This window comes from Pedobacter gandavensis, assembly GCF_014172405.1.
GTDB lineage: Bacteria > Bacteroidota > Bacteroidia > Sphingobacteriales > Sphingobacteriaceae > Pedobacter > Pedobacter gandavensis.
Genome location: NZ_WNXC01000001.1, coordinates 1 through 115343, shown reverse-complemented (window position 1 = coordinate 115343; position 115343 = coordinate 1). Strand labels below are relative to the sequence as shown.

Below are 115343 nucleotides of genomic sequence, written 5' to 3'. Positions count from 1 at the left end.
GAGCTTTTAAAATTAGGGTCTTATCAAGCATTTTTCAAAGCACGAAATGTTAGCCTTTTTCTTCAACCGGTAATTGAAAATAGTATTCTTTTAGGCCCAAAATTATCTATTGACCTATCTACCGATCAGCAAATATCACTGCTGGAATTCTTGCTCAAACAAGGACGCCTCTTTGGTACACTAAAAGCAAGTCCTTCATGGGTAGATATTTTAGGATTTGATCCCAGTTTAAAAGTGGCTACAAAATTTGCATGGAAAACGGACGAACTACTCCCAGATCATGTTTACAAATGGAACGTTCGTGAAAGCGATGTTGCAATACAAAAGCAAAAACGTGAACTATTGGCAGCTTTGGGAGTGAATTTTGGTTGGTCAGCTATCAACAAATTAAGATCCGCATTAATTGAGGAACCAGAAAACTTAAATCAATTGGAACAGATCGAACTGATCCATCCTCAACTGCTCGCCAATACTCTTAAACTTTTAGTCAGTCAGCATGAAAATTTCATTCTGCATCCACAGGCGGCCAATTATCACATTTTAAGAACGATAATCAAACTTTGTATTCAAAACATACCAAAGGAGATACCTGTTCCCATCAATCCTAAAATTGACGGATCTTATTGTTTTTGGCCAGTAAATTCCGAGATTTATTATTATGACAGGCATAGCCAAAATCTACTCCAGGGCTACCCCATTAGCCTACAGGAATTGCTAAATATAGCGGAGGTTAAAGTATACGATGCAACTTTTTGGGGAGAATGCCCAACGTTTAAAGATGAGATGAAAGAAATCGAAATTGAACGGATTACAAACGAACAAGAGCTGATCAACGCGCAGGAATGGTCTGATCCTTTCTATGTGGAATGGCAAAAACACTACCCTGAAACCAAGCTGTTTTATTTTAACGGACGTTACGACGATTTATATATCAATGAGCAACAGATCAAAACTATTTTGTCCGATGAATATCATATCGCCTATACAAAAATTTATTGCCCTAGAAAATTCAGTTTTGCATCCCACATTGAGAAACTAAGGCTCCATCAATGTTTGTCGGTAATTGTGATTGATAAATTGGAAGAATTATTCACCCAGCACAATATGAGGATTATGGACATCTTGAATAACCAGAATTTGGATGAAAATACCTTAATACAGATCGCAGAAAGAAGGAATGAACTAGAGGCCATCGCACACCGAAATGAACTCAGGACAAGCCTATTACTAAACACTTATAGTTATAAATGGTTCCGGGATTTTATAGAATTACAAACTCTTCAAGATAGTAGTGCAGACAGATTTGCCCCAGAAAAAGAAATTCAGTTCTTCGCAGCAGACCGAGAACCCGGATCCGAAAAACTTATTCGCCTGAAAGATCCTAACCGAACAGTAACGCCAACCATTGAATACTGTACAAATTTTACAGCTACCGTTATCTACCAAAACGGTAAAGAAACTGAAATTGACATCCAGGATGTTTCCAAAAAGGGCCAGGTTGTTCTAGCCATGGTTACTAGGACCAGTCAGATGGAAAATATTGACTTTACCAAAATAAAAAGAATAGTCCTACGTTTCTCTAGGTCAGTAGATCTATTAGGTAGACTTTTAGCGGCTTTTAAGCGGATGGCAATTGTCAATCAGTGGGAAGAGAATTACAACTTAAAGGAAGGCTTATCTCCCAATATAAACTTCATTTTTGGGCCTCCGGGAACAGGAAAAACAACTACTATCGCCAAACGGGTCATAAAGATTATGGATCAAAATCCAGGTAAAAAAATACTAATACTCACTCCTACGAATAAAGCCGCAGACGTACTTGTAGAGAGAATCCTGCAGAGCACCACAGATTCTGGCTGGCTGGTTCGATATGGATCAAGCTTTTCAAAAATCATAAATGATGCAAAAGTATTGTATGATTCCAACACCTTCAGGCACGACCTATATAACAGTTGTGTCCTTGCCACCACGATCCACCGTCTCCCCTATGAAGAGTTTCTCATTGACAATGTTGGTGGGATGGCTAGAATCGCAGAGGTACATTGGGATTATGTAATTTTTGATGAATGTTCAATGATCCCTTTGTCTTATATCATCTACGCACTACATCAATGCAACTCTAGACATGAACATACTAAAACCATTTATTGGATCAGCGGAGATCCCTTGCAAATTCCACCAGTTGTAGACCTTTCTGAGGAAGATATAGTAGAAGGCTTCAATAAAGAGGAGAATATCTATACAATGATTGGATTAGAAAGTTTCAATGAGGAGGAACAATCGAAGATTCCAATCTATGGCAATAAGGTTGAAAACTTAAAGGTCCAATACCGGAGTGTTGAGCAAATTGGGTCACTGTTTGGGAAATTCAGTTACCATGATCAACTCGAACATGCCAGAGCAAATTTCAAAGATGGCCGACCATGCTCCAGGCCACTTCCAAAAGCGTTCATAGACTTGGGTATTAAACCTATAACATTACTACGCTTCCCAGTAAATGATGAAGATTCTGTATATAAGCCTGCTAGACTGGCTAAAAGCCCATATCAACTTTATTCGGCAATTTTAACTTACGAAATAGTAAAGTACCTGGAAAAACATATTAACAAAAATGAACCCTGGACAGTAGGCATTGTATGTCCGTACCGATCTCAAGCAACACTGGTTAATAAGATGATTGAATCTTTAGATTTTGGAAATCATCTGACAGTTATTATCGACACGGTACACGGATTTCAAGGAGATGAATGTGATATGGTATTTTTCATCGTCAATCCACCAAATCACAAAATCTCTCATCCGAACTACAACGCTTTTATTCATAAGAAATTCCTGATTAATGTAGCCATCAGCCGGGCGAAAGATTACCTAATCATCCTTTATCCAGATCACCAGACTGAAGGAATCCATAATCTGCAGCAAATCAATAGGAATTCACCAGGCAGTTTGGAATCGATCTTACGCGATCAAATGAACATTGATCTGGACAGCATCACCGTCAATTCGGAACATATTGAACAAAAAATCTTTTCTGAGAAGCAGCATATTGAAAAAAACACCTTCACCAATCAGCATCAGTTAGTAAATATTTATGCCCAGGCGCAGAAGAAATACGTTGTTCGCGAAAGTTATAATGCCATTGACATGCATTTCCAATCGGAACTTACTAATTATTAACAATGATATTGACATGCAATCCAAATGAATTAAGTCATGAAGAAAAATAATTATCCAAGTTCCATTTTTAGTGCATTGAGAAAAGACCTAAGTGATCAGGTCTTTTCTTCAAGCATTGGTTATTTGAATGAGTCAACGGATATCCAGGATCTTCACCAATTTAAAAATCAAGGGCTACTATCCAGTCCCAATCTACCAAAGGATTTATTTTTTTGCTATCTAGAAAATATTAGAAGACTGAGTACAGATCCGGAATTGATTCGCCTTGAGGAAAACTATGTATGTTTTCTCGAAGCTTTTTTTGAAGCTACCATGCGTTATAACCAGGGACTGATACAACTTCTATCCCCTTATCTAAATAGAAATTTGAAAAGCTTTTTATATCCTTTGATTAAACCTTTGGGAACAGCATTTGATGGGTTATTTTCGCAAATGTATGAAGAACTGAGTAAACAAACTACTGATGAAATGACCTCAGAAGTAAAAAGCGAACTACATTCTTTAGCTCATAATCAAATTAGAGGAGCCATTGCCGATACCCTATTTGCAGTCACCAGACTCATCAATTTTTATGCGCATCATAAAAGTGAGGTCATTAGTCCGTTAGTTTACAATACGATTCGAGACGAAGATGAAATTTTATTTATGGAAGCCATTAGGATTTCCAGTAACATCAACAGTTTTTACTATGCGCTCGACAAGATAGCCTGTGGAGAATGGATAGTGAACAGCGCTGCAGTAATCGATGCTGGTTTTGAATTTAAATTTTCAATGATTGATGTAGAACTTGAAAAGGCGCGTCAGCTAGGTGTACGAAGAATCATGATTGCGCATCTGTTAGGACGAAAAAAACAAAGATGGCTTGCTCAATTTTTAGAACCTTATTGTTTATCTATCCTTGAAGTAGCTTGGGATTATTACCAAGATGCATTGGGTATATTTGTCTCCGGCACACAAAAATTTGATCAATTAAAGGCCGATTTTATTAGACAGCTCGATGAGCTGGATGCCGAAGATGAATTGTTGTTTGGATTAAACAGAAAAAACATAGACGTGGTATCCCATTATTATACCGCTATAACTATTGCATGCTTTGTATATGCAGCCAGATCATTAAGTGAAAGGGCCTCTACCTCATATCAACTGACCTGCCCTGAAATTCCAGAAACTTTGATAGAGAAATTGATTAGCCGGACGAAGGTCGGAGATCATTTCCTGATCAGTAAAATTGCTGATTACCTAACAGAATTGCCGATACGTCAACATTTGGAATTGTTTAAAATGCCATGTATACGTGATCATTCTGGTAAGATTTATTCTTTAGTTTATATCGCAGATCAAGGTTGGCCGCAACGGGTACGGACAAATCTGATGCGAGGGGGAAAAATTGCAGATCAAATCGGCAAGGCCTGGGAAGACTACATCGCCGGAATATTACTTGGTGATGGGTGGGAAAAAGCTGTTCAAGGAGTGAAAATTAAAGAAAATGGTGAAATACTAACTGACATTGATATCATAGCAAAGCGCCAAGACCTACTACTTTTGGTGCAACTTAAAGTTCATTATGGAGCCGGAACTCACAATTATGACCAGTGGAAATTCAGGCAGAAATTAATTCACGGGGTTGCTCAAGTTAAAAAGTCTGAATTAAATATAATGAGCAAAAAAAGTGTTTTGAGTACGAATTTTTCCAAAGTAGAGCTTGATGAAATTAAATTCATTCAATCTGTAGTGATGACGAATGATCATATTTTCAATGGATGGAAATATGATGGAGTCACTATCATGAGTACTGCGGCATTGATGCAGTTAGTTAACGGGGCTGAGGTCAGGTATACTTCACAAAAAGGACAGGTTATAGAAATTAAAAGTTATGCCAAAAATCGAAATTTGAGCACAAAAGAAATTATCGATTTCATTGCGACTCCACTTGATTGGAAGATAGCGTCTTCTGAATTCAAAATCGATTACCATAAAGAAGATTTTGGAAAGTATGTACTCCATTTCCCATACCATGCCAGTATTGATCATGAGGGGTTTTGAAAATTTATTCCTGGGTCTTAGATATGAATATCTAAGTAAATATCAAGACCTTATTTATTAACTTAGATGTTAACCATTAGCAATTAAATATGCCTCAAAAAACAATAAATGCAGCAATAGACTCCAACGAGAAGGCCAACCTCAACGAGTAGGCAATATTTTCAGAAGGATTATTGAGGATGATTTATACCGGTTCAATGCGGCAAAGCCAGAACATCGTTCGTACGCAACTTAGGAGACACAGTGAAAACCTTGACTTCCCTACTGCACATAAAACAAAACTGTTCATATTTCTGCAAGACGGGTTATATTGGTTAAAAGGGATATCTTATGAACGGTCTGTTTCAGAAAAGATAAGACCTATTACAAAGAATACCAATCTCTATGATGAGATCAAATTACTACATGATAAATAAATATTGGAATTTAAAAAATCTCTTTTAGTGCAACTTACACTCCTTGACCCCTACAGTTTTGAGGAATTCTGTAAAAGATTACTGCATGTATTTGGCTTTAAATATCTGAAAATCACCAGTCGAAGTAAAGATGGCGGAATCGACGGATTTGGAGAATTAAAAATCGGACTGGCATTCATGAAGGTAGCTTTTGAGTGTAAGCGTTATACCAACACCACTATCGGACGACCTAAAATAAGTCAGTTTAGAGGTGACATCCAAGGTAAATATCAGCAAGGTATCTTGTTCACTACATCTCGTTTTTCAAGTGATGCGAAATCTGCATCTTTTCACAATGTGGCCGTTCCAATTGTACTAATAGACGGTTCTGCTATTGTAAACCTTATGATTGAAAGAAATTTCTGTGTTGAAAAAGAAGTCCTACCCGTTTATACAAACGCAATTGACCTTGTTTTAGAAAATAAAAATTAATGACTTAAATCATTATTAACCAGGACACAAACTAGCTTTTCGATCACCAACTAGCTGAATTAATCGTAGTAGTATTAATTAGGACAGCCGAAATTAATTTCATTTATCACTAGAGCATCGAATGAAAAATAGGTCAAATTATTAAAGCCAAACTCAAGCACATTTCAGCTATGCATACTGACTTGAGGGCAATATTAATTAATAAAACAAAACCAGCTAAGTATCAACCCTTACCGCATGTACATGCAATGGACAATTTAAATCATTTGCTTTATCATAAAAAACATGTTACCTTGGATTTACGATAACCCATTTTAGTGAAGCTTGTAAAAGCCAAAAAGCTTTGTAAGGGCTGGGAACAAACAAAAAATACCTATGAAATAAATGTGCGCTCTTTTCACACTTAGTTTCTTGATGGCCTATTTACGTGAATCCCTAGCTTCATTACGATGGGGAATAAAAGATATTCTTAAATGAGAGTTTAAGCAAATGACAATAGCCTTTGAATCAACAACGTCAAGAACCACCTAGAAAAATGGGTTTCACAAAAGACAAATGAAGTCATAGCTATTAACATCACAAATTTAATAGATATGGAGAACAAGATTGCTTTCATGCGGAATTTGAGTTTAATGGCTTAGTTAAATAATTAAAAGTTAAAAAAGGTACAGTTTCAAGATGAGTCAATAATAAGCACCAGCCAGCTGTAGCAACATTAAATAAAATTGTTGAATATTTAAAAGTAGATATAAAAGACTTATTTAGTCCAAGAGATTGGATTAAATAAGTCTTTTGAACGGAAGAAGGAAAGTTTATAAATCACATAAACAACTAACTTTCATGGGTATATAGAAAACGCCAATTAAAAAGATAGCATTACTAGACGACGTTCCTTATAAGATTAAAAATTTGATACAGAAAAGGAAAAACTTTGGGGAGGTGACAGCTCATAAGTGTTCAAATATTTAAGGGGGGTCTGAAAAAACATAAAAGAGTATATGACGAAAACTAAAAGAATTTCGAAAGTTAAGATTTGGATTAAAACCAGATTTATTGACGGTAAATATTTTTTTTGTAATTATTTCCAAGAATGGATAATATTATTTAAAGCACTTTTTAAAAGATTCTTTTGTGGTTTTAAGAAAGTAGATTTTATATTATACTTTTTATTCGTTATTTTAATAGTAGGAGGATTAGGTGTTTTTCCTTCAGCTATTAAGTATTATAAGGCTGTAAGTTCAAACATGTCACTGACTGGATTAAAGCTTGTAGAATTAGAATTTGCAAAATCTTTATCTACTTATTTCATTACCATAATAGCAACTAGCTCTGCAGATCTCATTTTAAATAAACACCCCAATGAACTAGAAGCTAGGACACTAAGGATGCCTGCAGTATCTTGCTTAATTATTGGAGCAATGTCAATATTTGCTATACATTCTCAAATATTAGGAAATCAAACGTTAAATTTTGCTTTTTACTCTACATTGTTCTCTTTTTTTATATGGTGGATTGCCAACTCAATGGATATTAAATATGATAAACCATCAAACAATAGTGAAGCAAACTTTGAACCATTAGGGAAAGAGATGTTTGAAACAATAATTCCCTCTAAAGAAGAGGGAAATCTGGATGATTTAGATGGAGAATACCCAGATGCAAATGGAATTAAAGTAATAATGTAGACTTATGGAGCATTTTTTGAAAGTTAAAGCTATTTTAGTGACACAACCATTAGGAGATTTCTTTATTTGTAAGGTAAAGGCAGAAGATCTCCTAAAAATTACTTTTTCATCAGAATTTCGTATTAAAGAAGAATACGAAGAAAAAACTACGTTTATAGGAAATCAACGTGCTATTAAACTTCCAAAGTCTAAATCTATTGGTACATTTATTGATTCAGTAGAGTCTACATTCCCCAATTCTATAATACTTGCAGCAAATTATGACAGTGAAGGACGTGAAATAGAAGATGAGGCTCTTAGATGGAGTTTTGAGAGAGAATCTGAGAATATATATGCTATAACCATCCCTACCCACCAAAAAATTGCTTCCATTATAGATGGTCAACACCGTTTAGATGGCTTCAGATATATTGAAAATATGGATAGGTTAGATATGGAATTGGTTTGTTCAATTTATTTTGACCTTCCAGTCTCTTATCAAGCTTATATTTTTGCGAATATAAACAGTAACCAAAGTCCTGTCAGTAAAAACCTAACTTATAACCTATATGGTTTTAATTTAGATGTCGAAGAACGCACATCCTGGTCTCCAGAAAAACTATCAGTATACATAACAAGGAGTTTGAACTTTAATCGAGGAACTCTTTTTTACAAAAAAATTAAAATAACACCTAAAATTGATAATGAAATAGTAAATATATCATCTTCAAGTTGGGAGGTTTCAACCTCAACTATGGTTGAAGGCATAGTTTCTTTAATTTCTATACAACCTAAAAGAGATCAAGATATCTTAGCAAAAGTTGATGTAAAGATTAGAAATAGGGAATTATTAAACAAGATAAAAGATAACTCCCCACTTCGTTTATTCTACCTTAACAATAACGACATAGTTGTAGAAAAAACTGTAGAGAATTTCTTCAAAAGTGTCAACACAGTGCTTTTTTCAATAGCTACAGAAAATTCATTTATATATAAAAACATTGGATTTAAAGCTCTATTTATTGTTTTATTAAATGAACTTCAAAATCAAGTAAAAGATGGAGAGATAAACATAAAAGAAGAATACTTTGACAGCTTACTACAAAAACTGATACATATTGATTTTTCTGATCCTTATTTTAGAGTTTCCTCTTATGTAGGTAAATCACGTATGGCAAACATTATGTTGATGGCTCTCAGTCTAAAAAATATAGATGAAATAAAAAAATCAGAAGATCAAGACGAATATCAACGATTATTAAAAAGAGTTATTCTATAATACATGCTAAACCAAATAAAATTTCCTAAAAGCAAAAGCTATAGAACCGGTTCAGATCATGAGCCTTTAAAATTCTATTTAGATTGTTTGTCGAACGCTAAACAATTTGATTTGTTATTAGGGTATTTCAGTTCAGCTGCCATCAATGTATTGTCACTTGGTTTTGCACAATTTATCTACAAAGGAGGTAAAATGCGTATTGTAGCTAACCATATCCTCTCAGAAAAAGACAAAGAGGCTATTATATCAGGTAAGAACAAGGATATACAAATACCTTTGGACTTGACCGATATTAAAAATCTAAAAGCTAGTCTAGATGAATATGGATGTCACTTTTTTAAATGTATAGCTTATCTTATTGCTAATGAATGTATTGACATTAAAATTGTAAAACCAAAATCAAAAGGGATTGCTCATTATAAATCAGGTGTTTTCACAGATGAAAATCATGCTATATCTTTTCAAGCCTCTTGTAATTTCACAGCATTTGGTCTTTTAGAAAATGCTGAAAGCTTAAACTGCTTTTTATCAAGCGATAGTGAAGGATCATTACATAAAACAAAAGAAGACCAGGCTTATTTTGATAATATATTTAATGGAAAAGCTGAGCATTTAGAATATCTTGATGCGACCGACATTACTGTTGCTATTAAAAATGAGTTTACAGGACATGAAACTATTGAGGAACTCCTAATTGAAGAAGCTGATTTGATCAAAAAGAAAAATCTGTTTTTAAAGGAAGAGCAACTGGCCTCGCACATTAGTTATTTGGAATTTGAAATAGAAAAAATGGCTAATGAACCTAGGTTCCCCTATCCTAATGGGGCTCGTCCATATCAAATAGAAGCATACAATAATTGGAAGAAAAATGATTATAGTGGTGTTTTTGCGATGGCAACTGGAACAGGAAAAACCATCACATCATTAAATTGTATTCTAAATGAATATAAGATATCCGGAGAATATAAAATCATTATTCTAGTTCCATCAATAGCACTTCTTAACCAATGGGAAAAAGAAGCAAAACAGTTTAATTTTAAGGGTATAGTAAAAATTGGTGGTGGGTATAACTGGGAACCTACTCTTGGTTCTATTGTAAGTAATAGACTTTGGAAAAAGAAGGAGAATTATATTTTAATTGCTACCTACGGTAGTTTTGTAACCGATCGCTTTCAAAAATACTTTATTAAAATCCAACAAGATCTCACTTTAATTGCCGATGAAGCGCACAATATTGGTGCAGAATCAATAAGAAAATTACTACCAAATATACAGGTAAAAAAAAGAATTGGTTTATCTGCAACTCCAAAAAGAGTTTATGATCCAGAGGGAACAGATGCTCTAAATATGTTCTTCAATGATAAACCATCATATTGTTATGAATTCTCCATGGAAAAAGCTCTAAATGATGGCTTTTTAACAGAATATAAATATTTCCCCCTAATCGTAGAATTAACAGCAGAAGAAACCGAAAAATACATAGAGATATCTAAAAAACTATTAAAGTTTTTTGATTTTGAAAAGGGTGAATTCAAAAAAGACCCTATAGTTGAAATATTACTTTTAAAACGAAAAAATCTTATCCATAAAGCTCATAATAAACTTTTGACCTTTAAGATCATTTTAAGAGAACTGGAAAAGCAAAATAAACTACATTACATTTTCACCTATGTTCCTGAAGGTTACGTTTATACTGAAAATGGCCAAGGAGAAAAATTATTAGATCAATTTCTATTAATTGGCGCAAATACTATTCCTGGTATAAAAATGAATTCATATACTACTGATGATAGTGATTTAGCTGATATTCTTCGAGGCTTTTCTGAGGGTAAAATAGAAATGTTATTCGCTATGAAAATGCTAGATGAGGGTATAGATGTACCTCGCGCAGAAGTAGGGATATTTTGCTCGAGCACTGGTAATCCCCGACAATTTATACAGCGAAGAGGAAGACTGTTACGCAAACATATCGAAAAAGCATTTGCCACTATTTATGACATGGTTGTAGTACCGAGTCAAATCATATCCAAGTCTGAATTATTCAGCATGGAAAAAAAACTTGTGAAAAATGAGTTACAACGTGTCGCTTATTTCGCTAGTTTATCTATGAACTATTACGATACAAAGGAGAACCTCGAGGAAGTATGCAAAAAATATGAACTTAATTTGAATGAAATAATTAACGAATTATGAGTAAAAGAGACGAAATGTTGAGAGAAATACTTTCAGACCCAGAATTAATGGAAAAATATGACCTAAAATCATCTGATATTGAAAAAATCCGATGTGGTGGAGAACGTCAATCAAAAAAAATCATTGAAGTAATGGCTACAATAATTATTGAAATGGACAATAATAGAACCTCAAGGCAAATTTATCCTATTATAAAAAATGTTATTCATAAAACATAAACATGGCAGCTATTCTTAACAGTATATCATTCAATAATTTTTTCAACTATTATGGAACTTTTGAAGACAATAGTTATGAACTAAAACAAGGAGTAAATATTATTGTTGCTGATAATGGAGCTGGAAAATCAAAATTTTTCAATGCATTCTTATGGTTATTTAATGATGTGGTCCTTGATTCAGATGACAAAATAGAAAAATCAATAAAAAATGCATTTGTAAAGATTATTTCCGATAAGGCAAAGTTCGAAGCCCCTATTCATGGAAAAGTTTATTGTGGCATCCAAATAGAGTATACACAAGCTAACCGTTTGAAATATCAAATCACTAAATCCTTCACAGCAATAAAGTTGAACGAAGACTTTACAAACCCAAACAGTTGGCAATTTATTTTAAATGATCTTGAAGTAAATAAAACAGACCTAGTATTACCAAAATATAAGCCAGTATATGATGAAGATGAAAAAATAAAAATAATTGACTCTTTAATTTTACCTGCATTTAGAAAGTATTCCTTTTTACAAGGAGAAGAGGTTGATAAGATTATTGATTTTAGTGAGAAGGAGAGTATCGAATCTGCAGTAACGAATTTAACTGACATATCAAAATATGAAAAACTTGAAGAGTTCGTTAATTATGTAAATGAAAAAGCATATAGTGACTTAAAAGATCAAATGAAGTCCAATGATGCTCAATCGAAGCGGCTAAATGATGCCATAAATGAGAAGGAACGGCTCGAATTATTACTGAAGCAAGAAGAGGAGAAGTTAAAAGAATGGGAAGAGACATATAGCAAAGCTGAAAAAGAAAAAAATGAACTTGATAAAGTTTATGCGAATGCAGACAAACGAAGAGAATTAGATGATAAAATCAAACCAATTCAGAGACGCCTGAAAGAGAAAAAGGACGAATTCGAAGACTTTTTAGATAAAGTGAATAACAGAATGTTTGATGGCCAATTTTCATGGATCGCAATGGGATTTGAGAATAATATAGACAAATTCCGAAAAATGAGGGATGAGTACACCACAAAGCATTTTGAGTTAAAGGCACTAAAAAATATAGATGCTAATCCGAACAATTATTTTCACTTCTTACCTGTAAATTCACCGGACGCAGTAAGCTTGCAAAACATGGTAGATCATGAACATTGCTATGTTTGTGATCGTCCGGCTAGAAGAGACAGTAAAGAACATAATTATATTACAGCCTTAAAAAATCGACCTAGTTCAGGGAGTAAAGAGGTTGAGTATGTCAAAAATAATTTAAATAATTTCTTTGGAGATATTCAAATTAATGCGCAACCTTTTTATAATCGAATTTCAAATATTCCTTCGAGTATTTCTAGTTTTAAAGATAAAGAAGGTGAGTATATTCAACAGATAGATCGTTTCAGTGCACAACTAAAATCATTAAAAGATCAAAGAAAAGATCTGTTAATTTCTGGTGAAGATTCAAAAGCCAATGAAAATGATATAATTAATAATTATAAAGGAGCAATCCGTCAAATAGAAAATGCCCGCACTAAGATAGACGACATTATTTTACCCAAAATAAACGATTATAAATATAAAGTCAAAAATACCGAACTAGAGATTGAAAACCTTAGCAAGGTCCAGGACATTCCACGAGGATTTCAAGAAAATTTCACTATTGCAAAAGATCTAGCAAACGCGACAACTAAAGCAAAAGAAAGAGTTTATGATCGAATGATTAAAAAATTGGAAGAACACGCCAATAACCATTTTCAATCACTAATTAAAAGTAATGATCTAGTAGGAGGTGTTCTTAAATTTGAAAAAACACCAAGTGGTGCTATAAACTTCAATTATATTGATCGCGCTGGAAATATTGTTTCCGGTGCTTCTGAAGGATTTCAACGAATGAAAAAATTCTCCGTTGTTATGGCGATTATTACTGCAAACAATTCTGAATATAATTATCCTCTTTTAGCAGATGCGCCATTGTCTGCTTTTGGCGAGGGTTTTACAGAGGGCTTCTTTGAATCGACTGCAAAAATTTTTCCGCAAAGTGTTATATTAGTAAAAGAGTTATTCGATAGAAATGACGATCAAAAGCTAACATCTCTTGGAAGGAAATTACGCAAAGAGGATTTTGTAAAGGCAATGTATTTAAATACAGTACCAGAAGGAGCAGAACAAAAAGATCTAGAAACAAAACAAATAAGGTTGAAATAATGAATTCACAAGATTTCAGGACACAAATATTAATGAAAAAGCCGAGGTACGCAAAAAGTCGTATTCCTCTAATAGATGTTTTGGCAAACAAAGGGCAATCCAAATCTGAGTATGCTCAATTCGGCCCAGTATATGAACTGTTTATCTACGCTTTCATTTTAGGCTTAAAGAGAAAATCCTTCTTACCATTGCCAGGAAATAACTTATCGAAAGATTTTGTAGAAATTGCAAAATGGAAAGGTGGTGGTGCATTAGTTGATTTCCTACTTATGATAGCTCTAACACATACGGATGAATTAAACTTTACGTGGACTGAGTTGGAAGAGATGAATGAAAAAGAGTTGGACAAAGCAATAGGTCTAATCATTTCTTTTTTTGAGGGTTATGCTAATGGAGGCTTAGAGTTTTTACAAGAGCAATACAATTCCAACCAATTAATAAACAGTCCATATCTATTTATTGATTTATTAGCGGAGAACAGTACATTTAGAGATTTGCAACCAGAAGATTCAGAATCTGGGTTAGAACCACAAGAGGCTACAGAAGGTACAATTGAAGGAACGTTGAAATTGATTGAAGGAGGAGAATCTCCAAATGTGGAATTCAAATCGACTCTTCGGGTTAACTTACATACAAACCAACCTGATGAAAAAATGGAGATGTCTTGCATAAAAACACTAGCAGGATACATGAATACAAAACCGGGCACCCTATTAATTGGTGTTTCTGATACAAAAGTGACTCTAGGTTTAGAAACTGATTTAGGATCATTTGGTAAAAAATCGGATCCAATGGACGAATTTCAAAAGCATCTAGACAATCTTATAGAAAACTACCTTGGTAATTCAGCATATTCATTGATTACACTTACTTTTCCAGAAATTGAAGGTAAGCTGGTCTGTCGCCTAGATGTTCAATTTAGTAAAAAAGGCCCCGTATACGTAAAAAATAAATCAAAGAAAACTGAAGATTTTTATATTAGAAGAGCTGCGTCAACAATTGCTTTAAATCCAAGTGAAATGATTGGATATATTGAAAATCATTGGGGTACATAGAATAAACCGTACCAGGGTAGCAATTCAGAGAAGAGTACTACCCTGGTAATTAATATATTTGGGAAGAAGAATCTAGTTGTAACCCTTTTTCTATTTCATTAATTAAAAAATCATTTCCTGATATTGAACTTTTATTAGAAATATCCTGATCAATTAATGTTAATCCATCATCTATATGCATTTTAACATATTTCTGCATATCTTTATCAGCAATTTTAATATTATAATGTAAAGCGATAATTGAAAGATAAATTTCTGGATAATTACCAAATAACACCTTAATATTATACTCCTTCCCTTGTGAATCTTCAATTTTGTTCAATTCCAATTTATGCTCCTTAGCTAAAGAGTAGCTAAATGCCAAACGTGCAATAATATTCTCTGAACCTAAATTCAGCTTATTAGTTAAATGCGTCACTAACTCTTTATTGGTTTTTGAAGTCTTAATACTACTAAACATACGCCTGCTGTGTTTTTATAAATTGAGGGAATAAATCAGTTGGAAATAAATCAGCAAAAGTTGAAGCATAATTTGCTTCTTGCTTTATTAAGTATGCTTTACCAATCTTAGGAAGTAACATATTATATTCGCTTTCCGAAAGCTCTTTTTCTAGCAAGGGGAATAGTACCACTTGACTAGAAACCGATGGATAAAATTCTTTTATAATATTAGCAGCATGCTTTTTATCTAACTTTTGTAGTGGACTATCAATGAAAACAGGAAACTGGATATTAGATTCAGTTACTAAGGCTTTTAATAATGCTGTTGCATATAACTGTTGTTCTCCCTTAGAAAGACTTTCTTTGTTAATTGTATTGCCAGTTGCATCATACAAGTCTATATCTATTAGATCTCCATCAATTTTTACTTCGACATAATCAACAAAATTATTTTTGTGCATTAACGCATTCAATTCCTGCTTAATATTCTTCTCTAAAGATGCTTTCTTTTTTAGTTTAAGTTGATAAATAAACGCATCAAGTTGTTTGACCAATCGCTCAGCGGTTTCGGTTTTTTGTCGGTCTTGTTTTTCGACTTTTATATGTTTTGTCTGTTCAGAAAGTAGACGACTTAGGGTATTTACTTCTCGTTCACTCATCCCTATATCTACTTTCAGATTTACAATCTTATCGGATAATAACTCTACATCGGTTTTGATTTCATCAAATGTATTTTTTAATGCCTGTATAACTGGATCTTCCGATTTTAGATCTGCATCCTGAACTTTCTTGTGTGTGATATTGTAACTGCTTTGTAAGCGTTTTCCCTCAGAAACTAACGTTTTAAACTGCTTTGCATATGCATTCTGCAAATTACCATATACTGCATTGAATTGATTTATTTGATTTTGGGTAAATCCTAAAAGAATACTTTCATTAGTACCCTCTACCCTACCTAAATGCTTTTGCAATAATAAATCTATTTTATTTTGCTGAACTTTATCAAATGAAGAAATAGCATCCTTTAATACATTATACTTCTCTTCTAGTAAGCTATTGATCAAGTTAATATGCTGTTGTCTTTCTTCTAATGAAATCTGTTGATTAACATTTTTCATTTTACCTGCCAGCATAGCAAATGGAGCCAATTCGAGTAATTCAGCAAAATTATTTTTATTCCTTGCAATGGCTTCGCTCAAATTAATACGCATTTTTCTATACTCTTGTAATTCTTCATTACTCAACGCGCTACCAGACCTTATCAACTTTTCTTGCACATCAGCTAGGTCAGCCTTTTTTATAATTAGTTCCTGTTCTTTCCTTTCCAGACTTTCTTTTTTAACCTCTATTAATCTTTCTAATTGAGAGAGCTTTTCTTGTAAATTTTCAATCTTTTTAAAATCACCTTTAGAAGCAGACTTCTTTGTAATACGTAACTGTAGGTTCTCTAGATTTTGCTTAAGATCAGTGTATTTTTTTATACCGAGAACTTCATTATAAGCCTTACTGAAATACAGTTTTTCGTCAATACTTTTCACTTCTGCCAATGCTGTAATCTTTTCAGCATCGAAGAAAAAGAATTTGGCTATTTCCTTAGGCAATATAAAATCATTGATAAAAATTTCTTGACCTATAGTTTTTGTGAGTTCATTCAGTTTACCGTCAACTAGAATTTCTAATTCTTCCTTTTCATTACGAGTATTATACGTTCTAGTAATTGTAACATCATTACAAGATAAGTGAGGAATAAATATATTGGTTAATGTTATACTACAACTAAAGCTATATAAGGCCTCTATTTCAGTATTTATCTTTCGTTGTTCTAATGTATTCTTGCTAAGTTCTTTGGTTTCACTTAACTGATCATGTTTTGCTGTAGCCATTTGCAAAGCACTTCTGTTCATCAACTTAAATGCATATCTATTGTAGCCTCCACTTTCGTAAATTTCTTTACGATAACGTTCATCAACGTCAACAATCAGTTTACCATATAAAACCCACACCAGTGCGGTTAATAACGAAGTTTTACCAAAACCATTTTGTCCAGAAATTATGGTTACATGCTGTTCCGGATTTGTGGAAAGTGATAGAGCTTGCTGCCCTTGGTATGCTCTAAAATTGTAAAGTTTAATTTGATCGATTAACATACTATCCTTTTATTGGCATCATTGACAATATGGTTTTCCAAATCGCTTTGTATCCCATACTTGTTTACTAAAATAATTTTGGCTTTTTGTAATTCTAACAGCTCGTTAATTAATTTGAAATCTTCTTCACTATCACAAACCTGCTTCAATAAATCCTTTTCAAAAATTTGATCATCCGAAAATTCCTCCTTTGCCATTTCGGTATGATATACTGAATTATAAATTTCGGCAACACTATAATCAAATATTGAATCCCTATGCCATGTAACCTGAACCGCAACCAATTCCTGATAATTGATCAATATCAAATTTGGGTCTTCTTGTTGCACTTCTTTTTGAGCTTTCAATAACTCCTTAAGCATATACGCACGTTTTTCAGGCAGATAAGGCCCCCAGTTGTCTAAATTTGCTGCATCTTGATCTTGATTTCTACGCCACATCTGCCTCCAGCTCCTATCATTACGATAATCAACAAGCATATCCCTAAACACTATTAGAGGCTCCATCCACTCTTCTCCATTGTCTACGAGTGCTTCCATCGATTTATCTCTTTTCACAACAGAACAGACCCAACAGCCAAAACGACTTTGGCCACAAGAAGGCGTAGTAGTATCAATAACTAGAGGGCAATCTCCACCTGATGCGTTCCTATAAAGAGTAATCAAATCACGATGTGTTCCACCCCAAGGCGGGTTTACTTGCAATAAATACGTCCAAAGCTCATCTGTCTCTACATCTTTAATAGGTGCAAATACGAATGCATTTGGTAAAACATGCTTACGTAATCTTTCACTATCTATATGAATTTTACTACGTTCAATACTTTTTGCTCTACTGTTACTTTCATCACTTCTAGTACCTAAGAGAATAATAGCTTCGCCTACCTCCGATATTTTAGATTTTATAAACTGTGTAGTTGGGTCTATTTTTAAACGGTCTGTACACCAACGAAATGTATTATTTGGGGCAGGATAGCCTTTGCCTAACAAATTTACCCAAAACGTATCCTCCAAACGTGGATTAGTTTGTTGAACTGAAATAGGCATTCCCTCCTCTGCAGCAGCTTTTTGAATATGATCTAATGTTATATGGATAAATTTTGCGATTCTAGGATTTTCAACCAATGTATCATTACAAACTACATACACATGTCTATTTCTAAGAATAGGATCAATCTTACGTATAGCTAACCATGTTAACTGCAGAAGCATTGTGGAATCTTTACCACCAGAAAACCCTAGAATCCATGGACGTGGATTATCATCATTTAGATATTGATCTTGTATTTCTTGCTCTAAAAATTTTAGATCTAATGCCATATTCTTTCCTTTAACTGGATGCATAATATAATATACCTGTTATATACAACATATATGTTTTCAGCATCTCCCATGCAAATTTACTTCCATTTAATGAGATAAACCACTTAAACAGTATAAATATATAGAATTGCAAAAATTAATAAATTCATTTTCCTCAACTTAATTTCACATACAATTGACTAGCTGTCTGTTGTACAAATAGGAAGAGATTTATTTAATTCTGTTATAAACAGGATATACATAAATCCAAATAATACTCATCGCCATTGAAATTGACACCTAATTTTGGGATACAAATCACCACCATAAATCAAAAAAACCATTCTTTTTAGCTTATTTTTTTGTGGTAATAAAAAATAGCCTTTTTACTAAATGCTTCCAACTTCGCTTCCAAACCTTCCTCAACTACACGATTTTTTTCTTTAAGTCTATGAAGCTGTTTATAACCAGCCTCAATACCGCCAATAGGATCCCGGATAACTACGTTTTCCAATATCAGGGTAATTCTATGGTTGGTATATTCTTCCTTCTTAAATTCCTGATAGAACTCCTCTGGCGTGTACCATTTTCCTGTTTCTTTACTATATAGCCAAAAACCACACCTTATTGCTTCCTTATATAAAGGAAGCAAACTGGTAAAACTCCCCTTCTGCTGACCAAAATGACTAATCCCCATAACGTCACAAAATTACTAAAAATATTAGCAATCAAAATCCTATTGAAATTTAATACTAGAAAAGATCTTCTTTCTAGTATTATCGCTTTAGATTGGGTTGAATCAAATCAACCCGTCATCTGCAAAAGAATAATAACCATTATCAGGAGTAAGAATCAAATGATCCAAAACCCTAAGGTCAAGATATTTTCCAATTTCAATTAACTTATTGGTGATAGTGATATCCTGAGAACTTGGATCAAGATTACCCGAAGGATGGCAATGTGCAAGGATAATTGCGCTGGCACTTGCTTTTAAGGCCACTCCGAAAATCATTTTAGCATCTACAACAACTGCCGACACCCCTCCTGTTCCTACGTTAAAATAGCCCAGAACCCTGTTGTTATAGTTCAACAGCAAAATCTTAAATTCTTCTCGAAGGGCAATTGTATTCTTATCCCAGCAATTATAAAGTGCTTTGTACCCGTCCATTGAGGAGGTAATTTGAGGTCTTTCATAGGCTTTAAATTTAGGCAGGTAACTTATTTTAATTTCTGCGATTTTTGATAGGTCGTTTTGAATTTTCAGGGTTTCCATAATTTCAGATTTTTAAAGATTTAATTATGGAAGCCTTTCAACAGCGGCTGGCATTATGGGCAAAGTGGAGATTCAAAAAATGTGGAGGCTCCCGAAGGGATACCCATTTTTTGAATACTACTTTGGCGCAGCGCACCCATATGCTCAGCACGCTGGAGAACTTCGCTGAATAATTAATTCTTAAAAATCATTATGGACCTAAATTTCAAACTATAAAAAGAGCCAAAATTCAAACTCTTACCTGCATAAAAAAAGCCATACCCAAAAGGATATGGCCCAAAAACACATTTAATAACCCAGGCAATATGCGTTAATGCTGGATCAATGCATTTCCTTTCCCCTATTATTTAATTACTTGTTATGCTTTATTGCTGTGACTTCCTTACGTTGCTGATTAGCAAGAACTTTCAAAGCTAACATTCCTTTTCTAAGTCTAGTGCCTGCTGCTGAATTTCCTCTGTTATAAAATTTATCCGCATCAACTTCGATTTGAGAGATAAGCATTTTAATCTGTTTAAACTTTTCCATGGTAATTAAGTATTTATGTGAAAAATGATGAACTGTTAAACCAAAGACACTTATCTCGAAAGTTCCTGACCTGTTGAAAGTTCCTTATCTTTCGACTGCCCCACTTTCATATCGAAAGTGTTTTCTTTGGCCTGAACTTTCTCAAACTGATTACGCTTTTCAAGCTTGCCATCCATTGTAAAAAAATTAAGATTTCCATAGCGTGGAACGGCTTCCAGTTGCAACTTGACCTCCTTCCCGTCTTTAACCGTGGAGATTAGCGCACGATTACCGTTCTTCAGCTCAGCTTCTAATTTTTGTCTTTGTGAAGGATCATCTAATTCTTTGATTCTGTATTCGTTCAGTACATGTTTTAAATCATAACCATACTGGGGATCCATAAACTGCTGCATTTGAAAATTACCTCGATCATCTTTACCCTTCTCCAGATCTAACTTCACCCATGCCTTATAAGATTCCCCGCTGTTATACTTTACTAAATCATCGCGGTAAACCGACCTTCCCTGAATCAAATTGGCTGATTGCTGTGCAGTGAAGCCCCTCCCCTTGTCCACCCATATATTCTGTGTTACAGGTTTAGAGAAATAGGTATTTCTAAATTCATTACTAATAAAGTTTACCTTACCATTTTCCATATTGGCGATTATTTTTCGATGTTGGGGATCCTTTCCAACAGAAAGTTCAGCAGCGCCATTTTGCGATTTGAAATGATCAATCGCCTCGGTCAGATTTTCAATTCGCTTGACTGTGTTCTTTCCATCCGCTCCAGCTACAATGACCATGTATTTCTGACCTTCTTCAAGACCTTTGCCTTTATTATGAGCCACCTCATAGCGATTCAGGTAGTAATAATCCGATTGCCCAGATTGCTTGAAGTGCAAAGTGAAGTCAACCTGTCCCTTATCCGCAGCAATGCTATCATTAAGATGAAACTGCGGAATATCATTTCTCATTTGTTCTTCCATGAGCACCTGCAGCTTATCACTAAATCCCAGGGCTTTCATTTCTTGTTTCAAATTCTCCAGATTATTTAAATTCATAGCGCGTTTTTATTAATTAAAATTCTGTTGATTGGATTTATTATTACGTAGCAGCACCTGCTGACCTGCTTCCAGCTTGACCTTTATCCTCCGTACTTTTTTAGAAAAGAGGTTTTTCGCAGTGTTGATCCCAGCGCCAGCAGCTTGCACGCCAATGGACTGATCTATATTCAAAAACTGCATGTTCTGCAAGGCATTATCTGTACCCCCAGAGACTGCATCCCCAAATACCGCCTCAGGCGCATTAATCCCCTCCATACCATCAAGCGAGTAAACAGTCAGATCAACGGGAACAATAGAAGTTCCAAGCCTGATATTTTTAATGTTTAGCAATAACCTTTGGTTCATCAATTGACAAATGCCAAAAATCGCATGTCCTTTGAAAAACAGTTGGCCAGCAAGAGTGACGCTGTCCTGTAAAACAAGCTTAATGGTGGCTCCTTGCACCACTTTTTGATGATTTGCAATAATGGCTGGTATGGCCCTGAACAAGCTATCGGATTTTAACGATTTCGTCTGCTCCAGTCGTTGTTGAACACGGCCAGGATGTTGTATATCTAAAATCCCTTGTAACATTCCATTCAGCTGCTCCATTTCAGGATCAGCGGTTTTATTCTCCTGCATGGATTTCATGAGTCCCTCCAACCGGTCAACATCCCCTTTTAAAGGATCCTGTTGCATTTTTGGCCTTCCTAAAACCATAGGGGAAACTAGAGGCTCCTCTTTCCTATTCATTTCCCTATCCAGTAAAGACAGCTTCTGGGTAATGGCTAAAGTCTGAGGATCTTCCTGAATTCCTTTAAAACCTAATCGCCCAGCTACAGATTGAAGTCCATTATCTTTAATTTTCACAGAATCCCTGTCGGACTGCTGATAATAACCATACTTATCCTGTGGCTGTTCGCGGGTAAATGCAGCATCAGGTAGGTCCTTATTGATGCCCTTTTTTACAGATTGCTTTTCCTTTTCGGCATCCCTGATAAAAAACAGGTAATACCCTAACCCCAGCAGGGGAAAAACAATCAGCGGAAGGAAGAGCAGGATCTTCCGCTTTGTTACCTTTTGTTTTGAGTTCATATGTAAATGATTAAAATGGATTAAAAAGATTCATTAAAGCCTTTGTCAACAAGCAGGTACAGTAAGCAGTGAATGCCAATAGAGTCAACAATAAGGCGTAGATCCAATAGTTCCTGAAACGACCATTCAGTTTATGATTCAAAGCGTCAGCAATACTCCGTTGAACGACATGTATTCTCCTCCCAATTCGAGACTTAAATAAGTTAGGTCCAACTGGAATAATGCTTTTGCGAATTGATTTATAGAATCTCATGGCCTTAAAGATTTAAGGGTACATCCAAATTACTGATCGTCTCCCAGCGCTGGATCAGAAAACCATGTGGATTGTTATCAGTCTGGCTTTTTAAGTCCCTGACCTCCCCTGTTGTTACCAGTTTCCGCAATACCGTGCTACTGGATCGGATCAACTTTTGAGTAGCATAACACCTAAACTGATATGGATATGCATTTAAATCAAGTGCTATACTATCCACTTCAATTTCCTGGCTAATATTCGCTGAAATCAAATTGCTGTAATAACCTGATTCTTTAAGGTTGTCGTATTGTCTCTTTGCTGATTCATCCGCCAGATAAAGTGCTTTTGTCATGTTGGACAGTATGGCCTTTTCATCAGGATCCATACTAAAAAAATACTGGTGAAAGGTTTTGATATGGTCGCGTAATTCAACAGGGATATTGGATTTCCGGTCTGCTGCTATGGCCTCCAGAACTTTACCATTATACAAAATATGTATCCTGCTCTGAGCCTTGTTGGCAAACTCATAACTTTTATAAATGCCAAAACAAAGGATAAGCACATTAGCCAGGATCAGATAAATGCTGAACCTTTTGATGTGCTGAAAAGCCGTATCAATATTTTTAAACTGTGTAAACATGATAAATGGATTTGATGAAATAATGATAGTTATTTGCCCGAGAGCTTATCACGAAAATAATCCTGACCGGATCCTTCTGCCATTCCATAGGCAGTGTTGCGATGGCCATCTCCATTTCTGTCGGCAACCATGCCCCCAGATTTTCCTTTTGAGGCGGCCATTCCGCTCACCGTCCCCATAGCCGCAGCTCCAGTGCTCACTACCATAGAATTGACTTTGCTCAACATCGAGTTACCACCGCCTGCATGTACTACGTAATTGGCTACCGTTGGCACAGAGAAATAACCCAGGATTCCAATGATCATAAATATCAAATAAGCGGTATCCGTACTAGAGAAAAAGGTATCCCCACTCTGCTGGACTTCTGAAATATCAAGTTTCAACATGTTCTGCTGGATTTTTCCCAGAATGGCACCAAAAATATTGGCGATTGGTAACCATAGAAAAATGTTGATGTACCTGGCGATCCAAACCGTTAAAGTATGCTGCAAACCATCGTAGACTGATAAACCTAAAACAATAGGCCCAAGTATGGCAAGAACAATCAGAAAAAAGGTCCGCATCGTATTGATACAAAGTGCTGCAGCCTGATAAAGCAATTCCAACACCTCAGAAATAAACTGCTTAAAGCCGTGTCGCATCTTATAATCCTGCCGATCAGCCCAAAACTTGATGTCATTTCCAATACTCTCCATCCATCCTTCATCGGTTCCAGAAGTTTTGTTAGGATGACTGAGTTTATACCATTTTGCCCTATCACCTCCTCCATCTGTGCCCACATAGGCTTTCCAATTGTCAGTCTTTTTCAATTCCAATTCTTTCTTTTTCAGCAAAGCCTTTATCGCTGCATCAGAATTCAGTTTCATGGCTGATGTTCCGGCAACAGTTACATTCAGCACCCCATTCATTACACTCAGCAGTACAGGAAACAATAAAATAGCAAGACCAAGCGTAAAAGGACGCAACAAAGGATATACATCCACGGGTTCGGCGGAGGCAATCTGTCGCCAAACTCTGCTGGCAATATACCATAGTGCCCCAAAACCAGCTACAGCTCTACCTAGACCAATCATGTCTGAACAAAGCGGAATCATCTCCGCATAAACTTTGTCCAATACCGATTGTAACCCACCCAAATAACCTGCAGCTCCCTGGGCATAGACTCCAGCTGGAAATCCGAAAATTCCCAGCAGCATTAATAAAAAAATAAGCGTTCTTGTATGCATAAAATAGATTTAAGGATATAAACTCATCACCTCGCGCAACTCGCGCTGTTGAATTTCCCGCTGAGCAGCTAACAAATTAGTCTCGGTATTAAAGCTTCGTAAGAACATCAGTTTATCCTCTACACGTTCAAAAATCCCGTCGATGGCACGAAGCCGCTCATCATCACTCATCCGCAGCTTGGAGGAGGTGATCACCATTAACAGCTCATCGATATGATCCAGGCTTTGCTCAAATAACTGCTGATAAACTCTCCCTAAATATTCCAACTCATCCACGTTAAATGCACCTGAAGACCTGAAACGGATAAAAGCAGCCCTATATTCAGTAATGATGTTCTTCTGGTAGGTTATGATGTCGGCGACCCTCCTGTATTTTTTTACTTCCGGACTGACTAACATCAATCCATCGAGGAAAAACTCATGCAAAGAGAAATTACCCTTAGAAATGTTCCGAATCAGGTTGTAGCCCCCACTAACTACAGTCCAGCCCTTTTTCATGTCCTGAAGAATATTTTTCAACTGGCTTAGTTTCTCTACATTCAGAAGCAGTTGCTGCACCTCGGTAGATTGTGCCTTCAGGTGAACAGTTGCACTCACCAATAGCAGCATGAGTCCAAAGCAAACACACAGCCGTTTAGATTTATTCAATGATCCCATAATGATATTTTAACTTTTGAATAGATATAATTTCATTTTCCTTGGCCTGAACTAATGCATAAACTTCCTGACAAAAATCCTGGCTAAACTCCAGCTTCTCCCGCATGGCGAGTGAAACTTTATCCAACCGACTGATCCGTTGATCAGTGGTCATTTCTACTTTTCCAGAAACCACAATTAAAACAAGCTCCTCCAGATCCCTCAAGCATTCCTCAATGACACCCGCCTGTACTTGCCGCACATACAACTTAGCTTCCATCGTCAATAAACCATTCCCATTAATCCGGTTAAAGGATTTTAGAATCGAAGCTTGATCGGCAATAATATCTGCTACTTTAACATGGCCAGAAATTTGGGGACTAACCAACTTTAATGAGGATATAAAAGTGTGATGCAATCCAAATTCTCCATTACTGAAATCCTTGATGGTATTAAGACCAGATCCCACTAACTCATAGCCCTTTTTAGCCTGCCCGATATAAAACTGTAGCGCGGCAATTTGCTGTAACAAGTATCGTTTTTGCGTCTTCTTTTGCTTAAAAAACTCTCCAAAGGTTTGGCCCAGTACTGTCCCTGAAAAACCAGACAATCCGAAGGCGAGCAATAACGTCAACCCATAAACTTTAGTTCTCGATTCCATAGATTTCCTTTAAAGTGACTATCTCATCCAATGATTTAGCGCGCCCGATACTCAGCCCAATATTTTGTCCATTAAACTGTTTGAGATCAGTATAATTGACGTCCATTTTTTCAGCTGCCTCATTAATAATCTCCAACCGTTTTGCATCAGACATCTGAGTCTTAAAGGAATTTACCACCAGCAGGACCTGGTCAATATTCTTTATACTCTCCTCCAGTATCCCGGCATAAATCTTTTCCATATTGTCCAATTCAACAGAAGTAAAATGTTTATCTTTTTTGAACAGGTTCCAGGCCCATTTATATTCATCCATGATGGCCACCTGCCGCCCGGTCAGATCCTTAATTCTTTTGTAAAAAGTGATGGCAGATTTGATTTTCCAGAGTTCCTGATAATAGCCCTGATATAAATCACGCTGTTTTTCCGTCCAGTCTGCGATTTCTCCGAGCTTTAGCTTAGAGAGTTGATTCTCCAAAGCCTTCTGTGCATTTTGCAGCCAGATGGTTTCATTCTGGAGACGCTGAATCTTTAAATCAACAGCTTTGATTACCTTCTTTACCCCTGCCCGGATTACTTCCAGGACAGCTACCTGTGCGGTTGCGCCTTTGGGCAAAGCCACAAATAGCGTCATTGTACTTAATGGCAGAATGACCATATATTGTTTCATAAGCTTAACTATATTCATATCCAAAACTTGATTATTTACAACCTCTTTAATGTTTATTGCTTTTAGCCCTGAGCTCCTGAGCCAACATCATTATCCCCTTTTGCATACTACCGTACTTCTGAGCATACTCCTGTACCATCACCTTTTCCTTTTCTTCGGTGGTATAGCAGAGGTACTCTTCCATGGAAACTTCAGTTCTATAAATTTTACTGTGCTGCTGCCCCAAAGCGATAAAGACTTCCTTGTACTTCCGTGATGGATCATTTGCTTTGTTCATCGATAAAATCTGCGCTTTCTGTTTATCATCCAGACCTAAAAGCTCCTGTAAAAGGTCAAACTTGTTCTGATATTTACTCTGGTCCAGCAGGATCTTGCAATCGGAATTGTTGATGATGGCTTGTTTGACAATGGGTGATGAAATGATGTCTTCGATTTCCTGTGTAACTACTATCGGTTCTCCATAAAACTTACGCATGGTTTTGTATAAATACTGGATGTACTCGGCCATTCCTTCTTTAGCTATAGCTTTCCAGGCTTCCTCAATCAGCACCACCTTTCGGATCCCTTTCAGCTTCCTCATTTTAGAAATGATGAGCTCCATAATGACCAGTGTCACCACTGGAAACAGGATCGGGTGATCCTTAACGTTATCCAGCTCAAAGACAATAAACCGTTCTTGCAGCATATCCAAATTCTGGGAGGCATTGAGCAAATAATCAAATTCTCCCCCACGGTAATATGGATTTAGCACATAAAGGAAATTGCTGATGTCAAAATCCTTTTCTTTAACCTTACCATCTTCCAATACCTTTAAATATTCATTCATCAGGTAATCATAAAAGGAATTGAAACAAGGAAAAACATCGTTGTGCTGGCTTAAATAAGTATAGTAGCCAGTCAATGCATTTGAAATCGCTATATATTCTGATCTACGATAAGGCTCATCATCCTTTTTCCAAAGTGCTAACAGTAAAGTCTTGATGCTCTCTTTTTTCTCCGTATCCAGCGCCTCTCCTTCCGCAAGAAAAAAGGGATTGAACTGAATTGGGCTAGCTTCAGAATAGGTAAAGTAATAACCTCCCAGCAGCTCACAAAGACCTTTATAACTATGACCAATGTCAATCAACACACAGTGAGCTCCTTGCTGATGGTAACTGCGCATGATATGGTTTACCAGGAAGGATTTCCCAGATCCAGAACCACCGATCAGCATTTTTGAGCGGTTGGAAGTCCATCCTAGTTGCATTGGCTCGTCAGAAATATCCACATGTACCGGTTTCCCAGTCAAACGATCCCCAAGACGAATTCCAAAAGGACTTAAAGAAGACCTGTAATTACTTTCCAGGTTAAAAAGACATGTGGCCTGCTCAATGAAAGTATCAAAAGTATCATTCATCGGGAAATCAGCCTGATTTCCCGGTAAACCTGCAAACCAAATCTGTGCAGCTCCATCAGTCTCCAACTTGGCTACACCATCCAATTGCGCCATTGCAGCACTAACCAGATTCTTGGATTTCTTCATTTTGAAGGCCTCATCTGCCCAAACCAAAAGGTTAAAATGGGCTTTAACAGGTTGTCTTCCTAAGGCAATCGCTTCGTTCAAAAAATCATTGACGCTATCTCTTGAAATGGCATTTTCACGGGAGTAAGCAGATAAAGACTGTAAACGAAGTTTCTTAGATTCAAGCCGTTTTAAAGTCTTCTGCTCATCCTCAATAAATAGATACTGATTAAATATGTGGTTACAGTTCAAAAGTCCTCCCAGAGGTGAAGCAAAACCAACAGAAAACTTGGTACGATCGGTGCTATACTTATCGTAATTAATCCTGCTCCCCACCATAGCTGGCAAATCGGCAGTATCAGAAAGGCTGTACAGATCGGCATACTGATCACCTATTTTGATTCCCCTATCGATATGAATGTCCCGGATTCCGGCAGCCCCGTCTTTAGGTAATAAGAATAAATAACGTTCAATAATCCCAGGCTGATTTGCTGTCCCAGAAAGCGCATCATCATCAAACTGCTCTAAAGTCACATAACCACTATCGGTTAATATCCGCTCAAACTGCCCCGCAGCATCCAAAAACTCTCCATATAAACCAGAGGTCATCACTTGTTTTGGAACAATAGATTTCCTAAGAATATTACTGTATGACGAACTTGAAAGTTTTCTTGCAGATGGTTTCATCGTTAGAAATACAAAACATTCATGTTCCATAAATTCCCGCTCATTAAAGAAAGTTTCACTACTCCTGGATAGTACATCATTCCCAGCCTTTTCATAATCTGCCTGATATGCACTTTCAAAAAACCAATCAGATTTATGAAAAACTGTATGTGGTAACAATACCCGTATGGCCTTTACCCAGCTTTGGTGATAATTCTCATAGTCCCTGTCTGATAAAGTAAAAATCTCTGGTAGAGACACCTTGTAAGCAATCGTGATATCCCCATGCATGGAAATGATCGCATTGTGTTCCACTTTGTGAAGCGGAAAAATATTTGCTGCTTCTACCATGATTTCTTCTTATCTAAATGAATAGCTGAACTTTTTAATCCGGTAAATAACCTACGGGAACGAAAGATCAAGCTTTTAGGTAAACCTCGTTTTGCCATAAACTTCATCAACCCGTGCTCACCAAACCGATGGCTTAAACGAAAAACCGTAAAAAATAATAGACTCCCCAAGCCCAGTATAACTGGTAAGATCACTACCAGCCCAGGGCCCAGCAGGTACAATACAGCAAAAGCAATCAGCAACAACACCAGGCCAATCGCGAGCCATGCAATGTATTGTCCTTTTAGACCACGGAATTCAATAGGTTTAGAAACCCCTTTATTGATATTATAGATGCTCGCCATGATTAAACCCCGAAAAAAGACTTTAAAACGGTAGCCACTACCACCAGAAAAATACAGGAACCAAACCAGGCAGAAGCCACTTTCGAAGTATCAGGCTCACCAGCATTCCATTTATTGAACACCTTAATTGCACCTACTAGTCCCACAACAGCGCCAATGGCATACATCAGGTTAGTCCCAGAATTGAAATAACTTTTGACCTCCGTGGTGGCTTGCTGGATGCCGGCAGTACCACTTTGAGCGTAAAGTATCATGCTTTGCAATACATTAAAGACACAAAGCACGATGGCCATTAGCCAAGAATTGGCCATTAATTTCTTTTTAGAAGATGGAGGAAAACTCATAAGGAAGTATTATAGATAGCGTGGATAAAGGACCTTGAATTGGTAATTGAAGAGCAAGGATAAATTACCCCGGGCTTGCAGCTGCAACCTGAGCAGAGAACCTGATCAAATCAGCACTAATTATGCTCATCCCTTCTGGTAGTCTACTCTTACCCAATATTTCAGCTTCCCTATCCTCAGCCGTTTCCATATCCGCAGGAGATACCTCAACCTTTTTATCAGTTATAGTCGACCGTTGTAATGGTACACCGGACACCAAAATTTTAGAATTAAAAAACACAGACAAATCCTTTCGGTAAAACAGCAACAAGACAGCCGCATACCATACAATTGAAAAGACAAGAAAGACAACCAGTACTCCCTGCCATGAAAAATGTTGTAGTATCATAGACCTTTACTTTTCCCGGCACCCCATTGTGCCGGGAATACAAAAGCAAAGGTTCAGAGATTACAAAACTTCATTTCCCATATGGGAAAAATAGCCTATAAAAGGCCTCTTACGCTTCCCCAATCATCCTCATCGTCCATCTTTTTTATAACCGAGTCACGCATCAGATCCAGAAACTGTGTCCTACTCAGACGCTTCCTGGATTTCATATTATCAAAACCTTTCTTAGGAACACCCAGATTTACCCCGAAAAATTCCCCGAGTCCTTCAAAAAACTCCACGATGCCAATCTCTCCCTCATTAATCTGTTTGTTTAAATGAATGGCATGGGCAACCTCGATCAAATTGATTGTTTCACCGGTCCATTTAAAGGGTTTCCGTAATTTACCGAACCTGTCTACCGTGGTACTAGATAAGATAGGCTTAGGTTCAAGTTCATACAAAAACGAGAGTAAGTCTATTCGTAAACGCTCATAAGCCATAAATCTGGCAAACAACTCCGCAGTTACCGTACTGCCAGCAGGCTCATGAGTTGGAACAACTGGGAGCAATACATTTTGAAGATCTGCATTCTCAGTAAAAAACAAAACATCAAGTTCCTGCCCTTTTAAAATGAAATACTTGTAATGAAAAGCATAAGCATCAAAAAAGCGGGCAATCCGTTGAAGTTCCCCTTGATAATGCCTTTTAAGCAAACACAAATTCTCATGAGGTAACGCCGAACAAACCAAATGCTTTTCCTGGTAATAAATCAACAAACTTCTAAAACTAGGATACAAGTGTTTGTGGAAATTGATCTCCAAGACTGGATCATCAAAAGGATGAAGAATCCTTAAATCCCTTAAAATGGAGATAACCTGTGACTCCTGCTCACGCAAAATAGCGGTTGGATGTCCATTAGATTGTGAGAGAATTTTCAAGTCCTCCTCTAAAACTGTAAACGCTCTAAGCGCATTTTCATTCATGCCATCATTCATAGATATGTAGATTGATTAAGCCTGACTTGCCTGTTCACTGGCAACAACTTTTCACGGGGTCAGGCGAGATGATGGCTCAAAAATGTGCAATACAAGAACAGCACCCAATAAGGGAAAACCTTGATTTGAATAAAATAAGGGAAAACCCTTACAGGCTATTTAAATATATTTTAGGACCTCCGTGCGCGAACTCTACGGATACTATAGATGATTCTCACTAATAGAAAACTTACACAAAAATTATATAACTATAGAAATTAAAAATTATTCCCCATCGTTATACTTCTTTCTTGAGTATTCATTGGTATTAAGCTTCGTCTGATGCTTTTTGATTTCAATCGAGTCAGGCATCCGCTTTAGTGCATTTGAAATAGAAGTTCCTAGAAACGACCAACCAAACTTTTCAAAATAGGCCTTTACTTCACCGATTTCTCTTGGCTTGTCAAGAAAATTAGATTTTAGCAATTTGAATTTAATTGCATAAACAATTGTAGGGCGTTTATGTAAAAGATTGAGTAGCTCCTTATTCGTTTTATGTTCATTGATAAAAGATTCTCTAAAATCAGCAGGGATCGAGATTTCTCCATAAAGAAGGTCATTCATTTCTATATTAAAGAATACTAAAAGTTTTTCTAAGGTGCTTAAACTATTCGAAGCTCTGCCGTATTCAAGGTTAGTTATTGTACCAGGAGAAACCTCAACTAGATGAGAAAAATCAACCTGAGACAAACCTAAAGCCTCTCTTAAAAGCTTTACATTGGTGCCGATTATTTTTTTATCGAATTTAATCATTGATCAAATTGACAAAGACAAATCATTTCAAATACTTCAATTAATTGTTTATTTTGAATTAATTAGGTATATTTGATAAAGTTAAGTAAGTACTAATTAGAGTCTTGCGGTCGCACATTCTGACGCCGTGACGTAAGACAGCAGAAAATACCTATATCTATTAGTAGATACACTATATTTGTGTATCGAAAATAGATGTGGGGGCTGCTGTTCGACCGTGTCACATAAGGCGTCAGAAACTTTATAAAGCGCCACGGTTGGTAGCCCCCACATTTATTTTACTCCAACCAACAAGACTCATATTAATCAATATGGGTTATGCAAAATCTAAACAAAACCAAGTTTCACTTTTACATTTCTATCTTGAAAAAGATGGACTTAACTGTCAATGTACATGCTACATTAAGTGGAATCACCCCACTGGAACGACTTTATTCAATTAAACCCAAAGCCCCTATTTGATCATCATACAGTTTCCAATCATTATCTCCTAGGAGATAACACCTAACCATTTATCATTCCTAAAACTGTATGAAAAAAACGATATATCTACTCGTAATGGCTGTGCTATGCCTAAATGTTAAGGTACCTGCACAACAATTGACTGAACTCAAGGGACAAGTCACGAGTACATCAGACAAACCATTAGCTGGTGCAACTATAAAAATCAAATCAGAAACTACGGTATCCACAACCGATCCAAATGGCGTTTTCACCATAAAAACAAGTGTAAAGGCCGGCACATTGATCGTAAGTTTCCTGGGCTATCAAACTAAAGAACTGCAATTCGATATTAAAAAGGCAAAATATATCAACATTATTCTCCAAGAATCAGCAAATGCTTTAACCGAGGTTTCCATTGTTAGTACTGGATATCAGAATATTTCGAGAGACAGAGTTACTGGTAGCTTTGTGGTCATAGATAGTATCCTATTAAACCGAAAAATAAGCCCCAACATCTTAGAAAGACTGGATGGAATTGCAAGCGGCTTATTGTTTAATAGGAATAAAACTCAGGGTGGGCAAAGCGATATAAATATAAGAGGACGAAGTACCATTAATGGGGAGGATAAACCACTAATCATCCTGGATAACTTTCCTTATGAAGGAGACCTAAGTAACATTAATCCAAATGATGTTAAAACCATTGACATATTGAAAGATGCAGCCGCCGCATCAATCTGGGGTACACGTGCTGGCAATGGGGTAATTGTAATTACCACTTACAAAGGGAAGTACGCCACTAAACAACAGATTAGTTTCAATACCAATATCACTGTAGGCGATAAACCTAATCTACACCAAATGCCTTGGTTTTCCGCATCAGAGTGGATCGAGCAAGAAAAGTTCATTTATGATAAAGGAGGATACAATACAACGATCAACAATGGTTACTCAGCCATATCAGCGGCCGTGGAAATATTTAATCACGCAAAAAATAAAAAGATGTCATCAGCAGATTCGCTAAAGCTGATAAATCAACTGAAGCAAAATGATGTAAGGGATGAAATGTTAAAATATTTATACCGCCCTAGTTTAAACCAGCAATATGCATTAAATCTTAAAGGAGGCGGAATCAAAAATAAGTACTTTGTTTCCATTGGATATGATAAGAATCTAATGACTAAAATAACAGATAGTTACAATCGGTTAACCCTATCAGCAAACCGTTCCTATCTATTATTAAAGGATAAACTGGAGATCAGTACTGGTCTTTCCTTTACTTCGAGTACTTCAGAAACCGGAGACACTTACATTCCAACATCACCTTATGACCGATTAGCTGATGATCAGGGCAATTCACTTGCTGTAAAAAATTTCTTTAGACTGTCCTATGTAGATACTGTTGGGAAAGGAAAATTGCTGGATTGGCATTACCGACCATTAAATGAAAATCAAAGTAAATCTCAATACAAAACAACAAATTACACGTTTAATGCTGGGCTTAACTATACTATCTTTAATGGCTTTAAAGCTACTTTTTTGTATCAACACCAAAAACAAAACGGTGTATCAAAAATTAATTATGATGCAGATTCCTATTACACCAGAGATTACATCAATCGTTTATCAACTATCAATAAGAATACAGGAACGGTACAGCAAGTTGTTCCTTATGGAGATATTTTCACGAATAACGGAGCTCAATACGCAGCTAATTACGGAAGGTTTCAGCTCAACTTTGACAAAATATTTTCAGGTAACCATAGAATCACATCGATAGGTGGACTGGAGGTAAGAGATGGACGTACAGACAACCTTGCTCAAAAATTCTATGGCTATAATCCTTCAACCGGCACCCACGCAAACACATCGATCAATTTTACAAATGATTATCCCTTATTTTATGATCCAACCAGTACATTAAGAATAGACCTTGGTCAGACATCCAGTTACCTTCAGGACAGATTTATATCTTATTATGCAAATGCAAATTATTCCTTTAAAGATAGATATGTACTCACGGTCAGTGCTAGAAAAGACGAGTCTAATATATTTGGGGTAAAACCAAATCAAAAAGGTGTGCCCCTGTGGTCTACAGGACTTGCATGGGAGATCAGCAAAGAAAAATTTTATAACCTCTCCTGGATACCATTTTTGAAAATCAGAGGAAGTTTTGGCTATTCAGGTAATGTGAGCAAAAGCATAAGTGCCTATTTAACAGCTTCAGCTATTGGATCTAATACTTACGGTTCCCAATTTAGCTTAATTGTCAACCCTCCCAATCCCTCATTAAAATGGGAAAAAGTTAAAGTGATTAATCTGGGTTTAGATTTCGCCTTTAAAAACAATATCATATCCGGGACACTTGAGCCCTATCTTAAATATGGTTTAGACCTTTTTGGAACAACAAATTTAGCGCCACAAACCGGCTTGCTTACCTATCAGGGAAACTTTGCCAATACAAAAACCAAAGGACTGGATTTAACAATAAACACGATTAATATAAACCGCACACTAAAATGGAATACAACGTTACTTTTTAGTATGGTGAAAGATAAGGTTACCCGTTATACTGCTTCCCGTAATCCCAATTCCAATCTAATATCCCAAAGCTATAACAACCCTGTGGAAGGCAACCCCTACTTTAGCATTTATGGTTACAAGTGGGCTGGACTTAATTCAGATGGGGATCCACTTGCATATCTAGACAACAATCCAAGCAAAGCATATTCAAGTATTAGCAATTCATTAGATCGAAGCAACCTGAAGCTAATAGGATCCGCTGTTCCAACAACCTTTGGGAGCATAAGAAATACATTCAACTATAAGCAGTTGGATCTCTCCTTCAATATCACTTATCGGCTTAATTATTTCATCAGAAGAATCTCGCTAAATAATGCTTCAATCTTTGGAGCAAACGGCTTCCAAAGCAATATAGATTACAACTTACGCTGGCAAAAAGCAGGAGACGAAGCTTTCACCAATGTACCCGCACTGGTTTATCCAAATATATCTCAGAGGAGCGCCATTTATACAAATTCAGACATTTTGGTTGTAAGAGGAGATAACATACGATTCCAGGATCTAAATATTGGATATAATCTTAAGCAGTTAATGCCACTTGCAAAGTATTTTTCAAATCTAAAAGTCTACACCTATATCACCGAGTTCGGCTATTTATGGAAAGCCAATAATTATGGAATCGACCCTGATAATTCCGGGACCTCCTTAGGGAGTCTTTCTAATCCTATGACATTTTCTTTTGGAATCAGTGCAACATTTTAAACATACCTAATTATGAAATCTATATACAAATACCAGTGCTTATTTCTCATGATTCTATTATGCGGAGCCTGTAAAAAAGAATTCCTGGATAAAAAACCTTCATCCAATATCCTAACCCCAACCACATTAGTTGAACTCCGTAGCTTACTGGAGGCTTCGGATGTAATTAGTTCTACTGGCGGTTTACCACAGATTTCTGCCGATGAATACCTGATCCTATCTACAAGTAACTATCTAGCATTACCCAATGCCGTTCAGAGAAATGGATACATATGGAGTAAAGAACTTTATGATGGAGAGGAAGTCAATGATTGGAACCTTCCATTCCGCCAAATATTCTATGCAAACAGTGTGCTTGACGTCCTTAACCGTAGCTCCTTTGCAGATAAAAAAGAAAGTGATATCATTAGGGGCTGGGCTTGTTTTGTCAGAGCCTATGCTTATTATGACTTAGCTAGGAACTTCTGTAAAGTCTATCGGGCGGAAACAGCCGATACAGATCTTGGACTTCCATTGCGATTAAAACCTGATGTTGATGTTTCTGAAAAAAGGTCTTCCTTAAAAAAAACATTTAATCAAATTTTTGATGATCTAAATATTGCCGCAGCACTACTTGACGCTTCTGTTCCACCTTTAAATAAAAACAGACCTTCAAAGACAGCAGTAATGGCCCTGAAATCAAGGATCTACTTATACATGGGGGATTATAATAATGCAGAACTATATGCAGATAGCACCATAACCTATCATAACAAATTAATTAACTATAACAATGTGAGTACAACCTCCGATACTCCCTTTGGATATAATGCTGATGAAGTGATTTATCAAACAACACATCTAGTTGCCTACTCAGCAACTTCAGGAACGGGAAACCGGTTAGATATTGAGGTGAATCCAGAAATTTATCTTCTTTTTGAGCAAAACGACTTAAGGAAATCCATTTTTTTCCGGACCAATTCTTTAGGTAAAATTAACATAAAAAGAGGTTATGTAGGCGCAGGATCCTATCCCTTTACAGGTTTGGCTACAGATGAAATTTATTTAATTAAAGCTGAATGTCTCGCACGAAAGGGGGACGCAATAGCTGCAATAGACAAACTGAACCAATTGTTAATAAACCGTTATAAAACTAATCTCTTTTTACCGTTAACAGCTACCTCCCCCGCAGATGCACTCCAAAAGATATTAAATGAGCGCAGAAAAGAACTCCTATGGAAAAGCTTGAGGTGGTCGGATTTAAAACGATTAAATCGGGATGGAGAAAATATCATTTTAACCAGATCTATAAATAATGTGACTTACACACTTCCTCCAGGCGATCCTAGATATGTGTTTCCAATCCCTAATCAAGAAATAACCTTAAGTGGAATTCAACAAAACCCAAGATAATATGAAAACGATCCTATTTATAATCATCACCTTCTTTGCAATTCACAACCCTACCTACTGCAATGCGCAACAAGGAAGTAAAACAGAAAATCCATTAGCTATCACCATAACTACCTCATTTGATCAGCCAAATGAATCAAGCAAATTAAGTGGCTCAATTGATATATTTCAAACCTACTCTAACAGTCAAATTACTTTCAACTCATCTGAAGTAAACTTCACGAATCTTGATCCAACAATGAAAAGAAAAATAACAATTCCATCGGAAATCTCCTACTTAAAAATCAACTATTCGGTGGATGGAAAAATCAGTTCATATTATTTAAATCCAACTCGGATCTACAGGGTTGAGGCAGGCGATGTCTTTGAATGCAAATTTTTTAAAGATTCTTTATTATTTTATGGACCAGATGCGGTGAAAATGAATATCCAATCAAAAATTTTTGATGTGCCTAATAGGGCACATTTAAAAAAGGAACTATCTCAATCTGACCCGGCTTATTTTGATACAGAGATTAGCAAGTATGAAGACAAATTCCAAGAGCAAATTGCGCTTTTAGCTCATTACAAAAAAGAGTTGAGCGAGGAACTCTACGATTATCTTTATTTTCAATGTTTAGGCCTCAAACACTACCGTTGCGTGAGCCTAATTACCGTTTCCAGGGCTCTTGGGCCTAATTTAGGAGCACGTGCAGTTGACTATTACAACCAAAAGTTAAAACATACGATTATAAGATATTCTGACGCTGCAAATGAAGCTTCCTATTTTACGGACTTTCTATTTAGAAAGGAAAAGATGGAATATGAACTTGAATTTAAAAAAGCTGGATTTAACAAGACAGACGCTAATCTGCTCCTGGACCGAATTTCTAACGGTTACAAGGGTTTAACAAGAGAAAAGCTCTTGATAACGGCGATGATTGACCTTCCAAAAAGTTACAATGATGCTGATGCATATCTAGAACAAAGGAATTCTCTGACTTCAAAACACTCACCGTACCAGGAAATTCTCGAACAAATTAGGCTTGCATTTACCCCAAATACTAAGGCCTATGATTTTTCATTATTAGATTCAAGTGGGAGGTCTCATCGCCTTAACGATTTCAAAGGAAAAGTGGTATTAATGGACTTTTGGTTTACCGGCTGCAGGGGATGCGCCATTTTAAACAAAATGATGACTCCAGTTTTTGACCACTTTAAAAACAATAAAAAAGTTGTGTTCATTTCCGTGAGTATTGATTCAAATCGAGAAATTTGGTTAAAATCACTTAAAGAAGAAGTTTACACCCATACAATTAGCATCAACCTACTGTCTGATAAAGAGAGACAACTAATTAAATATTATAATATCACCTCTTATCCAACACTTTTATTGATAAATTCTGAAGGAAAACTCATCACGAAAAAGCCTCCCTTTCCTACAGATGAGGCTTCACGGAAAGATCTTATCAGGTTAGTTGAAATGGGGTTTCAGTAATTAAGAATTCATCTTCTTTAATAGTAAGTCAGGTATAAAAATAGGGCAGCATAAACAATGCTGCCCCAATTAAAATTAATTAAAATAGCTTCCTGTTCCAGAAGTTGAATAAGGAGTCAAGGTATAATCTCCCAAATCAGCAACAGGGATGATTTCTGGACTAGCAGCTTCGGAATCAAGGTAAACTGCACACTTTTGGACGCCCACCTCTTCACAGGGATTTAAATTTGGTGGAGCTCCAGGTAATTTTTGATATTGCTGCAAGTCTTCATTCCATCCATAATAGCTAATTGCAAATTTTGCAGATGGAGTTGTTACTGTACTTTGAAATGCACTAAATCCAATCGCCAATCCAACTACCAGAAGGCTCAAAGCGATTTTTTTGATGTTTGAACTAATCTTATTCATAACATGTTTTTTAAATTTTTAAGAACTAGGTTTATTCAATAGCCATAATGCACATAAGGCAAGAACAATAAATCCCATATTAAACCATAAATGTGCCGTCCAGCTTAATTTTTCAATGATCAGATTGCAATGGCAAGGCAGCTCTTCTTCTAACAACAACATACTCAGAATGTAAGCCGTAAAAACAATCATTAGACTAATAAAGCCATATAATCCCCATTTATGAGTTTTAGGGATGATGAATAGCAGTGAAACTCCTATTTCAGCGATAGGTACCACCCAGGAGATCAAGTTAGCATAAGAACCAATTCGCTTAACATTGGTTAAGCCACTTCTGAAACTCTCATGATCTTCAATTTTGCTATACGCAGAAATTAGAAACAGGAATAAACAAACAAGAATTATTAAAAAAGCAATTCTTTCTTTGTTACGCTCTAACTTCAAATTACGCTTGATAACTGTTAACCTTATCATTGTAATAGATTTGATCATTTAAAATATTATTAATCGTGGAATCCTCCACAGTAGACCATTGGTCCACACCAATTTTAATACTCTTTGTCACCACACTCCTTTCTTTTTTATAAATATGAATTCTACAACCCTAAGTTGTGAATTGTCCATAAAAATAAAGTCGGCGAATACCGTTAAAAAAAGCGGTTAATACCCGAAAAAAATCCGGCCAAAACCGGATTTGGAAAAAAACAAAGTCTATGAATGCTAATTTTAGCACCTAGCCGATGCTAAAAGTGTCTTTTAGCTTATTAAAGATTTGAAAGACAGAGTTTTTAAAACCCAGGTTGTGGGAAATAATCCTCTTAGAAAAAAAGCAAGAATAGATATTAGTGATTTAATATTTCTTTCTAAGTCTGCCAAGTCTATCAGCAGACATACTCATATATTCGGCAACAAATTTCAGCTTAGTAACTCCCAACAACTGAAGTAAGGATTGCTTATGTTTCAAATAACGATCCACTGTATTTAAATTTTTGATATCATCGATATGCTCTTGTCTCAGTTTATCATAAGTTCCTCTGATTTTTTCAGTAACGATTTCGGTTTCTTTAAATTCATCCTTAAGCAAGGTCCAATCCTTATAACTCATCAAAACCATTCTACAGTCCTTTAATATCTCGATGGTACATTCCGACGGTTGTTGGCTGAAAAATCCAGGAGTCGTGTATAAAAAGCTCATTTCAGACCAGAACCACATTGTTTTCTCCTCAAAGGTTTCTGTGTTTACCCTGATTTCCCTTGCAAGCCCCTCCAGCATAAACCAAACAATCTGTTGTTTTTCATGAAAATTAAGGATCCTACTCCCCTTTTTATAGGCAGTTTCCTGCAACCTACTCCTCAACGTTGACTTAAACATGTGGTTCAAGACAAAGTAAGTTTCCAAAATTTGGATGAGCTTATGGAAAGAAGCATCGGATATGGGATTCATGAGTACAAGGGGTTATGGGAATGCATAAACTCATCAGCAAAACCTAACTTTTGCATGAGTTCAATCTTTTTATTGACCCCCGTTTTAAAAAAAATATGTCTTATGTGCGTATCTACGGTTTTTTCAGATATAAATTCAAGTCCGGCAATTTCCTTATACATCAAACCACTGCAAAGCAGTTCCGCGATCTTTTTCTCCCTGGGAGTGAGTCCGAAATTCTCACATCGCTTTTGAAAGCGATGCTGCCTGCTCGCAAAACCGGTTAGTTTTTGTTCTTCCTGGATTCTGGCTTTGACTACAGATCGAACCGTAAACATTACGGTAAGAAACAAAAAACCAAAATTCGTAAGTAATACCTCAAGCCATTGAGTGATGTTAAAATAGGTAAACAGGCTCAGGCAGGCCCATGGCAACACGGCACAATACACCCCAAACACCTCCACAGTATCCGAACAATACAATGAGGCCTGTTTGGTTTTAAATTTAACTTTGATCGCTGAAAAAATTGCCCACATCATATAAATCGAATATCCAAAAGGAACAATCAATCCATATCGCATTGCAAAATCCAAATCACCCCCAATCCCATAAAGTAATACAAAAAACAGTAAATACGGAACTATTAAAAAAAGCTGAGCGCCATAAAATGCATGAAATCGAAGTAATTTCAAGTCAAAACTTTTATAGAAGTAAAAAGGAAAATAGGAAGCCATTAGAAACCCTGCTCCATAGGCTATGATATTCTGGAATACAATTGGTAAAGGCAACTCTGGATCTGGCAACAAGCCACACGTAATATTATAAAAAAGCAATAAACCGAGCAAAATCAGATACCATAACAAGGGCTTATCCTCTGGACATAACAAGTAACGATACAACTGTACAGCCAACATCATTAACTCACAAATCACCAATATAAAAGTGATCAAATGCATTTCAGAACCAAACACCACCATAACAGCTCATATTTAAAGAATATTAATTAAGTCTCCATTTTCATAAAATATAGTTTATAACCTAGATCCAGTTCATGATATATTCTAAAGCCAAGGTGCTCATACCAGGACACATTTTTCAAAACTGATGTCTCCAGAAATATGGGTCTTTTCATTACTCTGGCATCTGCAATCAACTCTTCCATCATTTCGGTGCCCAGCCCTTGGTGCTGAGCCATCGGATCCACACCAATGAACCATAAATAATACATCTTTTGCATTTTGGGCTGCGTCTGCTTAATCATTCTATCACGTCTCAATATTTTAGACAACCTTTTTAAGCCAATCACATTGAAGATTAGTTTTAAATCCCAAATCATCATTTTCAAAGAAAACAACTTCTTATCGGGTAACAACACCAATGCACAAGCCTTCCGATCTTGTGAAACTAAAACCTTTCCATAGGCACTACAAACCTTAAAGGAATAATCCATTAGATTAGCCAAGCGCTTAAAACGCTTTTCATCTTGTTTGATAATGTAATTTACACTCAGGTTATGTTCAAATGCATCAGCTAAAATCTTCTGCACGAATTTCCTATTCTTAGTTGGCGCTGCTGTCATATTCATAAGTTTAAAATTCAACATCAATTCATTAGATTAACTCATTATTTTTTGATATCCTGGTAATTAAATGACCATTCAATCATCTGCCGTATTGTTTTCAAAATCGTTTCCCTTCCTTGCTCAGTTCTCATATTGATCCCGCAATTAATGGCATCATTTTTTTTAGATTGAAGTACCATGTAATAAATTCCTGAAGACATTATAGCAGTTACTGCCCGGTAATTAATCTCAGAATTTTCAAAATATTTGGCTGTTAGTGAGAAAAAAAGTTCTGCCATACTTTCCCTCACCACACTTAATCTTTTTAAAGTTTTACTCTCCTCGGAGATTTCAGAAAGTATAATTTGCTGCATCTCCTCACTGGTAATTAAATAATTCAGCTGCTGTTGAAGCAAATCTGAAATCCTTGCTATGATTTGTTCTTTACTGGCGTCGGGACTAAAAACCTCTTGAAATTCCTGGTTTTCAGCCAGCCAAAAGTCCTTCTTTCTGATGTATGTTTCCACCAAGGTATCCACATCTCCAAAATACCGGTAAATGAGATTTTTATTTACACCAGCAGTCTTTGCAATCCGGTTTAACCCAAGACCACGAAACCCATCCTTTTTTAAAATTGCACCAACTGCAGTAATCAATTTACGCTCAGTCAAGGCTCTATTCTTAACTTTCTTTAAGGTGACCTCTTCCATTTTCATTTTACACTTTATAATATGATGATTACTTATTTCAGAGGGTTCTGTACCTAAAAATTAATGTACCCGATTACAAAAAATTGGTTACACTAATTTAAGTAGTATAAATTTAATTATCAAGAGTTATTTTTCGTAAAAGACTAATTATCAATTACATAAAAGAAAAACAAAGAAACATATGATTTAGGTGAAATTAAATTGGGCTGATTTGATCTAAAGGTATATTCGGTTTATTCTGCCTTTTTGGTCTTCTGACCACTTTCTTTAACTCTTGTTTTTCCTCAGGTTCCTTTACTACTGGGCTGGTTTGATCAACCAACTTTTGCAGTTCAATTTTCACTAAATCCCTTACCTCAGTTTTTATTCTCTGGTACACCTGCTCAACATCTAAAGCAGTGATATTTTCAACTATGGGGATCATTTGATACGCAGCCTCTTCATCTTTAATCGCCTGGTGGTCATTTTGAATTTCACAATGGAACATCTTCAGCTTCATTTTCTGATTAGGATTATCCGAAAGTATGCCCACAAACTCACCCGAAGATAGTGTGGCAATTTTAGAAGCGGGTATCGCAGTCTCCAGTTGTAAAGACTTAGAGATAGAGGTATCACCGCTGCTAATGCTCATCGTTTCCCGGTCCTGCATGATTCTACCAAAATTTTCACTGAATTTTTTAGCCGTATCCCCTGTGACCTGGCCGGAAATGATGTTTCCAACGATACCAGTAATCACCGCAGCCTGTTCTTGTCCATAATCTTTACGAATTTGTTCAATGCTCTGAACTGCCAAACTCACACTTATCAGGTTTGATCTGCAGGTTGCTATCAGGCTATCGGTACCATTGAAAAAAATCGAAGGAAATTCGTCGAAGACCAGACTAGATTTCAGCTGGCCTTTCCGATTCACCAGCTTGATCATCTTAGAAATGTATAAGGAAAGTACAGCCCCATAAGTCTGCTGCTTTTGAGGGTTATTCCCCATACACACGATCTTTGGTTCCTGAGGATTATTTAGATCCAGGGTCAAATCATTGCCGCTGAGCACATAATATAATTGAGGTGAGGCTAATCTTGCCAGGCCAATTTTAGCGCTGGCAATTTGCCCTTCCAGCTGAGCCTTGGCATTATTCTGATAAGCCGAGATAAATGGGTTAATCAGTACCTGAATCTCTTCACATGTCACTAAAATTGCAAAGAGCTGATCATAATGCACCTGCATCAGTTCTATCACATGAGGCAGTGTACAGTACCTGCCGTTTTCATAACATCGCAAATACCATATGATGGAGGTTAAAAAATTGATGGGAGATTCCACAAAGAAATCTCCCTGTTTTTTGATCCAGTCCCGGTTCAGGCCCATCATAATGGTTCTGGAAGCCTCCGTTGCATCAGTGATGTCATCCATACTCACCGGATCCAAAGGGTTACAGCGGTGGGTACGACTCAGATCATCAAAATTAATGATGTAAAATTTAGGCTTAACCTTATAAAGGTGATAGTATTTCAGCAGCTTGTTATAGGCAATCCTGGAAAGGTCATCATATTTAAAATCATAAACGAACATACTAAAGCCCTTAGCCAGATGCTGATCTATGATGTGGCGGATCACAAAATAGCTCTTTCCTGCTCCAGGACTCCCTGCAATCAGTATCCCCCTAAACGGATTAATGATATTGATCCAGCTATCTCTAATACGGTCTTTTAACTGGTACTTGGCCGGCAAATTAATAGAGTATTCATTCTCTATGAGCTGCTCCTGTTGTGGGAAAGTTTCATTTTCTGTATTAAATACATCCTTATTCAGACTGTCTTTTATCAGCCTGGAAATTTTGGTCCCTCCAGATAACAGTAGCAAGTAGCCGGTAAGCGTTAAACCTATATAGCAAACAGCCACAAGTTCAGCACCAGCATTCAAATAAAAGCACACTACACTAGAGAAATACAAGAGTAGACCTGAAATCAAATAACCGATAATTTTCTTTACTTGGATCCCCTCTTCGATTCGCCCTTTTATACCTAAGAGTGAAATGACAAGACAGAGTAGTGCTGACACCTTCGCAACTAAAACCCCGTTAAATAATCCAGTATTAGCAATATTTTCAATGATTCTGTTGGTGATTATCGTAGTCCAGCCCCAGCTTTCAAAAGCGACATAGCAGCTCAGGTAAAAATGTACAGAAAGTATAAAAATGCTGATGTAGCGTGTAAAGTCTACAATCTTCCTAAGGGCAGTCAGATCCTCTCCGGTATTCATAAGTACGATAAGTTTATTGGTGGAATTTTTATAGACTGAGTTCTTGCTGCTGGCGATTGCCTTTTTTGCGACGCTTCTTTTTCTTGATGCTCGGGGCCGAATCATCATTACTTTTTGCCAAAGCGATTTCCAGAAAGTTTGTGGGCGTGATGGCCTTTAAATAGCTTGGCAACTCCAATTTTAATTCAGCCGTTGGTTTCCTGGATTTATCGGGAGTATTGGTCTGTTTTAGTACTCTTTCCCCTTGCTGCTGAATTTCTAATCGCTGCTCCAGATTGCCATTTTTTAGGGTATTAGCATAATTAAAAGTATCCTCCATGCCTCGATCAAATCCAAACTGCTGATCAAATAATCTTTCTCCAGAAGCTTTAAAAGCTGAGCGATCAAACTGTCCGAGCTTCTGGGAATGGGCAGCATTTTTACCTTTAGAGGTATTCATCGGACTTAGTCTAATGCGATTGGTAATATCCTTTCGGCTCACGATGACCTGAATATGCAGCTGTTCCCCGGGTTTGGGGCTTCCTTTTTTTACGGTACCCTCTTTAACCTGGGGATCTTTGTAGCTGTAATAACGGTAATGTTCCAACTTTGCATACCACAATAGGTCTTTTTCACTATTAACGCCAGGCCTTTTAAAATTACAGGCATATTCATCCATTATACTTGCAGCATATTCCTTTAAAGCATTCTCCGCTCCTTTTTCTCCATAAAGCCCTTTGAGGTAACTGATCTCTTTCTTTGAGGGACTGATGTTGATCAAAAAAAACTTAGCATCATCCTTACATAGTTTGGCAATGTTCTGATCCAGACTGTGTTTAACCAAATATGATGGAATGGCATCACTTGTACCATTAAACCACAGTTCAGGTTTCAGGTCACCAGAAATTCTATTCTCCTTATCCAGGTAATGTACCAGCTGCCCGCAGCTGCCTTTATTATTACCCTTATCACTGTCAGTAATATTGATATACATAAGGATTGGTTTTAAATAGCAGCTATTTGTTTTCTGGCCAGTTCAACCAGCTCTTCCTTTTCCCTTGTTTTGAAACTTCCCAGATTCTCCCTGTTTTTAATATAAGTATCCAGTATGATTAGGAATTTCTGCTGAAGGATTCTTTTAATTTCCCTATCCTGATACAAAACCTTAATCATCTTTTCGGATTCAGCAATTGCTTTTATCTGGACCTGCTGATTCTCCAGTAAGGATTTGTTTGCCTTCAATACCTGATCATTAAAAAAGCTGACGATTTGCTCCTGATTTTTGATCATGCGTTCCATCTCTACCCGCATAGGAATGAGCAATACCTTTTCCTGGGACTTAATAAAGCTGGTATAAGCATCATGGTTTCTAGACAAGGTCTTTCTTAGCTGCTCTTCACCAATATCCAGCGGATCTTTACTGCTACGGTAAAAGTATTCCACCATCTGCACAAAGAGCAGGCTTTGATTTCTTCCGAATTTTTCTGAGAGCTTCAGCAGTTTGTTGTGGGCTGATACCGGAAATCGAATGGATTTCTCTGGTGGCCTGTTCCTTTTGTTGGTTTTATTTGGGGATATATCCATGGATATACTGTTTTATGGGTTTAAGCTAGCCTGGAGCTAGCTGGATATATCCGGAGTATATCCAATATCCCCTCAGCGATAGCGCCAAGGGGGTAAAGTAAGGCTCTGCCTAACTTCCGCTTGCTCCTTTTCTTTAAAGAGAAAAGGCATAACAAAACACGAAATTCGCCGCAATTCATGCCCGTAAATCGAAGGGTCCGGGTTCAATCACTGGCCAAATTCTCTTCAACAATTGCATCCTTCAGAACAGGTTTACCATTCAGATTAGATTCAACAGACAGTTGCATAATAGCACCAAAGGGAACGAATCGGATTTCTGTTTCCCCAGCTAAATACAAGTCATCAACTCCTGTTTTCTTATATACTGAAAGACTAATTTTCTTACCAGATTCTTTTATAGTGAAAAAGCAATTGATGGCCATAAAAGTCTTAGACCATAACATAAAGTCCAGCTTAGCCAGGTAAACTCCAATTGGTACATCTTCTTTATAGAAAGAATAATTCTTTGGTTCATAACCCACTTCCAAAGCAGGAAAGAATCCCATAACAGTGGTTTCTCTATTCATCTCTTAAGTATTTGGATACCCAAATTTTGGACTTTTGAAACTGCTGATTTCCCATATGGGAAAAATATATATGCTACCTTACAGGGATCATCAATTAAATAAAGAACTGATGGATGAGTCAACAATTAAATAATTGCCTGAAATTTTTCCAAACGAAACCTTGCTGTTCTTCTCCTAATCTTCAGAATTGGATTTTTTGTTACTTCAGTTTCGAACAGGCTGCTTCCTTTAATATTGTTCAGTATCGTTAGGAAAATCTACAGACTTTACATCCCTGATATAGCTTTTTGCAGCATTGCCCACTACATCATACATATCTGCATATTGCCTAAGAAAACGAGGTTTAAAACCCTTATTCAGACCAAGCATATCATGTACAACTAAAACCTGGCCATCACAGTATTTACCTGCACCTATACCAATTGTTGGAATATGGAGATTTTCGGAAACTTGTTTACCGAGTAATGCAGGGATCTTTTCCAGCAACAAAGCAAAGCATCCAGCCTGTTGCAAGATCTCTGCATCGGTGATCAATTTTTTAGCCTCTACCTCATCTTTTGCACGAAGTGCGTAAGTCCCGTATTTATTAATGGACTGCGGCATTAGTCCCAAATGACCCATGACAGGGATTCCGGCACTTAGAATTAGTTTTACTGAATCCAGAATTTCTGCTCCCCCCTCTAGTTTGACACCGTGTGCGCCACTTTCTTTCATGATTCGGATAGCGGAATTAAGTGCCAGCTTTGGATTGCCCTGGTAACTGCCAAAAGGAAGATCAACCAAGACAAGTGCCCGTTTCACAGCCCTTACTACACTCTGTGCATGGTAAATCATATGTTCCAATGTGATGGGCAATGTCGTTTCATAACCTGCCATTACATTGGCAGCTGAATCACCAACTAGTATGATGTCCAGACCTGCATGGTCTAAAACCGTAGCCATTGAATAATCATAAGCAGTTAGCATGGCGATCTTTTCGCCACCTGCTTTCATGGCCTGTAGGGAATGTGTTGTGATTTTCTTAATTTCTTTATGTTGTGACATTATCTTTTTCGTTATTCTTGATGAATTGTTTGATTCTGTAGGCATGGAGCATAACAGCAATACTACCGCCAAATATTATGGGCATGGCATTGAGGAAAATGCCATATAAAATATACAATGAATTAGCGACCAATGAACAAATTCGTAAATACAGTATATTTTTCATTGCCATTGAAACGATGTTTAATAAAATTGCAATATAGCCAAGCGCATTAATCATGAATTTATAGTAATCATGGTTGCAGTCATTTTAGCTATTAATCTTTCTTCTGCTTCATCATAAACTTCACCTTCGCAAATTACCAGTGTTTTACCAGACTTCAGTACTTTGCCAATTGCTATAAGTTTCGACGTGTCTGCTGGTCTTAAAAAGTTTACCTTAAACTCTACGGTTAATACCTCTGCCTTCTCGGGCATCATGCTGAGGGCTGCATAACCACATGCACTATCGAGAATACTGGTAGCTACACCAGCATGAAAATATCCATGCTGTTGGGTAAGTGTATCTGAAAATGAGCAGGCAATTTTCACCATGCCTCTTTCAATGGAGACAAGTTCTGCACCTAAGGTTTGCATTAGATTTTGTTTACCGAAACTCTGCTTAATTCTGTCTTCCATAGTAGATTAAATTATATTAACCAATTTCACCCTTTACACATTAAGATTGATTTTCATTGTTTAAGACCAGCTCCATTTGAATATTACAACGAGTATAAGGCGTAAAACGCCCAACCACTTTTTTGAATCCAAGTTTATGGTAAAGATTAATTGCAGGTTTCAGCAAAGTATTGCTTTCAAGGTATATTTTCGATGCGCCTAGTTCATTAGCAGCATTAAGCACTGCCCGACCAAGCAACCAACCTATACTTTTACCTTGTACATCAGGAGATACAGCCATTTTCGCCATTTCATATTGGTAATCCGGATCATCCATCTTTATCAATGCACATACACCCACCGGTTTATCATTATAAAGTGCTACAAAAATCTTCCCTCCTTTATCCAAAATATATGATTTTGGATTATCTAATGCCTTATTGTCCGCCTCTTCTATTTCAAAATAATTGGAAATCCATTGCTCGTTGAGTGCTTTAAACGCTTCCTGATATTGATCCTGGAATTCAACGATCTGCACATCTTTACTTTCTCTCCTTTTGCGTTGCTCTTGCACTCTCTTGAATAAAGACTTTTGATCCAGTAGATATTCCCATTCGGCCAGAGCTTCCCAGAGATTGTGTCGGGCTTCGGCAATGATAGTCTCAATTGCAGCATCAACATCTCCACACTGCTGATTAAGGCGTTCAGCTATTGATTTTCCCATTTTTGAAAGAATAACCACATTTTTTCTCTTGTCTACAGTTTTCTGGTTTTCCTTCAATAATCCTTTTACAATCATTTCTTTGACAATCTTACTCACCGAGGGCTGAGAATGTCCAATTTCCATTGCAATCTCTGTGATCGTTTTTTCCTTGCCTTCTGTCAAAACAAAAAACACAGGAAACCATTTCGGGATAAAATTGATTTGATACAATTCATAAATTTTGGCAGAATCGTCGGTAATTCTTGCAGTAAATAAACGCAAACGACTACCCAATGCCATCTTTCCTGTTTTCTCAAAAAGCTCCATAGTATAATTAATTACATAACTAGTTATGCAAACTTAAGAATAGTAATTATATTTACAAAACTTTTTTGATGGGTATCTTAGGAGAATAGGGCTATATCATATACGTTGCATACCAATCATGTAGATTTACTGATCTATTTTCATAGTGATTTTTTAGTAGAAACTTAAAATCTTACTACGGAAAACAGCCTAAAAAATTAGAAAATAACAAGTGAAATTAAACCTCAAAAATCTGAAGAAATCCAAGAAGAAAAGGATTTTTGCAAATTTTAGTTTGCTAAAACTTTGTTAACTATCCTAAAAATATCATTAATATTGAACCTCCAAATTAGACCTACCTTTTACAACAAGACCAATGAATCAGCTGCCAACGCTTAGTGATGAACAACTTCTACTTTGCTTCCAATCTGGGGATAAACATGCCTATGAGTTGATTTATGAGCGTTATTGGGCGATTCTTTTCCGTCATGCTCAAAAAATACTACAGGATGAGGAAGAGGCAAAGGATGTAGTTCAGGAGGTGTTTACCATATTTTGGATAAAAGCTGAATCCCTCCTGCCGACCCAGCCCATCGCCGCTTTTTTATACACCGCCACGCGGAATAAAGTGCTGGATCACTTAAAGCATTGCAAGGTAAAAACAAAATATTTAGTTGCATTAAGGCTTATGATGGAACAGCAAAGCCCTCCAGCTGATGAGCACATTATTGAAAAAGAACTTGCCAGGCAAATAGAACAAGAAATTGAGTTTCTTAGCCCGCGGATGAAAGAAATATTCAAACTTAGCAGGGAACAACACAAAAGTTATAAAGAAATATCCAAGCAACTTGAAATTTCAGATAAGACTGTCAAAAAACAAATCAGCAATGCCCTTCATCTGTTAAAAGGTAAATTTCAGCTATTTTTTAGCCTGTTTTAATTTATTTTCATTTCCACTACTACCTTCGGCTAAACAAATCGTTACCTCTATAAATCCCGAATAATAGAGCATGATGACAAACAATAACCCTACACCAGAGGAATTATACGAAAGCTATCTTCAGGGAACCTGTAATGCTGAAGAAAAAAAACTAGTAGAAGAGTGGTACAATAAAATTTCTGCAAGTGCCGAACGTGAAGAGATGCCTGAAGCTGACTATGACAAAATGCGAGCTAAGATTTGGTCAGAACTGCATGCATCAACCCAATTCAACGCCAAAGGAACTGGTACCAGGCAAATTTTCCAACCTTGGAAGCTTACAGCTGCTGCCTCTATACTGATTTGTGTAGGATTGGCATTTCAGCACTTTTCATCCAGGGAGGTAAATACAATCCAGGTGTCGTCGAACACTCCAATTTCTCCCGGGGGAAATAGAGCTTACCTGACCCTATCAAACGGAGAGCGAATCCTTTTAAATAATGAGGCCTCCAACAATATCAGCAATCAGAATGGGGTTCGAATCAGCAAAACCACAGATGGACAATTAATTTACACCATAACCAATACAGAACCAGTGAACACCAGGTCAATTGCTGCCTTCAATAAAATTGAAACTCCTAAAGGCGGACAATATCAGGTGCAATTACCTGATGGAACTAAGGTGTGGCTTAATTCATCTTCCTCACTTCGATATCCAGCAAGTTTTACTGCCCTTAAAGAACGAAGGGTCGAATTAACGGGCGAAGCTTATTTTGAAGTTACGCATATTAAGAACCTACCATTTAAGGTTACAACAGGTGATCATGAAGTAAAAGTATTAGGAACTCATTTTAATGTGATGGCCTATCCAGAAGAACAAGCAATCTCTACCACCTTGCTACAAGGTTCTATAAACGTTAGTAAAGGCAGCAACTCCAGAAAGATTAAACCTGGTGAGGAATCTATTGTTAAGAAAAAAACCAATAGTATAATTATTGAAAACGCGGACCTTGACAAGGTCATGGCATGGAAAAATGGTCGTTTTGAATTTGAAGATTCTGAGCTGCCTGAAATCATGCGTCAGCTGTCCCGTTGGTATGATGTAACCATCGATTATCGTTTAACCACCAATCCGGGGAAATTTGGCGGAGGTATCAGTAAGGACCAAACGCTGGATGAAGTGTTGAAACTCATAGAAGGAAATGGCATATGCCATTTTAAAATTGAAGGTAGAAAAATCATTGTTCTGCCATAAGCAGCTCTCTATAATAGTCCAATTATTCACCTAACCCAATTTAATGATTAAAAGTAATTCAGAAAACTAAGCAAATTACCCCGATAGGAATAAAGTCAGGAATGCTACTAACATTCCTGACAGAGTTCTGGTCTTAGCCAAAACCAGGTTAGGCAAAAAATTAATCTATCGACAGACCATTATCACCTAAACTTAAACAAATGTATGTATTTATACTTTAACCTATCCGAGAAACGAAAAGCTCTCGTTAACCTTTCTATTTTCAAAAATTTTAAAAGCTGGGTATCTGCCAGCTTCTGCATATTACTATTCTTTACCACATCTACTGTAAATGCACAGCAAAGAACTGCCAGTATTACGGTAAAGGATGCTAGCTTAAACAAAGTTCTGAAAGACATCATCAGACAGACCGGTGCTTCAGTGATTTACAATGAAAAAATCCTGACCAACACACTTCCGGTCAGTGTGAGCTTTAAAGACTTGCCTATTGAGAAAGCCCTCAAAGAGTTATTGAAGGGACAACCATTAGAATATGGGGTGGAGAAAGGAAATATTTACATCCGAAAAAAGCCTTTAAAACCACTAACTTCGTCTGATAATGCATGGATAACTGTTACGGGTAAAACGACCAATGAAGATGGAATGCCTCTTCCGGGTGTAAACATTAGAATCCAGGATACTGAAAACTCGACCATTTCCGATGCTTTCGGCAACTTTTCCTTAAAATTCGTATCGCCAAAATCAACGCTTATCGCTTCGTTTATTGGTTTCAAAACTCTGGAGTTACCTGTAGAGGCGGAACAATTCATGAACCTTGTTATGGCCCCTTACAGCGAAAAACTGGATGATGTTCAGATCACTGCAAATACCGGTTATCAAAGCCTGAGTAAAGAAAGGGCCACAGGATCTTTTGAGGTAGTGAATAAAAAAGAACTTGATCTAAGAGTTGGACCAGACATTATGAGCAGATTGGAGGGAATTACCTCTATTCAATTTGACAAAAGTGGAGGCATCAATCGCCCGAAAATGACCATCCGGGGATTAAGTTCCATCAATGGTATACAAGATCCATTAATCGTGGTCGATAATTTCCCTTATGAAGGAGACATAAAAAACCTAAATCCAAATGATGTAGAAAGTGTAACGATCCTGAAAGATGCTGCTGCAGCTTCTATCTGGGGTTCCAGAGCAGCCAATGGCGTTGTGGTCATCACTACTCGCAAGGGGCAATATAACAGACCAGCTCAGATCAATTTCAGCAGTACAGTAACCCTTCAGGAAAAACCGGACCTCTTTGCCGTTAAAAACATGAGCTCCGGTGAATTCATCGACCTTCAGCAGCAGCTGTTTAAAAACGGCTTTTACACTTCCAGGGAAAACAGCCAGACCAACAGGGATCCATTGCCGCCTGTTATAGAAATTCTGATTCTTCAAAGAGACAAAAAGATCAGCGTGGCAGAAGCCAATGCCAAGATTGATGCTTTACGTGGGCATGATATTCGGGATGACTATAACAGGTTGGTCTATAAAACGGGTGTGAATCAGCAGTACTCCCTTAGCGTTTCTGGCGGAAGCAAAGATATCACCTATCTTTTCTCTGGTGGTTATGATAAAAATAAGGATGTATTGAGCAGTGCATACGACCGGATCACTTTCCGCTCCTCTAATACTTATCGCCCGATAAAAGGGTTGGAAATCTCAACAGATGTTAGTTACGGAAGTACCAATACTAAAAGTGGAAGAAATGGTTTTTCCAGTTCCAGCACGGAATTTATGTATCAATCTCTTGCAGATGCAGATGGTAACGCGATGCCCTTCGACAGATACAGGGGGCCTTATATCGATACTGCTGGCGGAGGAAAACTATTGGATTGGAAATACTATCCCCTGGAAAATTACAAGTCTGTTAAAATAACCAGTAAGACCAATACTTTTGTAGGAGGGTTAGGATTAAATTATAGGTTCAACCCTAATTTTAGTGCAGATGTAAAATACCAGTATCAGGATCAAAAGCAAGATGCAGCTACCTATAATGACGTCAATAGTTTCTTTACACGGAACATGATCAATAAATATACCCAAATTGATCCGGTAACCGGAGTAGTAAAACGCATTGTCCCTTTAGGTGGAATCCGGGACTTTCGCGATAACAGCATTATTACCAACAACCTGAGAGGCCAGGTTAACTACAACCAATTATTCTCCACCAAGCATGAATTGACAGCAATTGCGGGAGCAGAAGTCCGTCAGATCAAAACAAATGGAATTGCAAATAGGATTTATGGTTATGATGAAAGTACCGGGGCTTCTGCCTTGATGGATCTGGTAAATGACTATCCTGATTTTATCAGTGGTTTTACCAATGTGATCCCTGGAAGTAGCAATACCACAGGTTTAACTGGAAGATATGTTTCTGTCTATGCAAATGCAGCCTACACCTACGATCACCGTTATACGGTTTCAGGAAGTGTCCGACGTGACGCATCTAACCTATTTGGTGTAGAAACCAGAAGTAAATGGAGTCCATTATGGTCTGTAGGTGCGAGTTGGAACATTGATCAGGAATCGTTTTATAAAGACCGGAATCTTCCCTATTTAAAAATGAGGATGACTTACGGTTATAGCGGAACCATTGACCCAAGTCAATCTGCAGTAACCACCATCTCCTACGATACTTACCTGCAGCGTTATTCGGGACTAACCAGTGCAGGAATCTATAATTATGGCAATCCTACCCTCAGATGGGAAAAAGTAGGTATGTTTAATCTTGGTCTTGATTTTGGCTTACAAAACAACCGCTTTAGTGGATCTGTAGAGTATTATCATAAAAATGCAAAGGACCTTTTAGGACCTACCCCTGTTGACCCACTTATGGGCTATTCCGGTTATATTACTTCCAATGTGGCTAATATGAAGGGCAAAGGAGTAGATATTCAATTGAATGCAACTGTCATCAATTCCCCATTCAAATGGCGGCCATCTTTAATCATGAGTTTTAATACGACTGAGGTTACTGAGTATTATAACATGAACATGAATGGTTTAATCGCAGATAGAGGTGGTTTATTTGCCATAGTAGGAAAACCGGTGTATGCAGTTTATAGTCAGCGTTGGGCTGGTCTTGATGCTAAAGGAAATCCACAAGGATACCTGAACGGAGAGAAATCCATTGCTTACAATACGATGAACGAAAATGTAAAGGTAGATGAGTTGGTTTATAATGGTTCTGCAACCCCAACAATGTTCGGATCCTTTAATCATAATTTATCTTACAAGAACATTAATCTATCTTTTTCCATCTCTTATAAATTCAATTATTACTTCAGGAAAGATGCCATGAATTATGCCTCGATATTTTCCGGATCTGCCCCTACAGCTGAATATAATAAAAGGTGGCAAAACCCTGGAGATGAGCTAATCACCGATATCCCATCTATGGTATATCCAAATAGCAGCGCTAGGTCTTTCTTTTATCAGGATGCGGAAATTAATGTACTCAAGGCTGATCATATCCGTCTGCAATACATTAACCTATCTTATTCCCTACGCAGGGAAGATTACAAGCGCCTCCCGGCTAAAAGCCTGGATATTTTCAGCAACATTTCCAATCTGGGAATTTTATGGAGAGCAAATAAGCAGCATATCGATCCTGACTTTGGGAACCGGTCTATGCCTGCGGCAAAAACTGTCTCTTTTGGATTAAGGGCAAATTACTAAGGAAGGATTTAAATTTAAGATTAGAAGCATCATGAAAAGCTCAAAAAATATATTAATGATCTTGCCATTGGCACTTATTTGTTGCCTAACGATTAGCGGATGCAAGAAGTTTTTGGATGAGAAACCAGACATAAAACTCGCTGTTCCTGAAACTCTTCGGGATTTACAGGCACTGTTAGACAATAGTGGAAAAATGAATACATCTGGTTCTAATGGGCGCAGCACGGATTTACCAGAAGCGAGCAGCGACAATTATCAGATTGATGATGAATCCTATGAAAGCCTCGAACAAGGTACTCGAAATGTCTACATCTGGGGACCAGAAGTGATGGGTATTTATGACTCTGAAATAGAGGGCTGTTGGGGTGGTCATTATTCTGTTATCACTCCATGCAATACTGTATTAAAAAGTATTGAAGACATTAAACGAACGCCGGCAAATGCCGCCGCATACGATAATGTGAGAGGAAGCGCTTTATTTTTTCGTTCTAACGCCTTCTTATGGCTGGTTACTGGCTGGTCAAAAACGTTTAATGAAAGTACTGCCGATCAGGATCCTGGTATCCCGTTGAGGAAAGATGACACTTATAATGAAAAAGTGAGTAGAGGAACGCTGCGTCAGACTTATGACCAGATCATAAATGACTTGAATGAAGCATTGCCACTATTACCTGAAAAGCCGGTACACTCCTATAGACCTTCCAAAGCTGCTGTTCATGCCCTACTAGCCAGAACCTATCTTGCCATGCGCAAATATGAATTGGCGGCAACAGAAGCAAAAGCCTGCATCCAGGTATTCGGGAGTAGTAAATTACTTAATTACAACTCTTTAGATGCTACAAGTGATGAACCAATCGCTAGATTTAATCCAGAAGTGATTTTTTCAATGGAGTCCTTCACCACTACCTACACAGATGAAACTGCTACGGTTAAGGCCGAACTTTATACCAGTTATGCTGACAATGACTTGCGCAAAACCGTGTTCTATTATGAAAATGAAGATTTTGGGGGTTATTCTTTTAAAGGTCATTATGCAGGGTACAGACTATTTACAGGTCTGGCTTTAGATGAAGTTTACCTGATTGCAGCCGAATCTATGGTCAGAACCAATAAGGTTGGAGAAGGAATGGACCTACTCAATGAGTTACTTGCAAAAAGATGGGTTACGGGAAGCTTTACGCCATTGCAAAGTTCAGATCCTGCTGCTGCCCTACTTTTGGTTTTAAAAGAACGAAGGAAAGAATTAGTGATGCGTAACTTGCGATGGATGGACCTTAAAAGGTTAAATATGGAACCTGAACATCAGGTTCAAATCAGTAGAACGATCAAAGGAAAAATTGAGAAACTGGAGCCTGGAGACCCTAGATATAGCTTCCCAATCCCGCTTCGATCGATTCAAATGTCTGGCTTAACACAAAATCCAAGATAAACACCTAATCCAAAAAATATGAGATTTTTATTACTGGCATTATTGATGCCCCTGCAAATCTATGCGCAAAATTCCCCTGGCTATGTCATCAAAGGGAGTACAAATACTCCATCAAAAAAGGCCTGGATCTATATGAGCCGATCTACAGAAAGGTCAGAAAAAACAGATAGTGCAGCTTTTAAAGATGGTCGATTTGAATTTAAGGGAAGTGTAACTGAACCTACAGCCGTTAAAATTTACTTTGACCGTAAATCTCCAAAAGCAGTATTTGTCATTGACAATAGCAAGATGATATTTAAAGCGGCTGATTCATTAAACAATTTTTCTGTTACTGGTTCCCCGGCAGCGATGGCAGCCATTGAGTTTCAAAAAATGATTGCGCCGGCAGAAAAGACATATGATGGCTACCTAAGAGATTTTTGGGCTACTCATATGAACAAAGCAGATAATGATGCAGAAAAAATAGCGAGTAAAGACCGAATTGACCGTGCTTATGACCATATCAATGATTTACATTTATCTTACCTTAAAGCAAATCCAAAAAGTCCGATTGGTATAATTCTATTGAATAAATATGTTTCCAGAAAAGGAAATATGGATGGGTTATCCCCAATATTCATTGCTTTCAGCAGTGATCTAAAAAATTCGGCATCTGGTAAAGCATTTGAGGCAAGACTTCAAACCGCATTAACCCTTAGCATTGGAAAACCTGCATTAGATTTCAATGTAAAAAGCTCAGAAGGAAAAGATGTAAAATTATCAGATTTCAAGGGTAAATATGTCTTTCTTGATTTTTGGGCAAGCTGGTGTGGGCCCTGTAGATCGGAAATGCCACATGTGAGGAATGCCTATAATAAATATAAAAACAATGGATTTGAGGTGATGGCAGTTTCCCTGGATAAGGAAAATAAGCGGGCAGAGTGGTTAAAAGCTATTGAAGAAGATAAAACGGGTGCATTCTCACAAACCATTGATCCTACCGGAGACATTGCCAGGCTGTATGACATCCGCAGCATTCCTCAAAATTACCTTATTAGCCCGGAGGGAAAAATCATAGCCAAAGACCTTCGAGGAAAAGACCTGGAAACCTTCCTACACAAACAATTTAATCCTTAAAAAAACAGCCATGAAAAAATTACTAATCGCAGCATTACTGCCAATTTCGGCCTATGCACAAACCAATACGTATAATATTGAGGGAAAAAGCCCAGGTAAAAATAACAATAAATGGGTCTATTTGAGTAAGCCACAAAAAACTGATCCTGATAGCGTAAGGATCAAAAATGGCCGTTTCAACTTTAAGGGAAGTATTGCAGAACCTATGCAGGTGAAAGTTTATATCAAAGATCCGGAAGCTAAGTTTAAAAATAACCCGGGATACCGTGGTATCAGTTTTTTCCTGGAGAATAATGCAATCGAGCTAAAAATAGCCGATTCCATCCAGTATAGCCTGGTAAAAGGATCTGTTGCAGAAGATCAATATAACAACTTCAAAAAAGCAACAAAATCCAAATCTGACGAATATATGGTGTATTTAGAAAAGTTCTGGGATATGGGTTCATTAGATAAGCTGGACACAGTGAGAATCAACTATGAAGATCGTAAAGACTTGGTAAAGCAGCAGTATTACCAAAAATATATAGACTATGTGATCGCGAATCCAAGCTCTCCAATCTGTATGCGCCTGCTAAAAGAATATCAGGAATTCAATCATGATGCGGTACTGATGAAAACGGCATTTGACGTACTTCCAAGCAGCACTAAAGCATGGCCATCCGCAAAAGCTTTTTCAAAGAAACTAGAGGTGGCCTTGAACCTCTCCCCTGGCCAAATGGCGAAGGATTTTAAAGTAAAAGATAAGGATGGAAAATGGGTGAATTTCTCCGAGATCCCTGATTTTAAAGGAAAGTATGTCCTGATTGATTTCTGGGCAAGCTGGTGTGGTCCTTGCAGATCTGAAATGCCAAATGTCCTGGATGCCTATAAAAAGTATAAAGATGCAGGCTTGGTAGTTATGGCTGTGTCTGTAGATGAAACTAAAGATAAGGATAAATGTATCGCAGCAATAAAAGCAGATGGCACCCAAGACCTTTATCAGGCATTCGATGAAGAACGAATCGCTGCAGATCTTTACGATATTCAGAGTATCCCTCAAAATTACCTGATCGATCCATCTGGAAAAATAATAGCTAAAAATATCAAAGGAATTCATTTAAGTAGAAAAATGAGGGAGTTATTTCCTGCTATATAGTTGCGCTAACCTAATTAGATCTGTAAACAATAAATTAAAGAGTATTCAATTAAAATTTTAAAATATATGTGTGGTATTGTTTGTTCCTTTTTGCCAGTTGAGAACCAGTCTATAATACGAACAAAAGTCCTGGAGATGGCAAGACGTATTCGTCACCGAGGACCGGATAGTTCTGGAATATACGGTTCATTTAAAGCTCACCTGGCACATGAGCGTCTAGGGATAACCGATTTTGAAACTGGAAGTCAACCATTATACAGCGCTGATAAATCAGTGATACTGATAGTAAATGGTGAAATTTACAATTATGAGCAGCTGAGGAAGGAAGTTGGAGATTACCCCTATCAAAGTAAATCAGATTCGGAGGTTTTAATTGCACTTTACCTTAAATACGGGATTGATTTTTTGGATAAATTAAACGGAATGTATGCCTTCGCTATTTATGATTCGCGAAACGATTCATTTTTCATAGCCCGGGATCATCTGGGTATTATTCCCTTATATCATGGTTACGATAGTAAAGGGCAATATTTCCTTGCCTCTGAATTAAAATCCTTAGAAGGATTTTGCGACTTAATCAATCAGTTCCCTCCCGGTCACTATATACATAGTCTACAAGGTATGGATCCTATTCAGTATTACAAACCTGGTTGGGAGAATTTCGAATCGGTTGAAGAAAAGGGTACCACTGATATTAATTTAATTCGTCAATCGTTGGAAAAAGCAGTTCGCCAGCAAATGGTGCTGGATGTTCCATTTGCAGTATTGTTATCCGGTGGTTTAGATTCATCCATCATAGCAAGTATTGCCAAGCAAGAAATAAATGAGAGAAACTTGTTGACAAAAAAGCAATCTCAGCTGCATTCCTATGCAATAGGATTAGCCGGAGCACCTGATCTATTGGCAGCAAGAAAGGTTGCTGATTATATCGGTACTATTCACCATGAAGTTCAATTTACATTGGAGGAAGGAATTGATGCTATTCGAGATGTAATCTATTACTTAGAGACATACGATGTCACCACAGTACGAGCTTCTACTCCGATGTATTTACTGGCAAGGGTAATGAAGTCGATGGGGATCAAAGCAGTGCTTTCCGGGGAAGGATCAGATGAATTATTTGGAGGATATCTTTATTTTCATAAAGCTCCTTCAGCCAGGGCTTTTCACGAAGAGACCGTTCGTAAATTGAAAAAGCTACATCTTTATGATTGTCTTCGCGCCAACAAATCACTCGCTGCCTGGGGTATAGAAGGACGGGTTCCATTTTTAGACATTGACTTTGTCAACACAGCTATGTGTATCAATCCTGAGCTCAAGTTGATTGATAAAGATCATATGGAGAAATGGATCCTGAGGAAGGCTTTCGAAGGCAGTTTGCCTGATGAAATATTATGGCGACAAAAAGAGCAATTTTCTGATGGAGTGGGCTACTCATGGATTAGCACTTTAAAACAATACACCGAACAGGAAATTAATGACCATAGCTTTAAAAATGCTGCAACTCGGTTCCCTATTCATACACCACTTAGTAAAGAAGAATTCTTTTATAGAAGAATATTTGAAGAGTTATTTCCATCTGGTGCGGCTGTTACCACTGTGCCCTCAGTTAAATCAGTAGCCTGTAGCACACCGGAGGCTTTAGCTTGGGATATTGCTTTTCAGACCATGAATGATCCATCAGGACGTGCAATACGACAAGTACACAATGAGGCATTCAAATAAGAAAACCATGAAAACTTAATTTCTAAGATTACGCCTAGACTCTGTCGAGCCCGCAACTAAAATGCGGGCTCTTTTTTTTATTTCCAGAATTAACACTAAATCCGATTCCGAGCGCTCTTTTTCACATTCATAAGTAATAATACCTTGTTCATTTAAATAACAATTCCTTTTACTATCTTCTATTTATCCCATATGGGACTTCCTATCTTTTAAATTGACAATCATTGTGATCAACTCAATTGACTGTATAAACTCAAAGGAAGAATACTGCCTATGGAACCATTTAGTTTTGAAAAACTTCCCGAAGTAATCAGAATCCTATTTGAAAAAGTAGAGCACATGGAAGAATTACTTCAGGATTTACAACCCCAGTCCCCCAACGAAAATGAGCTTTTAACGATTCATGAAGCCGCTGAATTTCTGAAGGTCACTGTGCCCGCCTTGTATACAAAAGTAAGCAGACAGGAGATCCCCGTAAGCAAACCAGGCAAAAGGTTATACTTCAATAAGACTGAGTTAAGGAAATGGATCATTGCCTCAAGAAAAAAAACAGTTATGGAAATCAGGAAAGAAGCTGAAGAGCATATGAAAATGCTCAATAAGCATAAAAACTTTATTTGACACATGCCAAAAAGACCAAGAATTCTGTTCACTTCTTACAAGCGATACCGGAGTTTGATATTTCTACCTATGGCTTTAAGCAGTCCGGGGGTATCATTTACCGTTGCATCAACAGCATCCCAATCCCCTATTGAATTACAAACCAGCTGATATTCCCTATCATTCAGATTAATTTGAATTTCAGTAGTTAGTTTGGTAATTCCCTTGGTAATAATGAGGTAAGTATAGTCTTTCTCCTCAAAGTTGATGCGCATGGGTAAGTTCATAATGCAAATATAGCATCGTAAATTAGCTTTTATTGCGGTGCTGGTTATAAACCCTATAAATAGCTACGGGGAGGTTAAAACTAATTTTCATTCCGATGCACAATAAACTTAAATGATTTCGGGGCTAAGGTTTCATCTACTTCCATCGCATGAATTTCTTCCGGCATTTTCAACATCACCTTGTCTGCAGCATTACGCTTGGTCTTGTCCACAATTTTGGCATAGATCTCCGTATTTTTAAAAGCCTTATGACCCAACATTTTAGAAACCGTGTAAATATCCGTTCCCAGTTCCAATTGGAGTGTGGCAAAAGTATGGCGAAAACTATGAAAAGTAATGTTCTTTTTGATACCAGCATCAGCCAGCCAATGTGTAAAGAAGGTTTTCAATCTGGAATACCTTAACCCTTTAAAAACAAGAATACTTTCTGTGTTTTGAATCCCCATCATGGCGACAGCCTGATCTGAGATTGGCATCAGTTCCGCTGCGTCTGTTTTTTCCTGGGAGAACTGAAGTTCATATTTCCCGGCAGTTCCGCGCAGCTCTGACCATTTCAAAGTCGCTACATCAGAAAATCTCAAACCAGTAAGCCCTGAAAAAAGCGAAGCCATTTTCATTACATTTGAATCAGCAGGAGTTTCTGCTAATTGTTGGAACTCCTCAAGGGTAAGCCTTTCTCTATGTGTCTCTTTAGGTGTAATCGGCTTAACAATCGCATGTAGATCCTGAGAAATTAAACCTCGTTTATAAGCGATTCTTAAAATATGCCTAAACTTAGCATAATAACTTACAGCAGTATTTTTTGAGATTGGTCTTCCAGTCCTGCTAATACCAGGACGACTAAGTAAATAATTTTTGTAATCCTCACATAAGTAATCATTGAGCTCAGGAAACTTCAAATCATGACTAGCAAAGGCGATAAAATACCGTACCCCCATCCCCCAGTTATCGGAAACAGAGTGTTGCTTTTTGCGAGCTTCTATTTGAAAAAAGTCTATAAAGCTAGAGTCTCTCAAGGCATCAGAAATAAAACCAAACCTTCGATTCTGGATATCCAATTGACGTTGCGCACAAATACTACGGGCCAATACCAGCGTCTCCTTATTGTGCTGGCGCTCCCATTGATCAACAGGACTATCATAGATATACAATTTAAGCGTTTCAAATCGATGATATTTACCCGATGAGGGGTTTTTAAAAGGCGGAGAATAATCTAACATAATGCTTTTCCTGTTATTCACGATAGTTCTGAACCTCATTTTTACTTTAGCCATAACTTTATCTGTTTTGGTTTATAACTCGTTCTAAATCGGATTTCAGTACATAGGTGTACCAGCCACTTTGATATTTTGGAATGTTATTTCTTTTGATCAGAGAGTATAATGCTTTTTCAGAAAAATTGAACTTTTCTTGTGCTTCATCCATGGTATAACAATATTTCGGATGCGGCGGCTTCTTAGGTTTCTCCCTGATTTTAACTGGAATTTCTGACTGTTCAAATATTTTATCAACTTCAGTCCTTTTAATAATGATTTTCCTGCCAGAAAGCCGAACTGCCTTTATTTTTCCGCTATAGATGATGTTGTAGATCGTCCTGGTACAGATATTGAGTAATTTGGAAGCCTCCTTAACAGTTAGAAATTCAGCCGGTTCCTGTTTAACTTCAATCAAAGCTGCAGTTTGTTTCACCTCCAGGTCAGAAGCTTTTATCTTAAGATCACGAACCTTCTTTTTAGCATGTCTACTGTTGCATTTAAGACTGCAATAGCGGGTAACAGTAGTCTTTGCAATAAAAGTATTCAGGCAAAATTCACAAATTCTTTTAACGGCAATATTCGAACTCATTGTATGATAATTAAAATACCTGCAATCGGTTCCCGAACCCCTCTTTTGCCCTTAAATCATCGGTAGTAATTTACCCCCATTTTTAGCCCTATTTAGGGTAATTAAGGTGATTTAAGAGGAATTAAGATACATTAAGCGCAATGATTTACCCTCAAATTTTTAGGGCATAAAAAAACGCATTCGAGTTACAAATGCGTTACAAAAGTCAGAAAAACAAAAGCATAAATCCAAAGACATGGACAAAAGAAATTCACATAACTTATTAACAACAAGCTACTTAGTTATCATTAGTTGTCGTAATTATGTGGTAATTATCATCGGTTATTTCCCGATACAAAACTTACTAAAGATATTTTCCAACAAGTCATCCGTAGTCACTTTCCCAGTAATCTCACCAAGATAATACAACGCTTGCTTAATATCCATTGCCAGAAAATCCGAAGTCACCGGATTCGTCAACCCTCTGATCACGCTATCCAAAGCCGTCCTGGTTTTCTGTAACGCTTCCACGTGTCTGATGTTAGTTACCAGCGTATGATTCGTAGAAAGCTTATCTCCTACCGCAGTATCATACAACAACTGTTTCAACTCTTCAATCTGTTGATTTTCTTTTGCTGAAATAGAGATAAAGTTAATATCTGAAGGTAATCCTAATTCCTTCACCCTATCTGTAAATGAAAGATCGATTTTATTCGCTACTGCGATAAAAGCAATCCCTGGTTTATGTAACCGCTGAATATCTTCTCTAATTTCGCTTGCAGAAAGATTCACCACATCAAACAGATAAACCAACACGGCCGACTGACTAATCTTTTGCATCGTCTTCTCAACCCCTATCGCTTCAATCGTATCCGTAGCCTCTCTAATACCTGCAGTATCTATCAATCTGAAATTAATCCCATTGATATTCAAAACCTCTTCAATCGTATCCCTTGTCGTACCAGCAATCTCACTTACAATCGCACGATCTTCATTCAACAACGCGTTCAATAAAGTCGATTTCCCTGCATTTGGTCTACCGGCAATTACGGTGTTAATTCCTTCTTTAATCACATTCCCCAATTCAAAAGAGCGGATCAATTTATTGATCACCAAATTGATCTTATTGATCAAGTCCTGCAACTGATCTCTATTTGCAAATTCTACATCTTCCTCAGAGAAATCAAGCTCCAATTCAATCATAGAAGCAAAATGTATCAATTGCTCTCTTAACACATTCAATTCCGTACTAAAACCACCTCTAAGTTGGTTCATCGCCACACTATGTGCCGCCTGAGAATCTGATGAAATCAAATCTGCTACTGCTTCTGCCTGCGATAAATCCATACCACCATTCAAGAACGCCCTTAAAGTAAACTCCCCAGGTTTAGCTGCCGAAGCACCTTTTCTGATCAATAAAGAAATGATCTGTTGAATGATATAATTTGAACCATGGCAACTAATTTCTACCACATTTTCCTTAGTATAAGATTTTGGAGCTATAAATAGCGCGACTACCACCTCATCAATCACCACATCACCATCTTTGATCAAGCCAAAGTGTAATGTATGGGATTCTTGTTTTAACAAATCCTTGCTAAAAACGGAGTTCGTGATAGAGATCGCATCCTTACCTGAAAGACGAATTACACCAATCGCACCGATTCCTTGTGGTGTAGATAAGGCAACTATAGTTTCATTACTGATCATAAGAAGAAATATACTGTGTTTCGATTATTTACAAAACTAGCCAAACATTTCATACCTTACCGTGTTTAATTTTTGAAAAAACAAATAAACTACAATTAAATCCATCCTGATCCATCAAAATCGGCTCAATCCCGAGCTTTTAGCACTGATGCGGTCTATTAATTTAGCGAGATACTTATGAAAGACATGCCCCTAACCGTTAAAAGATCCATTGAACTCCTCGGACTCGTTCTTGTCGGCACCATCCTGGTCATTGGAAAAGACATCATCATGCCTGTAATCATGGCCTTCTTTATCAGCATCATGCTCTTACCTGTTTTCCGATTTTTAAGGAAATATAAATTCCCGGAAATAGTGGCCATTGTATTGCCCATTCTACTGGTCGTGATCTTCGTAGGCTCTATTGTCTGGTTTTTCTCCGCACAGATCGGTGTACTCGCTAACGATTTCCCTCAGATCAAAGCCAATGTGAACGCGCATTTGAAAACCCTCAGCGAATGGTTTGGCAATATCAGTCATATTTCTACCACCGAGCAAATGAAGTTCATCACCGAAAAAAGTGATGACCTATTGGCTATGGGCGGTAAAGCAGCCAGCGGTGCCGCAGTCACCTTAAGTTCGCTCTTTGTATTTGTAGGTCTGCTACCCATCTACATCTACCTGATGCTTTTCTATAAAGACATCTTACTTCGCTTCGTGTTCATGTGGTTCAAACCAGACCATCACCCAAAGGTTAAAGAAGCCATTTATGAAACAGAATCCATCATTAAAAACTACCTGGTTGGTCTATTGATTCAGGTAACCTACATGACCGTTTTACTTGGCGGAATCCTTTTACTGGTAGGCATCAAACACGCCTTATTGATCGGGGTAATATTTGCCATCCTCAACCTGATTCCTTACGTAGGTGCTTTAATAGGCAACATTATCGGTGTCTTACTCACCCTGACTTCCTCTACCGAATTATGGCCGGTAATCACCGTTCTTGCGGTAATTGCAGCCGTACAGTTCCTGGACAACAATATCCTGATGCCTAGAATAGTGGGCTCAAAAGTAAAGATCAACGCATTCTTCGCTATCTTAGGAGTCGTCATCGGTGGAAGTATTGCCGGTGTATCCGGAATGTTTCTGTCTATGCCCATCATCGCGGTATTGAAGGTAATTTTCGACAGAACAGTGATCTTTAAGCAATGGGGCGTATTACTTGGTGATGAAAGGCCCGAAAAAAGTCCGATGACCTTCGCTTCCTTCCGGAAAAAGAAACACGTACCAGCTTCAGCAGGCGTTCAGAAATAACCACCTGAATCGTCCTTAAATAATCATTCCCTTTAAATGACATCACGATCAACAAAAATGGAACTTAATACAAATGCGCGGTGGATACTCAACTTACAACACTGGCAACTCTTTACTTTATTCTTAGCCCCTAACCTATTATCCTATCTTTTCAGCTCCTTTAGAACGCCTGGTACGAGTGGCTATTGGATTGAGTTGTGCAGTTTGATGTATCTGCTGACTTTATTTTGTGGCTGGATATATTTCACAACCACAAATCTCTATCCTCTATTACCATCCACCGTAACGCTGAATATTAAAAAGTTCAAAACTAAGGTCGCCTTCGCGTTCTTCCCAGCCTTCATCCTCTTAGCAATTACGCTGTATCGGGAGACCGAAGGAAATGGAGGATCAGGTTTCTTTGCGCTAGCTGTCTTGATAGGGCTAATCCTGGTCTATCCGCTCATCTGCCTTTTCCAATCCATATATATTATGATACAAACGTTAAAAGGTGTGGAATTACAGAGACCTGCAACAATAGCTGACCTGATTTTTAGCGATTTCAGCTGTCTTTATCCCTATATTGGCGTATGGCTCTTGCAACCCAGGATTAACCAGGTATGCAATGTCCATACAACAAAACAACCTGAAAGGGATTAAAGAAATAAGCTAAAAAAGCAGGAATTTACCTGCGAATAAAAAAAGGGTACCCGATCATTTCGGATACCCTTTTTTAGTAGATATCTAAGCATTAAGATGCGATTTCCGCAACCTTAAATCCATTAAACTACATTCTTTCTGGAACAGTAATTCCTAGAATTTTCATACCTGCTTTAAGAATGCTTGCCGTAACTGCACTCAGGTTTAAGCGGTGATGTTTCAAGGCCTCATCTTCTTCTTTTACAATTGGTGGAACCTCATGGTAGAATTTGTTGAACATCTTAGCCACCTCATAAAGATAATTCGCCAAACTTGCCGGACTAAATACTTTCGCCGCAGCAACAATCTCTGCAGGGTACTTAGCCAACAACATAATCATTTCACGCTCTGTATCTGTAATCACAACTTCAGCAGCACCTTTTGCAGCATCATATCCTGCTTTATTCAACAGTGATTTGATACGCGCATGCGTGTACTGAATAAATGGACCTGTATTTCCCTGGAAATCGATAGACTCCGAAGGATCAAATAACAAACGTTTCTTAGGCTCAACTTTCAGCAAGAAATACTTCAAAGCACCTAAACCAATGTTGTTATACAAAGCACTTTTCTCTTCCTCGCTAAAGTCATTCACTTTTCCCAGCGCTTCCGTTTTTTGTTTTGCAGTATCGATCATCTCTGCAACAAGATCATCCGCATCTACCACAGTACCTTCTCTTGATTTCATCTTGCCACTTGGCAGATCCACCATGCCGTACGACAAGTGGTGTAAGCCTTTAGCCCAGGTTTTACCCAGTTTTTCCAAAATCAGGAACAATACTTTGAAGTGATAATCCTGCTCATTACCTACCACATAAATAGACTCATCCATATAGAAATCATCATATTTCATTTGAGCAGTACCTAGATCCTGAGTGATGTATACCGAAGTACCATCTGCACGCAATACCAATTTCTGGTCTAAGCCATCAGCTGTTAAATCGATCCATACTGAACCATCTGGTTTCTTAAAGAACACGCCTTTCTCCAAACCTTCTTCAACCGTTCCTTTTCCTAATAAATAAGTATTGCTCTCATAATAATATTTATCGAAATCAACGCCAAGGTTTTTATAACTCACCTCAAAGCCAGCATAAACCCAGCTGTTCATGGTTTTCCAAAGCGTAATTACGGCATCGTCTCCAGCTTCCCAGTCCTGCAACATTTTCTGTGCTTCCAGAATCAATGGCGCATTTTTCTTCGCCTCATCTTCCGTCTGACCCGCTTCTTTTAACGCTTCAATTTCTTTTTTATACTCTTTATCAAAGATCACATAGTATTTTCCTACCAAATGATCTCCCTTTAAACCTGAACTTTCAGGTGTTTCGCCATTTCCCCATTTCTGCCAAGCCAACATAGACTTACAGATGTGAATACCACGGTCGTTCACCAAATTCACCTTAATCACTTCATGACCACTTGCTTTCAGCAATTCAGCCACCGAATAACCCAACAGGTTGTTTCTTACGTGTCCTAAGTGTAGTGGTTTATTTGTATTTGGCGATGAATATTCTACCATCACCTTTTTGCCATTCGGCTTGATTGTTCCAAAATCAGGGCTCAAAAGCTCCTGATTGAAAAGTCCCAACCAATAGCGATCTGCAACCGATAAGTTAAGGAAACCCTTAATCACGTTAAATGCAGTAACCTCTTCAATGTTTTCTACCAGATAAGTACCAAGCTCTGTTGCCGTTACTTCCGGAGATTTTTTAGAGAAACGCACAATCGGAAAAACCACAATCGTGATCTGTCCGTCAAATTCAGCTCTGGTATCTTGTAAACTTACTTGGTTTTCAGGAAGATCCTGCCCGTATAAATGCTTTACTGCAGCTATCGTTGCAGTGGTAATATGTTGTTCGATATTCATAATTTACTCGTTTCTAAAAGCGTTCGTCGCTTTAATTAAAATTTCAAAGGCATGTTCTGCCATTTGATTCTCCCTGTCGAGAGTTGGGTTAACCTCCACAATCTCAAAGCAACATACTTTCTGATTGGTGATCAGACCCGACATGAGCTTCCCTGCTTCTCTTTCTGTCAATCCCTGAGCAACCGGTGTCCCCGTTCCTCTTGATGCCGTAGGATCCATAGAATCCACGTCAAATGAAACATAAATGAGATCACAGTGATCAAGATACACCAAGGTATCAATCACCGTCCGTTCTACCCCTCTTTTCCGAACATCTGCCGTTGTAAAGATCTTTACTTTATTTTTCTTCAGCAAGTATTCTTCCGGCTTCTCCATATCCCGCGCAGAAATCAGCACAAGATCGCGATAATTAATCTTAGGTGCTATATTTCCTACGTTTTTTAACTGATACCAGTAGTTGATTGTTTCCTGATCCAGCTTGTTCACCTTCGACTCTAAATTATCTTCGTCAAGTGCCATCGCTAAGGGCATTCCGTGCATATTTCCGGAGGGTGTAGTGTATGGAGAATGGATATCTGCATGTGCATCGATCCAAATTACCCCCAATTTCGACTTTGGAAAAGCCGCTTTTATCCCCGCAATTGTACCCGCTGCCGTACTGTGATCACCCGCTAAAACTACTGGAAATTCTTTCTCCTCCAAAGTAGTCCGCACCTGATCACTCACCCGCTCTATCATCGTCAGTATCCCCGAAATCCGCTTCGCATACGGGCTACCGGTGCCTTCAAGCAACAAATGGTTCTCATTTGGCACCTCTACTGATTTGTGTTTCTTGAAAAATCTACTCCCAAAATCCAACGCTGCAATCTTAATTGCATCTACTCCTAAACTGGCTCCCCGTGTACCGGCGCCAATCTCGGATTTTACCTCAATAATTTTTAAAGTCTTAGTCATAAAAAAAAATACAAGTGTATTTTATAAAGTGATTATCTTTGAGCCGAAAATTAACTCATTTAATTAGCTACCCCTTTAAATAATTGTTCAAAAATATAAAAAATGCAGAGTTACTCCGAATTTCTTGATCTAAGTGTTGGTTTCCCTCAGGAAGGTTACAGCGTTATAGACGACGAATTGTATTTTCAAGATCTCAATCTGATGGAAATGATTGAAACCTATGGTACGCCATTACGTTTCACTTATCTTCCAATGATAACTAAGAAAATCCAACAAGCCAAATTATTATTTCAAACGGCTATCATCAAGAACAATTACCGTGGGGACTATAAGTATTGTTACTGTACTAAAAGTTCGCACTTCAGGCACATTGTTGAAGAAGCCTTAAAGAATGGCATTCACCTGGAAACCTCATCAGCATTTGACATGCCTATGATTGAGGCATTGGAGAAAAAAGGTGCCCTAACCAAAGACATTACAGTGATCTGTAATGGATTTAAAACTTATCAGTACAAACAATATATCATTGATATGTTGCACGACGGATATAAAAACATCATCCCGGTATTGGACAACAAAGAGGAGTTTAACCTTTTTGATGATGAGGTAGAATTAGATACACCTTGTAACCTGGGTATCCGTATCGCTGCTGAAGAGCAACCAGACTCACAGTTTTATACTTCAAGACTGGGCGTACGTATGGAAGATGTTATTGAATTTTACAACAATAAGATCTCTGCAAACCCGAACTTCAGAGTAAAACTATTACACTTCTTTATCAATTCAGGTATCACAGATTCTCCATACTACTGGAACGAACTGGAAAAATACGTGACTTTATATTGCAAGTTCAAAAAAATCAATCCTGAATTAGATACTTTAGATATCGGTGGTGGTATGCCATTCAAAGATTCTCTAGTATTTGATTTCGATTACGAATACATGGTAAATGAGATCGTAAAAAGGATTAAAGAAATCTGTGCTGAGCATGATGTAGTAGAACCAGATATCATTACTGAATTTGGAAAATACACCGTTGCTGAAGCATCTGGTATCTTATACAAAGTATTAGGACGTAAACAACAAAATGACAGAGAGAAATGGTTGATGCTTGATGGTTCATTCATCACCAACCTTCCAGACGTTTGGGCCTTAAACCAAAAATACATCTTACTTCCAATCAACAACTGGGATGCTGAATATGAGCGTGTCAATTTAGGAGGTATCACTTGCGATGGTCAGGATTACTACAATCAGGAAGCGCACATGAACAGTGTATTTATGCCGAAAACGCGTAAAGTACAATACCTGGGCTTCTTCAATACCGGAGCTTATCAGGAAGTATTGAGCGGTTACGGTGGTATTCACCATTGCTTATTGCCTAGCCCGAAACATGTCATTATCCGCAGAAACAGAGATGAAACTTTCAACTTTGAAGTATTCGGAGAAGAACAAAACAGTAAACAAGTGTTAAAAATCCTGGGTTACGTTTAGGCATTATCCAAATCAGAACAAATAACCAAGAGCGGGTCTTAAAAAAGATCCGCTCTTTTTTTATGCCCTAATCCTCCATTAAAATCATAAAAAACGTCCTGTAAAAAAAGAGGACGCAGCCCCCGCTGCGTCCCCCAACCTTAAACCAAACTTATTATGAAAACGCTTGTGTTTCTTAATTAAGAAACTTTTATCTCTTTAGCAGCAGATTTTGATTCATCTTTTTTGCCAATCGTGATGTTTAAAATTCCATTGACATATTCTGCAGTAATCTTTTCTGCATCAATAGTTTCTGGCAACACGAATGATCTTGCAAAAGAGAAATAATCAAACTCTTTGCGTGTATAATCTTTTTTCTCATCTGTCTCAGCTACTTTTTTCTCTGCCCATACAGACAGCGTATCTTTCTTCAGATTGATCTGAAAATCTTCTTTAGTTAAACCAGGTGCAGCCAATTCTATCTTATATTCAGCCTCGGTCTCCAAGATGTTTACCCCTGGAATTTTGTTAATGGTTAAATTTTTATTTAACGCCTCACTGAACAAAGAATCAAATACGTTGTTAAAATAAGGTGCAGTGTTTCTGGTTCTGTTATTAAAATTTACTAGTGTCATCGCTTATTTCTCCTTTTTTTTAAGTTTTAATTTTATACTTCGATATAATCAACTCGCATACCAAACCCATTTTATATGATTTTCAAGACATTTTGGCGCAACAAAGTAAAAACAACAGACAAAAAGACAGACATAATCAATCATTTAGACAGTTTTAAGTATAAAACACAGATTGAAACACGTTTTGTGGATTTCGATATGATGGGCCATGTAAACAACGCAGTCTACTTCACTTACATGGAAATTGCCAGAGTAAAGTATTGGAATGCGGCCGTTAAATGGGATTGGAAGAAAACCGGTGTGGTCATCGCCAAAGCAGAACTAGACTACCACACCCCCATATTTCCAGAAGATAAAATTAGCATGTATGTGAAAACCTCCAGAATAGGCAGCAGCAGTTTCGACCTGGAATACTTGCTGGTTAAACTGGTTCATGGAGAAGAGGTGATCTGTAGCAGAGGAAAAACAGTCTGCGTCGCCTTTGATTATCTGAGTAAAAGCGCCTCGCCTATCCCTGAAGATGAAAAAGCAAAAATGATCTCCTTTGAACAACTGCTCGAAAATTAAAATTCAGGCGTCTTGAAGCAGGACAAATTCAAGACGCCCAATAATTTCTTAGAATATCTTTCCTGGATTAAGGATTCCTGAAGGATCAAACACGTTTTTGATGCCCCTCATGAGGTTCAGGTGAACCTCCGAATATTTAATAGACATAAAGTCTTTCTGCACCAATCCAATGCCATGCTCACCGGAGATCGTCCCTCCTAAAGCAGTGGTGAGCTCAAAAATTTCGGCAATTCCGTCTTTAAGTTTGTTGTGCCAGGCTTCATCACTCATCCCCGCTTTGATGATGTTCACATGAAGATTTCCATCACCAGCATGGCCGTAACAGACACTTTCAAAACCATATCTTGAACCAATTTCTTTGATACCATTGATGAGTTTCGGCAATGCCGCTCTCGGAACTACGGTATCTTCTTCTTTATATATTGAGTTGGACTTCACAGATTCAGGCATCACCCTTCTCATGCGCCATAATTCTTCCTTTTGTTGCGCGGTATCCGCAAAAAGCACATCCGTACAACCAAAAGCTTCCAGTACTTCGTTTACCTTTTCACAATCTTTGAAAATGCTGTCCATATCGTTCCCATCAAATTCAATCAAAAGAAAAGCATTAATCCCATCTTTCAGGTCAAACTTAATATCATCGTATTTGATCACCCACTCCACTCCTTTTCGCTCCATAAATTCCAAAGCGGAAGGAATTACTTCTGCCCGAAAAATAGCGGATACTGCCGCACAAGCTTGCTCATTTTCTGCAAAAGAAGCCAACATCAATACGTTTTGTTCTGATCTTGGGATCAGCTTGGTCACAATCTTGGTCACCACCGCAAGCGTGCCTTCCGAACCAATCATCAACTGCGTCAGGTTATATCCTGAGGCATATTTAAGCGTATTCGCTCCAGTCCAGATAATTTCTCCGGTAGGTAAAACCACCTCCAGATTCAATATATATTCTCTAATCGTACCATATTTAACCACCCTAGGCCCACCAGAACCATGCGCCACATTTCCCCCAATAAAGCAAGAACCTTTACTCGATGGGTCAATTGGATAAAGCAATCCTTTCTCCATCACTGCATCCATAAATTCCTGGGTAATCACACCAGGTTCTACAACAGCCTGAAGGTTCTCTGTATCAATAGAAAGGATCTTCTTAAACCTTTCCATCGATAACAATACCCCACCATAAATCGGTAAAGCAGCACCACTCAATCCTGTTCCACCACCTCTTGGGGTTACAGGAATCACATATTGGTTACAAAGTTTCAGCAATGCAGATACAGATTCCGTATCTCTTGGTTTCACCACCACTTCAGGGTAATATTTTAGATCTTCGGTTTCATCGTGACAATAGATACTTAAAGATTCTTCATCGGTAAAAACACTGTCTGCCCCAACCGCCGTTTTAATTAAATCCAGCAGTTCTGCAGTTATTTTAGTGTATTTCATGGTTGTATAGGTTTAGGCTTTTTTAGGGAAAAATAATTATTAAGACAAAATGACGATAAAAAAAGACGCAATACACAGCAAAGCGATTGCCTTATTTTGGAGCAACATAGCTGAGCTCCACAAAGGAATGACCAACCTCACCTGGCATCGCCGGACTCAGTTTACGAATGCCAACTTTTCCAGTCTGCAGAAAGGAATAGGTATCCAACACCCGATCCAGGATTCTACGAACTACCGTTTCCAGCATTTTCTGCGAATTTGCCATCTCTTCTAACAAAATCGTATTCAGAACTTCATAATTCACTGTATGATTCAAATTTTCTGTATCACCAGTGTGGACAAAAGTAACTTCAACATCTACCAGGAAATAAATCCCTGTTAACTGCTCCTCAGGATAATAACCGTGAAAAGCATAACATTTTACATCTCTTAACGCAACCGTTTGAATATAGCTTTTAGCATTGCTCATTTGACAAAATTAATTCTTTGAACGGTTATTACCAGCCATTCCTCTAAATTATTAACTTTGAAATAAGCCTGATTAAAAAATCAAGGCAAAAGCATGATACCAAATATCTCCTGAACTATGAATAAATCTGCCAAAAAAGACCTTTACGAAGCTCCTGACTACTATCAGCTAGATGAATTACTAAGTGACGAGCACAAGCTGATCCGTTCTTCTGCAAGAGACTGGGTAAAGAAAGAGGTCAGTCCGATTATTGAAGATTATGCACAAAGAGCAGAATTCCCTAAACACCTGATCAAAGGATTGGGAGAGATTGGCGCCTTTGGCCCTACAATTCCAGTAGAATATGGCGGCGCAGGTTTAGATTATATTTCCTATGGCATCTTGATGCAGGAAATTGAACGAGGTGATTCCGGAATCAGATCCACTGCATCCGTTCAAGGATCATTGGTCATGTACCCGATCTACGCCTATGGCACAGAAGAACAACGTAAAAAATACCTCCCTAAATTAGCCACAGGCGAATTGATGGGCTGCTTCGGATTAACAGAACCAGATCATGGCTCTAATCCTGGCGGTATGGTCACCAATATAAAAGATAAAGGAGATCACTATTTGCTTAACGGTGCAAAAATGTGGATCTCTAACGCCCCTTTTGCCGATATCGCAGTGGTTTGGGCAAAAGATGAATCGGGTAAGATCAGAGGTCTTATTGTAGAACGCGGAATGGAAGGTTTCTCTACGCCAGAAACCCACAACAAATGGAGTTTAAGGGCTTCGGCTACCGGCGAACTCGTGTTCGACAATGTGAAAATTCCTAAAGCAAATATCTTCCCGGACATCACAGGATTAAAAGGACCGCTAGGCTGCTTGAACCAAGCGCGCTACGGCATTGCCTGGGGAGCATTAGGCGCAGCAATGGATTGTTATGATACGGCATTACGCTATTCTAAAGAACGCATCCAATTCGGCAAACCAATCGGTGGATTCCAATTACAACAGAAAAAACTTGCGGAAATGGTGACAGAAATCACCAAAGCACAGCTTTTAGTCTGGCGCCTGGGTGTACTTAAATCTGAAAACCGCGCTACCGCAGAACAGATCTCCATGGCCAAAAGAAACAGTGTAGAGATCGCCTTAGACATCGCCAGAAATGCGCGTCAAATGCTGGGTGGTATGGGAATTACTGGCGAATACTCGATCATGAGACACATGATGAACCTGGAATCTGTAGTCACCTATGAAGGAACCCACGACATCCACTTACTGATCACCGGAATGGATGTAACCGGATTAAATGCCTTCAAATAAAGATAAAGATGGTTTTACCTGATGAATTGGATATATTTGCATTTTAACAGCGCATGAAGACATTTAAAAAATATTACCAGCTACCTGCACCTCCTGAAGAAGTGTATTTAGCCATGACAAAAGCACAAAGCATTCAACTCTGGACCGGTGCTGAAGTAGAATTCACAGCAGAACCAGATACAGAATTCTCTTTTTGGGATGGCGATATCGTAGGTAAAAACCTGGAATTTGAACACGGGAAAAAGATTGTGCAACAATGGTATTTCGGAGAAGACAACGAGCCTTCTATCGTAACCATTAAATTCCACGAAGATAAAAAAGGAACTTCTCTTGAATTCGTGCAAACGAATATTCCTGATGAAGACTATGATGATTTTACTGCCGGACTAACTGAATATTACTTCGGAGGCCTGATCGACTTTTTCGAAGAAGACTAAAGAATTTAGGCTAAGCAATCAATGCCCATAAAAAAAGCTTGTTGAAACCATGGAATTCCCAGCGTTTCAACAAGCTTTTTACTTATAAAAGGATAAGTATTATCCTTCAGTATCGTAAACAGATACAACGTTCTCTCTTAAATTGTAATGCGAAGCCATTACCTCTCCATAAGCACCAGTACTACGTAAAGCGATCAAATCTCCACGGAAAGTCTCCGGAAGCTCCACTTCTTTACCAAAACAGTCTGTACTCTCACAGATTGGCCCTACAACGTCATACTTAACGGCATCTGCAACATCAAGTTTAGAAATATTCTCAATTTTATGGTAAGCCTGGTATAAAGCAGGTCTCATCAACTCCGTCATTCCAGCATCTAAAATGATAAAATTCTTCTTCTTACCATTTTTCACGTAAAGTACACGGGTAATTAAAGAAGCCGATTGTCCAACCAATGCTCTTCCCAATTCGAAATGAACTTCTTGGTTAGACCTGATCTCTAAAAACTCCTGGAAAACTTTAAAATAAGCCGCAAAATCAGGAATCTGTTGCTCTGGATTGTGGTAATCAATACCTAAACCACCACCAACATTCAAGACCTTCACAATAAATCCACGTTCTTCAAACCAGGTAGCAAACTCATTTACGCGAACACATAGGTTCTTATAAACATCCATATTGGTAATTTGAGAACCGATATGGAAATGCACACCGATAAATTCCAGGTTCGCACTTTCTTTTAAAGTATCCGCACAAGCAGGTAAATCCCATGAATTTACACCAAACTTATTCTCATCTAAGCCAGTAGTGATGTTATGGTGCGTATGTGCATCCACATTTGGATTGATACGAATGGCTACTCTTGCTACTTTCCCTTTTTTGCCGGCAAGCTCATTGATCACTTCCAACTCCTGAATAGACTCTACATTAAAGCAGAAAATATCCTGGTCTAAAGCGGCATTGATCTCTCTGTCCGACTTTCCAACACCTGCAAACACCACTTGTTTCTGCTCAAAGCCTACTTCAATCGCCTTGCTCACTTCGCCACCGCTCACACAATCCGCTCCAAAACCTACGGCCTTGATCTTTTGTAATACTGCAGGATTGAAATTTGCTTTCATAGCATAGTGCACATGAAAATTATATACCTTTGCCGCCGCTGCGCAATCATCTAATGTTTTTTGCAGCAGGTTTAGGTCGTAATAATAAAAGGGTGTTTCTAAATTCGCGAAACGTGCTATATCTTTTTCGGAAAACATAATGTTCAAGTATCTGATTGTATTTTTTGTTGTTGTTCTGAGTTTTATTTATTTCGGTAATTATGTCGATTTCAAAAACAACAAATTGAGTAGAAAAGAGTACGACAGAAGAGTGAAGCTCTTTATCGTACTCGTTGTAATTCTTGTTGCCGCTATGATCTGGCTAAGAAAGAGGTAAACCTCCTCTTATTCAAATAAACGGTTGTGTAAGCTTTTTAAAGCTTCAGTCTTATCTGTCGTATTGATCAATAAAGAGATGTTGTAATTACTACCTCCGTAAGAGATCATTCTGATTGGAATGTGCTTGATTGAATCTAACACTCTTGAAGCAAAACCATGTGTTTGCGCATTGAAATCACCAACTACACAAACAATACTTTGATCTTTATCAATTTCTACAGAACCGAAAGCATGAAGCTCTTCCACGATTTTATCCAGGTTATCCGTAAAATCAATCGTTAATGAAACCGCTACTTCAGAAGTAGTGATCATATCGATTGGCGTTTTATAACGTTCAAAAATTTCAAAAACTCTTCTTAAGAAACCATAAGCCAATAGCATACGGCTAGATTGAATCTTAATCGCGATGATGCCATCTTTAGCAGCGATAGATTTGATCTTTCCTTTTTCACTTTCCGAAGAGATTAAAGTACCAGGAGCAGTAGGCTCCATTGTGTTTAACAACCTCACCGGAATTTTATATTTCTGTGCAGGGAAAACCGATTGCGGGTGTAAAATCTTCGCACCGAAATAAGCAAGCTCTGCAGCTTCATCAAAAGAAAGGTGAGAAATTGGCTTGGTACCTTTAACAATCCTTGGATCATTGTTGTGCATCCCGTCGATATCTGTCCAGATCTGAACTTCTTCCGCAAGGATGGCTGCACCGATTAAAGAAGCCGTATAATCACTTCCACCACGACGTAGGTTATCTACCTCACCAAAGCTGTTTCTACAGATAAATCCTTGAGTAATAAATAACTTATTTCCTTTATGCTGCTCCAATATTGGCATCAGATGTTTCGTTGTAAAAGGAACATCAGGCTCATTATCTTCATCAGTCTTCATGAAATCCAATGCAGGAAGCAATACCGATGGTACACCGATAGATTTCAGGTAAATATGATATAAGGTAGTCGACAACAGTTCACCTTGTGCCAACACTACTTTTTCTTCAACTGGAGTAAAAATATCATTCACTAAAGAAGCCAGGAAACCAAAGTGGTATTCTACAACTTCCTGTCCTTGTTCATGAAACTCACCCGGAGGCAATAGTTCAATAATGAACTCATTATAATGCTTGTGCAATGCGTTAATTAAGCTTAACGCGACCTGTTTATCCTCCTTTAAAAGTTTGCCTGAAATTTCCACTAAACTATTGGTTGTACCAGACACGGCTGATAGGACCACAATTTGCTCTTCGGCCGGATTGATGATATCCAGCAACTTTTTCATACGCTCAGGGCTTCCTACGGAAGTTCCTCCAAACTTTAATATCTTCATTTAATTGAGGTAAGAATTTTATTTTTTAATAAATTGGCTATATACTTGTAACCGGCCGTGAAATTAAAAAAAACGGCGATAATAACCACTAAATACACAAAATAAAATTTGGAATTTCGCATTTTTATCCTATTCTCACAAAACAAGGTAAAAGACAATGCGTTTATCATGGCAAGTATCAAAAGATAGAACAACAATCATATGCAATTAGAAGCAGCAACCCTAGGTACCATCAACCAATGGCTAAATGGTAATTACGACAGCAAAACAAAAGAAGAAATCCAAACGCTATTAGATCAGGAGGCTTTTACCGAGCTCACAGATTCTTTCTACAGAAGTTTGGAATTCGGAACTGGAGGCCTTCGTGGCATCATGGGTGCCGGATCTAACAGAATCAATAAATACACGATCGGCACAGCCACTCAAGGTCTTTGCAATTACCTGATCAACAAATATCCTAATGAAAAAATCAAAGTAGCTATCGCCCACGATAGTCGCAATAACTCAGATTATTTTGCAGGAATCACCGCAGATGTATTCTCTGCAAACGGAATTCATGTCTATTTCTTCAAAGCATTAAGACCAACACCAGAACTTTCTTTCGCAATCAGAGAATTGGGCTGCAAAAGTGGGGTGATGTTAACGGCTTCCCATAACCCAAAAGAATATAACGGTTATAAAGCTTATGGTGCTGATGGCGGACAATTTACTTCCCCGGATGATACCATGGTGATGGACGAAGTAGCCAAAATCAAAAGCATTGATGAGGTAAAGTTCGACCGTATAGCAGAAAATGTTGAATTGATCGGTGAAGAAATTGACCAGTTATACCTGGATAAGATCACGGAATTATCCGTTTCACCAGAAGCAATTGCACGTCAGAAAGACCTTAAAATCGTCTACTCTCCTATTCACGGAACAGGCATTACGCTGGTACCACAAGCATTGGCTCAATTCGGTTTCACTAACTTAACCCTGGTTGAAGAGCAAAGCACACCGGATGGCAATTTCCCAACCGTAGTTTACCCTAACCCGGAAGAAAAAGAAGCCCTGACTTTAGCACTTAAAAAAGCAGAAGATATTGATGCAGACCTGGTTCTGGCAACAGATCCTGATGCAGATCGAGTGGGTATCGCAGTAAAAAACAACGACGGACAATTTGTATTATTAAATGGCAACCAAACAGGTAGTCTTTTAATCAACTACCTATTGAGCGCATGGGAAGAAAAAGGCAAACTTACCGGTGATCAATACATCGTTAAAACCATTGTGACGACCAATATCATTGAGGAAATCGCTAAAAAGAAAAACGTTACTTTCTACAACACGCTGACTGGATTTAAATTCATTGGACACCTGATGACTAGCCTGGAGGGTAAGAAAACCTTTATCGGTGGTGGTGAAGAAAGTTATGGTTACCTGATTGGTGAACTGGTTAGAGATAAAGATGCAGTAGTTTCTTGTGCATTCATCGCAGAAATGACCGCCTTCTATAAAGATAAAGGTAGCAGCTTATATAATGCCATGTTAGACATGTATGTAGAATACGGCTTGTATAAAGAAGAACTGGTTTCGATCACAAAAAAAGGAAAAACTGGTGCGGAAGAAATCAAAGCGATGATGGAGAAATTCAGAAGCAACCCTCCTGCAACACTTGGTGGTGCTCAAGTTGCTTTATTGAAGGATTATGAATTGGGCTTTGAAACAAACCTAAGCACTGGCGAGAAAACTAAACTAGACTTCCCTAAATCGGATGTTTTACAGTTTATCACTGCTGATGGCAGCATTGTTTCCGCAAGACCATCAGGAACAGAACCTAAAATTAAGTTCTATTGCAGTGTAAACGCGCCTTTAAAAGACAAAGCAAGCTTTAAAGAAACAGATGCCTTACTAGGCGAAAAGATTAAAGCAGTAATGAAAGATTTAGAGGCTTAAGCCTCTAAATCATCTTTCTATAAATTTAGTAGGTAATATAACCTTACTTCTTTCAGTTTGGGGTAATGATCGATCCGCAGAAAGCTCCTGAAGAATGATGTCAATGATTTTTTCAGCGATCTGCTCTATGGGTTGATCAACCACACTGATGGGAGGTGTATGGATCTTGAAAACATCCTGATCATCATAAGCAACAATCATAAAACCATCATCAATAGGTTTCTTTATCTTTTTAAGGAAAAATAACCCCCTTACCGCGAGGTAATTCGTTGAGAAAAATACCGCATCAATTTCCGGATTCTCGTCAAACAAGACTTTTAAGCGCTGATCCGTATCCTCTTCTGTACTGTCAAATGGAATTTTAACCAAGGTTTGCTGATTTGGCTTGATGCCATGGTCTTTCAAGGCCTGCTCATATCCCAGGTAACGGTTGTTAATCTGGTCTACCTCCACGTCTACTGTCACAAACGCGATGTTCTTTCTTCCTTTTTTAATCAGGAATTCCGCAGCAGAATAACCGCCTTCAAAGTTGTCTACTACCACATAATTCACATCCAGATCTGGAAGGTTTCTGTCAAAGATGACTACTGGAATTTTATCGGCAAGCAATTGTTTGATGTCTTCTTCAATACCAGGAACCGGCGCAATGATATAAGCATCAACCTTTCTGGATTTGAACATTTCTATCAGATCCCTGGCTTTAGCCGGATCATTCTCCGTACTGGAATAAGTGATTTTATACCCTTTTTTATAAGCTTTATCTTCAATACGTCTGGCAATGGCAGAGAAAAATGGATTGGAAATGTCTTCTACAATCAAACCGATGGTCTTCGTATTTCCTGTTCGTAAGCTTCTGGCAACCTGGTTTGGCTTAAATCCAAGCTCAAGAATGATTCCCTCTACCCGTTTGATCACCTCCTTGCTAATGCGCATTTTTTCAGCTTTACCATTCAAGATAAAGGAGACTGTTGTTATAGATACTTCTGCTTTTTTTGCAATATCTTTAATCGATGGAGGTTTCATTTCAAATTTAGTTTACCGCCAATCTATAGAATTAATTGTTAATTTCCTCAAAATATTTACCTGCAATCTTAACAAAAGCATCTTCATTTAAAGGTTTATGTAAGTAATTCATAATTTCATGATTGGCAGAAGCCATCAACTCATCGTCTGGGTTTAAGGAAGTCGTTAACATGACTACAATAATTTTCGACTTCTTTGCCGCATCGATTTTACGGTATTCTTCCATAAAATCCCAGCCACTCATTCCGGGCATATTGATATCCAGGAAAATAATCCCCGGCCTCAAAGCATCTACATCATTTACATATTTACCTGAAAAGGTTAAATAATCAAGTGCCTCTCTGGCAGAAGTGATCGACTTAATGTCTACTTCAATATTTGTATTCTGAACAATTTTGCGGTGGATATAATTGGTAGGGATGTCATCATCAACCAGCAATACACAACTAAGATCCTTAAATTTTTTCATGCTTATCTATCATTTTTAAGGCTAAAACAAAACGTACTACCTTCATTTAAAGCGGAATTTACAAAAATCTCCCCCCCATGGAGCTCCGCGATCTTTTTACAGTGGGATAGCCCTATTCCATGCCCTACATAGTCTTCCTGACTATTTAAACGCTGAAAGATCAAAAAAATCTTGTGCTTATATTTCTCTTCTATTCCTATACCATTGTCGCTGAACTGAAAATGCCAATGCCGGTCTTCATAAGTTGCAGAGACCCTAATTTTCAATCTACCTTCTTTTTTCCTGAATTTAACAGCATTACTGAGCAAGTGTTGAAAGAGTTGCTTCAAGGCCAACTCATAAGCCGGAACCCTTGGCAAATTGTCAAAATCAATTTCGACATCCAACTCCGCCAGCTCATTAGAAAACTCCTGTTGCACACTTGCCATTAACACATTGCAATCCACCAATTCCTTAGCCTCATGGGTGCCTAATCGTGCATAATCCAACACATCTTTGATCAGATATTTCATCTTCTCCGTGGATTCCTCAATGTAACTCAGGTACAGCGCCCCATTCTCATCAAACAGTTCCCCATACTCTTTCCGCAACAAGCCCACGAAATTTTTAACGGTCAGCAATGGCTCCTGCAAATCATGAGAAGCGATATAAACAAATTGTTCAAGTTCTTTATTTCTAAACTCGAGCACCCTTGCATATTCTTTTAACTCTTTTTCTGCATTCAGCTTATCGGTAAGGTCACGGGTGAATTTTGAAAAGCCGATGACTTTATGCTCCTCATCATAAACAGTGGTGATGGTGACATGCGCCCAGAACAACGCTCCATCTTTTTTTACGCGCCATCCCCGATGCTGAGCTTTGCCATTCAAAATAGCTTCTTCCAGCAACAAATCAGGGATCATGTTGGTCCGGGCCTCTTCGGTATAAAACAACCTAAAGTCCATTCCGGTAATCTCTTCAGCAGTGTATCCTTTAATGATCTCCGCGCCTTTATTCCAGCTGCCGACGTGTCCATGCTGATCGAGAAATAAAATCGCATAATCCTCGATTTCCCCTAGTATTTTTAAAAGCAAGGGTTGAGGTTGACTTAAATTGTTCTGCATGAAAAATAAGTAGTTTTTTCTTAACAATATTCAAAAGTCAAGCCACGCCATCATACCCGTATAAACACCTGTACAAATCCATTTTTTTGCAGTAAGAGAAAAAATATTGTCCTTCTTTTTTCCCAAATAGGGAATTGGGGAACTCAAAGTTAATTTCTTATTTGCCCATCCCCTTTCACAATCCATTTTTCCGTCACCAATTTTTCGAGTGCAAAGGGCCCTCTGGCATGAAGTTTTTGTGTTGAAATTCCTATTTCCGCACCCAAGCCAAACATCTGTCCATCAGTAAAGCGCGTAGAGGCATTCCAATACACAACCGCAGCGTCTACCTCTTCCAAAAACTGTTCAGCTTCCTGCGCATCTTCCGTGATGATCGCTTCCGAATGCTTCGAAGAGAATTCCGAAATGTGAGCTAATGCCTCGTTGATATTTTCCACGATCTTAACAGAACACTTATAATCAAGAAATTCTCTACCAAAATCAGCAGCACTTGCCTGAATCAAATTTGGATACCCTTCCTGCTTCAAAATAGAAAACGCCACATCATCTGCAAAAATTTCTACCTGATATTCAACAAGTAAAGGCGCCAGCAACTTCAAAAAATCAGCAGCAATCGTATGATCTACCAATACCGTATCCAATGCATTACACACCGAAGGCCGCGAAACCTTTGCATTCTGCACGATTTCCGCTGCTGTGCTCAACTTTGCCAATGCAGCAACGTAAGTATGGCATACGCCAGCTCCCGTCTCAATAACAGGCACCAAAGCGTTCTTACGCACAAAAGAAATCAGCTCATTGGAACCACGGGGAATAATGACATCAATATATTTCTCGGCTTGAAGAATCTCCAGGATGTATTTCCTATCCGCAGGCAATTGTTGCACAATGTTTTGATCCAATCCTGATTCCAATAAAACCTGCTGAATCAAGGAAACTAAAAAGAGGTTGGTATGATAAGCATCCTGACCGCCACGAAGCAAACAAACATTACCGGATCTGATACATAAGGAAGCCACATCAATCGTCACATTCGGTCTGGATTCATAAATCACCCCTACCACGCCCAATGGTACCGTTTTCTTTTGAATCAGTAAACCATTGTCCATTTTTTTACTGGAAATCAATTGATTGGTTGGATCGGGTAAAGCAGCGACATCCTTCAGACTGTTTGCCAATCCTAAAATCCGATCGGCATTCAACAGCAAGCGATCCTTTTTAGGATCAGCATCCGGCATTTTTTCGAGGTCTTTTAAATTCTCTGTGATAATCTCTGCAGATTTCCCCTGGATTACCGCAGCCAAACGGTTCAGCAGCAATGTTTTTCCTTCATCACTCAAAGAAGCAATGGAATGCCTCGCTTTCTTCGCATTAATCAACTGATTTTCTATAGCTTCCATGGCTTATTTTATAAGATTACGATGTCACTGGCATTGGCAATTTCCAGGTTATGTTGTTTTAAATTATTTTGAATCGTTACCGAGGATGCTTTTGCCCTTGCTACCCCAACGATATTCATTTGCGCATCAACCAGCTCAAATATTTCTCCATTTTCAAATGGCGCGATGACCGCAGCTACGCCGACTGCCAATAGGCTTTTACGCATCTTAATCGCCTCACAAGCCCCTTCATCCAGCATTACCCGACCAGTAACCAGACTTCCACTGGCCAGCCATTTATTTCTGGCCGTCAAAGCGCAATCTCTTGGCGTAAATACGGTACCTGTTTGCTCGACTGCCGCATCCAGAATACCATTCGGTGTTCTAATGCCAAAAATCACCACCTTAATGCCCATCGTGGATGCCAAATGCGCAAACGTAAGTTTCGAAACCATACCGCCCAATCCGAGATCAGAAGTTTTCTTATCCGCAAGAGAGAACACCTCATTGTTGATGGAGTCAATTTTCCCTACTACTTTTCCTGCTTTATCCAGAACGCCAGGAACCGAGGTACCCAACAAGATCAATGAAGCGCCAAAACCAACACCCAATAGCGTGGCCAACTCATCATTGTCAGAAAATCTCAACTCTAAATCACTCACTACATCATTCTCATTCGCAATCGGGATGACCCCATTTTTCCACAGTTCCTCATAAGTTTCTTTAAGTTGTAGAAATTGCGTTCTGTTTGAGAAGTGACGACGTTCGCAAAGACTCTGCGCCATCTGAATGCCATAGGGGTAAAAATGCTTTGAATAGGTGTTTAACAATATGGGGTTCCCGATCGCAGCCGCAGCTTTTCTTTCAGAGATTTTCCCTTTGTAATGCTTAATGTATTGCTTTCCCGCAGCAACAGCACCGGAAGAAACCAAAATTAATCGGTGTTCCTTCGCAAGCTCGGCAACCTGTGCCGCCACATCAGCAATCACACCTTCATCCAACTCTCCTTTTGGAGTAGTGATGGATGCAGTACCTAATTTCAAAACAAGTATCGGCTTCATTTCTATTGAATTTGATGATTTTCCTAATGAATTCCTAAAATAGAAATTTTACCTTATTTTCCTCATCAATTCCTTTATTTTCAGCAGGTTTAAATAGAAATCACGCATTTAATTTCGCATTTGCGAATAAATCTGCCTACAAATGATAAAACTGTCAAAAGCAAGGCATTTGCATCTGACAGTTTTATCTGCTAATCGTTAAAAGACAGCGATTACCTTATACTAAACTTGCATCCAAAGTAATTTCCATCGCAAACGCCTTACTCACCGGACAATTTGCCTTCGCTCCTTTTGCGATCTCCTGAAACTGCTCTTCGGTAATTCCAGGAATGCTGGCTTTTAAAACCAAATGAGAACTGCTGATCACGCCATTGTCTAAGGAAATGGTCGCTTTTGTTTCTAAATTCCCTGGTGTAAAACCAGCTTCGGTCAGGTCCAGACTTAGCTTCATCGTAAAGCAGCCCGCATGAGCAGCAGCGAGCAATTCCTCCGGATTGGTGCCAACTCCATCAGCAAATCTGCTGTTAAAAGAATACTGCGTTTGATCCAAAACGGTACTATCTGTACTCAGATGTCCGCCACCCTCTTTAATGGTGCCGTTCCAAACGGCTGTTGCGTTACGTTTCATGTTTAAATGTTTTAAGGATTTAAAAGATTGATTTATCGGTCTATGCTCAAATTTATCAATTTAACCTGGCATTCTCTTTTAATTTTCATGCTTTCCAGCTTCCATCTGTGTGGGTTAAATAAAATGAATCTGTACCCATTCCGTTTAGCATAAAATTGCGACTTTTGCTTTAATTCAATTTAAACAACATGTTAAAAGACGTAACCATCATTCCTTCTGACCTTAACGATATCGAACGCATTTTCGAACTTTATGACGAAGCCATCGCTTATCAAAAGACAGTATTTAAAAAACACTGGCAGGGATTTGAGCGTAGTTTAATTAAAAGAGAGATCCAGGAAGAAAGACAATGGAAAATAATCATCGAGGGACAAACGGCCTGCATTTTTGCCATCGACTTTAATGATCCCTTAATTTGGAAAGAAAAAGACATTGATCCTGCCATTTACATCCACCGCATTGTAACGAATCCCGCTTTCAGAGGTCATCATTTTGTGAATCTGATTATTGAATGGGCAAAAGAATACGGAGCTAAAAAAGCAAAGAAATACATCAGATTGGATACCTGGGGAGACAACCCAAAACTGATCGCCTATTATGAACGATGTGGTTTTGATTATTTGGGAAACATCGTACCAGAAGCATCAGACCTATTGCCGAAACATTACGAAAACATCGTTCTGGCACTGTTTGAGATCAAAATATAGGAGATTTACTCCGCCTTTTTCCGGTTCTTATTCAGCTTGATTTTAATCTTGCCGTCATCGCCATCAGTTGCCAATAAATGAAGGACTATACCTTTCATTCTACGCGCCTGTTTTTCATTTTTATCCGTAATATCGGAATCCTTTTTAGGATTCCGCAAGGGCACATCAACGGCAATATTCGTTCCTTTCGACATCGAATACACGCCTGCCACATCCATATTCAAAATGCTGGAATTGATCTGCATCGGATTAATGGTAATCAGCGGTCCTCTCACATCAAACTTCCCATTCAGGTTGCTGAAAGTAATGTTGTCCAGATCTCTAAAAGGGAAAGCAAATTTACCTACACTTTTAACTGGCTCAAACCTCAGCAAAGCACCTTGTTTCAGGTCAAAATTAATATCTCCACTTAAGGAATTGGTGACCAATTTTCCCTGATCGGTGATCAACCCGCCAATCGTCGATTTAGAGAACAGATAACCTTTCAAATTTTTGGAAGTCAGCGTGGTCATACCGAAGTTATCAAAAGAATAAAAGAAGCTTTTAATGTCTATATTATTCAGTGTTGTATTCACCAGAAAGCGATTTAACTTTCCTGTTTGGGTGATGTTACCATCTACTTTCATAGAGCCAGCGCCTTGTTTCACACTGATGTTTTTCATTCCGATACCTGCTTCAGATAGAAATAAATCTGCCATGACATCTGTACCCACAAACTTATTGTAATACACCTTTTCTACCCTCAGGTGCATGTCTACCTTACTTTTCTCAAATAAGTTATTTACATCTTCAGAAAAACTGCTATGCTTCGAATTCCTTTTTGCAGTCCGAACTGGCTTTCTGCTTTCCAGAAAACCTAAAAACTCGCCCAGATGTAACTGTGGACTTCTGATCTGCCAGTTTAACAATATTTTCTCCGGAGCGTTGTAATATAAATTCAGGAAATTACGAATTCGTCCATCCATCATGACGATACTCTTGCCACTCTGCAACCGAATATTTTTAATAAAAAGATCATCTGTGGTAAAGTTCAGAGATACTGCCGTATTGGTAAAATTTAACCTTCTTGGCACATAACTTACATCTGCATTGACTACATTAATGGTACCGGTTACCAGCGGTTTATGCAATTTAAAATCAACAATATCCGCTTTATAATCCAGCTTCACCGTCGCCGTTCCTTTTCCGAACTTCAAGGTTTCCGTGCCAATCGCTTTATTCAATTTCGCAACATCAAATTTCGATTTGAAAACACCTGTGGCAATAGGCTTCTCGAGGTTAAGAATCATTACTGTATCAATTGAAAAAGGCATTTCCGTATAGGCTCCTTTAAACTGATACAATTTAATGGCAGAATTGGCATCAGTAAGGCCCTTACCCTTTTCGTAATTATTGGTGAAAACTCCTTTAAAGCTACAGCTGTCAATCAACGCGCCCGGCGTTTTCAAAACATTGTCGTTCACCAATGCCGTCACGTTAATTTCCGGGTCACCACCAGGCCCCATATCTCCATGAAGTATACAACTCGCATCAATCGGTTGTTTCAAATCAAACATGAGTAATTTCTCGGTAATATTGGGCGCCAACAAATTGGCTGCATCCCGCCATAAAATCGATGGGGCTTTAATGTCTATGGTAAACTCCGTGTTTTCTTTTGAGGTATCAAATTTGGCGGCGATCATAAAAGGATCTTTTCCAATGTTCAATTGATTTTGTGCAACCTGGATTACCCCGGTATTTTCATCGTAATTAATCTTAAAAGGCCCTTCTAACACCTTATCCTTAATAAAGCTACCTCTTCTCGTATTAAAGGCCATGCTTTTTGCCAGCGTCTTTAATTTCAATTGCGCCTCCCATCCGGAAAAGGAGTAATCCATATCACCTTTCAGGGATGCCACCTCAAAATGAAATAACTTATGCCCCTTTCTATTGTCAACGATAAAATTCACATTTGATAAACTGAATTGTTTCAACTGCGCATCCGTACTTCCTTTATCTGAAGCAGGCTTTTTCTTATCTTTTTTCCTGAATACTGCGGTATTGCTATAGCCGGAAGTATCGGTATACAGGTCGATTTTTGCATTACTAATCCCTATCTTTTTGATTTCGATAGTCCCGGTTAAAAGGGCCATGGTATTTACGGAGACCTCAAAATCCTGTGCTTCCAGTAAAGTATGCTGGTGGACATTCCAAAGACTATCTTTAATCACCACATTTTTAAGGCTGATGGATACACCAGGAAAACCTTTAAAAAAAGTAGGGTCCATACTTCCGATGGTCAATGAACCATTGAGGTTTTTATTTAACTGTGTAGTAATCGTAGCCAGTAAAGTCTTTTTATTGGCATTCACATACAAACCTAGTCCGACAAAAACAAGCAAAACGAGTGCAACTAAACCAATAAATATTCTAAGCGTAATTTTAGACCAGCGAGGCATTTTTTCCATGTGTAAAAAGCTAACGTTTCTAACTGTCAAATTGTTTGGCAAATTCCACATTATAAGGTCTTCATTTTAACCCAATTTATTCCAGAATAATGTAACATTTTTTCAATTTTAATATCTTATCACCATTTTAAATGACAAATGCGCTATTTTTAACAAAACAGAAACACGATCACCAAATTCATGAGACTAACTTTTACCCTTATTTTATCCCTATGCTTTTCCTTGAGTTTTAGCCAAAAAAACTCCAAAACAAATGTAATTCTAATTGGAACTTACCATTTCAATAACCCTGGCTTTGACGAAGGTAAAGTGACCGAACGAAGCATTTTAACTCCAGACAACCAGAATAGCCTGGAAAGGATTACTAATAAATTGCTAAAAACTTATAAACCCAGTAAAGTATTTGTAGAATATGACTATGCAAAAAGAACAAGACTAAATGATATGTACCTGCTTTATAAATCAGGGAAACCATTTTACCAAAAAGACACCTTAAAAGACGATTATTACAAAAGGTTTTATGCAGAAAACGAAATATTCCAATTTGGTTTTAGGCTGGCAAATAAAGCAAAAAATGATGTGATTTATGCAATGGATTACGATAAAGTACCTATTCGCTTTAATTTAATCAAATCAAAAATATCCGAAAACTCTACTTTCCAATTTTCCGACTACCAAAAGAAGATTGCATCATTGGAAACCTTTATGAACGATTGTCTAGGCAAAAATTCACTTGAAGAGGTTTTAAAATGTTTGAATTCGGCCGAGCAATACCGCTTGAATAAGGGTTTGTACATTTCCTTCCTAAACAAGCTAAATAAAGATCCCGATTTCTTTGGTTCTGAACTTGTTTCAAGTTGGTACAAAAGAAACCTGATCATGTATGGTAATATTCAAAATCAGGTGACGAGCTCAGATAAAAACATTGTCATCATTTTGGGTGCTGGTCATGCCGCAATAATGGAGGAATTCATTAAGGCAGACGAACAATTTAACCTGATCAGAATTAACGAAATTTTATAACAGCGCTAATACTGCAAAGAAAGAACTTCATAAAAAAAATCAACGAAAAACATTTCCGTTGGTTTTTTTTTATGAAGTTCTGCTCCATGGAGGATTAAATTGTTTTATCTTCTTGAAAAACATTAAAAGGCTTTGATTTCCCAGAAATCTTGAGCGTGACCACACCATGAGGAGGCACTTCAAAACTTTGCGATTTTGCTTTGATCAATGTCCCATCTTTATGCTTCCATAAATCACGAAGCTGATAACCTTTTGTGGCATCTATCCCAATACTGTCCACATCAAATTCGATAACTGCCTTTTCCTTCGACCTGTTCAGTAACACCACAGCAACCTCTCCACTCATGGTTGAAACTAATGGCTTTGTCCAAACCTCAAGATTTGCATTTTTTTTCAATCGGCGTGCCTGGTAACCCAATTGATCCTGGTTTAGCGCAATGATTTCTTTGTTCGTTACCAAATCTATGGTTTCTTTAGAAATTGACCTGAGATCATTCCCAAGTAACAGTGGAGAATTCAGGATACACCACATGGTAAAGTGCGATTTATCCTCATCATAGCTCATGCCCCTTCCTACCTGCAACATATCCATATCATTGACGTGGCCTGGAGAACTATATTTCCACAAGGGTTCATTTTTATCAATGATGTGAAGAATGGACTCAAACGTATTATTAATGTCTCCGGAAATACGCCAGGAATCGGCAATATCGACAGCCCATTTTCCGGGAAATTGCCAGCGGCAAATATTAAACAACACTTTACTATTGATCTCCTTAATACGTTTCGCAATTTGGGTGTACCGAACTTCTTCGCTCAAACCCAACTTTTCTCCTCCGCACCAATCTACTTTTATAAAATCATAACCCCAGGTTTTTAGCATTAGATTCAAATCCTGCTCATCGTGTCCATATAACCCAGACCCAACACCAATCGTATCTTTATCCCACATGGAGGCACAGGTATTTATCCCGGCATCAGAATAGATACCAGCTTTAAGCCCCTTACTGTGAATATAATCTGCCAATGCCTTCATTCCTGAAGGAAAACGCCCCTGATGGGTTAACAACTCACCTTTGGCATTTCTCCCTCCAAAAAAACCATCGTCAATATTGACAAAATTATACCCTGCATCAATGAGTTTCGTTGATACCATTTTATCCGCCTGTGCTTTGATGATATTTTCATCAATATTAACCCTAAAATTGTTCCAGCTTGACCAACCCATTATTGGAGTTTTTGGATGAGCAGATTTTTGCTGTGCTAAGGCCGAACTAAATAAAAAGTGTAAGCCAGCGAATAATATAAAGAGGACTCTTTTTCTGATTAAAATCAATTGCATAAAAAATTAATAAAATAAAAAACCAATATAAAGACAAATAATGTGACGCTAAATATTGGAACCACGAATAACTAATGATTAGATTTAAATGGGCATCAGCTTCTCCAAATCATAATACATAATCCTCGTTTTACCAGCCTCATCTGACTTAAGCAAAAACTTGAAATTATTGCGATCATAATACTTAACCTGCTTAGGCTCATTCACCGCATCTAATATAAGTAACCTGCAGGCTGGCTTGTGATCAATCATGACCCATCCTTTGATAAAGTCCATTAACTCATAAGCGATACCTGAGCCATGCAAATCTTTGTGAACTCCTAATCTTCCAATTTTTATAGCCGGGTACTGACCAATTCTTTTAGCATTTGGAAGTCCAAGGAAACGATGCAACCTATTCCAGATGTTATTTGTATATCCCTGCTCATCTCCCAAGTCATTCAAACAGTCATTTGAAATACTAAAGAAAGCGAATACTGAACCTTTCTCATCTTCAAACAAATAAGTATTCGCCATTTTTTCGGCTTGATAGGATACCGCATCCTATTGTAAAAATGATGTAATATCCTCTAATCCGCAATCAAAAGTAGTTATTTGGGATTTATTACTTAACGGCAAAAAAGTCATATTAGACAGCTCCAACTTATTTCTTTGACTTGGCTAAGACTTTGTGAACAAGACTTACTATACGTTCCCTTTCAGCAACCGAAGCCTTTTGATTTTGACCAGACGTAAGTTCCTCATTGAATTTCTTAGAAGAAGAACCATAAAGAATTGGTGTTGGTTTTATTGGAGTTGCCATTGTTAAAATTGTTTGTGTTAATACTGATGATACCGTATTTGACTTAATGAAACTGTTGCTAGCAGTATGATTACTGTCAATACGAATATAACGCTAATATTCGTCAAATGGTGAAACCTAAAAAAACATATTAAAGTATAACGCTTTTAAGACAAAAATAAAACGACATTATTTACACAAAAACAACACCAAAAGCACTTTATTGAGAAAACACCCTAATTATACCGCATTTTTAATGGTACTATCCCTTAAGAAACGAATTGGTTGTTTTCGTGCATAATTTGCCAATCAAATTTGAGGAAGTATTGATCAAAAAGCTAATATCAAATTAGGATGTAAATTATAGAACCAACAAGAAAACCCTTCTGAAACATTTCAGAAGGGTTTTCTATATATCCTTATCGAATGATAATTTGGCGGATTTTACGCCTTAATTCATAGAGGCCATATCAATTACAAATCGGTAACGAACGTCCCCTTTTAGAGTTCTTTCATAAGCCTCATTGATCTGATCCATTCTGATCATTTCCACATCGGAAGTGATCCCATGTTCTGCACAATAATCCAGCATTTCCTGAGTTTCTTTGATCCCTCCAACTAAAGAGCCTACCAAACTACGACGTCCAAGGATCAAATGTATCGCTTGTACATCAGCAGGTGTTGGTGGAACACCTAACAAGATCATCACCCCATTGGTGCGTAATAAAGCCAGGTATTGGTTATAATCGTGTTCCGCAGAAACCGTATCAATGATAAAATCAAAATTATTGGCAAGACCTTTCATCGTCTCTTCATTTGTGGTCAATGCAAAATGATGCGCACCTAATTCTGCTGCATCCTTAGCTTTTCCTGGAGAACGGCTCAACATCGTCACATCAGCGCCCATAGAAGCGGCCAATTTCACGGCCATGTGGCCAAGACCACCTAAACCTACTACGCCTACCTTGTCACCTTTTTTCACCCCCCAATATTTCAAAGGAGAGTACGTAGTAATCCCTGCGCATAGTAAAGGAGCTACTTTTTCTAAAGGTAACTTATCAGAAATGCTCAAAACGAACCCCTGAGTGACTACAATATGCGTAGAGTAACCGCCATAAGTGATCGTTTTCTTATCCTGTTCAAAAGAATTGTAAGTCTGTGTATGGCCATTTTCGCAATATTGCTCCTGATGGTCTTTGCAGTTGTTACAATGGCCACAAGAGTCCACAAAACAACCTACACCTACGGTATCGCCTACTTTGAACTTACTTACATTAGCCCCAACACGGCTCACTTTACCTACAATTTCATGGCCTGGAACGGTCGGATACATCGTACCTCCCCATTCATTTCTTGCCGTATGAATGTCTGAATGACACACCCCACAATATAAAATCTTAATCTCCACATCATCTACACCTGGCTCCCGACGAGTCAACTGATAAGGTTCTAGTGGTTTATCTGCTTTGTGAGCTGCGTATGCTTTAACTGAAGTCATATGATTTTTGATTAAATTTTCTGAATGAATATTGATTCCTTATAAATACCGAAACTACCAAAAATGTTTTACCTAAAAACTATATCTCAAGCCAAATTGCATTTGAAATCTGGAAGCAAAGAAATCTTTAGCATAGGTACTTGTATTATTTTGATCAAAAGTATAAGTAGGATAAGTTGTTGGGCTTCCTGCAGTACCCGCTTTCAGACCAACACTTGCCATAGAATTATACGTATTCGGAGAAAAATATTGAACGCCCCAGTTTTTGTTTAACAAATTGGTCAGGTTCACAATGTCGTAGGTAAAAGTCAAGCTGTGTTTATGTCCTTCCTGTTCCGAAACAACCAGGTCTTGGGAGAACCTAAAATCTGCCTGCACATTCCAAGGTGTCCTTGCCCCATTACGCTCGGTAAACTGTCCTCTTCTGGTTTTCAAATAACGATCGCCGTCGATAAAAGCATCAAATGCAGCAGCCTGCTCTATACCAGTTGGGGTTTTTGCGAAAAACTGCGTGGTCTCTCCTGCTTTCGGAATATAAACCAGACTCACATTCTGACCGGTATTATCGATCGTCGTATTCAGGAATCCATAAGAATAAGGGGAACCAGATTGCGCGCTAAAGAACAACGAGAAATTGGCAACATACTTATTACGACTATCCCAGGCATGTTTAAAGTTCACAGTAGAGACGATTCGGTTACGAATGTCAAAATTAGAATAGGCCAATCCTGGGTTATTCGGACTTAGGGCCTGATTCAACTGCCAGTTAGACTCCATCGAGTTTCTGATCCCATTGGTGATGTCTTTTGATTGTCCATACGTATAAGCCGCCATGACGTCCAAACCGAAAGGAAAGGATTTACTCACCTGGCCTGTCAAACTATACCGATAACCTTGATTGGTGTTCGACAATAAGTAGGCATTGCTGTAAAGCGGGTTAATCTTATTATTGCTGGCCTGATAAATTGGTTGTTGATGCTCCGTATCGTAGATATTATACGTTGGATTATCCGTAAAATTCACCTGCTGAAACTTCAGATCATGAATCACTTTTGTGTAAATCCCTTCTAGGGTAAACTTCCATTGGTTATCCGTTTTATAGTCGAAAGCCAAACTCGTTCTCCATGTTTTAGGCATTTTGAAATTATTATCGATTAAGTCGACCTGAGTTGCACCATTGGCATCGTTTACATTTACTCCCTGTTTAGCCACATATCCTGCCTCACCATTACCACTTAAAGCGTCTTTAATCGGGTCTGATCCTGCTACTGGTTTAACCAAGGGTTTTGCCGGGTCATAATTGTACTTTTGATCATAAGCACCATAAGTAACCCCGTTATTGTAATACGCATACCCCAACCAGGCAAAAGGCACCCGACCGGTAAACAATCCACTACCTCCTCTTAAGATCATTTTTTGATCTCCATTGATGTCATAATTGAAGCCAATTCTTGGCGACACCTGAACTTGTCCGAGGTAATCATTTTTGATGTCCTTTGGTTTCGTATAGGTAAAGGTTGTTCCATAATTCGGATCTACCGGCGCATTTGTCGTTTTATCACTTAACGGCTGTTTGTTTGGCAGATCAGCAAGGTCAAATCTCAAGCCATAGGTTAGCTTAAACTTATCCGTCATCTGAAATTGATCTTCTCCATAAACACTATACATATTCAGCTTAAATTGTGCTGGTGGGTTTGCCATAATATTAGCCCGGGTATTGTCAGCATAATTGTAATTGGTACGCACTCTGGACGGTTGATTTTTCAAGAAATCGTCTACACTACCATAGGCTACACGTCCATTCCATGCATTTACAAAACCATAGGTGATGTTGTACAACTCATTGTGTGTTCCCAATGTAAAGGTGTGTTTCCCCTTTGTAAAGGTGAAGTTATCTGTAAATTCAAAGGTCTTTTGTTTCATATTGAAGATACTTGCTTCCCGGTCTGTGCCTAGAAAAATTGTACCACCACGGGAGCTGATCTCAATTTGTGGCACTGCAGGATTTCCTACAGGATCTCTAAAATCATGGATATTTGAGTAACCAATCACCAAGCTATTAGAAGAAGTATTGGAAAGTCTGCTTTTCAATTCTGCCACTGTAGAACTTTGGTTGTTCGTTTGCTTATAGTCGATACCGGAAAATCTAAAATTCGCCTGATCTCTTTCTAAGTTCGTTGCGGTAGACTGGATGGTATTGTTACGAATCGTCAATTGGTTGTGATCGTTGATATTCCAATCTAAACGATTAAAGAACTTGTTTGAACGCGAATAGATGTTGTAATTGCCTGCAGTACCCGGATCAAGACCATAGGTATTGACCATGCGATCTGTAATAGATTTTGCTTCATCGGAGGTGATGATCTTCATATCGGGTGATCCGGCACCTAAAATTACAGGATCTTGTCTTCTGGTGATTTCTTCATTGGTAAAGAAGAAAAGTTTATCCTTAATGATGGGAAGCCCCAATCGGAAACCAGTTTGATAATCATGGAAAGCAGCAGGCTCTTTGGAGTTGTCGCCTATCTTATTTCTACCGATCAGTGCTGCATTTCGACCATATCCATAAACGGAACCACTCACATCATTGGTACCGGAGCGGGTTACTGCATTTACACTACCACCGGTAAAATTTCCGATTTTCACATCATAAGGTGCCAATAACACCTGAACATCCTGTATCGCATCCAAAGAAACCGGATTGGTACGTGTACTACTTCCAGGCATGCCTGAGCTACCACTTTGTCCGCCAAGCGAAGGACTAAAACCGATCGCATCATTATTGATTGCCCCATCAATGGTCACGTTGTTATACCTGAAATTCGTCCCTACAAAAGAGTTGTCTTTACTTCCCTGAGGAGTCAAACGCGTTAAATCCGTCAGACTTCTACTCACTGTAGGCAGTGTTTTTATTTGCGCTTCGCCGATTTTGGTACCTGCACCCTGCTTGTTGCCTCCTTTTGTGCCGGCTACCACCACTTCATTCAATTGCTGACCTTCCTCAGGCAGCACAAAATCCAACCGCATGTCTACACCGAGGTTTAGCGTGATGGCTGGCTGTTTTTGCGGCGTATAACCCACATAGCTAACCGTTACTTGATATGGACCGCCAGGATTTAGGTTATTCACCCGATATGCCCCGTCGCTGCCCGTTACCGCTCCATATTTTGTCCCTGTAGGCAGGTGTAAAATCAGTACACTTGCACCGGGGATACTGATTCCTTTACCATCACGAACTTTACCATTCATGCTGGAGGTGGTTACCTGAGCCATCGTTCCCAGTCCGATAAAAACCAGGAAGGTTACCGTCAGGAACGCAACATAATTGCTGACTTTCTTTTTCATTTCTTTTTAGCTTGATTTTTTATCAAAACTAGGTCTGCCGCATCACCTTAACATGAAATTAACGTGAACCTGTGCAGGAGTTAATATGAAATTAAAATTGGATTAAAAAGAGATTAAAATCCTCATTTTCAATAGTTAAACAAAAGCATTAGAATTGGCTATTGGAACCGAAAATCAGGAAGGTCAGGAAAAAACAGGTTAACTCCATGTTATGATTAAGTTAAGTAGCTCAAAAATGAGGGCTTTGACCTCGGATAGCGGGTTCATTCATGAGTGCAATCTTTCAATAAAAAAAGGACTTCCGGTTTTTACACCAGAAGTCCTTTCCATTTATATTTTAAAAATACCTCAGTATTTAAATCGCTTACTCTGCTGCTCTCAGGTTTAATGTTTTTGTTGTATTAGATCTGATCTCTTCCGTCATTTTGATGTTTTTGCTTAAGGCATGTCCATAAGAAGGAATCATCGCGCTTAATTTTTTCTGCCATTCTTTACTTTTCACTTGATCAGCAAAGCAACGTTCCATTAGGGTAATCATGATAGACACCGCAGTGGAAGCACCTGGAGAAGCACCAAGTAAGGCAGCAATAGATCCGTCAGCAGCGGTAACCACCTCTGTTCCGAACTCTAAAATACCACCGTGCTCTTCATCTTTCTTGATCACCTGTACACGCTGACCAGCAGTTTCCAGTTCCCAATCTTCCATTTTAGCCGTTGGTAAATACTCTCTTAATGCAGTCATACGATCTTCCGGAGATTGACGTACCTGATTGATTAAATATTTTGTAAGCGGTAAATTGTCTAGTCCAGCGGAAATCATCGGACGAATATTATTCACTTTGATGGACATTGGAAGGTCCATTAAAGATCCATTTTTAAGGAATCTTGTAGAGAATCCTGCATAAGGACCAAAAAGCAATGCTTTTTTACCATCGATCATTCTGGTGTCTAAGTGTGGTACGGACATCGGTGGCGCACCAACCGAAGCTTTTCCATATACTTTAGCATCATGTTGGGCAATGACATCTGGATTGATACATTTCAACCATTGTCCACTTACCGGGAAGCCACCAAAACCTTTACCTTCAGGGATACCCGATTTTTCCAATAATGGCATAGAGCCACCACCTGCACCGATGAAAACAAATTTAGCTTTCACCACACGCTTATCTCCTGTAGCAGTATTTTTCACTTTCACTTCCCAAAGCCCGTCTTTTTGCTTTAGTTTCTTCACATCATGAGAAAAGTGCATGTTCACGCCCTCCATTTTCTGAAGTGTATTGAACATCATTCTGGTTAATGCACCAAAATTAACATCTGTTCCCATGGTCATTCTTGTGGCTGCCACCTTTTCATTAGGATCACGTTGATCCATCACCAATGGCATCCATTTTTTCAATTGTTCCGGATCTTCAGAATACCTCATGCCTTCGAAAAGGAGGTTGTCCTGAAGTCGGTCAAAACGTTCACGTAAAAACGCGACATTTTTCTCTCCCCACACAAAACTAACATGCGGAATGCTCTTAATAAATGTTTCAGGTGATCCTACCAGGTTATTATTAACCAGGAACGACCAAAACTGCTTGGATACTTCAAAAGATTCTGCAATTTCAATAGCTTTTGCAGTTTTTACTGAACCATCTGCTAATTGTGGCGTATAATTTAGCTCACAAAATGCAGAATGTCCGGTGCCGGCGTTATTCCAGGCATCAGAACTCTCCGCAGCAGCAACATCCAGTCTTTCAAAAATTTCTATGGTGATATCCGGCTGCAATTCTTTGAGTAAAACACCTAATGTAGCGCTCATTATCCCTGCTCCAATCAATACAACATCCGCAGTTTTTTCCGAATTACTATTCTTACGAGTCATTTATTTGAATTTTTATGCAAAAATACAATACCTTATCAAATAAACCCTACAAAAACAAGATGTTTTAACAATTATTTCCTGCAATTCTAAGAAATACAAAAAATAGCGCTGCCAAATCGAGCCAAGACCGATGAAATATTATCATTTTTCTGCAAAATTTTCATCCATTCTAATTTAATTACCTAGATTGATAGGTTAATTTCATCTGTTTTGGTATAATTCACACAAAGAAAAGTCAGAATATCAATGATTTAGCGATTCATTTGTTTGTCATTTTTATATGACTCGCCAAATATAATTTGGGATGGAAAATAAATGTCTGGAACTTGAGTCTCCCAGATCGCGTTTCAAGTAGATGATGAATCCAAATTGAGCTATGGATCAACAAATTTTATATCACTTTGTATAGGGCATCATAATGCCAATGGAAACCACCAGCATTAGGACAAAAAAGAGCAACTCCCCTTTCAATCTGGAATAGTTTCGATTTTTATAACACAAAAAAACAGTTCTTCCCTTTTTTGACAAAGCTACCATGATGAATGGTAGGAATATTAGGTGCATTATACTCATGTAATTTCTTATCTAATTGAGGTAAGGCATATATCAAATATAATAATTAAAACAGCAAGTCCAATACCTGCCAGGAATCCATTTCAATCGCGGTTTGTCATTAACCATCTTATGACAAACCATTTAACAATCTAGATGTATATCCATACCTATAAGACACGGAGTTACTGTCTTTGATGATATGTTTTCTATTAATTTTAGACAACTTAGTTTGCAAGAGGCGCTAGACTTATCCGCATTGTTGATCAAAATTGTCATGGACATTCAGGTTTATACGGAAAAGATTCCTACGGTTGGTGGATTGATAAGACTAGCAGTTATTCACGAGGAAAGAGGGTTTGAATGGATATCTGGAAACAACCTAGTAAAAACTCTAATGTCATTAACCACCTTATGACAAACCATTTAACATTCAAAATGTTATCTTCTTATCAATAGACTCTACACCATAAGGAGTCTCATTTTACGGCAGCGCTCCCTTAAACCTTAAGAATTATTCATTATGAAAAATCAAAGTACGCCAAAGCCGGGTTCAGTAGATTATGATGCTGAAAAGCCACAACACTTGAACATCCCAAAACACCATAGCAGTACAGATAGAAGGGACTGTCATGAATTGCCTGGAATTGAAAATCTGAACGACCAGGCAGATGAAAATGAAACCAATATTTCCCAACAAGATCTACCGAAAACCGATCTGGGCAATCCCAGAAATAAAGATGAACATCAACGTGAAAGGCTGATTACTCCATAAAATTGTTAATCAGCCTAGCAATGCCATAAATCCCCTCAGCAGGACAGTATTAAATGAAAAAATTGAAGAACCATGGAAAACCACAAGGAATTACAAGAAAAGGCAAATTTAGTCCGCAAATGGTGTTTACGTTCCACCACAGCTGCAGGATCCGGACATCCTACCTCCTGCCTATCTGCAGCTGACCTAACCACTGTCCTTTTTGACAAGTACTTCAACTACGATCTTAATAATCCACTCAACTTACATAATGACCGCTTTGTGCTCTCTAAAGGGCATGCTGCGCCCCTATTGTATACCTTATTTGGTATGGCTGGTGCCTATCCCCTGGAGGAAACCCTGAGCTTGCGCAAATTCGACAGTCGTTTTGAGGGGCATCCTACTCCGAAATTCATTTATGCTGAGGCCTCTACAGGCTCGTTGGGCCAAGGATTATCCGTTGGCGCCGGACTTGCTTTGCTTGCCAAAAGAGAACATATTGACAATAAAACCTTCATTCTTTTAGGTGATGGTGAACTGGCAGAAGGACAAGTATGGGAAGCAGCAAACTTTGCCGGATACCATCGTTTAGATAATTTGATCGCCATTGCAGACATCAACCGACTGGCGCAAAGTGGGCCGACAATGTTTGGCCACGACCTTGAAAAATACGCAGACCGGTTTCGGGCATTCGGCTTTGAAGTGATCGAGATTGATGGGCATAACCTCCAGGCCATAGATGATGCATTCCAACAGGCCATGAGTAAACAGCAAGGTAAACCTGTGGCCATTATTGCCGAAACCATTAAAGGTAAAGGAATTTCCTTTCTGGAAGACAAAGAAGGCTGGCATGGAAAAACCTTGGATGAAGCGCAATTGGAAAAAGCACTGGCAGAACTGGGAGCCATTGATGATGAACTCAGGTTCCATTTGAAAGCACCGACTACCACTTTATTACCAGTCCACAGTAATGGAATCGCCAGCATAAACCTTCCCTTTAACAAAGAAGAAACCTATCCTACTAGAGAGGTTTTTGGTTTAGCCATCACCGAATTGGGAAAAGATCATAAAAACATTTACGTATTAGATGCAGATGTAAAAAACTCCACTTTTACGCTGGACTTTTTAAATGCATTCTCTGAACGGTTCGTAGAGTGCTTTATTGCGGAACAAAACATGGTATCAGTAGCCGTTGGACTGTCAAGATTAGGCAAAATTCCCGTAGTAGCAACCTTTGCAGCATTCCTAACCAGAGCAGCTGATCAAATCCGTATGGCCCGGGTTTCTGAAGCAAATATTAAGTTTGTAGGTTCCCATGTAGGTGTTTCTATTGGCGAAGATGGCCCCTCACAAATGGGACTTGAAGATATTGCCTTATTTGGCACACTCCCGAATACCGTAATTTTCCAACCGGCAGAAGCTGTTTCCACAGCGAAGTTAACTGCATTGATGGTTGACCATCATGGTATGGTTTATATGCGAACCCTACGTTCTAAGACGCCATTGCTCTACGACGACCAGGAAGTCTTTGAAATCGGCGGATCAAAACTATTGCGCCAGTCCAGCGAAGACCAATTGACCATTGCGGCCACCGGTGTTACTGTATTTGAAGCGTTGAAAGCCGCAGACCAATTAAAAGAAGAAGGCATTTATGTTAGGGTACTCGATTGTTACTGTATCTGCCCTATTGACAAAACCACACTTCTCAATTGCATCGCCGAAACCCTATACCCTATCCTGATTACAGTTGAAGATCATTTTGCGCATGGTGGAATGGGAGATTTTGCAACAGCTGCAGTAACCTCATCAGAAAGAACGCTACAAGTGAAAAAAATGGCGGTATCCCATATTTCGCGTTCCGGGAAAATGGAAGAGTTATTGGAAGATGCAGGCATTAGTGCCTCAGCAATTGTGAATATGGTGCGGTCTTCAATACCTGTTCCTATAACTCCTTAATAGCACCAAGCTTATCAATAAGATACCTGCTATTAATCGCTTCCAGTTTAGCATCAAATGCTGAACTGGAAATTTCATCTTTAACGCTTAATTAAAGAAACTACTTTTTTACCGCCCATTGCCAATCCAACTGCAACCAATCCGGCAACCACGCCAATTAGCGCTTCTTTGATCATTGATGGCATATTTGGAAATATATGGTGTAAAAACTCAATATTATGAACAAAGATTCCACCAGAAACCAGGATCAAGGCAATTGTTCCAACCACACTTAGAATCCTGATGATTACAGGTAATGATTTCACCAATAGGCTCCCTAGACTTGCCAATAGACCTTTATCATTGGAATTTTTGATTAACTTATAACCAACATCATCCATTCTCACAATCATGGCAACAATACCATAAACACCGATTGTAGCCAACAATGCAACCACGGATACGGTTAAAATCTGGATCGGTAATGGTTCTTCTAAAACAGTTCCTAAGGCAATAATTACGATCTCTACGGAAAGAATGAAGTCGGTAGTTACCGCAGATTTAACTTTCGTTTTTTCGGCAGCAGCAGCATCCTCTTTTACCTCAGCAACTACCTCATGACCTTCCTTAGAACGGTGAAAGAAGTATTCAACGATCTTTTCTACCCCTTCATAAGCCAGATAAAACCCACCTAAAACCAGGATGAATTTAATGGCTACCGGGAAAAAGGCATTGAGCAGTAAGGCGATGGGCACAATGATCACTTTGTTCAACAAAGAACCTTTGGTAATTGCCCAAAGGACTGGTAATTCTCTTGAAGACAAGAAACCTGTCGCTTTTTCTGCATTTACCGCCAAGTCATCTCCCAAAATACCAGCAGTTTTTTTCGTTGCTATTTTAGCCGCAATTGACACATCATCCATTAAAGCAGCGATGTCATCTAAAATCGCAAAAAAACCTGAAGCCATATTTATATCGTTAATCTGGCTGCAAATTATAAATACGCTTTTGAATTACCACAAAACAGTTACATGTTTTTATAAAAAGAATAGCTTTTCGTAAAACTCAGTCTCCTTTTTATGAAAAACGGGTACTTATATCAGATTTAAATGTACCATCAAACAGCTTAGGAAAAAATTGGCAGTCTGGAAGAAATTCGTAATTTTAAGAGAAGATATATGTGCCCGGGATTAAAAATCAACAGAAAATTTTGAGGTTTATGAAAATACAACAGGTTTTGAAACATAATTGGTTATGGCTAATTCTACTGGTATTAGTTTCTTTTGTTCAGGAAAGTCAGGCGCAGCGAAAAGGTACATTTGAAATTACAGGTTCATTAGCCAAAAGAGACACAGGTTTTATTGTACTAGCTTATACAGACTATTCTGGTAAGGATGTATATGACACCGTTAGAGTCAATCATGGAAATTTTCATTTTAAGGGCAATATTAATGGGCCAACAATGGCACGCCTACATGGAGAATTAAAAGCCAGAACTATGGATGACCCGAACTCAGCCACAATTTTTTTAGAACCAAACTCGATGCAGCTAGCTGTAGAACACAATAAATTCAGGACTGCGGACTTGACTGGTTCTAAGTCGCAAATGGACTACCTAAGACTGTTAGAACTGAAGCGACCTAATAGCAAATCTATAAATTCATTAAAAGAACTATACGTCACCATTGAATCCGAAGCAGGTAAAGGAACCCAAAGTAAGGTCATTAAAGATAGCTTAGCCAAAACCTGGGAGAAAGTTCAATTGTTCTTCTCTAAAAATCAAAAAATAGACTTGGATTTTATTTCCTCAAATCCAAATTCGATTGTGAGCCCTTATCTCTTATGGCCTTATACTAATGGAACGGAAATCCCTATAGATTCTGTTCAAAGATTACTTGACGGGTTGTCAACAACTGTAAAACAAAGTTATTTGTGGTTTAAAGTATCCAAAAGTTTAAAGACTCAGCGTGATTTAAATATGATGCAACAAAATGCTCAGAAAGTTGGGAAGTTGGCCTATGACTTCTCCAGAAAGTCAAATCTTGGCAAGCAAGTTACCCTTTCCTCCTATAAGGATAAGCAATATGTTTTACTGGATTTCTGGGCCACTTGGTGTTTACCCTGTATTGAGTATATTCCTCACTTAAAAGAGATATCCAAAAAATACAGTGGAACTGGGCTGGAAATCATCAGCATATCACTGGACAGAGATATGGAATCATGGAAAAAGGGGATCAAACAATATGGACTTGAAGGCTTTACTAATATCCACAACTATAATAATGAACAAGATCTTAAAAGCAAAAACCTCCAGTCAGCGATTTCTATTCGATATGGTGCCGAGACTCTCCCAGCCTATGTTTTAATTGATAAAAATGGAGTAGTTCTTGGTATTTACAATACCAATGAAAATCATGAAATCCCCGCTCTTGATGCAAAATTAAAAGATTTGTTTAAATAATTCATATAAGGGATTTTCCGCTTTATGAGTATATTAATAAAAATCAATAGCGAATTATGGAATCGATGAAAATAGAATATGTTTTAAAACCAAATTGTTTATGGTTAATTGCATTGGTACTCGTTTCTTTTTTTCAAGAAAGTCAGGCACAGCGAAAAGGTACATTTGAAATTACAGGTTCATTAGCCAAAAGAGACACAGGTTTTATTGTACTAGCTTATACAGACTATTCTGGTAAGGATGTAGATGACACCGTTAGAGTCAATCACGGAAATTTTCATTTTAAGGGCAATATTAATGGGCCAACAAGAGCGGCGCTACGTGGAGAATTAAAATCCAGAAGTACGGATGATCCTAATTTCACGATATTTTTTTTAGAACCAAAATCGATGCAGTTGGTTGTAGAACATAATAAGTTCAAGAGCGCGGACTTGACTGGGTCTAAGTCGCAAATGGACTACATAAGGCTGTTAGAATTGAAGCGACCTCATAACGAATCTATAGATTCATTAGAAAAACTATATACTGCAATTAAATCCGAAGCTGGCAAAGGAGTACAAAGTAATGTCATTAAAGATAGCTTAGCCAGGACCTGGGCGAAACTCCCCTATTTCAGTTCTAAAAATCAAAAAGTAGATTTGGATTTTATTTCGTCAAATCCAAATTCGTTTGTGAGCCTTGATCTCTTTTGGTACTATACTGATGGAAGAAAAATTTCTATCGATTCTGCTCAAAACTTACTTGACAAGTTGTCACCAACTCTAAAACAAAATGATTTGTGGTTTGAATTTTCCAAACGTTTAAAGACTCAGCGTGAAGTAGAGCTTATGCAACAACATGCTCAGCAAGTTGGTAAGCCAGCCTTTGACTTCTCCAGAAAGTCAAATCTTGGCAAGCAAGTTACCCTTTCCTCCTATAAGGATAAGCAGTATGTTTTACTGGATTTCTGGGCCACTTGGTGTTTACCCTGTATTGAGTATATTCCTCATTTAAAAGAGATATCCAAAAAATACAGTGGAACTGGGCTGGAAATCATCAGCATATCATTGGACAGCGATATGGAATCATGGAAAAAGGGGATAAAGAAATATGGACTTGCAGCCTTCACTAATATCCATGACTATAATAACGAGCAAGACCTTAAAAGCAAAAACCTCCCATCAGCGATTTCTATTCGATATGGTGTTAAGGTTATCCCAGCCTATGTTTTAATTGATAAAAATGGAGTAGTTCTTGGTATTTACAATACCAATGAAAATCATGAAATCCCCGCTCTTGATGCAAAATTAAAAGATTTATTTAAGTAATATTTGTTTGTTCAGTAATCGCATGTCCGTGTTATTACTGAACAAATTCACCTTGCTTATTGCGCTTCAATGCTTGGAGTGGCCAAATTATACTTGATCCAGAAATCTGGTTTTGAATTTCCTCCATTTCCTTCTGAACTGCGAGCAGACATTCCAGCCCCAGCTCCTTTTCTACCTCCGCCAGCACCCATTCCGCCGCCGCCACCACGACCACCTCTTCCGCCTCCCATGCCAGGACCACGAGACATTCCTTCTCCTTTTTCTCCACCTTCATGACCATGTGTTGACGTACCCGGACTATTAATTTTAATCTGATAAGCTATCCCTTTAACTTCTTTCCCCGTCAAATTTAACTGCGCTAATGGAATAGCCAGCTCACAGATATAATCCCGACGCTGGTTAAAAGCAGCGGCAACCTGAATACCAAAGTCGTTGGGCATCAACAAAACACCATCAGGTATATTTTTAAAACCAGTTACACTAATCACCTTTACACCTGGCACATGTGCCGCAGAATTTGCATCATGAACATGCGCTACACTGTCTTTAAGCTGTCCCTTAGGTTGAGGAGGTTGCTCCCTCATCCCTAAAAAATCCAACTTGATCCCATCCTTTTTCTTGCCTGCAGTATTGATGTTTAAGGTTAATCCAGCACGTATCAATTTACCAGTGGTGAACTCATCCAATGATTCAATAATTAGGTATAAGTTCTTTTCATCGTTTCCCAGCGCAAAAGCCAGCTTTGTATCGGAATTAAAATTATTCAGGGGTTCATGCCACTCCTCCGACTTTCCATCGACGACAACCGGGCTTTTCATCCAGATATTTACATCCGCATCCGGATCAATTTTCTGCGCGTAGGCGGAAACACCAGAAAAACCAATTAATCCTATGATTATCAAACATTCTAAAACTTTTGATTTCATTTCAAATGAAGCAGCTGGAAAAAATCTGCTGAGTAAAACTACAGTATTGGCGACTGTCTACTAGTAAATTAACATTTTTTAACTTAAATAATCTGACCGCAGACTTCTCCTTAAACAAGCATGCTTTGCGATCCCCTGAGCCATTGGCTAAGCTTCATCCCTAATCCAGAAATACCAACACTTACCTGCACTTAGGGTCCTCTTTAGGTAAGGCTATAATGACCTTATAGTTTATTCAGTTCTACTCCTTCTTTACTTGGAGGTTCATAGGGCCTAATCAGGCTCATAGCCCAATCAACCATGCAAAGAATACCTTATAACTTTCATTTAATTTCTTATAAAGTATAAGCTCAATAAGGTGTTATCTCGAATTAAAAGTGTATCTTCCTCCTATTCAGTACCGACTTAACCACACTCTACCTCAAACCATTAACTTCTTAACTATGGCTATCGCTTCAAACGGCCCACAGGGTCACCTCAACGGAAAAGTTGGCAATCTTGTTTTCTATATGCTCAATGGGCAACCTGTAGTACGCTTAATCGGCAGAAAAGGAAAACCAAGCACCCTTCAACTGGCCAATTATCAGGCTATGGAAGTCACCATGAAATTGCTCAACAGAGTGGGTAGTTTTATTAAACTTGGTTATGGTTTACAAGCTAAAGGAACGGTGCATAACGCCCATAATTTAGCCACCTCCTACCATAAAAAAGAGGCTTTAAAGGGAGAATATCCTAATATTAGCATCGATTATAGCAAAGTAATGCTGAGCAAAGGTGTGATGCCGGAAACCAAAGATTTGAAGATCGAAAAGGTTGATGGCGGATTAGAGATCAGCTGGGATCCGACACATTACGACGAATTACGTCACAACGACAGTGTTATGGTCATGATTTGTACTCCAGAAGCCAAACGTGACCAGGAGTACTTGAATATCGCCAGAAGATCTGAAGGAAAATGCTTTATTCCGATGTATGAGGAGGCACTGAATCAACAGATAGAACCCTATATTTCCTTTATTTCTGCGGATGGAGAAAGGATATCTGACAGTGTTTATCTGGGTAATCTGAATGGTGAAGGTGAAAATCCCCTGGAAAAGCAACAAAAAGAGAAATATCAACAGGTAAAAACAAGATTTGACCAGGTGGAAAGCAGTTATCTAAACCAGATGAAGGAAAACTTCCAAAACAAACCGGATACCAAAGCTTTTAAATACCTGGAAAAAGAATATAAAGTGCTTAAGAAGCAACTGGAGCACCTCCCAGGAAAGCCCGGCTAGTCAATTCTACCCCGCAAGTTCTTAATTATAGAATAAATATCTTAAAAGATGCAGAAATTAACTATATTTACTTATAGTTACAGGAGATTAATGTCCAAAAAATAATCAAACAAATCACCCTGTTTAATTGCTGTAATAATCTACATATAAAACGCGGAAAATATGATATCAGTGAACCCTACGAGTGGAAAAACGATTAAATCCTATATAGAAGATACCGAAAAGCAAGTTCAAGTAAAGATAGAAAAGACACATAACGCCTGGTTGAAATGGAAAGAAACTCGTTTTTCTGTGCGGGCAGAATTCCTTAGAAACGCTTCAGCAGTACTTTTAAAGCGTAAAACTGAATTGGCTACGTTAATGGCCAAAGAAATGGGAAAACCATTATCTGCAGGAATTGCAGAGATTGAAAAATGTGCTGGCGTTTGCGACTTTTACGCTTCAAATGGCGCTAACTTTCTAAAAGATGAAATCATAGCCACAGAAGCCAGTAAAAGTTATGTGAGCTTTCAGCCATTAGGTGTGGTGCTTGCGGTCATGCCCTGGAATTTCCCCTTTTGGCAGCTGTTCCGCTTTTTGGCACCGGCACTGATGGCAGGAAATGCGGGCGTATTGAAACACGCTTCCAATGTGAGTGGTTGTGCATTGGCCATCGAAGAAGTGATCAAAGAAGCTGGTTTTCCTAAAGACGTATTCAGCGTATTGCTGATCAATAGTAAAATGGTAAAAAAAGCCATTGCCCATCCTTTCATTAAAGCCGTTACCTTAACCGGAAGTACGGAGGCAGGAAAACAGGTGGCACAACAGGCAGGTTTTCATTTAAAAAAAACAGTATTGGAACTGGGTGGAAGCGATCCTTACCTGGTATTGGCAGATGCCGATCTGGAACAAGCCGCAGAAATATGCATGCAAAGCAGGCTCATTAACAACGGCCAAAGTTGCATCGCAGCGAAGAGATTCATTTTAGTAAAAGAGATAGAAAAAGACTTTCTGAAAATCTTCATCAAAAAAATGCAGTCGAAAGTTACCGGAGATCCCCTGGAGTCCCAAACTCAGCTCGGTCCTATGGCCAGAAAAGACCTGAGAGATGAGTTACACCAACAAGTAATGGACAATATCAAAGCCGGGGCGAAATGTGTTCTTGGAGGTGTAATCCCTGATTTCAAAGGCGACCACGCTTTTTATAGTCCTACCATTCTAACGGGAATTAAAAAGGGAATGCCTGCCTTTGAGGAAGAAATATTCGGTCCGGTGGCCTTAGTATTCAGCGCCAAAGATGAGGAAGAAGCGATTAAAATTGCCAACGACAGCCCCTTTGGACTCGGCGCTGCAGTATTTACAGCTTCCCAGGCACGTGGCGAAGAAATTGCCTCAAAGAAACTAAATGCAGGATCTTGCTTTGTCAATAGTCTGGTAAAATCAGATTCGAGATTGCCATTTGGTGGAATCAACCAAAGTGGTTATGGAAGAGAGCTGAGCTCTTTTGGAATTAGAGAGTTTGTTAACATTAAAACGGTGTATGTAAAGTAATTCTAGGTCAGGTTCCATCTGGGCAATTGTCCATAAATCCCCTGATAGATTTGCAGGATTTTCGATTTCATGGTTGCTGGTAAGTCTTTGTTCTTATGATCATAAGTAACATACCAGTGAACATGGAGCGCTTCAATGTCTTCGATCATCATTTGAACGGGCCAGGAATTCTTACGTTCAATCTCCCCGAACTGGAAGCCATTCAACAAATTTTCTCTCAGGTCATCTGGAATATCAGAATTGACTTTCAAGTCGCTTAATTTTTCCGGTGGACCCGATTTATTGATATAAACCAGTTCCACCCTGCCCTTCCTCAGGGCATAAACCAGGTAAAGCCCATAATAATTAGCCTCTACATTGCAGACTTCGACTAGACTGTCTGTTGCCTGAAAAAAGAAATTGCCTTGTTTGTATTTACTCAATTCGTCAAACATAGATCTAATCGTTTTGAAAACCGAGTGTTTTTCAATCGGCCTTACCTAATATAAAAAAATTGAGATCATCTAACAAATTAACACGTTAAAGGAGTAAAAAAAATAAACATTGATTTAGAATACCCTCGGACAAATGAAAGACCTTGGAACCTTACCAAAAGCCAGCCCCATCGTGATTTCATGAGAGCCATTTTGACCACTTCCCAGCATACTGGTTACATGGTCATAAGAATAACCTACTCTAAATCGGTCATTTACGAAGAATTGAACAATACCCGATATCGAGTTTTCTTTACTCAGGTTAAGTCCTTCCAGGTTTTTCTTCCATAGATTAAAGCCGGTACGGATGGAGCCGCCAATCCAGACCTTATCATTGATGATGAACATGGTGTTGAAGTCGGCACTGGTGGGGCCTCTAAAATCTTCTTTAATCAGGATACTTGGCCTGATTCTGATTTCCGGGGAAACATTGATCAAAGCACCGCCCATCATATAGGCATGCCGACTACGGATGATATTTAAGGCAAAGGATTGATTTCTTCTGGTATTAGGTCCAGAAAACAAGTCGAGCGCAGAAAGTCCAACATACCAATAGTCTGAATTGTAAAATACACCGAGGCGTAGATCAGGAACGATATTACTTTGATTACCTACTGGAATAGCTTCATCTCCGGGCTGAGCCGTGGTGAGCATCTGTCCTTTTATGCTGTATTGTGCGGCACCGATTCCCAATCCAAAACTCAAACGCTGGGTGTCATCTCCATCCAATTGCAATCTGTAAGCATAATTCAAGGTTGCTGAAGTTGCAGCTTGCGCACCGATTTTATCGGTTGTAATTTGTACACCAAGCCCCATTTTACGATCCAATGGATCTAAGATCCCATCAATGGAAGCCGTTGCCGTTTGTGGTGCTCCTTCTATTCCTACCCATTGTGCACGCAGCCCTAGCTGTACAAACCATTCTTCTTTATACCCTGCATAAGCAGGATTTATGCTCAGGCTATTGAAGATATATTGAGTAAACTGGATATTTTGCTGTGCAGCTACTTTCCCAATCTGCATACAGCATATCCCTATCATTACGGTGATCCATTTTCTCATTATCTCTTGATTAAAATCCAGCTTTTACGGGTGGTGATGGTGCCTGCTTTATTCAGTTTCAGCACATAGAAATAGGTCCCGTTATTTAGACCTGATCCATCCCAATCATCCTTATAGTTGTTGTTTTTGTATACCTGATCGCCCCAACGATTGAAGACAGACAGGTCAATATTGTCATAACCTTCTCTTCCAATAATCTGGAAAGTATCATTCTTCCCATCGCCATTTGGCGTAAACGTATTCGGAATTTCCAAGTCTGGCGGGATCACGTTGATGGTTACGATGGCCACATTAGATGACAATCCCACAGCGTCATTGATTTTATAACTGAACTTCTCAACCCCGGCGTATCCTTTATTGGGTTGATAAATAATTCTTCCATCTTTATTCATTTGGAGGCTTCCGTTAGAAGGTTTCATCTGTACTTCTACTGTACTCACATCCAAAGGAAAAAGACTTGCACGGTCGTTTTTAGCCACCGGAACCATGACCTCAATGTCCATTTTGGTTTTCGCATAATCGTCAACTGCGGAAGGGTAACGAACCACATCGATATCCGTAGGCGTATCATTGTCCTGACTGGTACCTGAGATATCTGAAACTCCGCCACCGATCTCCGTCTGCCCATCGATCCGGGCTGTATTTCTCACATTTCCATTTAGCTTTTCATCCTCTGTAATGGTGTAATTCTCTTTATGGGTGATGGAAGCTCCCGGCGCAAGTGTGGTCACAGCTAGCACGATTGGAGTGGCGATTTTTGGATCTGACAGCACCAGATTGTGTAGCGTTACATTTCCACTATTTCTGATGATAAAGGTGTAGGTAATCGTTTTAAAGTCGTCGTTGAAGCGCCCGATTTTCACCAAACTTACTTTAGGATTCTGTATGATTGCAACATCTGCAGTAGCGGAAGTTGAGACTGGAAGTTCTGTGCTGGTTACCGTAGCGGTGTTTTGAATTTTACCAAGATTTGCAGTAGGCGCACCATTTTTATCTATATCGGCTTGGGTAACGGTGTATGTTCCGGAATAAGTCCATGATTCTGATCTTTCCAGGATATTATTGCCATTTCCTCCGGTTTTCGTCAATTGTCCAGCGATTAGAGGGTCGGTAACCATCACATTGTGCTGAGTTGCAGTACCGATGTTTTTAATTGTAATCGTGTAGTTGATCTTTTGTCCGGCAACAGCAACGCTTTCCAGATCGGCAGTTTTCCTAATGGAAAGGCCAACACAGGCAGGAACGCGAACGGTAATTTTAAAAGGAATTCCATCGCAACCGCCATTTATTCCTCTTGGCGTAACGATATAAACAACATCCTGAGCAATGGTTGTTGGGTTGTAAAGATTGGTGTTGATGGTATTTCCTGTCCCATTTACAGCCCCTTCAACCGGAGAACTTACTGTCCAGCTAAACCTTGAACGGACGCCATTCCCTCCTTTTGTGATATTGTTAACATTGGCTTGTAGCGGGTAATTAAACGAAGGCTGATTACAAGTTAGCGGACTTGCAATGTCGTCATATCCTCTTGGAACAGGACTTACCGTCACATTGGTCGTGGCTGATACTGCACTGACACATCCGCCGGTATTGGTTACTTTAACGGTATAAATACCAATTTCATTTACACTATAGTTTTGTGAAGTCGCGTTAGGAATGAGGATTCCATTTTTATACCATTGATTTCCAATTGCTGCTGATGAGGTTAAAACGACCACTCCACCATCACAAAAAGTAGTTTCATTTGATGGAGAAATCTGAGGTTGCTCTGGATATTGAACTTCTGTTACCGTAGTTGGTAAGGAAGCAATACTGGAACAACCATTTTGATTGATAAATGACACAGCGTAGTTACCTGCTGTGTTGGCGGTATAGGTTTTATCAGTTGCACCAGGGATTAGGACGCCGTTTTTATACCATTGATTTCCGCTGTTTTCTGATGAAGTCAGGACTACATTTCCACCTACACAAAATACAGCATGATTTGCCGCAGTGATGGTTGGCGGGTTTGGAATTGGGTTTACGGTGATGGTTGCAATTGCTGACTCCGGACTCACGCAATTGGATAACGTTACCATGACCGTATATTTTCCGCTTTCGGTAACCGTATAGGTTTGATTGGTTGCACCTTCGATTGGGCTGCCATCCTTGAACCATTGGTTTCCTGTTGTTGCGGAAGAACTTAATACGGTTTGGCCGCCTGCACAGAAAGTTGTTTGGCCAGCGGTAGTAATGATAGGTTGATCTGGAATTGGGTTCACAGTAACCACTATCGGATTAGAAGCTGGGCTCTCACAAGCAATCGAAGTAATTTTTACGCTGTAGCTTCCGCTTTCGGTAGCGGTGTAAGTTTGTTGGGTAGCGCCTGTGATCAGGTTTAGTCCTTTATACCATTGATAACTATCAGCCAGGGTTGTCGATTTTAACACTACGGCTCCACCTGCACAGAAAGTTGTCTGCCCTTCTGCAGTAATCACTGCGGCATCTGGAATTGGGTTTACAGTAACCGTTATCGGATTAGAAGCTGGACTTTCACAAGCAATCGAAGTAATTTTTACGCTGTAACTTCCGCTTTCGGTAGCGGTGTAAGTTTGTTGGGTGGCGCCTGTGATCAGGTTTAGTCCTTTGTACCATTGGTAGCTATCCGCTAAGGTTGTCGATTTTAATACCACTGCTCCACCTGCACAAACAGTTGTCTGGCCTTCTGCAGTAATCACTGCGGCATCCGGAATTGGGTTCACGGTAACCGCTATCGGATTAGAAGCTGGACTCTCACAAGCAATGGAAGTAATTTTCACGGTATAACTTCCGCTTTCGGTAGCGGTATAAGTTTGCTGAGTTGCACCTGTGATCAGGCTTAGTCCTTTGTACCATTGGTAGCTATCCGCTAGAGTTGTTGATTTTAACACTACAGCTCCGCCTGCACAGAAAGTTGTCTGGCCTTCTGCAGTAATCACTGCGGCATCTGGTATTGGGTTCACCGTAACCGCTATCGGATTAGAAGCAGGACTTTCACAAGCAATAGAAGTAATTTTTACGGTATAACTTCCGCTTTCGGTAGCCGTGTAAGTTTGCTGAGTTGCACCTGTAATCAGGCTTAGTCCTTTATACCATTGGTAGCTATCCGCTAGCGTTGTCGTCTTTAACACCACCGCTCCACCTGCAC

Annotated in this window: 94 protein-coding genes (1 of these 94 running past the window's edge); 34 read left to right on the top strand and 60 right to left on the bottom strand. The window is 38.3% G+C overall.

Annotated features, from left to right (window positions below):
- The 9 genes from GM920_RS00470 to GM920_RS00430 form a co-directional block, all read left to right on the top strand.
- Positions 1-3177 carry the end of an AAA domain-containing protein gene (locus tag GM920_RS00470; RefSeq protein WP_182952652.1) on the top strand. It extends 3681 nt beyond the left edge of the window, so 3177 of the gene's 6858 nt are visible here — the last part of the coding sequence; its start codon lies off the left edge, out of view; the stop codon is at positions 3175-3177.
- 36 nt (positions 3178-3213) lie between these two features.
- Entirely contained in the window at positions 3214-5220 is a 2007-nt protein-coding gene (locus GM920_RS00465; RefSeq protein ID WP_182952651.1) for a hypothetical protein, read from the top strand.
- A gap of 443 nt (positions 5221-5663) precedes the next feature.
- Entirely contained in the window at positions 5664-6107 is a 444-nt protein-coding gene (locus GM920_RS00460) for a restriction endonuclease (protein ID WP_182952650.1), read from the top strand.
- A 998-nt stretch (positions 6108-7105) separates the two neighbouring features.
- The gene (locus GM920_RS00455; protein ID WP_182952649.1) at positions 7106-7792 is read left to right on the top strand and encodes a hypothetical protein; all 687 of its coding nucleotides are present in this window, start codon (positions 7106-7108) and stop codon (positions 7790-7792) included.
- 4 nt (positions 7793-7796) lie between these two features.
- Positions 7797-9050 carry a DGQHR domain-containing protein gene (locus GM920_RS00450; RefSeq protein WP_182952648.1) on the top strand — a complete coding sequence of 418 codons (1254 nt, stop codon included), beginning with the start codon at positions 7797-7799 and terminating at the stop codon, positions 9048-9050.
- 3 nt (positions 9051-9053) lie between these two features.
- Complete coding sequence (locus GM920_RS00445; protein WP_182952647.1) at positions 9054-11243, top strand: DEAD/DEAH box helicase family protein; 2190 nt, start codon at positions 9054-9056, stop codon at positions 11241-11243.
- On the top strand, positions 11240-11461 hold the full coding sequence (locus GM920_RS00440; RefSeq protein ID WP_182952646.1) for a hypothetical protein: 222 nt from the start codon (positions 11240-11242) through the stop codon (positions 11459-11461). Before GM920_RS00445 ends, GM920_RS00440 begins: the two co-directional genes overlap by 4 nt.
- A 2-nt stretch (positions 11462-11463) precedes the next feature.
- Positions 11464-13659, top strand: a complete 2196-nt coding sequence (locus tag GM920_RS00435) for an ATP-binding protein (protein ID WP_182952645.1) — start codon at positions 11464-11466, stop codon at positions 13657-13659.
- The gene (locus GM920_RS00430; RefSeq protein ID WP_182952644.1) at positions 13659-14714 is read left to right on the top strand and encodes an AlbA family DNA-binding domain-containing protein; all 1056 of its coding nucleotides are present in this window, start codon (positions 13659-13661) and stop codon (positions 14712-14714) included. The genes GM920_RS00435 and GM920_RS00430 overlap by 1 nt, the downstream gene beginning before the upstream one ends.
- A 49-nt stretch (positions 14715-14763) precedes the next feature.
- Here GM920_RS00430 and GM920_RS00425 read toward each other — a convergent pair whose 3' ends face one another.
- The 19 genes from GM920_RS00425 to GM920_RS00335 all read right to left on the bottom strand — a co-directional run bounded on the left by GM920_RS00425 (position 14764) and on the right by GM920_RS00335 (position 31949).
- A complete protein-coding gene (locus GM920_RS00425; RefSeq protein ID WP_182952643.1) occupies positions 14764-15174 on the bottom strand; it encodes a DndE family protein in 411 nt (136 codons plus the stop codon).
- Positions 15167-17302 carry an AAA family ATPase gene (locus GM920_RS00420; protein WP_182952642.1) on the bottom strand — a complete coding sequence of 712 codons (2136 nt, stop codon included), beginning with the start codon at positions 17300-17302 and terminating at the stop codon, positions 15167-15169. The genes GM920_RS00425 and GM920_RS00420 overlap by 8 nt, the downstream gene beginning before the upstream one ends.
- Positions 17296-18621, bottom strand: coding sequence for a DNA phosphorothioation system sulfurtransferase DndC (gene dndC, locus GM920_RS00415; protein WP_182952641.1), 1326 nt, complete (start codon positions 18619-18621; stop codon positions 17296-17298). The genes GM920_RS00420 and dndC overlap by 7 nt, the downstream gene beginning before the upstream one ends.
- Positions 18622-18952: 331 nt before the next feature.
- A complete protein-coding gene (locus tag GM920_RS00410; protein ID WP_182952640.1) occupies positions 18953-19300 on the bottom strand; it encodes a hypothetical protein in 348 nt (115 codons plus the stop codon).
- Positions 19301-19402: 102 nt separating this feature from the next.
- Positions 19403-19876, bottom strand: a complete 474-nt coding sequence (locus GM920_RS00405; protein ID WP_182952639.1) for a JAB domain-containing protein — start codon at positions 19874-19876, stop codon at positions 19403-19405.
- Between the two features lie 351 nt (positions 19877-20227).
- Complete coding sequence (locus GM920_RS00400) at positions 20228-20404, bottom strand: histone H1 (protein WP_182952638.1); 177 nt, start codon at positions 20402-20404, stop codon at positions 20228-20230.
- A gap of 50 nt (positions 20405-20454) precedes the next feature.
- Entirely contained in the window at positions 20455-21444 is a 990-nt protein-coding gene (locus tag GM920_RS00395; protein WP_182952637.1) for a hypothetical protein, read from the bottom strand.
- Positions 21445-21456: 12 nt separating this feature from the next.
- Positions 21457-22521 (bottom strand): conjugative transposon protein TraM, encoded by a 1065-nt coding sequence (traM, locus tag GM920_RS00390; protein ID WP_182952636.1) that lies wholly within the window; start codon positions 22519-22521, stop codon positions 21457-21459.
- A gap of 257 nt (positions 22522-22778) precedes the next feature.
- A complete protein-coding gene (traK, locus tag GM920_RS00385) occupies positions 22779-23396 on the bottom strand; it encodes a conjugative transposon protein TraK (RefSeq protein ID WP_182952635.1) in 618 nt (205 codons plus the stop codon).
- A 29-nt stretch (positions 23397-23425) separates the two neighbouring features.
- Positions 23426-24622 carry a conjugative transposon protein TraJ gene (gene traJ / locus GM920_RS00380; protein ID WP_182952634.1) on the bottom strand — a complete coding sequence of 399 codons (1197 nt, stop codon included), beginning with the start codon at positions 24620-24622 and terminating at the stop codon, positions 23426-23428.
- A 9-nt stretch (positions 24623-24631) separates the two neighbouring features.
- Positions 24632-25279, bottom strand: a complete 648-nt coding sequence (locus GM920_RS00375; protein ID WP_202985998.1) for a TerB family tellurite resistance protein — start codon at positions 25277-25279, stop codon at positions 24632-24634.
- The gene (locus tag GM920_RS00370; RefSeq protein WP_182952633.1) at positions 25263-25919 is read right to left on the bottom strand and encodes a hypothetical protein; all 657 of its coding nucleotides are present in this window, start codon (positions 25917-25919) and stop codon (positions 25263-25265) included. The genes GM920_RS00375 and GM920_RS00370 overlap by 17 nt, the downstream gene beginning before the upstream one ends.
- Positions 25903-26604, bottom strand: coding sequence for a conjugal transfer protein TraI (locus tag GM920_RS00365; RefSeq protein WP_182952632.1), 702 nt, complete (start codon positions 26602-26604; stop codon positions 25903-25905). The genes GM920_RS00370 and GM920_RS00365 overlap by 17 nt, the downstream gene beginning before the upstream one ends.
- A gap of 28 nt (positions 26605-26632) precedes the next feature.
- Complete coding sequence (locus GM920_RS00360; protein WP_182952631.1) at positions 26633-29104, bottom strand: TraG family conjugative transposon ATPase; 2472 nt, start codon at positions 29102-29104, stop codon at positions 26633-26635.
- Positions 29098-29448: a DUF4133 domain-containing protein gene (locus GM920_RS00355; protein ID WP_182952630.1), complete on the bottom strand. Its 351-nt coding sequence runs from the start codon at positions 29446-29448 to the stop codon at positions 29098-29100. The genes GM920_RS00360 and GM920_RS00355 overlap by 7 nt, the downstream gene beginning before the upstream one ends.
- Positions 29449-29450: 2 nt before the next feature.
- Positions 29451-29741: a DUF4134 domain-containing protein gene (locus GM920_RS00350; RefSeq protein WP_235964468.1), complete on the bottom strand. Its 291-nt coding sequence runs from the start codon at positions 29739-29741 to the stop codon at positions 29451-29453.
- Positions 29742-29856: 115 nt separating this feature from the next.
- Positions 29857-30180, bottom strand: a complete 324-nt coding sequence (locus tag GM920_RS00345; protein ID WP_182952629.1) for a hypothetical protein — start codon at positions 30178-30180, stop codon at positions 29857-29859.
- A gap of 95 nt (positions 30181-30275) precedes the next feature.
- A complete protein-coding gene (locus tag GM920_RS00340) occupies positions 30276-31157 on the bottom strand; it encodes an RteC domain-containing protein (protein WP_182952628.1) in 882 nt (293 codons plus the stop codon).
- A 264-nt stretch (positions 31158-31421) separates the two neighbouring features.
- Entirely contained in the window at positions 31422-31949 is a 528-nt protein-coding gene (locus GM920_RS00335) for a helix-turn-helix domain-containing protein (RefSeq protein WP_182952627.1), read from the bottom strand.
- A gap of 531 nt (positions 31950-32480) precedes the next feature.
- On the opposite strand from GM920_RS00335, the gene GM920_RS00330 reads away from it, so the two are divergent.
- The 3 genes from GM920_RS00330 to GM920_RS00320 are packed head-to-tail and all read left to right on the top strand — an operon-like array spanning position 32481 to position 38547.
- On the top strand, positions 32481-35678 hold the full coding sequence (locus tag GM920_RS00330) for a SusC/RagA family TonB-linked outer membrane protein (protein ID WP_182952626.1): 3198 nt from the start codon (positions 32481-32483) through the stop codon (positions 35676-35678).
- A gap of 12 nt (positions 35679-35690) precedes the next feature.
- Positions 35691-37070, top strand: a complete 1380-nt coding sequence (locus GM920_RS00325) for a RagB/SusD family nutrient uptake outer membrane protein (protein ID WP_182952625.1) — start codon at positions 35691-35693, stop codon at positions 37068-37070.
- A gap of 1 nt (position 37071) precedes the next feature.
- A complete protein-coding gene (locus GM920_RS00320; protein ID WP_182952624.1) occupies positions 37072-38547 on the top strand; it encodes a TlpA family protein disulfide reductase in 1476 nt (491 codons plus the stop codon).
- A 75-nt stretch (positions 38548-38622) separates the two neighbouring features.
- Here GM920_RS00320 and GM920_RS00315 read toward each other — a convergent pair whose 3' ends face one another.
- From GM920_RS00315 to GM920_RS00255, 13 genes are all read right to left on the bottom strand, one after another.
- Positions 38623-38955, bottom strand: coding sequence for a hypothetical protein (locus tag GM920_RS00315; RefSeq protein ID WP_182952623.1), 333 nt, complete (start codon positions 38953-38955; stop codon positions 38623-38625).
- A gap of 18 nt (positions 38956-38973) precedes the next feature.
- On the bottom strand, positions 38974-39429 hold the full coding sequence (locus GM920_RS00310; protein WP_182952622.1) for a MauE/DoxX family redox-associated membrane protein: 456 nt from the start codon (positions 39427-39429) through the stop codon (positions 38974-38976).
- A gap of 376 nt (positions 39430-39805) precedes the next feature.
- Complete coding sequence (locus GM920_RS00305; protein WP_182952621.1) at positions 39806-40399, bottom strand: cyclic nucleotide-binding domain-containing protein; 594 nt, start codon at positions 40397-40399, stop codon at positions 39806-39808.
- Positions 40396-41355 carry a helix-turn-helix transcriptional regulator gene (locus tag GM920_RS00300; protein WP_182952620.1) on the bottom strand — a complete coding sequence of 320 codons (960 nt, stop codon included), beginning with the start codon at positions 41353-41355 and terminating at the stop codon, positions 40396-40398. Before GM920_RS00300 ends, GM920_RS00305 begins: the two co-directional genes overlap by 4 nt.
- A gap of 26 nt (positions 41356-41381) precedes the next feature.
- Positions 41382-41957, bottom strand: a complete 576-nt coding sequence (locus GM920_RS00295; protein WP_182952619.1) for a GNAT family N-acetyltransferase — start codon at positions 41955-41957, stop codon at positions 41382-41384.
- Between the two features lie 44 nt (positions 41958-42001).
- Complete coding sequence (locus GM920_RS00290) at positions 42002-42655, bottom strand: TetR/AcrR family transcriptional regulator (protein ID WP_182952618.1); 654 nt, start codon at positions 42653-42655, stop codon at positions 42002-42004.
- Positions 42656-42845: 190 nt separating this feature from the next.
- Positions 42846-44906: a conjugal transfer protein MobC gene (gene mobC / locus GM920_RS00285; protein WP_182952617.1), complete on the bottom strand. Its 2061-nt coding sequence runs from the start codon at positions 44904-44906 to the stop codon at positions 42846-42848.
- 28 nt (positions 44907-44934) lie between these two features.
- The gene (locus tag GM920_RS00280) at positions 44935-45879 is read right to left on the bottom strand and encodes a DUF5712 family protein (protein ID WP_182952616.1); all 945 of its coding nucleotides are present in this window, start codon (positions 45877-45879) and stop codon (positions 44935-44937) included.
- Positions 45880-45890: 11 nt separating this feature from the next.
- The gene (locus GM920_RS00275) at positions 45891-46469 is read right to left on the bottom strand and encodes a BfmA/BtgA family mobilization protein (protein ID WP_182952615.1); all 579 of its coding nucleotides are present in this window, start codon (positions 46467-46469) and stop codon (positions 45891-45893) included.
- A 203-nt stretch (positions 46470-46672) separates the two neighbouring features.
- On the bottom strand, positions 46673-47035 hold the full coding sequence (locus GM920_RS00270; protein ID WP_182952614.1) for a hypothetical protein: 363 nt from the start codon (positions 47033-47035) through the stop codon (positions 46673-46675).
- Positions 47036-47263: 228 nt separating this feature from the next.
- Positions 47264-48079, bottom strand: coding sequence for a 3-methyl-2-oxobutanoate hydroxymethyltransferase (panB, locus tag GM920_RS00265; protein ID WP_182952613.1), 816 nt, complete (start codon positions 48077-48079; stop codon positions 47264-47266).
- Between the two features lie 216 nt (positions 48080-48295).
- A complete protein-coding gene (locus GM920_RS00260) occupies positions 48296-48697 on the bottom strand; it encodes a PaaI family thioesterase (protein WP_182952612.1) in 402 nt (133 codons plus the stop codon).
- A 40-nt stretch (positions 48698-48737) separates the two neighbouring features.
- Entirely contained in the window at positions 48738-49706 is a 969-nt protein-coding gene (locus GM920_RS00255; protein WP_182952611.1) for a bifunctional helix-turn-helix transcriptional regulator/GNAT family N-acetyltransferase, read from the bottom strand.
- Between the two features lie 355 nt (positions 49707-50061).
- Here GM920_RS00255 and GM920_RS00250 point away from each other — a divergent pair, with 355 nt between their 5' ends.
- The 8 genes from GM920_RS00250 (at position 50062) to GM920_RS00215 (ending at position 61602) form a co-directional block, all read left to right on the top strand.
- Complete coding sequence (locus tag GM920_RS00250) at positions 50062-50625, top strand: RNA polymerase sigma factor (protein ID WP_182952610.1); 564 nt, start codon at positions 50062-50064, stop codon at positions 50623-50625.
- A 70-nt stretch (positions 50626-50695) separates the two neighbouring features.
- Entirely contained in the window at positions 50696-51859 is a 1164-nt protein-coding gene (locus tag GM920_RS00245) for a FecR family protein (protein WP_182952609.1), read from the top strand.
- Positions 51860-52063: 204 nt separating this feature from the next.
- Complete coding sequence (locus tag GM920_RS00240; protein ID WP_182952608.1) at positions 52064-55576, top strand: SusC/RagA family TonB-linked outer membrane protein; 3513 nt, start codon at positions 52064-52066, stop codon at positions 55574-55576.
- Positions 55577-55607: 31 nt separating this feature from the next.
- Positions 55608-57005 (top strand): RagB/SusD family nutrient uptake outer membrane protein, encoded by a 1398-nt coding sequence (locus GM920_RS00235; protein WP_182952607.1) that lies wholly within the window; start codon positions 55608-55610, stop codon positions 57003-57005.
- 18 nt (positions 57006-57023) lie between these two features.
- Positions 57024-58121, top strand: a complete 1098-nt coding sequence (locus GM920_RS00230; RefSeq protein WP_182952606.1) for a TlpA disulfide reductase family protein — start codon at positions 57024-57026, stop codon at positions 58119-58121.
- Positions 58122-58131: 10 nt separating this feature from the next.
- Entirely contained in the window at positions 58132-59256 is a 1125-nt protein-coding gene (locus tag GM920_RS00225) for a TlpA disulfide reductase family protein (RefSeq protein ID WP_182952605.1), read from the top strand.
- A gap of 66 nt (positions 59257-59322) precedes the next feature.
- The gene (gene asnB / locus GM920_RS00220; RefSeq protein WP_182952604.1) at positions 59323-60981 is read left to right on the top strand and encodes an asparagine synthase B; all 1659 of its coding nucleotides are present in this window, start codon (positions 59323-59325) and stop codon (positions 60979-60981) included.
- A gap of 273 nt (positions 60982-61254) precedes the next feature.
- Positions 61255-61602, top strand: a complete 348-nt coding sequence (locus GM920_RS00215) for a helix-turn-helix domain-containing protein (RefSeq protein ID WP_182952603.1) — start codon at positions 61255-61257, stop codon at positions 61600-61602.
- A gap of 35 nt (positions 61603-61637) precedes the next feature.
- Here GM920_RS00215 and GM920_RS00210 read toward each other — a convergent pair whose 3' ends face one another.
- From GM920_RS00210 to mnmE, 4 genes are all read right to left on the bottom strand, one after another.
- The gene (locus GM920_RS00210; protein WP_182952602.1) at positions 61638-61868 is read right to left on the bottom strand and encodes a hypothetical protein; all 231 of its coding nucleotides are present in this window, start codon (positions 61866-61868) and stop codon (positions 61638-61640) included.
- Between the two features lie 80 nt (positions 61869-61948).
- The gene (locus tag GM920_RS00205) at positions 61949-63142 is read right to left on the bottom strand and encodes a tyrosine-type recombinase/integrase (RefSeq protein WP_182952601.1); all 1194 of its coding nucleotides are present in this window, start codon (positions 63140-63142) and stop codon (positions 61949-61951) included.
- Positions 63143-63146: 4 nt separating this feature from the next.
- Positions 63147-63713: a helix-turn-helix domain-containing protein gene (locus GM920_RS00200; protein WP_182952600.1), complete on the bottom strand. Its 567-nt coding sequence runs from the start codon at positions 63711-63713 to the stop codon at positions 63147-63149.
- A 321-nt stretch (positions 63714-64034) separates the two neighbouring features.
- A complete protein-coding gene (mnmE, locus tag GM920_RS00195; protein WP_182952599.1) occupies positions 64035-65402 on the bottom strand; it encodes a tRNA uridine-5-carboxymethylaminomethyl(34) synthesis GTPase MnmE in 1368 nt (455 codons plus the stop codon).
- Positions 65403-65579: 177 nt separating this feature from the next.
- On the opposite strand from mnmE, the gene GM920_RS00190 reads away from it, so the two are divergent.
- A complete protein-coding gene (locus GM920_RS00190; protein WP_182952598.1) occupies positions 65580-66698 on the top strand; it encodes an AI-2E family transporter in 1119 nt (372 codons plus the stop codon).
- Between the two features lie 766 nt (positions 66699-67464).
- Here GM920_RS00190 and argS read toward each other — a convergent pair.
- Both argS and GM920_RS00180 read right to left on the bottom strand, forming a co-directional pair.
- Positions 67465-69243 carry an arginine--tRNA ligase gene (gene argS / locus GM920_RS00185; RefSeq protein WP_182952597.1) on the bottom strand — a complete coding sequence of 593 codons (1779 nt, stop codon included), beginning with the start codon at positions 69241-69243 and terminating at the stop codon, positions 67465-67467.
- 3 nt (positions 69244-69246) lie between these two features.
- A complete protein-coding gene (locus GM920_RS00180; protein ID WP_182952596.1) occupies positions 69247-70197 on the bottom strand; it encodes an arginase in 951 nt (316 codons plus the stop codon).
- A 102-nt stretch (positions 70198-70299) separates the two neighbouring features.
- On the opposite strand from GM920_RS00180, the gene GM920_RS00175 reads away from it, so the two are divergent.
- A complete protein-coding gene (locus tag GM920_RS00175; RefSeq protein ID WP_062549353.1) occupies positions 70300-71691 on the top strand; it encodes an arginine decarboxylase in 1392 nt (463 codons plus the stop codon).
- 179 nt (positions 71692-71870) lie between these two features.
- Here the strand turns inward: GM920_RS00175 and GM920_RS00170 are convergent, their stop codons facing one another.
- Positions 71871-72305 (bottom strand): Hsp20/alpha crystallin family protein, encoded by a 435-nt coding sequence (locus tag GM920_RS00170; RefSeq protein WP_182952595.1) that lies wholly within the window; start codon positions 72303-72305, stop codon positions 71871-71873.
- Between the two features lie 75 nt (positions 72306-72380).
- Here GM920_RS00170 and GM920_RS00165 point away from each other — a divergent pair, with 75 nt between their 5' ends.
- The gene (locus GM920_RS00165; protein ID WP_182952594.1) at positions 72381-72872 is read left to right on the top strand and encodes an acyl-CoA thioesterase; all 492 of its coding nucleotides are present in this window, start codon (positions 72381-72383) and stop codon (positions 72870-72872) included.
- A gap of 48 nt (positions 72873-72920) precedes the next feature.
- Here the strand turns inward: GM920_RS00165 and GM920_RS00160 are convergent, their stop codons facing one another.
- Together GM920_RS00160 and GM920_RS00155 are read right to left on the bottom strand one after the other, a co-directional pair.
- A complete protein-coding gene (locus GM920_RS00160) occupies positions 72921-74318 on the bottom strand; it encodes an FAD-binding oxidoreductase (RefSeq protein WP_182952593.1) in 1398 nt (465 codons plus the stop codon).
- Positions 74319-74409: 91 nt separating this feature from the next.
- Positions 74410-74787: a dihydroneopterin aldolase gene (locus GM920_RS00155; protein ID WP_182952592.1), complete on the bottom strand. Its 378-nt coding sequence runs from the start codon at positions 74785-74787 to the stop codon at positions 74410-74412.
- Between the two features lie 117 nt (positions 74788-74904).
- Between GM920_RS00155 and GM920_RS00150 the strand changes: the two genes are divergently transcribed.
- The gene (locus GM920_RS00150; RefSeq protein ID WP_182952591.1) at positions 74905-76095 is read left to right on the top strand and encodes an acyl-CoA dehydrogenase family protein; all 1191 of its coding nucleotides are present in this window, start codon (positions 74905-74907) and stop codon (positions 76093-76095) included.
- A 53-nt stretch (positions 76096-76148) separates the two neighbouring features.
- Entirely contained in the window at positions 76149-76532 is a 384-nt protein-coding gene (locus tag GM920_RS00145) for an SRPBCC domain-containing protein (RefSeq protein WP_182952590.1), read from the top strand.
- 99 nt (positions 76533-76631) lie between these two features.
- On the opposite strand, the gene lysA is transcribed toward GM920_RS00145, so the two are convergent.
- Both lysA and GM920_RS00135 read right to left on the bottom strand, forming a co-directional pair.
- Positions 76632-77789, bottom strand: coding sequence for a diaminopimelate decarboxylase (gene lysA, locus GM920_RS00140; protein ID WP_182952589.1), 1158 nt, complete (start codon positions 77787-77789; stop codon positions 76632-76634).
- Between the two features lie 186 nt (positions 77790-77975).
- Positions 77976-79289 carry an aspartate kinase gene (locus tag GM920_RS00135; protein WP_182952588.1) on the bottom strand — a complete coding sequence of 438 codons (1314 nt, stop codon included), beginning with the start codon at positions 79287-79289 and terminating at the stop codon, positions 77976-77978.
- 201 nt (positions 79290-79490) lie between these two features.
- Between GM920_RS00135 and GM920_RS00130 the strand changes: the two genes are divergently transcribed.
- Complete coding sequence (locus tag GM920_RS00130) at positions 79491-81224, top strand: phospho-sugar mutase (protein ID WP_182952587.1); 1734 nt, start codon at positions 79491-79493, stop codon at positions 81222-81224.
- Between the two features lie 9 nt (positions 81225-81233).
- Here GM920_RS00130 and GM920_RS00125 read toward each other — a convergent pair whose 3' ends face one another.
- The 6 genes from GM920_RS00125 to GM920_RS00100 form a co-directional block, all read right to left on the bottom strand.
- Positions 81234-82247, bottom strand: coding sequence for a LacI family DNA-binding transcriptional regulator (locus GM920_RS00125; protein ID WP_182952586.1), 1014 nt, complete (start codon positions 82245-82247; stop codon positions 81234-81236).
- A gap of 31 nt (positions 82248-82278) precedes the next feature.
- The gene (locus tag GM920_RS00120) at positions 82279-82716 is read right to left on the bottom strand and encodes a response regulator (protein WP_182952585.1); all 438 of its coding nucleotides are present in this window, start codon (positions 82714-82716) and stop codon (positions 82279-82281) included.
- A gap of 2 nt (positions 82717-82718) precedes the next feature.
- On the bottom strand, positions 82719-83819 hold the full coding sequence (locus GM920_RS00115; protein WP_202985997.1) for a sensor histidine kinase: 1101 nt from the start codon (positions 83817-83819) through the stop codon (positions 82719-82721).
- A 149-nt stretch (positions 83820-83968) separates the two neighbouring features.
- Positions 83969-85219 carry a glutamate-5-semialdehyde dehydrogenase gene (locus tag GM920_RS00110; RefSeq protein ID WP_182952584.1) on the bottom strand — a complete coding sequence of 417 codons (1251 nt, stop codon included), beginning with the start codon at positions 85217-85219 and terminating at the stop codon, positions 83969-83971.
- Positions 85220-85227: 8 nt separating this feature from the next.
- Complete coding sequence (gene proB, locus GM920_RS00105; RefSeq protein ID WP_182952583.1) at positions 85228-86259, bottom strand: glutamate 5-kinase; 1032 nt, start codon at positions 86257-86259, stop codon at positions 85228-85230.
- Positions 86260-86476: 217 nt separating this feature from the next.
- Positions 86477-86887: an OsmC family protein gene (locus tag GM920_RS00100; RefSeq protein WP_182952582.1), complete on the bottom strand. Its 411-nt coding sequence runs from the start codon at positions 86885-86887 to the stop codon at positions 86477-86479.
- A 188-nt stretch (positions 86888-87075) separates the two neighbouring features.
- On the opposite strand from GM920_RS00100, the gene GM920_RS00095 reads away from it, so the two are divergent.
- Positions 87076-87594, top strand: coding sequence for a GNAT family N-acetyltransferase (locus GM920_RS00095; RefSeq protein WP_182952581.1), 519 nt, complete (start codon positions 87076-87078; stop codon positions 87592-87594).
- Positions 87595-87599: 5 nt separating this feature from the next.
- Here GM920_RS00095 and GM920_RS00090 read toward each other — a convergent pair whose 3' ends face one another.
- Positions 87600-90041, bottom strand: a complete 2442-nt coding sequence (locus GM920_RS00090; RefSeq protein ID WP_235964387.1) for an AsmA family protein — start codon at positions 90039-90041, stop codon at positions 87600-87602.
- 222 nt (positions 90042-90263) lie between these two features.
- On the opposite strand from GM920_RS00090, the gene GM920_RS00085 reads away from it, so the two are divergent.
- Positions 90264-91064 (top strand): DUF5694 domain-containing protein, encoded by an 801-nt coding sequence (locus tag GM920_RS00085; protein WP_235964386.1) that lies wholly within the window; start codon positions 90264-90266, stop codon positions 91062-91064.
- 94 nt (positions 91065-91158) lie between these two features.
- Here the strand turns inward: GM920_RS00085 and GM920_RS00080 are convergent, their stop codons facing one another.
- The 5 genes from GM920_RS00080 to GM920_RS00060 all read right to left on the bottom strand — a co-directional run bounded on the left by GM920_RS00080 (position 91159) and on the right by GM920_RS00060 (position 99900).
- Entirely contained in the window at positions 91159-92406 is a 1248-nt protein-coding gene (locus GM920_RS00080) for a glycoside hydrolase family 27 protein (RefSeq protein WP_182952579.1), read from the bottom strand.
- 84 nt (positions 92407-92490) lie between these two features.
- On the bottom strand, positions 92491-92922 hold the full coding sequence (locus GM920_RS00075) for a GNAT family protein (protein ID WP_182952578.1): 432 nt from the start codon (positions 92920-92922) through the stop codon (positions 92491-92493).
- A gap of 716 nt (positions 92923-93638) precedes the next feature.
- The gene (locus GM920_RS00070) at positions 93639-94685 is read right to left on the bottom strand and encodes an NAD(P)-dependent alcohol dehydrogenase (RefSeq protein WP_182952577.1); all 1047 of its coding nucleotides are present in this window, start codon (positions 94683-94685) and stop codon (positions 93639-93641) included.
- A 72-nt stretch (positions 94686-94757) separates the two neighbouring features.
- Entirely contained in the window at positions 94758-98030 is a 3273-nt protein-coding gene (locus GM920_RS00065) for a TonB-dependent receptor (RefSeq protein WP_182952576.1), read from the bottom strand.
- A gap of 364 nt (positions 98031-98394) precedes the next feature.
- The gene (locus GM920_RS00060) at positions 98395-99900 is read right to left on the bottom strand and encodes a malate:quinone oxidoreductase (protein ID WP_182952575.1); all 1506 of its coding nucleotides are present in this window, start codon (positions 99898-99900) and stop codon (positions 98395-98397) included.
- A 1075-nt stretch (positions 99901-100975) separates the two neighbouring features.
- Here GM920_RS00060 and GM920_RS00055 point away from each other — a divergent pair.
- Together GM920_RS00055 and GM920_RS00050 are read left to right on the top strand one after the other, a co-directional pair.
- On the top strand, positions 100976-101227 hold the full coding sequence (locus tag GM920_RS00055; RefSeq protein WP_182952574.1) for a hypothetical protein: 252 nt from the start codon (positions 100976-100978) through the stop codon (positions 101225-101227).
- Between the two features lie 72 nt (positions 101228-101299).
- Positions 101300-103162 (top strand): transketolase, encoded by a 1863-nt coding sequence (locus GM920_RS00050; RefSeq protein ID WP_182952573.1) that lies wholly within the window; start codon positions 101300-101302, stop codon positions 103160-103162.
- A gap of 80 nt (positions 103163-103242) precedes the next feature.
- Here the strand turns inward: GM920_RS00050 and GM920_RS00045 are convergent, their stop codons facing one another.
- Positions 103243-104109: a DUF808 domain-containing protein gene (locus GM920_RS00045; protein WP_182952572.1), complete on the bottom strand. Its 867-nt coding sequence runs from the start codon at positions 104107-104109 to the stop codon at positions 103243-103245.
- A 251-nt stretch (positions 104110-104360) separates the two neighbouring features.
- Between GM920_RS00045 and GM920_RS00040 the strand changes: the two genes are divergently transcribed.
- Both GM920_RS00040 and GM920_RS00035 read left to right on the top strand, forming a co-directional pair.
- A complete protein-coding gene (locus tag GM920_RS00040; RefSeq protein ID WP_182952571.1) occupies positions 104361-105602 on the top strand; it encodes a TlpA disulfide reductase family protein in 1242 nt (413 codons plus the stop codon).
- A 56-nt stretch (positions 105603-105658) separates the two neighbouring features.
- Positions 105659-106909, top strand: coding sequence for a TlpA disulfide reductase family protein (locus GM920_RS00035; protein WP_182952570.1), 1251 nt, complete (start codon positions 105659-105661; stop codon positions 106907-106909).
- A 56-nt stretch (positions 106910-106965) separates the two neighbouring features.
- On the opposite strand, the gene GM920_RS00030 is transcribed toward GM920_RS00035, so the two are convergent.
- Positions 106966-107811: a DOMON domain-containing protein gene (locus tag GM920_RS00030; RefSeq protein ID WP_182952569.1), complete on the bottom strand. Its 846-nt coding sequence runs from the start codon at positions 107809-107811 to the stop codon at positions 106966-106968.
- A gap of 467 nt (positions 107812-108278) precedes the next feature.
- Here GM920_RS00030 and GM920_RS00025 point away from each other — a divergent pair, with 467 nt between their 5' ends.
- Both GM920_RS00025 and GM920_RS00020 read left to right on the top strand, forming a co-directional pair.
- The gene (locus GM920_RS00025) at positions 108279-109112 is read left to right on the top strand and encodes a DUF6266 family protein (protein WP_182952568.1); all 834 of its coding nucleotides are present in this window, start codon (positions 108279-108281) and stop codon (positions 109110-109112) included.
- Between the two features lie 162 nt (positions 109113-109274).
- Complete coding sequence (locus tag GM920_RS00020; protein WP_182952567.1) at positions 109275-110642, top strand: NAD-dependent succinate-semialdehyde dehydrogenase; 1368 nt, start codon at positions 109275-109277, stop codon at positions 110640-110642.
- 2 nt (positions 110643-110644) lie between these two features.
- On the opposite strand, the gene GM920_RS00015 is transcribed toward GM920_RS00020, so the two are convergent.
- The 3 genes from GM920_RS00015 to GM920_RS00005 all read right to left on the bottom strand — a co-directional run.
- The gene (locus GM920_RS00015) at positions 110645-111076 is read right to left on the bottom strand and encodes a hypothetical protein (protein ID WP_182952566.1); all 432 of its coding nucleotides are present in this window, start codon (positions 111074-111076) and stop codon (positions 110645-110647) included.
- A 114-nt stretch (positions 111077-111190) separates the two neighbouring features.
- Positions 111191-112177, bottom strand: coding sequence for a PorP/SprF family type IX secretion system membrane protein (locus GM920_RS00010; protein WP_182952565.1), 987 nt, complete (start codon positions 112175-112177; stop codon positions 111191-111193).
- A partial coding sequence (locus GM920_RS00005; protein ID WP_182952564.1) for an Ig-like domain-containing protein occupies positions 112177-115343 on the bottom strand: 3167 nt, incomplete at its 5' end. The genes GM920_RS00010 and GM920_RS00005, both read right to left, overlap by 1 nt.

What these genes read in the sequence shown, in the direction of transcription:
- GM920_RS00465 (WP_182952651.1), top strand. Translation starts at nt 3,214, where the DNA reads ATGAAGAAAAATAATTATCCAAGTTCCATTTTTAGTGCATTGAGAAAA.
- GM920_RS00455 (WP_182952649.1), top strand. Translation starts at nt 7,106, where the DNA reads ATGACGAAAACTAAAAGAATTTCGAAAGTTAAGATTTGGATTAAAACC.
- GM920_RS00450 (WP_182952648.1), top strand. Translation starts at nt 7,797, where the DNA reads ATGGAGCATTTTTTGAAAGTTAAAGCTATTTTAGTGACACAACCATTA.
- GM920_RS00445 (WP_182952647.1), top strand. Translation starts at nt 9,054, where the DNA reads ATGCTAAACCAAATAAAATTTCCTAAAAGCAAAAGCTATAGAACCGGT.
- GM920_RS00440 (WP_182952646.1), top strand. Translation starts at nt 11,240, where the DNA reads ATGAGTAAAAGAGACGAAATGTTGAGAGAAATACTTTCAGACCCAGAA.
- GM920_RS00435 (WP_182952645.1), top strand. Translation starts at nt 11,464, where the DNA reads ATGGCAGCTATTCTTAACAGTATATCATTCAATAATTTTTTCAACTAT.
- GM920_RS00430 (WP_182952644.1), top strand. Translation starts at nt 13,659, where the DNA reads ATGAATTCACAAGATTTCAGGACACAAATATTAATGAAAAAGCCGAGG.
- GM920_RS00425 (WP_182952643.1), bottom strand. Translation starts at nt 15,174, where the DNA reads ATGTTTAGTAGTATTAAGACTTCAAAAACCAATAAAGAGTTAGTGACG.
- GM920_RS00420 (WP_182952642.1), bottom strand. Translation starts at nt 17,302, where the DNA reads ATGTTAATCGATCAAATTAAACTTTACAATTTTAGAGCATACCAAGGG.
- dndC (WP_182952641.1), bottom strand. Translation starts at nt 18,621, where the DNA reads ATGGCATTAGATCTAAAATTTTTAGAGCAAGAAATACAAGATCAATAT.
- GM920_RS00410 (WP_182952640.1), bottom strand. Translation starts at nt 19,300, where the DNA reads ATGGGGATTAGTCATTTTGGTCAGCAGAAGGGGAGTTTTACCAGTTTG.
- GM920_RS00405 (WP_182952639.1), bottom strand. Translation starts at nt 19,876, where the DNA reads ATGGAAACCCTGAAAATTCAAAACGACCTATCAAAAATCGCAGAAATT.
- GM920_RS00400 (WP_182952638.1), bottom strand. Translation starts at nt 20,404, where the DNA reads ATGGAAAAGTTTAAACAGATTAAAATGCTTATCTCTCAAATCGAAGTT.
- GM920_RS00395 (WP_182952637.1), bottom strand. Translation starts at nt 21,444, where the DNA reads ATGAATTTAAATAATCTGGAGAATTTGAAACAAGAAATGAAAGCCCTG.
- traM (WP_182952636.1), bottom strand. Translation starts at nt 22,521, where the DNA reads ATGAACTCAAAACAAAAGGTAACAAAGCGGAAGATCCTGCTCTTCCTT.
- traK (WP_182952635.1), bottom strand. Translation starts at nt 23,396, where the DNA reads ATGTTTACACAGTTTAAAAATATTGATACGGCTTTTCAGCACATCAAA.
- traJ (WP_182952634.1), bottom strand. Translation starts at nt 24,622, where the DNA reads ATGCATACAAGAACGCTTATTTTTTTATTAATGCTGCTGGGAATTTTC.
- GM920_RS00375 (WP_202985998.1), bottom strand. Translation starts at nt 25,279, where the DNA reads ATGGGATCATTGAATAAATCTAAACGGCTGTGTGTTTGCTTTGGACTC.
- GM920_RS00370 (WP_182952633.1), bottom strand. Translation starts at nt 25,919, where the DNA reads ATGGAATCGAGAACTAAAGTTTATGGGTTGACGTTATTGCTCGCCTTC.
- GM920_RS00365 (WP_182952632.1), bottom strand. Translation starts at nt 26,604, where the DNA reads ATGAATATAGTTAAGCTTATGAAACAATATATGGTCATTCTGCCATTA.
- GM920_RS00360 (WP_182952631.1), bottom strand. Translation starts at nt 29,104, where the DNA reads ATGGTAGAAGCAGCAAATATTTTTCCGCTTCACAAAGTGGAACACAAT.
- GM920_RS00355 (WP_182952630.1), bottom strand. Translation starts at nt 29,448, where the DNA reads ATGGCGAGCATCTATAATATCAATAAAGGGGTTTCTAAACCTATTGAA.
- GM920_RS00350 (WP_235964468.1), bottom strand. Translation starts at nt 29,741, where the DNA reads ATGGCCATCGTGCTTTGTGTCTTTAATGTATTGCAAAGCATGATACTT.
- GM920_RS00345 (WP_182952629.1), bottom strand. Translation starts at nt 30,180, where the DNA reads ATGATACTACAACATTTTTCATGGCAGGGAGTACTGGTTGTCTTTCTT.
- GM920_RS00340 (WP_182952628.1), bottom strand. Translation starts at nt 31,157, where the DNA reads ATGAATGATGGCATGAATGAAAATGCGCTTAGAGCGTTTACAGTTTTA.
- GM920_RS00335 (WP_182952627.1), bottom strand. Translation starts at nt 31,949, where the DNA reads ATGATTAAATTCGATAAAAAAATAATCGGCACCAATGTAAAGCTTTTA.
- GM920_RS00330 (WP_182952626.1), top strand. Translation starts at nt 32,481, where the DNA reads ATGAAAAAAACGATATATCTACTCGTAATGGCTGTGCTATGCCTAAAT.
- GM920_RS00325 (WP_182952625.1), top strand. Translation starts at nt 35,691, where the DNA reads ATGAAATCTATATACAAATACCAGTGCTTATTTCTCATGATTCTATTA.
- GM920_RS00320 (WP_182952624.1), top strand. Translation starts at nt 37,072, where the DNA reads ATGAAAACGATCCTATTTATAATCATCACCTTCTTTGCAATTCACAAC.
- GM920_RS00315 (WP_182952623.1), bottom strand. Translation starts at nt 38,955, where the DNA reads ATGAATAAGATTAGTTCAAACATCAAAAAAATCGCTTTGAGCCTTCTG.
- GM920_RS00310 (WP_182952622.1), bottom strand. Translation starts at nt 39,429, where the DNA reads ATGATAAGGTTAACAGTTATCAAGCGTAATTTGAAGTTAGAGCGTAAC.
- GM920_RS00305 (WP_182952621.1), bottom strand. Translation starts at nt 40,399, where the DNA reads ATGAATCCCATATCCGATGCTTCTTTCCATAAGCTCATCCAAATTTTG.
- GM920_RS00300 (WP_182952620.1), bottom strand. Translation starts at nt 41,355, where the DNA reads ATGGTGGTGTTTGGTTCTGAAATGCATTTGATCACTTTTATATTGGTG.
- GM920_RS00295 (WP_182952619.1), bottom strand. Translation starts at nt 41,957, where the DNA reads ATGACAGCAGCGCCAACTAAGAATAGGAAATTCGTGCAGAAGATTTTA.
- GM920_RS00290 (WP_182952618.1), bottom strand. Translation starts at nt 42,655, where the DNA reads ATGAAAATGGAAGAGGTCACCTTAAAGAAAGTTAAGAATAGAGCCTTG.
- mobC (WP_182952617.1), bottom strand. Translation starts at nt 44,906, where the DNA reads ATGAATACCGGAGAGGATCTGACTGCCCTTAGGAAGATTGTAGACTTT.
- GM920_RS00280 (WP_182952616.1), bottom strand. Translation starts at nt 45,879, where the DNA reads ATGTATATCAATATTACTGACAGTGATAAGGGTAATAATAAAGGCAGC.
- GM920_RS00275 (WP_182952615.1), bottom strand. Translation starts at nt 46,469, where the DNA reads ATGGATATATCCCCAAATAAAACCAACAAAAGGAACAGGCCACCAGAG.
- GM920_RS00270 (WP_182952614.1), bottom strand. Translation starts at nt 47,035, where the DNA reads ATGAATAGAGAAACCACTGTTATGGGATTCTTTCCTGCTTTGGAAGTG.
- panB (WP_182952613.1), bottom strand. Translation starts at nt 48,079, where the DNA reads ATGTCACAACATAAAGAAATTAAGAAAATCACAACACATTCCCTACAG.
- GM920_RS00260 (WP_182952612.1), bottom strand. Translation starts at nt 48,697, where the DNA reads ATGGAAGACAGAATTAAGCAGAGTTTCGGTAAACAAAATCTAATGCAA.
- GM920_RS00255 (WP_182952611.1), bottom strand. Translation starts at nt 49,706, where the DNA reads ATGGAGCTTTTTGAGAAAACAGGAAAGATGGCATTGGGTAGTCGTTTG.
- GM920_RS00250 (WP_182952610.1), top strand. Translation starts at nt 50,062, where the DNA reads ATGAATCAGCTGCCAACGCTTAGTGATGAACAACTTCTACTTTGCTTC.
- GM920_RS00245 (WP_182952609.1), top strand. Translation starts at nt 50,696, where the DNA reads ATGATGACAAACAATAACCCTACACCAGAGGAATTATACGAAAGCTAT.
- GM920_RS00240 (WP_182952608.1), top strand. Translation starts at nt 52,064, where the DNA reads ATGTATTTATACTTTAACCTATCCGAGAAACGAAAAGCTCTCGTTAAC.
- GM920_RS00235 (WP_182952607.1), top strand. Translation starts at nt 55,608, where the DNA reads ATGAAAAGCTCAAAAAATATATTAATGATCTTGCCATTGGCACTTATT.
- GM920_RS00230 (WP_182952606.1), top strand. Translation starts at nt 57,024, where the DNA reads ATGAGATTTTTATTACTGGCATTATTGATGCCCCTGCAAATCTATGCG.
- GM920_RS00225 (WP_182952605.1), top strand. Translation starts at nt 58,132, where the DNA reads ATGAAAAAATTACTAATCGCAGCATTACTGCCAATTTCGGCCTATGCA.
- asnB (WP_182952604.1), top strand. Translation starts at nt 59,323, where the DNA reads ATGTGTGGTATTGTTTGTTCCTTTTTGCCAGTTGAGAACCAGTCTATA.
- GM920_RS00215 (WP_182952603.1), top strand. Translation starts at nt 61,255, where the DNA reads ATGGAACCATTTAGTTTTGAAAAACTTCCCGAAGTAATCAGAATCCTA.
- GM920_RS00210 (WP_182952602.1), bottom strand. Translation starts at nt 61,868, where the DNA reads ATGAACTTACCCATGCGCATCAACTTTGAGGAGAAAGACTATACTTAC.
- GM920_RS00205 (WP_182952601.1), bottom strand. Translation starts at nt 63,142, where the DNA reads ATGGCTAAAGTAAAAATGAGGTTCAGAACTATCGTGAATAACAGGAAA.
- GM920_RS00200 (WP_182952600.1), bottom strand. Translation starts at nt 63,713, where the DNA reads ATGAGTTCGAATATTGCCGTTAAAAGAATTTGTGAATTTTGCCTGAAT.
- mnmE (WP_182952599.1), bottom strand. Translation starts at nt 65,402, where the DNA reads ATGATCAGTAATGAAACTATAGTTGCCTTATCTACACCACAAGGAATC.
- GM920_RS00190 (WP_182952598.1), top strand. Translation starts at nt 65,580, where the DNA reads ATGAAAGACATGCCCCTAACCGTTAAAAGATCCATTGAACTCCTCGGA.
- argS (WP_182952597.1), bottom strand. Translation starts at nt 69,243, where the DNA reads ATGAATATCGAACAACATATTACCACTGCAACGATAGCTGCAGTAAAG.
- GM920_RS00180 (WP_182952596.1), bottom strand. Translation starts at nt 70,197, where the DNA reads ATGACTAAGACTTTAAAAATTATTGAGGTAAAATCCGAGATTGGCGCC.
- GM920_RS00175 (WP_062549353.1), top strand. Translation starts at nt 70,300, where the DNA reads ATGCAGAGTTACTCCGAATTTCTTGATCTAAGTGTTGGTTTCCCTCAG.
- GM920_RS00170 (WP_182952595.1), bottom strand. Translation starts at nt 72,305, where the DNA reads ATGACACTAGTAAATTTTAATAACAGAACCAGAAACACTGCACCTTAT.
- GM920_RS00165 (WP_182952594.1), top strand. Translation starts at nt 72,381, where the DNA reads ATGATTTTCAAGACATTTTGGCGCAACAAAGTAAAAACAACAGACAAA.
- GM920_RS00160 (WP_182952593.1), bottom strand. Translation starts at nt 74,318, where the DNA reads ATGAAATACACTAAAATAACTGCAGAACTGCTGGATTTAATTAAAACG.
- GM920_RS00155 (WP_182952592.1), bottom strand. Translation starts at nt 74,787, where the DNA reads ATGAGCAATGCTAAAAGCTATATTCAAACGGTTGCGTTAAGAGATGTA.
- GM920_RS00150 (WP_182952591.1), top strand. Translation starts at nt 74,905, where the DNA reads ATGAATAAATCTGCCAAAAAAGACCTTTACGAAGCTCCTGACTACTAT.
- GM920_RS00145 (WP_182952590.1), top strand. Translation starts at nt 76,149, where the DNA reads ATGAAGACATTTAAAAAATATTACCAGCTACCTGCACCTCCTGAAGAA.
- lysA (WP_182952589.1), bottom strand. Translation starts at nt 77,789, where the DNA reads ATGTTTTCCGAAAAAGATATAGCACGTTTCGCGAATTTAGAAACACCC.
- GM920_RS00135 (WP_182952588.1), bottom strand. Translation starts at nt 79,289, where the DNA reads ATGAAGATATTAAAGTTTGGAGGAACTTCCGTAGGAAGCCCTGAGCGT.
- GM920_RS00130 (WP_182952587.1), top strand. Translation starts at nt 79,491, where the DNA reads ATGCAATTAGAAGCAGCAACCCTAGGTACCATCAACCAATGGCTAAAT.
- GM920_RS00125 (WP_182952586.1), bottom strand. Translation starts at nt 82,247, where the DNA reads ATGAAACCTCCATCGATTAAAGATATTGCAAAAAAAGCAGAAGTATCT.
- GM920_RS00120 (WP_182952585.1), bottom strand. Translation starts at nt 82,716, where the DNA reads ATGAAAAAATTTAAGGATCTTAGTTGTGTATTGCTGGTTGATGATGAC.
- GM920_RS00115 (WP_202985997.1), bottom strand. Translation starts at nt 83,819, where the DNA reads ATGCAGAACAATTTAAGTCAACCTCAACCCTTGCTTTTAAAAATACTA.
- GM920_RS00110 (WP_182952584.1), bottom strand. Translation starts at nt 85,219, where the DNA reads ATGGAAGCTATAGAAAATCAGTTGATTAATGCGAAGAAAGCGAGGCAT.
- proB (WP_182952583.1), bottom strand. Translation starts at nt 86,259, where the DNA reads ATGAAGCCGATACTTGTTTTGAAATTAGGTACTGCATCCATCACTACT.
- GM920_RS00100 (WP_182952582.1), bottom strand. Translation starts at nt 86,887, where the DNA reads ATGAAACGTAACGCAACAGCCGTTTGGAACGGCACCATTAAAGAGGGT.
- GM920_RS00095 (WP_182952581.1), top strand. Translation starts at nt 87,076, where the DNA reads ATGTTAAAAGACGTAACCATCATTCCTTCTGACCTTAACGATATCGAA.
- GM920_RS00090 (WP_235964387.1), bottom strand. Translation starts at nt 90,041, where the DNA reads ATGGAAAAAATGCCTCGCTGGTCTAAAATTACGCTTAGAATATTTATT.
- GM920_RS00080 (WP_182952579.1), bottom strand. Translation starts at nt 92,406, where the DNA reads ATGCAATTGATTTTAATCAGAAAAAGAGTCCTCTTTATATTATTCGCT.
- GM920_RS00075 (WP_182952578.1), bottom strand. Translation starts at nt 92,922, where the DNA reads ATGGCGAATACTTATTTGTTTGAAGATGAGAAAGGTTCAGTATTCGCT.
- GM920_RS00070 (WP_182952577.1), bottom strand. Translation starts at nt 94,685, where the DNA reads ATGACTTCAGTTAAAGCATACGCAGCTCACAAAGCAGATAAACCACTA.
- GM920_RS00065 (WP_182952576.1), bottom strand. Translation starts at nt 98,030, where the DNA reads ATGAAAAAGAAAGTCAGCAATTATGTTGCGTTCCTGACGGTAACCTTC.
- GM920_RS00060 (WP_182952575.1), bottom strand. Translation starts at nt 99,900, where the DNA reads ATGACTCGTAAGAATAGTAATTCGGAAAAAACTGCGGATGTTGTATTG.
- GM920_RS00055 (WP_182952574.1), top strand. Translation starts at nt 100,976, where the DNA reads ATGAAAAATCAAAGTACGCCAAAGCCGGGTTCAGTAGATTATGATGCT.
- GM920_RS00050 (WP_182952573.1), top strand. Translation starts at nt 101,300, where the DNA reads ATGGAAAACCACAAGGAATTACAAGAAAAGGCAAATTTAGTCCGCAAA.
- GM920_RS00045 (WP_182952572.1), bottom strand. Translation starts at nt 104,109, where the DNA reads ATGGCTTCAGGTTTTTTTGCGATTTTAGATGACATCGCTGCTTTAATG.
- GM920_RS00040 (WP_182952571.1), top strand. Translation starts at nt 104,361, where the DNA reads ATGAAAATACAACAGGTTTTGAAACATAATTGGTTATGGCTAATTCTA.
- GM920_RS00035 (WP_182952570.1), top strand. Translation starts at nt 105,659, where the DNA reads ATGGAATCGATGAAAATAGAATATGTTTTAAAACCAAATTGTTTATGG.
- GM920_RS00025 (WP_182952568.1), top strand. Translation starts at nt 108,279, where the DNA reads ATGGCTATCGCTTCAAACGGCCCACAGGGTCACCTCAACGGAAAAGTT.
- GM920_RS00020 (WP_182952567.1), top strand. Translation starts at nt 109,275, where the DNA reads ATGATATCAGTGAACCCTACGAGTGGAAAAACGATTAAATCCTATATA.
- GM920_RS00015 (WP_182952566.1), bottom strand. Translation starts at nt 111,076, where the DNA reads ATGTTTGACGAATTGAGTAAATACAAACAAGGCAATTTCTTTTTTCAG.
- GM920_RS00010 (WP_182952565.1), bottom strand. Translation starts at nt 112,177, where the DNA reads ATGAGAAAATGGATCACCGTAATGATAGGGATATGCTGTATGCAGATT.